This window comes from Rapidithrix thailandica (assembly GCF_039710355.1).
Lineage (GTDB): Bacteria > Bacteroidota > Bacteroidia > Cytophagales > Flammeovirgaceae > Rapidithrix > Rapidithrix thailandica.
The window spans coordinates 403,701-487,041 of sequence record NZ_JBDKWZ010000005.1; the positions used below are offsets into that span (position 1 = coordinate 403,701).

Genomic DNA, 83,341 nt, shown 5'->3' on the forward strand with positions numbered 1-83,341 from the left:
GAAATGACGGTATGATGAATCCTCTTAATCAATTAGTTAGGAAAATAGAAAGAGGCTGTTGTACGGCAAGGTGTTGATGTAAGAAAAAAACGGATTGTTGCTGATTAATCGTCTCTTGTTTGATAGATCTGTAAAATCGTTTATTTTCTTTCAACTTAGTAATACCGCTTGCCGGATAATCGCCTCTTTTCTTCTTCCAGATGTTGGATGAGGTATTTATAATGGGTGATGATGAGCATGTTTTCAGGGATGTCCAGATCCTGTCCTACGACCTGATAACCAGAGATGAAAATAGAGGCCTCGGGAAATGTCTTCGAGAGTTTTTCCAGATAGCTTCCGGCCTTCTCTACATTGGGGTGAGAGGTCAGTACTGTCAATAAATAGTCGGGTTGATGGGTGTGGTAAGCTGTTTCCAAATCGTCAAGGGGAAGGCTTTGCCCCAGGTAAATCACCTGGTTGCCCCTGGATTTGATCAGGTACGTAGCAAAGAGTAGGCTTAATTCGTGCAATTCACCCTCCGGCAAGAACAGCATGTACTTTTTCCGTTTTTCCTGATCAGCAGTCAGTTGGGCATCGATGGCAACGATCAGTTTTTGCCGGATCAAGTTCGAGATGAAATGCTCATGTGCCGGGTTAATGACATCGGTCTGCCAAAGAAAACCCACCTTGATCAAAAACGGGTAAATGATATGTACCATGGTATCTTCAAAACCCAATTGCAGAATGTTCGTAGAGAGGATTTTTTCAAACTGGGCTTCATTGATTTCGATCATGGCCGTGATCAATGCGTTGATCTGATCTTGATACCCTTCATTGTTATCCAAAATATCTTTGACTTTTTGCCATATTTCTTCTTTGCTCATTTTGGCAATTTTGGAAATTTTAAAGCCATTGTTGTTGAGCAATGCTATATTTAGCATGAGTTTTAAGTCAGAAGAGTCGTAATAACGAATATTGGAATCGGTTCGCTGAGGTTGGATGATATTATAGCGCTGTTCCCAAATGCGAATGGTATGCGCTTTAATGCCTGTTAAATGCTCAAGGTCTTTGATGGAATAACCGGTCAACGTCTTTTCTGTTTGTTGTTAAACAAATATCTATTTTTCTTCTACATAAGTAGAACCCTTTTTTGTTTGAAGGGAATTTCAAGGGTTATTTCTCTATGTAACTAAACGAAAATGGAAATGTTTCTATTTTCTCTAAAAGAAATCTGTTTTAGAAATTACTAGAAATCATCCACAAAGTTATGGACTCCCGGGAAACTTATTATAAAAGTAAGGAGTCTTAATAGACAAGCAGGCAAGAAATGCCAGTACATTGTAATTACCAGGTAAAAAAACAATAAACAACTCGCATGTTAGAAGGCAAACTTACATGGACCAAATACGGAAATGGCGAAAAGGTGGTGTTGGCCTTTCATGGGTTCGGTCAGCACCGGTCCATCTATGAGAAATTAGGCGAAAAGGTGGAAAATGTAAGCGTTTACAGTTTTGACCTTTTTTTTCACGGCAGCAATCATTTGGTCACGCTGTCGCTCTCCAAAAGGCAGTTTAGTGAAGCCATCGAGCATTTTTTGGAAGAGCACGGTATCACACGGTTTAGCATTATTGCATATTCCATTGGTGTACGTTCGGCCTTGGCCATCGTGGAGAAATTTCCGGTTCAAGTGGAAGAATTGGTATTATTAGCGCCTGATGGCATCCGGACCAATGCCATTTATAAAATTGCTACCGGGACGCGCTTGGGCAATCTGTTTTTTAAACACCTCATCGAAAATACCCACTTAATACTAAGTACCTTGGACCTTTTCTACAAACGGAATTGGTTGGATAAAGAGACGTATAAGGTGGCTTACCGGCTCTTGTCAGATCCTTTTACAGCCCACAGGGTCTATAATGCCTGGATGGTTTATCGCAAGTTTACGTTTGATACTCAAAAAATAGCGAGTATTTTGAACCAGTATCAGATTCCCGTGAAGATTATTTTGGGGGCCAAAGACAGCATTATCCCTGCCAAACCTGTTCAGAATTTTGCAAAGCTACTGAGGCATTGTCAGTGCCAAACCGTGCCCGGAGGACATATTTACTTACTTCAGCAATTCCTCCGGACTCATGCGGCACTTTTGTTTACGGAATGAGTAGTGAGTCTAACCCCTTGGAGTGGTAAACATTTAATTTTCCCGCTTCATCGTAAATTAAAAAGCCTTCAAGATCTTCTCTACTGTTTAGCAACTCTTTGGATTTTTCGGTGCCCAGTACCATAAAGGCAGTGGCAAAGGCATCGGCGGTCATACAATCCCTGGCAAAAACCGTAGCGCTTAATAAATTTTGTTCGAGGGGATAGCCGGATTTGGGATCTATGGTATGTACATATTTTTTTCCGTCTTTGATATAGTAGTTCAGATAATTTCCCGAAGTGGCCATTGCCCGGTTATCCAATTGAACTTTGGCGGTGAGTTCTTTGCCTCCTTCTTCTAAATAATTGGGGTTTTTAATGCCAATCAACCAAGTTTTTTTCTGGATGTTGTGGCCCTTGGTCACTAGTTCCCCACCCACTTCTACCATGAAGTTATGAATAGCTTTACTTTCCAAGTACTGGGCAATCAAATCTACGGCATAGCCTTTGGCAATAGCGCTGAAGTCCAGTTGTACATTTGGATTGGTCTTCCAAAGGCTATCTTGGTCGAAGCTGATTTTGTGAAAACCTATATATTGCAGTACGGAATCTATTTGAGCCGAATCCAAGGATACGGCTTTTTGCGGACCAAAGCCCCAGGCTTGTACCAATGGCATAATGGTTGGATCAAAAGCTCCTCCGGTGGCTTCATAAATCTGCTCACTGGCTTTTAAGACAGGGTAGAAAAAAGGGGAGCGAAAACGAATGGAAGTACCTTGGTTGAATTCGGAAATTTCGGAACTGGGAATATAGGTGGAAAGCGATTGGTTAAACTGTTTTAATAAACTGTCGATCTCCTTGTCAAAGGAAAGAGCTTCCGGGTGTAAATATTTTACATTGTAAGGTACCGTTCCCATGGTTTCCCCACTTATATGTACTTCTTCAAAAGAAATTTTATCTTTTTTCCTGAATTGATAGACCAGAAAAATCAGACTGATCAGAATGATGGAGTACAGAATGTTTTTTTTGTGATTGCCCATTGTTTTAACTTGATATTGAAATGTTATCGCAAAACTCCTTTTAATATAGAAATATACCAATATTTTCAGGAGATAATTTATCCGGGCTTTTTGTGTATTTTTGAGGGCCGTTTTAAGCTGGGCGATCGGTTTTTTTTAGGATGATATCCCTTTTATGCAAAGGCAGATATTACAATATCACCAAAAAAGTATTATACTTATATTTATACAATAAATAAGGTAATTTATGTCTATACAATCAGCTGCCGAATTAGACGGCATGAAGCAGGTTTGCGAAGCCGTCGGAATTACACTAAAAAAAATGCGGGAATACGCCCGGCCGGGGATGAGTACTTTGGAACTGGATGAATATGGTAGGGGGATTTTGGAATCCTTTGGAGCCAGTCCCGCTCCTAAAAAAGACTATAACTTTCCAGGTTGTGCATGTATCAGTGTGAATGATGAAGTAGCACATGGTATTCCTTCCAACCGGAAAATTTTAAAAGAAGGGGATTTGGTCAATGTTGACGTATCCGCTGAATTGAACGGGTATTATGGCGATAACGGAGGGTCGTTTATCTTAGGCGATGACATTCAACAACTGAACCCTTTGGTACAGGCTTCCCAGGAAATTCTGCATATGGCCATCCGTAGAATTAAAGGCGGGGTGAAAATTGCAGACCTTGGCGGGTTTATTGAGTTGGAAGCCAAAAAACGGGGTTTTAACGTGATTAAAAACCTGGCCGGACACGGCATCGGATTGAAGTTACACGAAGCTCCTCGTGAGATTCTTTGTTATAAAGACCGTTGGAACAAAGCGCGTTTCCGGAAAAATTCGGTCATTGCACTGGAAACTTTCATTTCTACCAAAGACCGGTATGCCTACGAGCAAGCTGACGGTTGGACACTGAAAACCAAAAACGGTTCTTTTGTCGCGCAACATGAGCATACCTTGTTAATCACCGACGATGAGCCTGTCATCTTAACTCATTCGAACGGTATTTAAATAAAAACAGGGGGGTAAAGCCAGTGAGAGTCAAGGAGGGATACGTTACACGGGAATAACCGGAAAATTTCCTATATTCAAACCTTGGATAAATTGCAACCGTATGTCTCAACTGCTGATTAAAAAAATTGAGCTTTACCCTTCTGAAATTCCGTTGAAGGCCCCCTTTATCACTTCTTTAGAGCAACTGGAATACGCTGCGAATGTCATTGTTCGCATCCATACCAACCACGGATTTATTGGATACGGTGAGTGCTCTCCGTTTAAAACTATTAATGGCGAAAGTATGGAAACGGGAATGGCAGTGGGACAATATTTGGCCAAAGCCCTGCTCCGTCAAAACCCTTTGGACCTAGAGGCTTGTTCGGCCTTGATGGACAAAGCAATTTATGGAAATTCTAGTATTAAAAGCGCCTTGGACATGGCCTTGTTTGATTTGGCGGCACAGCAGGCCGGTTTGCCTTTGTATGCTTTTTTAGGAGGAAATAACCGGAAGCCTTTAGTGACGGATTATACCGTTAGTTTGGATGAGCCAAGTAAAATGGCCCAAGACGCTCTACAAATAAAAGAGGCTGGTTTTTCTGTGATCAAAGTGAAATTGGGAGCCGGCGATGGCAGGGATGTAGAGCGTATTCGCTTGATCCGGGAGGTAATAGGAGAGAAAATTCCATTGCGTATTGATGCCAATCAAGGTTGGAATGTCCCTACAGCGATTAGTACATTACAAGCCTTGGCTCCTTATCATATACAACACTGTGAAGAGCCGATTCCCCGGTGGCTTTTTATGGATTTACCCAAGATAAAAGCACAAAGCCCTATCCCCATCATGGCCGATGAATCATGTTGTGATCATCATGATGCACAGCGTTTGATAGCACTGGATGCTTGTACATCGTTTAATTTGAAATTGGGAAAGTCTTCCGGCTTGCTCAAGGCCCAAAAGATTGTGAAGTTGGCGGAAGAGGCTGGTATGGAGATGCAAGTAGGCGGTTTTTTAGAGTCACGGCTGGCGTTTACCGCTTCGGCTCACTTGGCATTGAGTAGCGACCGTATTGTTTATTTTGATTTTGACACTCCACTCATGTTTGCTCAAGACCCTGTAGTAGGGGGGATGAGCTATCTGAAAAACGGAACGATCAAAATGCCTGAAGTTCCCGGCTTGGGAGCAAGCTTTGACGCTAGCTATCTTGAAAGTTTGGAAAAAGTAGTGATCGAATGATCCAATCAGTTGTAGCCTTAGTAAGTAAGGCCCGGTTCTGTAGCCGGGAAAATCGGAATAAATTGCTTTTGAGAATTAATTCATTCCGAAAAGTATCCTTCTCTCTCAAACTTCCTTATGTTATAATTCTCCTTCCCTTTTACTACCTTTATAACTTCTATGGACGATAAACTTGAAAAATGTATGAAAAAATTACCTTTACTAGCGTCTATGCTTGTGGGTGGAATGTTGCTGTGGCAATGCCAGGGAAATCAAAAGCAACAGGAATCCGCAAATGTAGAAACAGCTCCCCCGGTTCAACGGGCTACTTATGATTTTGAAGAAATGACAGATCCGGCAGAAGTACCTGCTGAAGAATGGCAAAAGGTAGAGGCCGGCTTGCTCGGTAGTGTCGCCAGTGTGGACGAACGCTATGCCAAAAGTTTTGTGCCAAAACTTACCCCGCAAACCCAATGGAAAGGCTTTGCTTGGAAAAACGAACGGGTGTATGCCCAGTTAGCTTTATGGACGAAAGAAGGAGCCAAAGCGGTAGAAATAGTACCCGGTGACCTCACTTCACAAGACGGTGCCACAATTGCTGCTTCCGCTATCCGTCCGGCTTTTTTGCGCTATGTCATGACCGATGAGTTTGCCGGTGGTTGTGGTTACCGCAAAAGCGTGGATTTTGACTCTTCCCTGGTAGCAGACGCCTTGGACGAACGTCAGTTTTTTGATATCGAACCTCAAAGTACAAGGCCTGTATGGTTGACTGTTAACGTACCCAATGAGGCAAAAGCGGGGGTTTATACCGGAACGGTCAAAGTACAATCGGAAGGGAACGAAGCGTTGAGTTTTGATTTGCAATTGGAAGTTGTGAACCAAACGGTACCCGAAGCAAAGGATTGGAATTTCTATCTGGACATTTGGCAGAATCCTTTTGCCGTGGCGCGCTTTCACGAAGTGGAGCTTTGGTCAAAAGAGCATTTTGATTTACTACGTCCCTTGTTGACCCGCTTGGCGGATGCAGGGCAAAAATGCATTACAACAAGTATCATTCATGCACCGTGGGGCGGACAAACCTACGATCACTTTGAAGCCATGATCGATTGGAAGAAAAAGAAAGACGGTACTTGGGCCTTTGATTATACTGCTTTCGACCGTTATGTGGAGTTTGCAATGGACTGTGGAATTACCAAAAGTATCAACTGTTACTCAATGGTGCCTTGGGGCAACCAATTCCGTTATTTTGACGAAGCTCTAAACGGGTACGACACTTTAACCTTAGTAGCCGGAAGTGAGGAGCACAATGCATATTGGACTCCTTTCCTGACGGATTTTAGAAAACACCTTTCGGAAAAAGGTTGGCTGGAGAAGACTTCCATTGCCATGGATGAACGCAAAGTGGAAGAAATGCAAGGGGCCATTAACCTGGTGAAAAGCATTGCTCCGGAAATCAAGATTGCTTTAGCGGGCACTTTTCATGAAGAGATTGAAGCCGATATCTATGATCTTTGTGTGGCTTCCCGGGAAACTTATGAAAAAAGTGTATTGACCGATCGCCCTATTGACAAGGACAAGATCACTACCTATTACGTTTGCTGTACGGAAGAATACCCTAACAATTTCTCTTTCTCTCCTCCGGCTCAATCGGCTTGGATCGGTTGGTATGCGGCTGCCAAAGGGTACAACGGTTTCTTGCGTTGGGCATACAACAGCTGGGTAAAAAATCCATTGCAAGACTCCCGTTTTAGAGCCTGGCCGGCTGGAGATACCTATTTTGTGTATCCGGGGAATATGAGTTCCATTCGTTTTGAGCGCTTACGGGAAGGCATCCAAGAGTATGAAAAAGTGCTGGTTTTATCCGAAAAATTCAAAAAAGAAAATAACCAGGAAGCCTTGAACAAACTCCAAAAAGCCTTGGATGTATTTGAAATCAAAAAGTTCGAAACCGTTTCAGGGGCTGAGATGGTTAACGAAGCCAAAGCGATTGTAGATGAACTTTCCAGAAGATAAAGATTTTTGTAAACGTATATCTTTTAAAAGCCTTTCCTCATACAGAACAGGAAAGGCTTTTAAGATTACAAGTTACTTCCATTAAATCCCAACTTCAGTAAATACTTCGCCTTGAGGGGCAAATAGCGACTGCCCGGCGGTCCACAACGTATGGTCAGTTTTCAAAATAAGTGTATACGTGGCTCCACCCATCACCTCTTTTACCTCACTCATCACTTGTTTGGGTTGGCTGACTAGGGTATTGAATGTTCCGTCTCCAAATTGTCCGTATTGGTTTCTTCCGGTGGCCCAAAGAGTATGGTCGGTTTTCAGAATCAAGGTATGATATTGACCGGTCACAACCGTCTTGACATCCGTCATGATTTGTTTTGGAGTATTGAGGTAGTTAGGGGTTGCTTTTTTATGAATGATAGCATACCCGTAATTAGAACTTGGTAAAATCATCCCGGCTTTGGCATCACCCAACTGTCCGTAATCATTTCTTCCGGTGGCCCAAAGAGTATGGTCCCTTTTCAAAATCATCGTATGGTCTACCCCTACAGCCACTTCTTTTACATCGGTCATAATTTTTTGAGGAGTACGAATTGCGTTGCGGGAAGAGCCAATTCCCAATTCCCCGTCCCAGTTATCGCCATAAGCCCAGAGGGAGTGGTCGGTTTTCAGAAAGAAGGTTCGCCCATGTTTGGTCTTTACCGTAAGTACTCCATCCATGATTTTTGAAAAATGCTCAGCCCCTTCTTTTGAGTTATTTATCCAGAGGGAATGGTCGGTTTTCAACATGAATACATGTTCTTCTCCAAGTACAAGCTTCTTTACCTCTGTCATAATTTTCTGGGGAATGTTTACGGATGACTTATTTGCTGCAAGGTCGAATTTCCCACAGACCCAAAGGGAATGGTCGGTTTTTAGCAGGAAAGTGCTTGCCTGGCCACATACTATGTCCTGTACGTTACTCATTACTTTTTGAGGGGTTTTGATAACCGGAGTCGTCCCCGTTCCTAACTGCCCCTTATGATTATTTCCCGTAGCCCAAAGGGTACCATCTGTTTTCAGAAGCATCATATGTTGATCACCCAATGCCACTTTCTTGACATCCGTCATGATTTCTTTGGGAATGCTAGTATTAGCAAGAGGTCCAAGCCCTAGTTGACCATGAATATTGCTGCCCAAACCCCAAAGCGTATTGTCACTTTGCAGAAGTAGAAGGTTTGAATATGTAGCAGAGATTTGTTTGAGATATACGATGGTAAAATCTTCTTGGCTGTTGAGGGTTTTTCCTTGAGTAGTAATGCTGATTTTTCCGGTAGATGCTCCTTGAGGCACCTGTACGGTAAGTGATGTTGGAGTCGCATCGATGACGGTGGCCGGAACACCGTTAAATTGAACGGAGTTGCTTTCGGGAAGCTTACTAAATCCAATACCTTTGAGGGTCACAGTCCTTCCTGTTTTTCCTTGTTTAGGATAAAACGCAATAAACTTAGGGGTGGTAGGACCGGCCTTATTTTCTGTTTGCTCCTCATTATGTGCAATACGCTCGGTAGCCCCTATATATACCACCCGGAACGTTGCAGTACTTTGGAGCATGTCGCCTTTTACCATTACCGTGATTTTCCCGCTGCTAGCATTATCGGGTACGAATACATCCAAGGTATTTTCGGAAGCTTGCGTAATGGAGGCTTTTACGCCATTGAACAACACGGTGTTTTCTTCGGGGTTTGTGCTGAACCCTTTTCCTTTGATAAGCACCCGGGTTCCGACAAATCCTTTGTTAGGATAGAAGCTGAGCGAAGTGGGGGAGGAGGAAAGAGACCTGGTTTTACATGCATTGATGAAAAAAGCACAACTTATAAAAAGTATAAAGGCCCTGCTTGGGAGTAATGGTAGCTGGTTCATTTGGTTTAAGGTTGATTTCTTAGTAAAGAAAATGCTAATTTATTATACAAACAAATAAGTATTAAATTGGCTGAGTGATGTGGCCTGCAGGTGTATGATTTGCAAGTTTGAAATTTTCTTGCTTTGTCAATTGCTTCGAGGAAAGACGGGAGTATCTTTGTTGCTTCCGATAGTAGTATGGTAAGAATTAGTAAATAATAAAATTTGATGAACCCGGAAAGCTTGAACCATCCCACCCCCAATCATTATGTCATCGAAAATTTTTCCATTTCAGAGCTGAATAGTGTCTTTATAGAAAATCATAGTGCAGCGTCTGTCACAGCGGATTTATTTAGTGCAGATGATATCCTTCCGCAACAAATTGAACTCAACTTCGGGCTTTTTCACAAACCTTCTCTTGTATTAGGGTCTCCTATCGTAAGCGTAAGTTTGCTTCGAAATACATTGCTTCTCTCATGTACTTGTGCTGAACCTCGAAACAAACTTTGCAAGCACCAGGCACAAGTGCTATATGAACTAAAAGACAGGGAATACTTTCGGATTTTCTTTGATGAATCGCTGCGTCAGGAAAAATTGAGAGCTTTTGCCATAGACTACGGTTTGGAACAGGAGGTAGACCTGGACGAATTCTTTCAACTGGAGTACACGCACAAATCCGTGAAAATCCACCCTAAGTTGAAGGGTTTGTATCCTGTCAACCGGTCGAGTCAGGAACGCTTCGAGTCGGAGTTTTTACCGCTGTCATCGCCTTCTTTGCCCAAAACTGATTCGGGGCAAAAGATTGTCGTCATTGGAAAGCATAAGTACTATGACCAGTTGCATGTACAGCTTTTTGAAGCGCAAACAACAAAAGCAGGAAAGTTAAAAAATCCATTGAATCCCATAGATCCTTTGGACAGTATCTGGAAAATTGAGAACAGTGAGGAAATTAAGTTTTATTCCTCCATTTCCAGGTTTCAACATAATTATGAAAAATCGGAAAAGGACAGGGAGGGCTTGAAAGCGTTGGTGAAAAACCCGGCGGGGCTGGCCATTTATTTTCACAAAAGAGAAGTCTCTGATAAAATTACTGCCAAATCACTGGTGCCGGTAAGTTTGCAAAGTCTGCCGGCAGACTTGGAGCTTTCCGTTAAGCGGAAGGGGGATTTTTTTGAGGTATCGGGAAAACTACTACTTGAAGATCAGTTATTGGGCTTGAAAAACCTCAAAATTAAATTCGATTATTTTTTACAGATACGACAAACACTTTATGTGATTGAAGATCCTGTTTTTTTACAAATCCTTCATTTTTTCAAAAAGAATAATGAAATCATTCTGATTCATACATCCAAGTTCGAAGAGTTTCAAGAACGAATTCTTTCAAAGTTGGAGCACAAAGTCCGGGTACACTATGCGTATGTAAAGCCGGCTACGGAAAAGCAATTGGAAGAGGGTGGTTTTGACCAACCCACAGAACAAATTATCTATTTGTCAGATTTACAGGACTATGTAGAATTGACACCTGTGATGCGGTATGGCCTTACGGAGGTTCCGGTGCTTTCCAAAAAACAGGTGCATGGAAAGGATCAAGCGGGAAATTATTTTGCCGTGGACAGGAACAAAGAACAGGAAGATCGCTTGATTGCCACCTTGCTGAGACAACACCCGGATTTTGACGAACAATTGGAGGGAGAATCTTTTTATTTACACCGGAACAAGTTTTTGGAAGATGCCTGGTTTTTGGGAACCATGGAAGAATGGGCCCGAATGGGGGTAAGAGTATTGGGATTCAGTACATTGAAAAATAACAAATACAATCCCAACAGGGCTAAAATTTCTGTCAACGTCATCAGTGAAGTGAATTGGTTTGAAACGACTGTAAAAGCACAGTTCGGTGAGCAAATCGCTCCGTTGAAACAGTTGTATAAAGCGGTCCGCAACAAAAGTAACTATGTACAACTGGATGATGGAACGGTGGGGATTTTACCTGAAGAATGGGTAAAGAAATTTTCAAACTATTTTGAAGCCGGGGAGCTTGTCAAAGAACGTATCCGGACGCCAAAAGTCAATTTTACGGATATTGCTGACCTATATGAACAAGCCATGCTGGCTACCCCTGTACAACAGGAGTTGGGCATGCTCCGGGAAAAAATTGCTGCGTTTGAAGCCGTTCCTTCCGTAAAAGTACCGGAAGACTTGAAAGCAACACTTCGCGACTATCAAAAACAGGGTTTAAATTGGCTAAACTTTCTGGACGATTTCAACTTTGGTGGATGCTTGGCGGATGATATGGGTTTGGGGAAGACAGTCCAGGTGATTGCCTTTCTTTTATCACAAAGGGAAAAGGTTTCACAAAATACCAACTTGGTAGTGCTGCCTACCTCCTTAATTTTTAATTGGCAGGTCGAAATAGCTAAATACGCTCCTTCTATCAAGGTTTTGACCGCTTACGGACCGGGGAGGGTACAAAATTGCGATTTGTTTGGAAACTATGAAGTGATTCTGACTACGTATAATACCCTGCTCTCAGACATACGCTTCTTAAAAAAATATCACTTTAATTATATCATTCTGGATGAATCACAAGCGATTAAAAACCCGGAGTCGCAACGGTACAAAGCCGCATGTTTGCTACAGTCCCGCAACAAAATCGTTATGACCGGGACCCCACTGGAAAACAATACGTTTGATCTCTACGGACAGCTTTCTTTTGCTTGTCCGGGTTTGTTCGGAAGTAAACATCGCTTCAAAGGCATTTATTCCAGCCCGATAGACAAGTTCAAAAACAGTAAAAGAGCCAAAGAACTTCAGCAAAAAATCAGTCCTTTTATTTTGCGTAGAACAAAACAACAGGTAGCCCAAGAACTTCCGGAAAAAACAGAGGTAGTCATTTATTGTGAAATGGGTACCGAACAGCGAAAGATTTACGAAGCGTATAAAAAGGAGTACCGCGATCTGTTGTTAGAAGAAATTGAAGACACTATCCAAAAGCAAAGCTTACATGTATTGCAGGGGCTAACCAAACTCCGGCAAATTTGCAATTCCCCGGCAATTTTGAGTGATGATCGGTTTTATGGGAGTCCTTCTGCTAAAATTGAAGTGCTGATGGAAGAAGTTGAAAACAAGGCAAACAGGCATAAGATTCTGATTTTTTCTCAATTTGTGACGATGTTGGATCTGATTAAAGAAGAGTTGGCCCAAAGGAAGATACAATATGAATACCTTACGGGACAAACTCAAAACAGAGCCGACCGGATAGAAACATTTCAAAAGAACCGGGAGGTCCGGGTGTTTCTCATCAGCTTAAAAGCCGGAGGAACCGGTTTGAACCTTACCGAAGCAGACTATGTGTATTTGGTGGATCCTTGGTGGAATCCCGCGGTTGAAAACCAGGCCATTGACCGCAGCCACCGGATCGGGCAAACGAAAAATGTGGTAGCCGTCCGTTTGATTTGTCCGGATACTATCGAAGAAAAAATTATGCAATTGCAAGCGAGAAAAAACTCCTTAGCCACCGAACTGGTAAAAACGGACCGTTCAATGATGAAATCTCTTTCCAAAGAAGAACTGCTGGCTTTGTTTGAGTAGGGGCAGCACCTGGCTGTGTATTGCTCGCAGAGCTGTTATTTTTCAACGATAACCCCAGACAGGGGGGCATTTGTATATTTGTTTCTAAAAATTTCTATATTAGTAAGAGAATCGCAGCACAGTAACTAACTGAATCAAATTACTTTGAACTAGTCTTATTAATATAAAAATGAACAGGGAAGCACAGTCACACCCATCCGCTGCACTGACTATTCGATTAAAGAAAGGAGAGTTGTCGGCTTTGCGAGAGATTTATCTGAAGCATTATGATTCGTTTCGTCAGATAGCAACTGCTTACCTCAAGTCTACAGCCGAGGCGGAAGATGTACTACAGGAAGCCTTCATCAAATTATGGGAAAAGCGACACCTTCTCAAGAGCGAGCGCTCTTATGAAGGGTACCTGTTTATGATTTTAAAAAATACCATGGTGAGTGCTTTGCGGGCCAGGGCCAAGGAAGTCCTGCAAAGAGATTTTTCACATATGTCACTGAGTCATACTTCTACCGAAGAGCAGATCCACTACCGTGAATTATCAAATCGCCTGGAAAAAGCAGTAGATAACCTTCCTCCCAAGCGAAAACAGGTGTTTAATTTGAAAAGACAACAAGGACTTACCAACAAACAGATTTCGGAAAAATTGGGCATTTCAACACAAATGGTCGAAAAACAACTGAAGCTTGCAAAGCAAACCCTTAAACTTTCTCTCAGCGAAGAAATCCCCGTTTTATCGTTGCTATTGTTGTTGAGTTTTATTGGATAAACGTAGAAACTTCCATCACTGCCAGTTCTATTTCTTTGTGTCCTATTGTATCTATGTGGTTCAATATTTTTGAAAGCACAGTAGGAACATAGAGAACAATAGGAGTTTTCATCACAACCGGTTTTATTTCTCTGTGTCCTATTGTGTCTATGTGGTTCAAAAATTTAAAAAAAAAATTGACTGGGAGGTTGGGTAAAGACAGGGGCTCTGCGTATTTAAATTACTTTCATTGAAATTGCTCTGTTCACAGACTGATATATACATAAGCAAACCTTTGTAATGAAGCAAGAAGAAATTATCGGATTACTAAAAAAGTATAAAGAAAACCGCTGTACCCCTGAGGAATATCACAAAGTGTACACTTGGATGAATAAGGCAGAAAACGAAAAGTTGTTAGGGGAAATTTTGGAGAATGAGATAGGAGGGAAATCCGGACAGGAAAGTGAGTTTCAAGGGGCAGAAGAAGAGAAAGAAGCATTATGGAATAAGATTCAGAAGGAAGTACGGAATACTCCTTATGGTTTGAAAAAACAAACACAAACCCGGCGAAAGGAACGAAGCAGAAGCATTGTCTCCGGTACCTATCAAGTGGCCGCTGCTGTTGCGCTGTTAGTTATTTCTTTGAGTCTTGCTTTATACCATTTCAATCACCAAGAAGAAGAAGTATTCGTAAAGCCTTTGGTGATGAAAGAGACCCGGACGCTTGCCGGTCAAAAAAAGGATGTGGTTTTGGCGGATGGCACCAAAGTAAAGTTAAATGCACGATCCTCCTTGCGTTTTCCGGAAAATTTCCAGGATACCGGAGAGCGAAGGGTTTACTTGACAGGAGAAGCTTTTTTTGAAGTGACTGAAAACGCGGAAAAGCCTTTTGTAGTGGTGAGTAACCAAACGAAAACCAAGGTGTTGGGAACGACTTTTAACGTGAATGCCCAGCCTGGTGATAATAATATATATATAGCTTTGGTAACCGGGAAGGTGTTGGTAGAAATGGAAGATACGCATTCCTTTTTACAGCCGGATCAAATGGTGACAGTAAATATTGCAGAGGGGAAAATGGCGACTTCCGGATTTGACAAAGAGGAAATATTGGGTTGGAAAGAAGGGAAAATCGTCTTTAGGGAAGCGGGAATCGAGACGGTGGTTCAGGAGTTGGAAAAATGGTATGGGGTGGAGTTTACCTTAAAGGGAACCATGCCGAAAGGGACGATTAGTGCCGTATACGATAAAGTTTCATTAAAGAAAATACTGGAAGGAATCAGTTTTACCTATCGGTTTTCTTATGATATCGAAGATAAAAAAGTAATTATTCAATTTAAATAATCTGGCCTATGAAGCAGATAAATACAAGTTAATACCACACAGTTTACGAGCAAAAAAACTGGAATGTAAATGGAACATCTTGGGGAAGGGCTCCATACATTCCAGCCGGAATTTTAAACGAATCATTCATTTAAAACTTAGTAAAAATATGAAATGGAAATTACTAAGACAAATCCTCTTTATGTCTAAACTATCCCTATACGGCTTGTTTTTACAATGTTTGCTTGCCGGTATGTTAATGGCCAATTCGGGGAATGGCCAATCCAAAAGTATAGAGCAGATCCATCTTTCGCTTGACTTGAATGATACCAGGTTGAGTGATGCCATTTCCGCGTTGCAACAAAAGACCGGGTTTGAATTTGTGTATTTAAGCAATAGCTTTCGCACGAATCAAAAAATCTCTTTGAATAAAACCAATGAATCTTTGGCGAATATTCTTAGGGAAATAAACCGGGCCACCGGATATAATTTCAAACGGGTCAACGAAAAGATATACATCAGTAAGAATTTCAGAACGAAAGATATACCGGTCAATGCAGTCTCGGAAGTACAACAAGAAGTGACTATTTCAGGAACGGTGACTTCCACAGAAGACGGAGCCCCCTTGCCTGGAGTGAGTATCTTGGTAAAAGGAACTACCAAAGGAACGACTACAGACTTTGAAGGCCGTTATAAATTATCTGCCCCGGAGAATGCCACCTTGATTTTTAGCTTTATCGGCTATCAAACCCAAGAAATCGCCATCGGTAGTCAGTCTACCATCAACCTGACCATGAAACCGGATATATCACAACTGGACGAAGTAGTAGTGGTAGGATACGGGGTGCAAAAGAAATCGGATATCACCGGTTCGGTAGGTACGGTAGGTTCCGAAGAACTGTTGAAAGGACCGGTCAATAATGTGATGCAAGGCTTGCAAGGAAAAGTAGCCGGAGTCAATGTTTTTCTGAATTCAGGCTCTCCTACCAGTAGCCCCAGAATATTGATCAGGGGATTGGGTACGATTAACTCCTCTTCTTCCCCCTTGTTTGTAGTGGATGGAGTAGTGATGGAAGATATCCAGTTCTTGAATCCCAATGATATTGAGAGTATGGAAGTATTGAAAGACGCTTCTGCCACCGCGATTTATGGTTCCAGAGGTGCCAATGGGGTCATTTTGGTGTCTACCCGTAAGGGTTCCAAAACCGAAGGGATGACCATTGGTTACGATGGCTTTGTCAGCATCGGACAATTGCGGAAAAAAATGGACTTGTTAAATGCCAAAGAATGGTTGGAAGTAGTGGAAACAGGGATGGACAATTCGCCTAAATACAATCCAAGCTCCAATCCGGTATTTACCAAAAACGATCCGAATTTATTTGACGAGAACGGGAACCCCTTATACGATACGGATTGGCAAAAAGAAGCCACCCGTACAGCCGTTTCGCATAACCATCAACTATCCATTCAACAGAGAGGTGAGAGTTCTTCCTACGGAGCTTTTTTAAACTACTCGGATATGGAAGGAATTATGTTGAACAACTACCTCAAAAGGCTGAATGGAAAAATTGCTTACGAAGGCAGTCCAAAAAAATGGTTGACCGTAGGATTGACCCTATTGGCAAATCATACGGAAGAGAACTCTTTTGAAGAAGGGGGAGGGCATCAAATGCCAAGAAGAACAATGATCGAAATGCCTCCGATCTTTCCTGTAAAATTTCCGGACGGTACCTGGAGTAACAGCCAGATGATTGAAGATCCTTATAACCTGGAAGCGATGGCTAACCCGGTACACGTATTGGAAACCCAAGACCGGAAGCGGGAACGCACACAACTTTTCGGAAATGCCTACTTGGTGTTCCATTTGGCCGATGGCTTGGATTTCAGAACACAGTTTGGTTTTGACAAGCACAACCGGGTGTTTGAAGATTATAGCCCTACCGATTTGACCAATATCTCCGCACCTTTGGGATCTGCCGGTTTATCCAACGGAAGGCTTTTGTACTGGCAACAAGAAAACTTCCTTTCTTATAACAAAGAGATTGGTGACCATCGCTTCAACGGAGTATTGGGACTCAGTTGGCAAAAGCGGGTTTCCAAAGATTTTAATGTTAGTGCCAAAGGATTTACAGACGATTTCTTCAAATACAATAAAATCCAGTCTGCCAGTGAGCCGGGAGCGCCTTCTTCAGGTTACTCGGAATGGGCGATGAACTCTTACTTCCTCAGAGCCGGCTATACGTTTAAAGACAAATACATGATTACGTTGACGGGACGGGTAGACGGTTCATCCAGGTTTGGAGAAGATAATAAATTCGGTTTCTTCCCTTCAATGGGTGTGGGATGGATGGTTTCTAACGAGCCTTTCCTGGAAAACTCCTCCTTGGTTGACCAACTGAAATTACGGGCAAGTTATGGAGTTACCGGTAGCACGGAAATTCCCGTGTATCAATCTTTAGCCACGGTAGTTTCGGGAACAGTATTGATGAACGGTTCCAGGGTGACGGACAGCTATGTAACCCGTTTGGCCAATCCTAGTTTGGAATGGGAAAAAACCAAACAGTTTGACATCGGGATGGAGATTGGAATGTTGAACAACCGCATCCAACTGGAGTTAGACTATTACTACAAGCTGACAACCGATATCTTATTGGATAAACCGATTCCGATGACCACCGGATTCGGTGGGGTAAGAGATAATATTGCCTCCGTATCCAACAAAGGGATTGAAGCGTTATTAACGACTGTCAACATTGACAATACCAATTTTTATTGGGAGTCCAACCTGAATTTCAATTTTAACCGAAATACTATTGAAAAGTTGGGTGAGAATGACGAGGACATCTTCCCGGGGCCTTGGTGGGTATCCGGTAGCCAGACGATTTTGCGAGTAGGCGAGCCTCTCAGTTCTTTTTGGGGGTATCAACGTTTAGGCGTTTGGGGTACTGATGAGGCCGATGAGGCGGCTAAAGTCGGACGCTTGCCAGGTGAAGCAAAACGTTCCGCAGACCCTACCATCATTGGTAACGGATTGCCTAAATGGACCGGTAGTTTTGTCAACACCTTCCGCTATAAAAACATTGACTTATCCATCGACTTACAGTTTGTTTACGATGTGGATATCTTACAACAATATTATCATTCCACAGAAGACCGTTCGGGAATTGCCAACGGCTTGCGTACCATCCTGACTGACGGCTGGACTGAAGACAACCAAAACACCATGGTACAGCAAATCCGGAACCAGGCGTATGGCGGACAAAACAGTGAGATCGACAGTCACTGGGTGGCAGACGGTTCTTACCTGAGAGGTAACCTCTTTACCTTGGGATACTCTTTTGACGATAAAGTCCTTTCCAAGCTCAAGTTGAAAAAACTGAGAATTTACGGAAGTGTGCAAAATGCCTTTGTCATTCATTCGAAGGACTTTCAGGGCTTGGATCCTGAGGCGACTTCTTGGGGAGGCAACCAATGGGGACAAAATATTTTCTTCTTCCAGTATCCCCGCCCCCGCACATTTACCCTTGGTGTAAACTTACAATTCTAAAAAGGAGGATGATATGAAATACTTGAATATATTAATGGTAATCAGCCTGCTGCTGACAGGCGCTTCTTGTTCTGATTTCCTGGAAGAAAAACCTAGAGACGAAATCAGTCTGGATCAGTTTTTTACAGAACCCGGTCATGCGGAAAATGCGGTGAACTCTTTGTACCGGAACGGGGCCCCCAACATGTATTTGGACGGTGGGGTCTATAATGGGAAAAAAGTGATGTTGACCCAGTATTTGTCGGGCTTCTTCGACAATGAATACAAAGGGCAGGAACCTCATATTCAACATGCACAGCAATTGACTCTGAACGGATCGAACCTGGATGATTATATGGCAGGTATCTGGTCTTCCCTTTATACCGGGATTGCCCGTGCCAACAATGCGATCAAGTACATTCCTACCACTCCGGGGCTTACCGAAGCGCAGTCCAACAGACTTTTGGGCGAAGCAAAATTTTTCAGAGCCTTCGCTTATTATTTCTTGGTACGCTTGTATGGTGAAGTCCCCTTGGTTACCGAGCCTTACGAGTCCTTGGATAATTTATTTGTATCGCAGAGTTCGGTAGCCGATGTGTATCAATTGATTACCGATGATTTGAAGTTTGCCGTAAATGAGGGCGGTTTGCCACAAGCGGCCATGGTGAACAACGGTTATCGCATTACCCAAGGGGTGGCGGCTACCTTATTGGCGGAAGTATACCTGAACATGAGCGGGTATCCCTTACAGGATAATAAATTCGGTGAAGCGGCTGCCATGGCCAAAAAAGTGATTGAAAGCGGGGTGTACTCCCTGACCCAACATTCCTATGACAATGGAGGAAATTTGATTCCGGAAGAAAGTGCCTACAACAAAATCCGTAAAGAACAGGCCTTGGCCAATGAGTACATTTATCATTTGGAATATTTCATCGGTATTTCCACTACGGTGTTTCCGCAATGGTCTTACCCGGTGTCTTTTGCTTCTGAAGTAAAGTATGCCATTACCAACGGAGGTTATCAGCCGGTAGATGAGTTTGTATGGGGATATGATGCCGACAACGATTTGCGTATTCAGAATAAACAATATTTCCACAATACCTACGAAGACGGCGAAGGAAATACAGTAGAATTTCCCATGACACCGTACATCTGGCACGATGACGATGCCATATTTGAAACGGCTAACTCCGGCAAGGACCTGCGGGCATACGGCTATTCCGATATTTTGCTGATTGCGGCTGAGGCAGTAGCCAAATCCGAAGGGGTGACGGCCGAAGCCGTGGATTACCTGGCCCAGGTAAGAAGCCGGGCGTATTGGAAAATGGATAAAGCGGATATCGTGAACCACCTGAGTGGGTTGACAGTGGATGAGTTTGTGGAAGAAGTTTGGAAAGAGCGGTACAGAGAGTTGGTCTTTGATTTTAAACTATGGTTTGACATTGCCAGAACCCGTAAATTTCCTACCTCCACGGAAAATGGAAACGGGGCAATTTCTTTTGTGGATTTTGTCGGGCAATCCAACTCCTGGGGAAAAACATTTGAAGCAAAACACCTGCTTTTGCCTTTGCCTGAAAGAGAACTGCAAAGAAATCCTAACTTGATCCAAAACGAAGGATATTAATAACTATACCGTCCAATTAACATAAAAATAGAGCTTGGTTAAAATCCCTGCCCCTTCTATCGGGCGGGGATTTTTTTTCGAAAAAAACAGGCTTGTGTAAGTAACCGGAGAAATTTTATGGAAACGGAATTGTGTCGGCAGGGAGAATAGGGGCCAAGCAAAGGTTTGCATTTGAATTCATGAAAAAAAATATCAACTTAGAATTTGACTAACTGGGTACAGGGTTTGAATTAAGTAGCTATTGAAAATGAAAAAATATGATCCGGTAACCTCTCCTTCAAATGCCAACGCAAATCTTCAACAGAAAGAAAAACATTTTCTTCAGGGTAAAACCGATTTGGAAATTTGGCGGCAGTTCAAAAAAGGAAACGAGGGAGCGTTTAACTATATCTATCAAACGTATTTTTCGGAACTCTTCCGGTATGGGCATCGCTTCACGCAAGATCGCGAACTCATCAAAGATGCCATTCAGGATTTGTTTATCGAATTGCGTAAGAGCAGTACTAACCTTGCCGATACCGACTCCATCAAGTTTTACCTCTATAAATCCCTCCGTTGGAAAATTCAGCTGTATAGTAAGAAAAATGCAAAGTTCCTTTTGGTTCAGGAGCCTTCTGAGGATTGGCACTTTGACATTGTTTTTTCCCACGAAGTCCAGTTGATTAACCGGCAAATTTCCGAAGAACGTATACAGCATTTACAAAAGGCCTTACAAACATTACCCAAGCGCCAGAAAGAAGCCCTGTATTATTTCTATTATGAAAGTATGACGTATGAAGAGGTTGCGGGCATTATGGACTTGGATCATGTGAAGTCAGCCCGGAACCTGATTTACAAATCGCTCAAAACCTTGAAAAAAGAAATCCCTTTACTGCCTATGGCGATACTGTTGATTGTGTTTTTCTATGATTTTTTTGTTTGTTAACCGCTTGTATATTAGATTTTTGTCTGTTTTTTGTGAAAAAAATAAAAAAAAGTGATGTCATTTCACTAAGGTGTTCCATTAGTAAGTAGAAGGAAAGCCATCAGTGACCCAATGAAATACACAGACTATACCTTAGAAGATTTTTTACAAGATGAGTACTTTGTCCAATGGGTGAAAAAACCGGGCGAAGAAGCCGAGTTTTTTTGGCAATCCTGGTTGGCTAATCATCCCGAAAAAGCAAAGTTATTAGCGCAGGCAAAGGAAATAATCCTGCGGATGGAATTTCCTGAAAAGACCGTAGTTCAACCCTCCGAAGAAGAAATAACCGCCGTTTTCAATAATATTTTAGCGCAAAATTACTCTGGAAGGCAAGCCTCGAAAGCGCCCGTACACAGAAGGCTCAATGGCCAACCTTCATGGAACAATTGGTTGAAAATAGCGGCTGTGTTTCTTTTGCCTGTGTTTGGAGTACTGTTGTGGAGAAATTACTCTCAACAAAACTCGAATGAGTTACAAGGGGCAGTAGAGTGGGTGATCAAAGAAAACCCTATAGGGCAGAAGTCGGAGTTCAAATTGCCGGATGGCTCTAAAATACATTTGAATGCTGCCAGTAAGCTGCGTTTTCCCAAGCAGTTTTCCGATACGCTACGCCTCGTGTATTTGGAAGGCGAGGCTTTTTTTGAGGTGGAAAAGGAAGTCGACAGACCCTTTATCGTACAGGCGAAAAGCTTATGTACAAAGGTATTGGGGACTTCTTTTAATATTAGGGATTATCCTGAAGATGGGGTAAAAAAAATAGCTTTGTTGACGGGGAAAGTAGAGGTGTATAACAATGCAAACACGGGCTTGGAAAGCAAAGAAGTATTGCGGCCCAAAGAAATGTTGCACTATGATAGCCAAAAACATGCTTATACCAAACACTCCTTTGATCCCGGCAAAGTGTTGGCCTGGCACTACGGGCGGTTATTCTTTGAGAAAGAGAGTTTTGATAAGGTTATTCCCGAACTGGAGCGTTGGTATGGTGTGCAAATCCATTGTGAATCCCCTCAAATTTTACAAGGAAAATTTACCGGAGAATTTACCAACCAAAGTCTGGAAGTGGTGCTAAAAGTGATGGGTGGAACAAGTAACTTTCACTTTGATATTACCGGTAAGTCGGTGAGAATATATTAACTAAATTTCATCAAACAGAATATGCCTATGGAAAATGAAAAAATACAAAAAGCCGGCATCACCACAACACCGGCTTAACGTCTTGTTCAGACATGTTACCGCTTTCCCGTTGGCAGACGGTTAAGCGACCCACTTCAGATGTTTATTATTCACCTAAAGCTAAGTAAAAGTATGAATTCAAAACTACTTAGACAAGTCCTTCTTATGTCTAAATTTGCCATATACGGCTTGTTCTTGCAGTGCTTTTTATGCTCGCTTCTCCTGGCCAAAGAAGGCATTGCACAGAGAAAGAAGCTCGAAGAAGTTTACATATCGGTTAACTTTAAAAATGCTCCTTTAAAAAAAGTTTTTCATGAAATCGGAAAACAAACGGACTTTCATTTTGCCTATAACAGCTTGACCTTTGATGAAACTTTGCGGGTATCGGCTCAAGCCAAAGGAGAATCGTTGTCCGATTTTTTGATGGGGCTATCCAAAGATACAAAGCTCCGGTTCACCCGGATTAACAATGTCATTTATGTAAAGAAGAAACATAAAAAGAATACAGTGCCTCTGGTGGAGGATATTGTTCAAGAGGTGACCATCTCCGGAAAAGTAACTTCACAAGAGGATGGGGAGCCACTTCCGGGGGTCAGTATCTTGATCAAAGGAACCGCACAAGGAACCACGACCAATTTTGAGGGAAGCTACAAATTAGCCGCTCCTAAAGATGCCATATTGGTGTTTAGCTTTATCGGTTATCAAACGCAAGAGGTCACGGTAGGCAGTGAGTCCAGGGTAAACGTAGTAATGCAAACGGATGTCTCACAGTTGGAAGAGGTGGTAGTGGTCGGTTATGGAACGCAAAAGGAAGTAAACCTGACCGGAGCCGTCTCCTCGGTGGATTCCGATGTGCTGGACTCCCGGCCCATTACCAGTGTAGGCCAAGGTTTACAAGGGGTTATTCCCAACCTGAATATTTCCGTATCTAATGGCTCGCCCGGAAAAGGTGTGTCTTTTAATGTACGGGGGGGTACTTCCATCAATGGCGGGTCGCCTTTAGTACTGGTGGATGGTGTACAGATGGATCCTAACTTGATCAACCCTAGCGATATACAAAGTATTTCGGTTTTGAAAGATGCGGCCTCTGCGGCAATTTACGGAGCCAGGGCGGCTTATGGGGTGGTTTTGATTACGACCAAAAGTGGTAAGAAAAATCAGAAAATGCAGGTATCGTACAAAGGAAATGTGTCGTTCAGTAAGCCCACTCGCTTGCCGGAGTATATCAACTCTCTGGACTATGTCAACATGATGAACACCGCCAGTCTAAATGCGGGTTCCGGAGTGTATTTCGATGATGAATATGTGGGCCATGTGAAAGAATACTTGGCTAACCCTGTACCTGAAAATGCCGTGTTCCCGGATCCGAGTAACCCGGATAAATACCTCTACTCGGGCAATACGGATTGGATCGATGTGATTTACGATGATTATTCGGTCAACCACCAACATACGTTAAGTCTGAACGGAGGCTCGGAAAAAACGTCTTATTATGCTTCGGTGGGGATGTTGGATCAAGGAGGTTTATTGTCTCTTTTTGACGAGGAGTATAAAAGAGTCAATGCATTGATCAATGTGAAAACGGACATTACGGATTGGTTGAGTTTTACCGCCAAAACAAATTTTAACCATACAGGCAAACTTTCTCCTTACGGTTCGGTGTGGTCGGACGGGGCCGAATCCGGGTTTATTTCAGGAGACTTGCGGCCTTTAATGCCGGTTTATCATCCGGACGGGAATTATTCCGGGCAAGGAGGATGGACCAACCAAGCGGCATTGCTCACACAAAGTGGTACCCGCCGGGCAAAAATTAACGATGTTTGGTTGAGCGGTGCCTTGCAGGTAAAGCCCAATGAGTCCCTTTTATTCAACCTGGATTTTACTTCTAATTTTTATAGCAAAGTTGAAAGATTCCACCGGAAAGAAATCATCGAGTACTATGCGAATCCGGAGTTAACTACTATTTATCCCTGGACAAAGCCCAGCAGCCTTACCATGAGGCAGTACGATGATTACTACAGCGCATTGAACTTGTGGGGGCAATATGAAAAAACGATGGGCAAACATTACCTCAAAGGCTTGGTGGGTTTTAACCAGGAATTAAAACATACTCGTAACTTTTCATCTACCCGGGACAATTTGATCAACAATGATTTAGGGGCGATCAACCAAGCCATCGGAGAACAGTATGTAGGTGGAGGAGAAGGTGAATGGGCTATTCGCGGAGCTTTTTTCCGCTTGAACTATGTGTTTGACGAACGCTATTTGCTTGAGTTGAATGGTCGCTATGACGGTTCTTCCAAATTTCCGAAAGAAGATCGTTTTAAATTTTTCCCCTCCGTATCCGTGGGATGGAGAATTTCGGAAGAAGCTTTTTTTGAGTCGCTCACTTCAGTGGTTAATAACTTAAAAGTCCGGGCTTCTTACGGTTCATTAGGAAACCAGAATATCAACGGGAACAATTATCCGTATATCGCTACCTTAGGGGCTAGTTCTCAGAGCGGCTACATCATTAACGGGGTACAGCCAGTGGCCATTCACCCTGCGGGTTTGGTCAGTAGTTCTTTGACCTGGGAAACCGTGAACCAATACGATTTGGGCTTGGATGTAGAGTTGTTGAACAGCCGTCTGAAGGGTAGTTTTGATTATTATACCCGTTTTACCTACGACATGCTTACCGGGGGGCAACGGTTGCCTGCAACTTTGGGAACCGGAGTGCCGCAAGAAAATGCAGCCGACTTAAAAACCTACGGTTGGGAATTGTCTCTTTCATGGCAAGATCAAATCAACGAACAGGTAGACTACTATTTCAGTGCGGTTCTTTCGGACTATCAAACGGAAATTACCAAATTTAAAAATCCTAACGGGCTGATCAATGAGTACTATGAAGGACGTAAGTTTGGAGAGATTTGGGGTTTTACCACACAAGGCTTGTTCCAGTCAGATCAAGAAGTGGATGGGGCTCCTGACCAATCGCAGATTTGGGGTGGCGAATGGGCTGCCGGGGATGTCCGGTATGTGGACCTCAACGGAGATGGTGAAATTACCCGTGGGGAGTCTACCTTAGAGAAGCCGGGAGATTTGAGCGTGATTGGCAATTCCACTCCTCGCTATAGCTTTGGCTTGCGCGGTGGGGTAGAGTGGAAGGGGCTGAGTTTTAACCTGTTTTTCCAAGGAGTGGGCAAGCGGGATTATATGCCCGGAGGCAATTACTTTTGGGGACTTACCAGCCAATGGGCTGTTCCTCAACAGCATAGCCTGGATTACTGGACGGAAGAGAATCCGGATGCCTATTGGTTCCGGCCAAGATTCGGGCAAGGAGGAAACTACCAGACACAAACCCGCTATTTGCAAAAAGCCTCTTATATCCGTTTGAAGCAACTGAACATCGGGTATAACTTGCCGAAAACCCTCATCCAACCACTGAGATTGGAAGCCGTACGAGTATACTTTAGCGGGGAAAACCTTTGGGAAAGCAGCGGCTTGTTAGATGCTTATGATCCGGAAGTGTTGGATGCCAGTACCTATCCCTTACAAAGAGTGTTGTCGTTAGGGATTGATGTACGCTTGTAATTTCATCTTCATCTAAACTTATGGAAGCTCATGAAAAAAATATATTTATATCCACTAATTACCTTATTCATCACGCTGTCGGCTTGTAATGACGACTTCTTGGAGCGCTATCCTTTGGATGCCCTCAGCGATCAGGGGTTTTGGAAAAAAGAAGCCGACCTGGCAACCTATGCAAACCGGTTTTACCCTTCTTTACCCGGAGCCTTTGCCCGGGATTTGGATAACCAAAGTGATAACAAAGTTCCTCAAAGTCCCAATTCGTTTTTGTTTGACGAATACATTGTACCGACTTCCGGAGGGGGATGGAGTAGTAATGACTGGGCGCAAATCAGAGCTTGTAATTACTTCTTACAACGGTATCATACCGTTACTGGTAACCAAAACCTGATCGATGCCTATGTGGGGGAAGTGCGCTTTTTTCGCGCCTGGGAATATTTCAATAAGATCAAACGCTTTGGGGATGTGCCATGGCTAAGTACCGATTTGAATGCATCGGATACCGAAGTATTGTACAAAGCCCGTGACCCTCGCAACGTAGTGGTGGATTCCGTATTGGCAGACTTGGACTATGCCATTGAGCATTTATACCCAAAAGGAGAGGCATTACCGGACCGGTTGCATGCCGATGCGGCCAGGGCATTCAAAGCAAGGGTATGTTTGTTCGAAGCCAGTTTTCGAAAATACCACGGTCTGACCGGCTATGAAACGCTTTTTGAGGAAGCGAAAAATACCGCTTTTGACTTGATCAACTCAGGAAGGTATGGTTTGTACTCTACCGGAAATCCGGATAAAGATTATTATAACCTGTTTATCCAGGAAGATTATGCAGATAATAGCGAAGCAATTTTTTACCGTTCGTATATCAAGGATATTCAAACACATAACAATACCCGGCAAATGACGGAGTCAGCTACCGGCTTTAGCAAGGATATGGTAGAATCGTATCTGTGCAAGGATGGCTTGCCCATTGCCGAAAGTGGCTTGTACCTGGGAGATGATTCTTTGACCATGGAGCTGACGGACCGCGATCCGCGTTTGTTACAAACCATTGATAATAAAACCTTGCCTTTTCAATTGGATGCCAGTGGCAATCCTACATACAACGATTTACCTGTCATTGATCCGAATCGTTGCACCACAGGGTACTTTGTGATGAAATTTCACTCTCCGGACGAAGCCCAATGGAATGCCAACCAATCTACTTTGGATTGGTTGATTTTCCGCTATGCCGAAGTACTGTTGATTTATGCGGAAGCCTCAGCAGAACTGGGACAAGCCACACAGGTAGTATTGGATGAATCTGTCAATTTGTTGCGAGAGAGAGTAGGGGTGGCCCCATTGTCGGTCAGCGTGGGTTTTACCGACCCCAACTGGCCTGACTATGGCTATGCCGTTTCGCCTTTGTTACATGAGATCCGGAGAGAACGCAGAGTAGAGTTGGCTGCGGAAGGCTTCCGTTGGGACGACCTGGTGAGGTGGAAAGCCGGAAAATTGACGGAAAATCTCAAGACACTCTATGGAATGAAAATTCATCCCGACTTGGAAGGGCAGTATGGTTCGCGTTTAGACAATATCACTTTAACGGCCGACAGGCTTATTCAAGTGTATCCGGGTAGGGACCAACGGGTATGGAATGACCGTCTGTATTTGTATCCGTTGCCATCGGAAGAATTGGTTCTCAATACAAATCTAACACAGAATCCGGGATGGGAATAATAGGAACAAGCACATATTGAAAAAATACATATTCAAAAGGAAGAGGCTTTTTAGCTTCTTCTTTTTTACTTTATCTTTCCCAAAGAAATTCAACAATCTAATAATAAATACAATGAGAGTTTTAACTTGGCTTCTTGCCTGCTTTTCAGCAAGCAACCTGTTTGCTCAGTCTCTGGAGCAATATCCCTTATATGAAAAAGAAAAAATACAAGTCAAATCCGATTGGCTGGTAAAGCCCATCGCCCAAAAAGCGGCCGTGTATCGCGATCAAGACGGGCATTTGGTTCTAAGCAATGGGTTGGTTTCCCGGATTTTTTCCATGGAACCCGATGGCGCAACGGTGGCTTTGGAAAATCTGATGGATCAATCTGCGATGCTCCGTTCTGTCAGACCGGAAGCCGAGCTGGTGATTGACGGAATGACATTTCCCATCGGAGGACTTACCGGACAACCGATTCACAATTACCTTTTACCGGAATGGCTGGAGGGGATGAAAGCAAATCCATTGGCATTTCATTTGGCGGAGTTCTCTACCCGGCCTACTCAACCGCGTTTCGCATGGCAAAAACGAATGGATTGGATGCCGGAAGATTTGCCCTGGCCCGCTCCGGGAGTTGAAGTGACGTTTCGTTACAAAGCGGATGACGAATTGATAGACCAGTTGATTGCAAGAGCTTCTTCGGATGAGAACCGGAAAGTCATTTTGGACGACCGCTTTCAAAAACTTTCCGGAAAATGGAAAATTACCGCTTCCAAAGCAGATGCCAGAAACTCTTTTATCAATGAAGGAAAAGCCGGGGAAATCATGGCTCTTGCCAATACCTCCGTGTTTGCCGATCAAAAAGTACCTAAGGGAGCAAGCGTTTTTGTAGCCAAAATAAATCCGGGCACCGATCAAAGTGTAAGTTGGGGGCCGGGAATAGGATTGGTTTACAAGAATAAAGTCATAAAACTGAATGTAAGACCGGGACAAAAAGAGTTTGGCTGGTTTGATGGAGAAAAGGAACACACGGCTAAAGGCATGAAAGAGGGGCAACCCGTATGGCTACGGATAGAACAGCGTTCGGAAGAAATTGTGTTGGGCTACTCTTATGATGGGAATGTGTACACCTCCTTGGCTTCCTTTGCAAAGAGTTCCGGTGAAGTACCGGAAATGTTGCGGGTAGGAAAGATGGCTTGGGATGGCCACAACTCCGATCATAAAAAGAAAGGAGACAGAGTCCGCTTGCTTGTGGAACAAGTAAAAATATTGGGTGCTTTTTCAGAAGCTTCTTTACAAAATCAACAAGCAAAATTCACCTACCTGAAGGGGTTGGATGTAAACGTCCATTATGAATTGTACGATGGCCTTCCGGTATTTTGCAAATGGATTACCGTAGAAAACCACTCCGGAAAGACCGTTACCATTGACAAGTTTAAAAGTGAAATCTTGGCAGTAAGCGAACCGGAAAGTGTAGTAGATGGTAAAAAGAATTGGCTCTTGCCTAATATTACGGTGGATACGGACTATCGCTTTGGCGGAATGTCCAATGAAAATGTATTCGAATCCAGCATTGCCTGGAACCCGGATCCCTTGTATGCGACTCAAGTAAATTACGAAAGGAGCATGCCTTGTCTGTTGGAAGCCTATCCCAAATACGGACCGGCCAAAACCTTGGCTTCCGGAGAAACGTTTTCCAGCTTTCGTACCTGGGAGCTGTTTCATCAAAACAGAGACCGGGAACGCAAAGGCTTGGCCCAACGAAGAATGTACCGTGCCATAGCTCCATGGGCTACGGAAAACCCTATTTTAATGCATGTGCGCAGTGCGGATGAAACTTCCGTGAAAAGGGCCATCGACCAATGTGCCGAAGTAGGCTTTGAAATGGTGATTATGACCTTCGGAAGTGGCTTTGCCATTGAAGACAACAGCGAAGAGTACCTTCAACGGATGAAAGCCTTGGCCGATTATGCACATGCCAAAGGAGTGGCCTTGGGAGGATATTCCCTCTTGGCCAGCCGTAGAATCGGGGGAGGACATGATGTGGTGATGCCCGAAGGAAAGACGCCCCGTTTTGGCAATTCTCCCTGCCTGGAAAGTGAATGGGGCGAAGAATACTTTGAAAAACTCTATCATTTTTATCAAAAAACCGGACAGGATATTTTAGAACATGACGGCTCGTATCCCGGGGACGTTTGCGCTTCAACATCTCATCCGGGACACAAAGGTCTGGCGGACTCACAATGGGAACAATTTGAAAAAATCCGGAAGTTTTACGAATGGTGCCGGGGGAGGGGAATTTACCTCAATATTCCCGATCATTATTTCCTGAATGGGGGAAGTAAAACCGGTATGGGCTATCGCGAAACCAATTGGTCATTGCCCAGAGAGCAACAGGAAATCATCGAAAGGCAAAATATCTACGATGGCACTTGGGACAAAACGCCCTCTATGGGATGGATGTTTGTGCCTTTGGTACAATACCACGGAGGAGGAGCCGCAGCCACCATCGAACCTTTGAAAGAACACCTGCCTCACTATGGGCAACGACTGGCCAACTTGTTTGGTGCAGGGGTACAAGCTTGCTATCGCGGGCCCCAGCTTTACGATGCGCCTGAAACAAAAGTCTTGGTTAAAAAATGGGTGGATTTTTATAAAAAACACCGCAAAATTTTGGACGGGGATATCATCCATATTCGCAGGCCGGACGGCAGGGATTACGATGCCATCCTGCACGTGGATCCGGACGGTGAAGAAAAAGGACTTTTGATGGTCTATAACCCTTTAAACAAACCCATCCGGCGAACCTTGCACTTAGATTTGTATTATACTGGCTTGGAAACGACAGCCACCGTGATCGAGCAAGATAAGAAGAAAACTTCTTATACCCTCAGCCGGGATTATACCATTGAATTGCCGGTTGAAATTCCGGCCCGGAGCCAGACTTGGTTTGTCATTCAATAATGAAGTGGTTTACATTTATAGTTTTTGAAACATTTTTTAGGAAAAAGAAAAAGTTTCATTCACTTCAATAATATAATTAGAATAACATGAAGCCCCTGAGCCTGTAAAGGCCGGGGGCTTTTTGGTTTTTATAAGTATGTAAGCAAAGAGAGCCGGAAGCGAACAAGTGCGCCAATCCTTAATTTATCTACTTATTTAAATAACGCTGATATACCCGGTTTTCTTCCTCCGTGCATCGTTGAGAACTCAGCATAAAGCCGGCAATAATTTGCAGTAATTCAGGCTCTTGTTGAGTTTCTTCCAATGAACGAAACAATTTGAGTAGTTGGGCTTGGTCCTCTTGGAGCATTTTTTCGTTCTTGAATAAATCCGGGAGATAATGATTCAGTGAAAAACGCAAAAAGCGGATTTCGATTTGCTCAGGAGCACTTTTGACGGCTTTTTTTAAATGTTTTTTTGCCTTTTTTACCAGGCTCAATCGTTTGACGGGCATTTTTTTATGCAGGGCAGACAAGGCGTAAAAGGCTCCGTGGTAGGCTTCTTCTACCGGGCTTTTCCTTGTTTTTGATTTAAAGAAGTGCAGCATTTTTCCCGCCTTTTCTTCTTGTTGAAAGGCTTCCAGGTAAAGCAACCTTAATTCATCAAGAGCTATGACCGAATCTTCAATACAATCGCTTTTTGTAAAATAGGAACGTTCGTCAAAAACGATACAGGGTTGATGACCCGTATTGCTCATACTTTCCGGCTGAAAAGTGAAAACCAACAAGGAGATTATCAGCGTTTTCATAGTAAAATTGTTTGTTGGGTTTCGGTACTTTGGATAGCCGCTTCAATCACTTTGATCACGTTCAGGGCTTCTTGGGCCGTTACAGCAAGTGATGAGTGATGTACAATACTTTCGTAAATAGTATCATAATAGGTGGCATAGTTACCGGGGAGCGATTCAATTTTGCCCCGAAAGTGCAAACCTTTTGTACTGGTATTCAAAGTTCCGTGCAGGTGTTCGGGTTCTTTGCCCCAGTCCGCTTCGTTGGGAAGTCGTCCTTGTTTGAGTGCTTCTTCCTGAGGGTCCATACCGTATTTCACAAAAGAGCCTTCCGTCCCATGTACGATAAATTTGGGCATTTCTTCCCTGACCAGATAACTGGATCGTAAGATTGCATGGAAATCAGGATATTGTAAGGTCAGATGAAAGTAGTCATCTACTTTCCCGCCTGTTCTCTGAATCCCTTTTTTGGCAGTCACACTTAAGGGCATTCCAAATAACACTAAGGCCTGATCAATCAAATGAGAACCTAGGTTATATAAAATAGATCCCTCTCCGGCTTGTTCTTTCCAGGTACCTTCCTTTATAAAATTCCGGTAGCGGTCAAAGTGGGCTTCGTATTCTACGGTCCGGCCCAACAATTGGTTTTGAATGACCTTTTGAACGGTCAGGAAATCACTGTCCCAACGCCTGTTATGAAATACACTCAAAAGCAGGTTTTTATTTTGGGCCAGGGCCATCAGTTCCGCTCCCTCCTCCGAATGAAGGACAAAGGGCTTTTCTACCACTACATGTTTTCCAGCTTCCAGAGCGGCTTTGGTTTGAGCATAATGCAAGTAGTCCGGGGTGTTGATAATCACCAAATCCAGTCCGGGTTGGGCAAGCATTTCTTCAAAACTTCTTAGCACTTGTGCCTCCGGATAAAATGCCTGACTGAGGGTTTTGGAGCGCTCTACAATGGTGTGAATTTGCAAATTTGGATGCATATGTACTAAAGGACCGTGAAAAACTTGTCCTGACATTCCAAAAGCGGCAAAGCCAACTTGAACTTTTTTTTCGTGATTCATGGTATCAAATATTTATAGTGTTGTAGTGCCTCTACCATTGGTAAATAGGCTATTAAGCAATTTGGGTAGGGTTTTAGTTGGATACCCCCACCGGTACTCCTATGTTTTCTGTCACAATATTTACTTTTATTGCCTGAAATTCAATACCCCATAACCATATTTGCCGTTAGTGTCTTATACTATCACAGAGGGTGGGCCGTTTTTAAAAGAGATTTGTAATAATTATCCTAAAATTCGTCAAAAAGAATGATGAAATTAAAGAAGTTCCCTTATATTCTTGTAAAGAAAAAGAATATTGAAAAGTTAAAAGAGGATTATAAACTCATTTCCAGGGAAATCAAATTTGCAACTAATTTTATTAAATCCATCGAGGATGGTAACCTGGATGCCAAGCTGGATACCTCTGCCTCCAATGACAGCCAGTTTTCACAAGCGCTACTGAGTATGCAATCGCAATTGAAACATATTGCGGAAGAAGAAAAGGAGCGAAATTGGTCGACTGTGGGACTGGCCAAATTTGTGGAGATTTTGCGCAATTTCAATTCGGACATTGGAGAGTTAGGCGATTTGATTATTACGAATGTGGTGCGCTATCTGGAAGCAAACCAAGGAGGCTTGTTTATCTTAAATGAAGATTATGACGAACCATATCTTGAATTGATTGCTTGCTATGCCTATGAGCGGAAAAAATTTATAAATAAAAAAGTTGAAATAGGAGAAGGACTTTTAGGACAGACTTTTCTGGAGAAGGAAACGGTATATATGACCGAGGTACCGGATTCTTATATAAATATTACCTCCGGCTTGGGGAAAGCCAATCCCTCAGGGATTTTGATTGTGCCCTTGAAAATCAATGACGAGGTGTTTGGTATGATGGAATTGGCCTCTTTCAAAGAGTTTTCCAACTATCAAATTGAGTTTTTGGAAAAACTGGGAGAGAACATCGCTTCCACTATTTCTACGGTAAAGATCAACGAAAAAACCCGGAGCTTGCTGGAAGATTCTCAAATGCAAGCGGAGGAAATGCGGGCCCAGGAAGAGGAGATGCGGCAAAATATGGAAGAATTGCAGGCAACTCAAGAGGAAATGCGCAGAAAGCAAACCGAACTGGAAACGGCTTACAATACCTCCCAGCAACAGGCGGATAAAATGTCGGAGCAGGAGAAAAAATTAAAGGACTCTGAGAAAATGCTGCAATTGGTGGTGAATCACTTGCCGGGTGGGGTGTTCTGGAAAGATAAGAACTTGAATTATATGGGCTGCAACAATGCGTTTGCGGAAATGGTTGGTTGTAGCTCACCGCAAGAATTGATAGGCAAAAACGACTATGAGTATTTCCCTAAAGATTTGGCGGAAAAATACCGGACAGATGACAGCGAGGTCATGACGGAGGGAACACCCAAGTTGAATATCGTGGAACCAAGCAAAAAAGGAGAGGATACACTTTATGTAAATACGACCAAAGTACCGATCAGAAACGAAAAGGGAGAGGTCACTTCCATCTTGGGGATGTTTTATGACGTGACAGAACAAGTAGAGAGGGAAAGAGTATTTAAAGAGAAGTTTATGGAAGCGCAGGCAACAGAACAGGAGTTGGAAACACTCAAACAAAAAATGTTGGAGATGGAAGCGGAAAATGAAGACCTTAAAAAGCAATTAACACAGCATAATCAATCATAGATTTTCGTACTTAACAAAGAAAACCCGGTAAACAATACACTGATGTTACCGGGTTTTTCTTTTTGCCTTATTTCGTAGGAGAAACTACTTGATCACTTCGTTCTAAAAACTCATCGTAGAGCAAGGTTTGCCGGTTGATTAAAGGTACTTTCCAACCTTTGATAAAGACCTGTTTTACCTGTGTTTTTGTTTCAAAAGGATCTCCGTCAGTGATAAATAAGGTGGCTTGTTTTCCTTTCTCCAAGGAACCCATTTCTTGAGCCAGGCCAAAAATTTCAGCAGGAACGATAGTTACGGCTTCTAGAGCTTCTTTTTTGCCCAGGCCATAGGCAGCTGCAAATCCGGCATGATAGGGTAAGTTACGCACATTTTCTGCTTCCGAGGTACGGATGGCTACCTTCACCCCGGCTTTTTTCATCAGCCCGGCATTGGCATAGGCTTTATCGTAGCGATCGTACCCGCGGCTTGGCGTACTTAATACGGGGCCGGTGATGACCGGAACCTTGGCTGCTGCCAATGAATCGGCTACCCGCCATCCTTCTTTCACCCCGGTAAAAACCGCTTTGATCCGGTGTTGTTTCACCCAGGCCAAAGCTTTGAGAATATCGGAATCTTTATTGACTTCTACCAATAAGGGCTCTTCTCCTCTGACAGCGGGTAACAATGCTGCGATCTCAGGAAAGTAGCTTGGTTTTTCGGCAGAAGAAGGAGCCGCTTGATAAGCAGAATCCAGTGTATGGTAAAATACAGCCTTTTCCCAGGTCTCCGTCAAGCGTTTGATTTTTTGCTTATACTCTTTGTCAAATTCTTTTTCCGGCCGTTTGTCCCACCAAGGTTTGGCGGAAGAGGGGTAATTTAAAATAACGCCTTTGAACCCTGCAAACATTTGTTGAGGAGTATAGCCATGCAAATTGATCAAAGCAGCCGTGCCGGGAAACATCCCTCCGGAAGGTGTGGACAGTACAGTCGTCACCCCGGCTACCCGTGTGACCGGAATTAATACGGAGTTGGGATTGATGGCGGTCAACGCATTCATTTGCGGAGTAATTTCTCCTAATTCACTTTCATCGCGGGTTTCCTGTAAGGAACCGATCTCTTTTAACCCCAGTTGGGTACCGGCATCAATCAAACCGGGATAAACCGACAAGCCTTGGCAATTGAGCACTTCGGCTCCGGCCGGAATCGAACTATCCGTACCCATGTCAAAGATTTTCCCATCTTGTATAATCAGCGTTCCGTTTTCGATTACTCCATTGGTTACCGTATACAAAGTAGCGTTGGTGAGGGCAAATACACCTGTTTCGGCTTTGGGGTTTTGTGCGAAAAGCGTGTTGCACCATAACAGCGCCATCATCAGCTTTGTGAACAAAAATCTATTTATCATTTTTTTAGAATTATGTCTTGATTAAGTAAATAACGAGTGACTTATTTTTCTCCTAAAAAGAGTTCCAATCCTTGCAGGCATTTATGGTCGTGGCCGTGGTCATCAAAGTTGGCCGTGTCAATATCCTCTTCGGGATTGACATACACACGCATATCATCCGGATCATTGTGGATATCAAAATGGAGGATGCCGTCTACCAAAGTCATTTGGGGAATGGCATAGATAGAAAGCGGGTGGTTTTTAAAGATGGCAATATCACCGTCTTTCCCAACTTCAATAGATCCCACTCGTTGGTCAATACCCAATTGTTTGGCGGGATTGATGGTGATCATAGCCAGGGCTTGTTCATCACTCAGCTCTCCGTACTTTTGAGTTTTGGCGGCTTCGTGATAAAGGTGGCGGATCAATTCGTCACTGTCCGAGTTGATAGAAGTAGTGACTCCGTTATTCGTCAGGATCGCGGCATTGTAAGCCGTGGAGTAATACACTTCAAACTTGTATGCCCACCAGTCGGAGAATACGGAGGCATAGGCGCCAAATTTGGCTAATTCCGGAGCAATTTTAAAGCCTTCGTTTACATGTTGAAAGCAGATTTTTTTAATTCCGTAATCTTCACAAACCTGCATCAACATCAGGATTTCATCTGCCCGGTAGGAGTGGCAATGAATCATCACCTCTCCGTTTAAGATATCGACCAAGGTTTGCAAACGGAGGTTATATTCCGGAGCGATTCCGTTACCGCCTTGTTGTTTATACTCCTTCCACTTTTTTTGATACGCCAAGGCTTCTTCAAAAGCATTGCGGATGACGGCTTCCACGCCCATTCTGGATTTGGGTGGAACGTTATGGTACTTTCCATGTACCCGGGTAGGGTTCTCTCCCAAGGCAAACTTGATGGTCCGGGTTGCGTTTTTCATCCGGAGCAGCTCCGGGTCGGTGACCCCATAGCGGTGTTTGATGGTTTCGTTTTGTCCTCCAATGGCATTGGCCGAGCCGTGCATGGCATGCGAAATGGTAACCCCTCCGGCCAAGGCCCGGTAAATGGAAATATGAAAGGGGTTTAAAGCATCACCTGTCCATACTTCGGCCGTCACCGGACTGGTCATTTCGTTGACGGCATCAATCGCAATATGGGAATGGGCATCGATAATTCCCGGCATCACAAACAAACCTTCGGCATCGATGACTTTGACTCCTTTGGGAGCTTTTAAATCCGTTCCGATTTTTGCGATTTTTCCCTCTAAGATTAATACATCCGTATTTTTCCGGGTGCCTTGTGTGATGGTCAGAACCGTACCGTTCTGAATCAGTACCGAGCCATTCGGAATTTGGGCATATATTCCTAAACTGCCGAGTACAAGTAAAAAACTAAGAAAATAGCGTTTCATCTTTTATAATCATTCAATTTGATATCTTAAAAAAATGTAGTTGCTTGCTCTCTACAATCAACCTTCAATTCCTCCAACCCTCCAATCCTTCAGTCCTCCAATCCCTCACTCCTTTTTTAAGGCAAGCGTGTAGCTTTGATTTCAAACGTTCCTAACTTATCTGCTTCAGCTTTGCCTGTAGCTTGTAGGCCGTTTATAGTGAGTTGTACTTTTATTGGGTGTTTTTGTCCGTCTACCTTTACCGTATAAGTAAAACTCAATGCATTTGTTTGAACCTGTAGCTTTTCCAAGGCGGTTGCATTTTCGGAATACTTGCTGGACATTTCACCTGTCAGTTGCCCGGCTTCTTTACGCAGGATAATTTTACCATTGTTTAAGCCTTTTCCACTTACCGTTTCATAATACCAAGTGCCTTCTACAGCCGGTTTTTTATCCTCTTCCGGTTTTTGCTCTTCGGCATCCATCTCATACTTTTCTCCTTCGATAAATACATATTTCACCTGTGGACTGGCTTTAAAATAAGGCCCTGAAGTGATCAATAAGTTGGCAATCTTTCCTTTTTCAATAGTTCCAACCGTACCCGAAATACCCAGTATTTCCGCTGGGTGTACGGTAAGAGCGGCCAATGCTTCTTCTTCACTCAAACCGTGTTCTAATAAGGTTTGTAAGTTTTTAGAAAAGTCTTCCGGTTTGGTTTCCAAAAGCGAGAAGCCAAACCGGATTCCTTTCTGTTGAAAAAGTGCCGCTTGTCCACAGTATTTTTGATAAAACTCCTTTCTTCTTTGCAGAAGTTTTTCGGTTTCCGGAGTGATTTTGACAGAGTCCGTTTCCTCTGTTTTTTCTTTGGGTAAATTAGTGGAAAGAAACACCGGCAAGTTGTTCGACTGAATCAATTCAACTAAATCCCAGCCCTCTTTCAATTCGGTTAGCACCAGTTGGAACCCCAGCTCTTTTTGTAAGGCGATGGCCCGGTGTGCCTGTAATAATTTTTCAGTTTTGAAATATACCGGTCTCTTTCCTTCGGCTACCGGCACAAAGCTATCCAGAATACGGTCATAATTCGGCCGTTGGGTACCATTGGCGCTTTGAGTATATACCAATTGGTTTTGTTGATATAGCTGGGCATTTTTATATAAATTTTTCCATTTGGCCGTAATCCCGATGATCGTAGAAGGGTATACGCCTTTGGCATTGACAAATTGAGCAAACAAGGACGCATTGTTTTTTACAATAACCTGATCGGCATCCTTATCCGCCAAGAGTACCAAGGCTCCTTGTCCCGGTAGCATCTGGCCATAGGGCACCGTATGAGCAATGGTAAACCCATTTTTTCTAAGGGCGGCAAAGGGTCTTTTTTCCAGTTTCAAAAGATCGTTAATTTCCCTGTCCGCTTGGATGCCTGCCCGTTCATTTCCGGGCTGATCGGGATTTTTTACTTTGGGGGCAGCTTTCTTTTCATCCGGTTTGGGGATGCCTATATGGGAGGCCCCGGCAATAAAGCCGGCATAGACATACAAGGAGTCCCCCGAAATGATTTGAGCATGGAGTGGGACGTTTACCTGGGGGCCTACAGCCTGGATCAAACCGTTTTCAAAGAGTACGGTTCCTCGTTTGATTACCTTCCCGGGGGCTGTGATGATAGTGGCATTGGTAATGGCATAGGTCTGCGTTACCGGGGGAAGTTTATCTGTTCTTTGTGCCTGAAGGGCAGTGACTGACAGTAAAAGGCTAAAGGCGAATAAGAGAAATCGCCATCGTAGTTTTATCATAGTTAAACGGTTATCTGATAGTGGATTTAAAAATTTTGATAAAAAAAGTCATCTCTTAGGAGATGACCAAAATATTTTAGAAGAATCCGTTGATTTTTATCGGAGATTCTGTTTTTACAAGTATTTGATTTGTAGTTATTTAATGGGTTTTAGGTAAAGGTAACCTGCGAGGTCAGAGTAGCATTCATCGCCTAGCAAGGTACGCGCTCATACCACAATGATCAAAGTTCAATTGTTTTTCCGGTTTTGAACGATTCGTCAGCCGCCAATACAATTTTAAGACTGTTGATCGCATCATTGATATGGTCGGAGAGGTCCATATTTTCATTAATGGCTTTCAGGAAGAAGGCCTGTTCCAAGTCACAAAGTCCTTGATGATCCGGTTCATCAGCAGTATTAACCAGTTCGTCTTTCTTGGCAAATTGACCGTTTTGATCCAGTTCCGAATGGTGTAAGCGCAGGCTGTTGGTTTTGGTATGAGAGTCCACATCATCGGAGTCTTTGTCGCGGGCTTCGTTATTTTGATCTACGATGCTGACACAACCTTTGGGGCCAACCACATCTTTAACAAAGAAAGCCGTTTCACTCATCATCGGTCCCCAACCGGCTTCGTACCAACCAATGGACCCGTCATCAAAGGTCACCTGTAGTTGTCCGTAGTTATACATACCGGTTTTGAGTTCTTCTGTCAACCGCGCTCCGATAGCGCTTACACGGATGGGCTTTGCGCCTGTCATTTGGCACATCACATCCACATAATGTACCCCACAGTCCACTATGGGCGACATGCTATTCATCAGGTTTTTATGGGTGATCCAATTCTCTCCGCTACTTTGCTGGTTGAGGTTCATTCGCATTACCAAGGGTTTTCCCAACTCTTTGGCAATCTCGATAAATTTTTTCCAGGCAGGATGTACGCGCAGGATATACCCCACTACAATTTTTTTATTCTTTTCATTGGCCAGTTTTTGCAATTGATTGGCTTCCTCTACCGTTTCGGCCAAGGGTTTTTCTACAAACACATGGGCCCCGGCTTCCAGGCTTTTTCTTACATACTCGGCATGTGTGTCGGGGTAGGTGCTGATATTCACCGCATCCGGTTGGGTCTTTTCCAAGGCCTCTTCTATGCTGTTAAAACCTTCCACCGAACCCAATTCCTCCGTCAGGGCTTGCCGGCTCTTAGGGCTCCGGCTCACAAGACCTACTAATTCAAAACCCTCCATTTTATGATATGCGCGTGCATGGGAAGCTCCCATATTGCCACAACCTACAACCAGAACTCGAACTTTTTTTTCCATTATTTACTAGTAGTGATTAAAATTTCGACAAAATGAACAAAGCGTTTTTGAACTTAAGATGAACCGTTCTTTGAAAAAAGCATGGCTGCTTTTTGACGGTTCTTACTAGCTAAATTATATAATATTATTAGTTTAAGTAGCAGAAAGAAGAAAGAAATAAAAGGAGAAGCGGGAGAAAAGTGCACGTTTTTGCGTTTTTTTTGAAAAAAACACCGCCATTTGTTTGCATGAGTTTCCCTATTCCTATAGATTTGGTAGTTCCTTTTTTGTAAATTCTTGTGGAAAAGGGCGTTATAGTAAGTTCTAAATTCTAATTTTCTTCATCGTTCATGTTAAAAGACGAGCGCCTTAATTACATCTTAGAAGAGATTCGCACCTACAATAAAGTAAAGTCTTCCGAATTGAGTAAACATCTCAATGTGTCTGAGGATACCATCCGGCGGGATTTGAAAGAGTTATCCGATTCGGGCAAGATTAAAAAAGTGCATGGGGGCGCAATGGCGGCTTCTTATTTACCTTACCGCTTCAAAGACCGGGAAATTTATGCCCATGAAGAAAAGGTGAAAATTGTCCGCAAAGCCGTCAACCTGATTAAGGACGACAATGTGGTGATTGTCGATGGAGGAACTACCAACCTGGAGCTGGTTCGTTTGTTACCCCGCGATTTAAAAGCCACCTTTTTTACCAATTGCCTGCCGGTGGCAACACAACTCACAGAATACGAAAATATCGAAGTGTTTTTTATAGGAGGGCGTGTATTGAAAAATGCCCAGGTGGCTATAGGCCTGGATGTGATTAATGCCTTGAAAGATATCCGTTCGGATATTTGTTTTGTAGGAACGCGTAGTATTCACCATGAGGCCGGTATTACCGATATCGACCGGGAAGAAGCCCAGGTAAAACGGGCCATCATCGACTCTTCCAACCAAGTGGTGTCCTTGGCGATTTCCGAAAAACTGGATGTGATTCAGCCTTTTGTGGTTGGGAATATTCAGAGTGTGAACACCATCGTCACCGAGTTAAATCCCGATAATAAGATTTTCAGGCCATATAAGAAAATGGCCATTGAAGTCATATAATATATCCTATTTCATAGCAGCATGTTATCCTGCACTTTGTTCGAGGCAATTGAGCAAAGTGTATTTTTTTGACTCTTTGAGCTTCCCTCTTTCATAGGATTTCCTCCTTTGTATAACCCCAGTTACGAAGGCGTATATGAGTAGCTTTTAGCAATTGCCCACTACTGTTTCACTCAATCATTCATTTTGATTAGGCATTTATGAGAACAATCATCATCACTTGTGGCAAGTGGAACGCGGAAATTATTACTACCTTGTTCCTGCGGATATTCTTTCATTGAAGAAAGTAAAGGTAAGTAGAGAAAGGACCCCCGAGTCTACGGAGCCTGTCTTGGTAGGAGAGCTTGCTTAACAATGTACACAGGAATTCTTGGCTACTTATATGTTTGCTATTGTATTTTTTAGTAACTTATATCTCATCTTGATAATCATCTTGCTAAACCTCTCATTTCCTCACTTTCAGGTTAGACAACGCTTCCATATAGTTTCATCATCATCTACTAACACTACGAAAATTATCCTGCACATGCTCTTGTGAAAGAGAATGGAGCGCTATGGGGTAATTGAATACATTCTTACTTCTAACTAAATACAAAATGATGAACAAGTTTCTACTCTTAGCAGTGGGTTTTCTGCTTTGTTGGACGACCCATGTCGTACAAGCTCAAACCCGTACTATCAGCGGTACGGTGACCAGTGCCGAAGAGGGCCAGGGCTTACCAGGAGTGAACATCTTGGTAAAAGGCTCTACGGCCGGTACCACTTCGGATATCAATGGAAACTATACGCTTACCGTTGCGGCCGATGCCCAAACGCTGATCTTCTCTTACATCGGCTATCTTACTCAAGAAATTGAAATTGGCAATCAATCTACGATTAACATAGCCATGGTCATCGATACACAGCAACTGGAAGAGGTGGTCGTAACCGCTTTGGGTATCGAAAAGCAAAAGCGGTCTTTGGGCTACTCGGTGACAGAATTGCAGGGAGAAGAATTCACCCAGGCCCGGGAGTTAAACCTGGCCGATGCGCTCTCCGGAAAAGTGGCGGGGGTTAATGTCAGTAATATAGGCTCCGGAGTAGCCGGTTCCAGCCGGGTAATTATCCGGGGAAACACTTCGCTGGCCGGAAACAACCAGCCCTTGTATGTCATTGACGGAGTACCTATGGACAATACCCAGTTGGGTTCGGCCGGGATGTGGGGAGGTCAGGACTGGGGAGACGGTTTGAGTAGCCTCAACCCGGATGATATCGAATCCATCAGTGTGTTGAAAGGAAATACGGCAGCGGCTTTGTACGGTTCCAGGGCATCTAACGGAGTGATTGTGATCACCACTAAAAAAGGAACCAAACGCAAAGGCATAGGTGTGGAGTTCAATTCCAACCTTACGTTGGAAAATATCATCAATACCTATGATTTTCAGGATTCATACGGGCATGGAAACCGGGGGCAAAAACCCACCACTTTGCTGGAGGCCTTAGATTATGGTGCTACTGCATGGGGAGCCCGGTTGGATGGCAGTCCCGTATTGCAATTTGACGGGGAGATGCGGCCATACTCTAATCGCGGGGAAGATAATTTTAAAAACTATTACCGCACCGGGTCTACCATTACCAATACCTTGGCTTTAACCGGAGGAGGAGATAAACAGACTTTCCGCTTTTCCGCTTCGGACTTGCGGAATGAAAGCATTACTCCCAACTCCCGGATGAACCGGCAGACCTTTACGGCAAATATCAATTCCAATTGGGTAGACCGGTTGACACTTTCTACGAAAATACAATATTCCAGAGAGGAAGTGGACAACCGAGCCCGCTTGTCTGATGCTCCGGGAAATGGAAACTACACCTTATCGGTGTTGCCTCCTTCCATTGATGTAGAAGACATGAAAGGAACGACTCCTAAGGAAGGGGCCCAGGAGGATGGTACAGAATTGCAATACTCTTCGAATGTGTTTTCCCAGAACCCTTATTGGGCGGCTTATCAGTTTGAAACCAAAGACATCCGGGACCGGGTCTTAGGATCTGGTTTGTTAAGGTATGATTTTACAGATTGGTTATACATTCACGGGCGTTTGGGTATCGACTGGTACACTTCCCGGAGGACCAGTATAGAGCCTTACGGAACGGCCTACAAAATCCGGGGAAGTATTCATGAGATTGAACGAAGAGTGCGGGAAACCAACATGGAGTTTCTTGTGGGAGTGGAAAAAGAAATCGGAGTTTTCAACGTGAGTGCCTTCTTTGGAGGAAACCGGATGAGAAGAGAAGACGAAACTACAGATGTAGGGGGAGATAATTTCAATATCCCGTTTTTCCATACGATTTCTAACCTGGAAGCACCGGTGGTAAATTTTATGGATATTCAAAAGGGTATCAACTCCCTGTTTGGTTCTGCCGAGTTTTCATATAAAAATTATGTCTTCCTGACTTTTACAGGCCGGAATGATTGGTTCTCTTCGCTAAATCCGGAAACCAATAGCATCTTTTATCCCAGTGTGGGTGCCAGTTTTGTGTTCACAGATGCATTTGAATTGCCTTCATGGATTAGCTATGGTAAGGTCAGAGCTTCCTGGGCGCAAGTAGGAGGGGATACGGAGCCTTATAAAACAGCGCTGAATTATAGCTTGCTGGCTCCGGGGCACTTAGGCAGGCCCGTAGGGAGGATCTTGCAGGATGTGATTCCTAATCCCGATTTGCAACCCTTAGTAGTGACTGAAACGGAAGTGGGGTTTGATTTGAAATTCTTTGGAAACCGGCTGGGGGTAGACTACGCCTTCTACACCCGGAAAACCGAAGAAGATATTCTGGACGCAAGTATTTCCGAATCCACAGGCTTTGCTTCTGCAACCGTGAATATTGGAGAGTTGACCAACGAAGGGCATGAACTTTTGCTAACGGCCACTCCGATTGCCAGTACTTTAAAATGGGATATCTCCTTCAATTTTGCTTATAACGAAACTACGGTACAAAAACTGGTAGGGGATCAGAAAGTTTTTTCCGCAGAAACAGCCCGTTCACAAGATGCTTTTTCTCAACACCGTATTGAGTTTACGGATGAAAACGGTGTCCATATGGAGGGAGGATATAGCCTGATTGTAGGGTACAAACAAATGACCATTGATGGGATGAAAGTGTATGATGATAATGGCTACCCGGTTAGGGGTAACCTGGAAGTGTTAGGAAGAGGGGTACACCCTTATACCTTAGGCGTTAACAACAGCTTTAATTGGAAAAACTTCAATTTGGGCTTTTTGGTGGATATGAAATTTGGAGGAGACCTGTATGTAGGAACCAATGCCTCTACTGTAGGAAACGGTATGCATAGAATGACTTTAGGGGGCCGGGAAAACGGCTTGACGGTATCCGGAGTGGATGAAAGCGGAACACCGAATACCTGGACCATTGCTCCCGAAAATTTACAAGACTATTGGGACCGGTACAATGATATCTCCGGGAACTTTGTGGAGGATGCTGGTTTCGTGAAACTGCGCCAAGTGATATTCGGGTATAATTTCCCTAATTCCCTTTTGGACAAAACTCCATTTACTTCTATCAATCTATCGTTTGTGGCCCGGAACCTTTGGTTAATCCATAGCAATGTCGATAACGTAGATCCCGAATCGACTTATACAAATGGCAATGGCCAAGGGCTTGAGTGGTTTGGAGTGCCTCAAAACCGGAGCTATGGGTTTAACCTGAATTTAAAGCTATGAAAGCACGAGTATTCATCCAAAAAGACAAATGAACATGAGACTTATTAACTATATCGGTTCAGCGGTACTTACGGTGGCATTGGTTTTCTCTTCTTGTAATACCAAGGAGTTTCAGGATTTGAATATCAATCCGGTTGCTGCTGACAATATCAACCCCGGCTTCATTCTTACTTACACACAATTGCAAACGTCCGGGGAGCGCTACGAAAACTGGCGTGCGGTTTTGATCTATCAGTCGACTATGATCCAGCATTTTGCGACCTTACCCGGTTATTGGGCAGGAGATAAGTATACATACATCGGTTCGTACTCTGCCTCCCTTTGGGATAGGGCTTACCGGAACTATGTCCGGGATTTGGTGAATCTTGTCGAAATAACCAAAGAGGACCCGGCCTTGATCAATTTCAATGCAATTGCCCGTATTTGGAAGGTCTTTGCTATGCACCGGCTTACGGACCATTACGGGGATGTTCCTTACTTTGAGGCCGGAAGAGGCTTTTTAGATGTGAATTTTAACCCCAGGTACGATGCCCAAGAGGATATTTATATGGATATGTTGAAAGAACTGGACGAAGCAGCAATGGCCTTATCCGATGCCGAAGGTACTCCCGAAGATCAGGATCTGATTTATGGAGGAGATTTAGCCAAATGGAAACGTTTCGCTTATTCCATGATGCTGCGCTTGGGGATGCGGATGACCAAGGTAAATGCTTCTCAGGCCGAACAATGGGTGACCCGGGCCATAGCCGGAGGTGTAATGACCAGCAATGACGATATCTGTTTTATACCACATGATACCGGACCCGGTGGCTTACAACGGAATGGTATCGGAGAAGTATTTAATTACGATCCTGATTCGAAAACGTATACCAATGATGATAGCCCTCGGTTGAGTTTAACGTTTGTGACGTATTTGGAAGATCACAACGATCCCCGGTTGGACCTGTACAGTTGGGTCGTTTCGGGAGGAGAACCCAAAGGAATGCCCAATGGCCTGGATGCCACCACCATACAAGATTATGAGGGTGGAAGTGACTTGGATACCTATAGTCGGATAAATCCATTATTCGTACTGGTGTCTTCTCCTATGGTGTTCCAGACGTATGCGGAAGTGGCCTTTTTGCTGGCGGAAGCCATAGAGCGTGGCTGGCATGCCGGAAATGCTGCGGAAATGTACGAAGCCGGAGTATGGGCGGCTATGAAACAGTACAGTATTTATGACCCTTCTTTAGAGATCGCAGATGCGGATATTGAGACCTATCTGGCTGCCAATCCGTATAATCCGGCCCAATGGGAGCAAATACTGGGTGAACAATATTGGGTGGCAACCTTCTTAAACGAATATGAAGCGTATGCCAATTGGAGAAGAACGGATTATCCGAAGTTGACTCCGGTGAACTACCCCGGTAACCAGACCAATGGCACCATTCCACGAAGATTGAGATATCCCGGTGGGGAAGCTTCATTAAATCCTGATAATTACCAAGCGGCTATCAACCGTCAAGGACCGGATTTGTTGACTACCCGTATGTGGTGGGATGTAGAACAATAGTTTTTACAAACTACGCTCTTTACAAAATACAAACCCTTCATGAGATGAAACTCTTGAAGGGTTTCTTGTATAGATAAAAGAGGGGTCACGGATCGCTTCTTTTGTTTTTGGCTTGCACTCGGATGATTTGTATAAGATCATTATTATTCGCTACCAAAACCCATTGTTCTTGAGTGTTTTGAAGCAATACCATGTCTTTTACATCCCCTTTGGTGCAAAAGCCACTTTGCGTGGCTGGTACTTCTTGAAAACGGCCTTTGCCATTGCCTAGCAATAAAAGGCCTATGCCGGCATCGTTGCGGGGAGTTTCCACTTCGGAAGCGTAGAGATTGCCGGCAATTAACAAATCCAGGTGTTTGTCCTGGTTGAAATCTTCGATGAGTAGGGCATTGACCGAGCTGATTTGAGCAAGGTTGGGAAGAGGGTGCCCTTTGTATTGGCCATTGCCCAGGTTTTCATAATACATATTGGCGAAGTTATGTACTTTATAGTTCAGTGCTTGATTGATATTCTGAAGACCGTAAACTTCAACCAGGTTGGAGGTGGCAAAAGATTGATAGTCGGGAAATTTCTTTTTCAGTAAAGGGACTTGTTCTGAAGAACACTGCCGCCCTCTTACCGGATACAATTCCCCGAAATTATAGTACCCCAGTACTATATCCATAGAACCATTGTGGTCAAAGTCGTTGTAGTGCACCGTAAAAGGTTCATCGTACGTAGCTTTGTATTTGTAATTCAAGCCTAAGTTTCCGGCAATGATGTCTTGGTCTCCATCCTGATCCATATCTGCCACCGCGATACGAAACCACCAACCGGTCTCTTTGGCGAAGCCCATGGCTTCGGTTTGATCCGCAAATTCGCTTCCTGTGTTTTGTAAAAATGTGACCGGCATCCATTCCCCTACTACAATTAAATCTTGCAAGCCATCCTGGTTAAAATCCGTCCAAGTGGCATCAGTCACCATACCCAGTTTTTTTAAGTTTTTGAAATATTGTTGAGAAATGTCTTTGAATTTTCCCCCGTCATTTCGCAGCAAATAACTCCGGGCAGGTGCCGGATAATGCCCGGGAACTTGCCTGCCTCCTATAAATAGGTCCAGGTCCCCGTCTTGGTCAAAATCAGCAGGAACTACCCGGGAGCCGCTTGCTTTGATAGTGGGCAATGCATGTTTTTCTTTTTGGAAAGTTCCGTTTCCCTGATTTATATACAAGCGGTCCTGATAGTGTTTGTCTCCTGCTTCGTACTCATTGCCGCCACTGACCACATACAAGTCCATATCCCCGTCTTGGTCCGCATCAAAAAACACAGCCCCCAAGTCTTCACAATCTTGGTCTTCTTGCCAGGGAGCATTTTTCGATTCATGAAAACTGCCCTTTCGGGAAGATTGAAGATAAAGTACTCCGCTTTGTCCCATTGCCCCGCCAATATAGAAATCTTCCAAGCCGTCATGATTGACATCCGCGACAGCCAGGCAAGGGCCAAAATTGGACATTTTATGAGGAAGCAATACTTCTCTGGCAAAATCATTATAACTGTTTTCACGGTGCCGGAAGTCCACAGCACTTTGTTGTGTGAGGTCCTTGAATAAAGGGGGAGACGGTGAGTTTATCTGGGTTTTTGTTTTTTTTGCAAGCCGATAATCAAGGGTAAGTATTTGGTCGGCATTCAGGTCGTACAGCGTTTGAGTTTTACCATCCGGCCATCTGACAGTTACCTGTTGCACTTGGTGAATCCTTCCAAGTCCGAAGTGGGCTATGGGCTCGCTGGTAGAATAGAAGCCATGAATATTGGCCAGGTATTGTACTTGGCTGCCCCGTTCTGTTGTAATGCTTACTTGGCTGCCAATATAGGAAATATCATCTGCCGGATACTTAAATTTTATTCTTAGAAAATGTTGCTGGGGATAAAGAGCCCGGAGGTTGTTTTTATATACATGTGCTACATCGTCTACATTGTTGACAACAATGTCCAAATCGCCGTCATTATCCAAATCGCCAAATGCTGCCCCGTTGGAAAATGAAGGATGATTGAAACCCCATTCCCGGATTACCTTGGTAAAAGTAAGGTCACCATTGTTCCGGAACATGTAATTAGGAAGCTTTTCGGAGGGCAGTAACTCTAACATTTCTTCCATATTGACAATATCAAAAAAATTGACTTCTCCCGCATTGGGATGCCTTGCCACAAACGTTCTGGCAACACTGTCTACATACCCCGGAAATTTTTTATTTGCATCATTGTCCCGGATGTCCCGTTTCAAACCATTGGTTACAAACAAGTCAGGATAGCCATCATTGTCAAAATCAGCCAACAAAGGGCACCAACTCCAATCCGTGCTGGAGAGTCCTGCGAGTTGAGCGATTTCACTAAAGCGGCCGTTACCATTGTTTAGCTGTAGGGTATTGAACATGTATTGATAATGCCCGCCGGACTGTTGTACTTTCCAGAAGCTTTCGGGATTCATACCACTCATATTGGTTTTAATTCTGCGGTTGTCCTCTGCGGCCATGTCCAATACAAAAATATCCATCCAACCATCCCGGTTGATGTCTCCACTGACATTGCCCATGCTGAAATTGGAAATATGCTTCATTGCCGTATCAATCACATTCGTAAATGTTCCGTTTTGATTATTGAGGTAGAGAAAATCAGGAGCATCGTAATCGTTGGAGAGGTAAAGATCCGGCCACTGGTCATTGTTAAAATCACTTACACATACGCCCAAGGCATAGCCGGGTTTGTACATCCCGGCTTGCCGGGTGACATCGGTGAATACCGGGTGTTTCAATTTTTTATCATAGTTATTTTGATACAAGCGGGCAGTGTATTTGGGGTCCTTGGTATCGGTGCCGAATAGGGGCGAGTAATTTCCCAAATTAGGAGGTTGATTCAGTACATATACATCCAGGTCCCCATCTTTATCGTAATCAAAAAATGTGGCATGACGGGTACGGTGGTCATCTGCCAACCCGTATTCTTCGGCCATTTCTTTGAATACAGGTATCCCTTCCGGAGTATTTCCCTGATGGATATAGAGTTTGTTTTTGCGAATGGCAGGGTTATGGTCGTATAAATCTTTGCTTACATAAATATCCAACAGCCCGTCAGCATTAATGTCTATCAGGGTAACCCCTGAAGACCAACTTCCATCGTCATGAATACCTGCTTTTTGAGTGATTTCTTCAAACCGGAAGGCTCCTCGGTTAAGGTACAACTGATCGCCCACCAAGTTGCCCGTAAAATAGATATCTAATAAACCATCCTGGTTCAAATCCCCTAAACCTACTCCTCCGCCATTGTAGTAGTTGTTATAGATCAGAATATTCCGGTCTTTTTCATCCGTGACCGTATTGGTAAAAGTAATATCTGTATCGCTGGGTGGAAGCAGGGAAAATAAAGTGGACTCTTGCGCCTGACTACCAGCCATGCTCCACACCATCAGTCCAAGATTCAGTAATAGTTTTTTCATGGTTTTTGGCTTTAGAGAATAAGAGATAGTGGTATGGGGGTAGTTGAGGGTTTGGATTTGTATTGTTTTCTGTCAAAGCCAAGTGTACTGTAGGGTGGAATAAAGGACAAGGTTTGTTGCGATGCTTGGAGGGCTTTGCAAAACTTCTGAGGTTTCTCTGATTCAAATGACTGGTAAAAGTCAAAATTATCTCCTAAATTTAATAATAAAATATGGCCTTTGGAACCAAGTACCCTTCCTTTGAGCAAGTTTGTTTGGATAATTTATCTCCCCGGTATGATTGCCTAAGCCTTTTTTCCTTCGTGAGAATCCGTTACGGATAGAATTACCTGTGTATACAATAAATTTAACCGTAAAAATAAAATGACTGCCTGAGTTGCACTTTCTGTCCAGCTAGTTTTTCTTTAGATTTGCATGTATAAAAAATGCATAAAAACGCATAATATGTGTATATTTTGCTTATATTCGTGGGGAAATTGGGTGAAAACTTAGGGAATTCGCGCATTTTTCCTGTATGAATCGCTGTTAATAGATTATTTCATGAAGATTACCAGACGTGATTTTGTGAAAACGAGCGGTATAGCTACAGCCGGCATAGCTACCGGGATAGCCATTCCTTCGGTTTCGTATGCGAAAAAATACACGAGTAACCGACCGGTAAAAAAAGAACGGAACTTTACCAGTATGGCTGTGGAAGCCACTATTGAGAACGTGAAAAAAGGTCTTGCCGACCCGGAGTTGGCGTGGCTGTTTGAGAATTGCTTTCCCAATACCTTGGATACCACTGTCAGTTATGCTGAAAAAAACGGCAAACCGGATACATTTATAATTACCGGCGATATCCATGCCATGTGGTTGAGGGATTCTACCGCTCAGGTGTGGCCTTACCTGCCTTTAATGAAGGAGGATGAGAAATTGCAAAAACTGGTTGCCGGCCTGGTAAACCGCCAGACCCAATGTATCCTGATTGATCCGTATGCCAATGCGTTTAATGATGGGCCTACCGGAAGTGAATGGGAAAAGGACCTGACGGAGATGAAGCCGGAATTGCATGAGAGAAAATGGGAAATTGATTCTTTGTGTTACGCAGTCCGGTTGGCGCATGGGTATTGGAAAAGGACAGGTGATACCTCTGTGTTTGACGAAGATTGGAAAAAAGCTTCCTATTTAATTGTCAAGACATTCAAGGAACAACAACGCCTAGACGGAAACGGGCCTTACAGTTTTATGCGGGTGACCGAGCGGCAAACCGATACGGTCGCTGGTGCGGGGTATGGCAATCCTATCAAGCCTGTGGGGCTGATTTGCTCTACTTTCAGGCCTTCTGACGATGCCACCATTTATCCCTTCCTGGTGCCTTCCAACTATTTTGCCGTCACTTCTTTGAAACAGTTGGCTACCATTCACACAGAGGTGTTGAAGAATCCGGAATTTGCCAAGGAATGCAAAGATTTGGCGTATACAGTAGAGCAAGCGCTACAACAATATGCCATACACGAGCATCCGTATTTCGGGCGTATTTATGCCTTCGAAGTGGATGGCTTTGGTAATAAAGTCTTTATGGACGATGCCAATGTGCCAAGTCTATTGTCCATGCCTTATCTGGATGCTTGTGATGTGAACGATGATATTTATCAAAATACCCGGAAATTTCTCTTCAGTGAATTTAATCCGTATTATTTCCGAGGAAAAGCGGCCGATGGTATTGGCGGACCACATGTGGGAATGGATATGATTTGGCCAATGAGCATCGTGATGCGTGCTTTTACGTCCACAGACGAAGAAGAAATACGGCAATGCATCCGGCTTTTGAAAGCGACCCATGGCGGTACGGGCTTTATGCATGAAAGCTTCCATAAAGACGATCCGAAAAACTTTTCCCGCAAGTGGTTTGCCTGGGCCAATACCTTATTCGGGGAGTTGATTTTAAAACTATATCAAGAAAAACCTCAACTGTTAGAAGTATAAATCTCTTGATAGTGAACATAGAAATAGAGAACATGACTGACATTAACGTAATTATTCTTACAACGACCCTATTGGGCTTGGCAGCTACTATTTTCCTGCGAGGCTTGTATAAAATTTTGAACAAGAGAACGGTATTGCTTGCAACCTCTGCGGCATTGGTCTTGGCCTCTTGTGGAGAAAAATCTCCGACTGAAAAAAGTGCTGGCACAGAGCGTCAAAAGTTGACAAATTTTGTGGATCCGTTTATCGGAACGGCTGACCATGGGCATACTTATCCGGGGGCTACGGTTCCTTTTGGAATGGTACAATTAAGTCCTGACAACGGTATCAGTGATTGGGATTGGTGCTCAGGGTATAACTATATTGACTCGGTAGTGGTAGGGTTTAGCCATACCCACTTGAGCGGTACGGGAATTGGCGATTTGTGCGATGTTTTGTTAATGCCTACCAATGCAGATGTGGACTTCAGCAAACGCATTAAGTCGCGGGATGATTATGATTTCAAGTCATTGTATTCTCACGACAAAGAATCAGCCTCTCCGGGTTATTATTCCGTATGGTTGGAAGATCCGAAGATCCAGGTGGAATTGACCGCTACGGAAAGAGCCGGATTTCATAAATACACCTTTGACAATGCCAGCAACCCCTCGGTAGTACTCGATTTGAGCTATGCCGTAAACTGGGATCGCCCGACCAAAACATTTATCCGGATTGAAAACGACTCAACCGTATCGGGATACCGCTTTTCCAAAGGTTGGGCGGACGATCAGAGAGTCTTCTTCCATATTCAGTTTTCCAAGCCTTTTACATCTTTCCAAGCGGCTTCGGATACGCTGATACAGGAAAAAGGCCAGACAGAAATCGAAAGCCAGGCAGCCAAAGCATTGTTTGCATTTGATTTGACAGAAAAAGAAGAAGTATTGGTAAAGGTGGGAATCTCATCGGCCAGTGCGGAAGGTGCTAAAAATAATCTGTATGCCGAAATCCCCGCCTGGGACTTTGCGCAAGTTCGTCAGGATGCTGAAAACAAGTGGGAGAAAGAGTTGCAAAAAGTAAAGGTGAACTCTCAGGACAAAGAACTGAAAACCATCTTCTATACCGCTTTGTACCATTCGCAGCTGGCTCCGGTATTGCACTCTGACCGGGACGGTATGTACAAAGGTGCCAATGGCGAATACATAAAGGCCGAAGGGTTTGACTATTATACTACATTTTCCCTTTGGGATACTTTCCGGGCCAACAATCCTCTGTTTACCATTCTTCAACAAGACCGGGTAAACGATATGATTCGCTCTATGTTGGCTTTTTACAAAGAGCATGGCTTGTTGCCGGTATGGGCGTTATCGGCCAACGAAACCAATACCATGACGGGCTATCATGCCATTCCGGTGATTGCCGATGCCTACTTGAAGGGCTTTAGAGATTACGATGTAGAGTTGGCTTTTGAAGCAATGAAGGCAAGCGGTATGCAGGATATTCGCGGGGTCAAATTTTTGAAAGAATACAATTATATCCCTTCTGATTTGGAAGTAGAAGCAGTCACCAAAACCTTGGAATATGCGTATGATGATTGGTGTATCGCGCAAGTGGCCAAGGAGATGGGGAAAACAGAAGATTACGAATACTTTATGAACCGCGCGACCAGCTACCGGAATATCTTTGATCCGGTAACGGGATTTATGAGGGGGAAGATGAAGGACGGAAGCTGGAGAGATCCTTTCGACCCGAAACGCTCATCTCATCGCGTAGATACGGACTATACGGAAGGAAATGCCTGGCAACATAGCTGGTTTGTGCCGCATGACGTACAAGGCTTGATCAACTTATTCGGAAGCAAAGAGCGCTTTATCACCAAGTTGGATTCCTTGTTCAGTGAATCTTCGGAAATCACCGGAGAGAATGTGTCTGTGGATATTTCCGGCTTGATCGGGCAATATGCACATGGCAACGAACCTAGCCATCACATTGCTTATATGTACACTTATGCCGGGGCTCCCTGGAAAACGCAGGAGACCATCCGGGACATTATGAAGAAGATGTATACGACCGAACCCAACGGACTCTGCGGAAACGAAGACTGTGGCCAGATGTCGGCTTGGTACCTGTTCAGTGCCATGGGCTTTTACCCGGTGAACCCGGCCGAGGGCGTCTATGTGATTGGCAGCCCATTGTTTGAAGCAACCAGTATTGAAGTGGGAGCTGGCAAAACATTTACCGTAAAAGCTGAAAATGTATCGAAAGAGAATAAATATATCCAGGAAGCAAGTTTGAACGGAGCGGCTTTTAACAAAACCTATATCACTCACCAAGAAGTAATGGCTGGGGGTGAGTTAGTCTTGAAAATGGGAAAAGAACCTAATAAGGCCTGGGCAACGGCTTCGGAGAGCATTCCTCCGTCAATGAGCCCATCGCAATTATAGTATAGTAATGTATATAGTAATAAAATAAGAAGCCTCAAGTGTGGGGCAACAAACAAAGTATATAGTAATAAGTAATTTTTAACGAATCATTAATAACAAAACCCTATTTTACTAATGAGCAGAATAAGCCATAAGAAAGCAGGAACAAACGAAAAAACGAGGTTTGAAAAAATCCACACCGAGATCATGGATAATTCGGTGAAAGCCTCAAAAGCCGTAGCTTCGGAAATTGCTTCATTGATCAAAGTCAAAGAACTGCAGGGAGATCCATGTGTTTTGGGTTTGGCAACCGGATCATCTCCCATCAAGGTATATGACGAGTTGGTGCGTATGCACAAAGAAGAAGGGTTGAGTTTTAAGAATGTATATACCTTTAACCTGGACGAGTATTACCCCATGCAGCCGGACGCTCTGCAAAGCTATGTCCGCTTTATGAAGGAATACTTGTTTGACCATATCGATATCCCTAAAGAAAATATTCATATCCCTGACGGTACGCTGAAGCAAGAAGATGTTTATGCTTTCTGCCAGAAATACGAGCAAAGGTTAGAAGAGTTGGGCGGTCTGGATCTTCAGATCCTGGGTATTGGCCGTACCGGACATATCGGTTTTAACGAGCCGGGTTCTTCGGTGAATTCCAGAACAAGGATGATCACCTTGGACTCCATTACCCGTATTGATGCTGCCAGCGATTTCTTCGGAGAAGAATATGTACCGCGCAAAGCCATCACCATGGGGGTAGGCACCATCATGAAAGCCAATCGCATTATCCTGATGGCTTGGGGTGAAGGAAAAGCTAATATCATTAAGCGAACAGTAGAAGGCCCGGTAACGTATGAAACACCGGCTTCTTTCTTGCAAAACCATCCGAATACCACTTTTGTGATTGACGATGCTGCCGGTGCCGAATTGACCCGGGAGAAAACCCCTTGGTTGGTGGGTACTTGCCAATGGGAGGAGGCATTAACCAAGCGTGCAGTGATCTGGTTATGTCAAAAGTTGGAAAAACCGATCTTGAAATTAACCGACCGGGACTACAATGACAACGGAATGAGTGACTTGGTGGCTGAGCGAGGTTCTGCTTACGATATTAATATTGAAATCTTTAATAAAATGCAGCGCACCATCACCGGATGGCCGGCCGGGAAACCGAATGCCGATGATACCTACCGTCCGGAAAGAGCGGAGCCTGCTAAAAAACGAACGATTATTTTCAGCCCGCACCCGGATGACGATGTGATCTCTATGGGAGGCACCTTTATCCGTCTTTACGACCAAGGGCATGAAGTGCACGTAGCATATCAAACCTCCGGTAACATTGCCGTATTTGACGATGACGTAGTGCGTTTTGCCGATTTTGTGAAAGATTACAGCGAGGCATTCCAATTGGAAGACAAAGTTGCCAAAGAGCTTTTTGACAGAATCACCAAGCAGTTGAAAAACAAAAAGCCCGGAGAAGTAGACCCCAAAGAAGTGCAGAAAATCAAAGGTTTGATCCGTAGAGGAGAGGCCAAAGCCGGATGCCGTTATGTAGGCACCGAAGTGAAGTCACACTTCCTGGACATGCCTTTCTATGAGACCGGTTTGGTGAAAAAGAAGCCTATTGGTAAGAAAGACGTACAAATTATTGTAGATTTGCTGCAAGAGATCAAACCGCATCAAATCTATGCCGCTGGAGATCTTTCGGATCCACACGGTACGCACCGTGTATGTCTGGATGCCATCTTCAAAGCATTAGAAGAATTAAAGAATAAAAAAGAGAAGTGGCTGAAAGACTGTTGGGTATGGTTGTACAGAGGCGCTTGGCAAGAGTGGGACATCTCTGATATTGAGATGGCTGTGCCGATTAGTCCGGAAGAATTGTTGCGGAAACGCAGAGCGATCTTTAAACACCAGTCGCAAAAAGACAGACCTTTGTTCCCAGGTTCGGATTCCAGAGAGTTCTGGCAAAGAGCGGAGCAAAGAAACAGAGGTACTGCCGATTTGTATGACAAATTAGGCCTTCCTGAATACGAAGCCATAGAGGCATTCAAACGATATCACTTTTAGCATAGCGATTCCAAGATGAGTGCAGGGCGTTTGCCCTGCCATTCATTCTTAGGGATGTGCTTGGCCTTTATGAACTGACAAACAAACGGGAAGTGGGGTAGTGTTCATTGAGATTTGAAATTTGCTTACTACTAGAAAAAGATCCTTCCGCACAATAGCCTTGACCACCTTTTCTTGATTGTGGTTTCAACTAATCTTAATATATCATTTTATCTTATCCATTTTTTGCTATATGAAAAGTAGGAGGAAGTTTTTGAAAATATCCGCTTTGGGCGGTTCGATGTTGGGCTCTTCATTTACGATTGCCAAGGCCTTTGCCGGAACAGCCGATCTTCAAAAGAAGGGCAAAAAACCGGTGGTCATTTCCACTTGGAACCACGGAATGGACGCCAATGAGGCAGCATGGAAGGTGTTGAAAGCCGGAGGAACCGCATTGGATGCCGTAGAAGCCGGAGTACGGGTGACAGAAGCCGACCCGAACGGCCACAGTGTGGGAATTGGGGGCTACCCTGACAGAGACGGTAATGTGACCCTGGATGCCTGTATCATGGACCATAACAGTAATTGTGGTGCAGTCGCTTTTTTACAAAATATTAAACATCCTATTTCTGTAGCGCGCAAAGTGATGGAAGAAACCCCTCACGTTATGCTGGTAGGACAAGGCGCTTTGCAATTTGCGAAAGCTCAAGGTTTTAAAGAGGAAAACTTGCTGACTCCCGAAGCGGAAAAAGCCTGGAAAGAATGGTTGGAAAAAGCCAAATACCAACCGGTAATTAATATAGAAAATCACGATACTATCGGTCAATTGGCATTGGACAGCCACGGAAACTTGTCCGGTTCATGTACGACCAGTGGAGCGGCTTATAAACTGCACGGTAGGGTAGGGGATTCTCCGATTATTGGGGCAGGTTTATTTGTCGACAATGAAGTAGGAGCAGCCTGTGCTACCGGATTGGGTGAAGCAGTGGTCCGCGTTGCCGGAAGTAGTATGGTGGTAGAGCAGATGCGCAACGGAAAAAGCCCGATGGAAGCATGTAAGATTGTGGTGGAGCGGATTGTGAAAAAGCACAAAGACCTCACGAATGTACAGGTGGGCTTCTTGGCATTGAATCACAAAGGGGAATACGGTGCTTATAGCGTTTATCCCGGGTTTAATTATGCCATTTGTGAGGCAGACCAGGCAAACCGGATGGAAGATGCGAAATCTAAAATGAAGAAGTGGTAGGCCATAACACGCTTCAAATAAGATTTTTTTCAGTCTGGTAAGGTAGAAGGAAGCAACCAACAGGGGATTGTGGAAGGTGTTTAAATGTCGTTTCCCTATGAAACAATGAAACATTCTCAATCCCTTCTTCTTACAACTTTTGGAATTGACTGTCCATCATTAGCAAGTTACTTGAAAGCGAATAAATTAGCCTATTAACATAACTATTTAGTAAGCAAATGAGCACGAAACAATTTGTATTAGAGGTATGTGCTGATTCTGTGGAATCCACAATTAAAGCACAAGAGGGTGGAGCTGACCGGGTGGAGTTGTGTGACAACCTGTATGAAGGTGGTACCACTCCCAGCATAGGATTAATTGAATTAACCAGGTCTAAGATTGATATCGATCTTCACGTATTGGTACGTCCGAGAGGCGGTGATTTCTGCTATTCGGATATTGAAGTGGAGGTGATGAAGCGGGATATCGAACGGCTTCATGAGTTGAATGTGCAAGGAATTGTAGTGGGGGCCCTGGATGCCGAAGGGCAAGTGGATATAGAGCGGATGCAAACCATCATGGAGGTTGCCGGGCCTTTAAGTGTGACTTTTCACCGGGCTTTTGATATGGCAGCTGATCCGATTAAGGCTTTGGACGACTTGCTAAGCCTGGGTGTGGACAGATTGCTGACTTCCGGTCAGGCAAAATCAGCCTTTGAGGGAAGAGAATTGATCAAACAGTTACAAGAGCGTGCCGGAGAAAATTTATTAGTGATGGCAGGTGGGGGAGTCAATGCTTCCAATGTGGAAGAATTGCATGACTATACAGGTGTGAAAGAATTTCATATGTCCGGAGCCAAGGTATTGGATAGCCGGATGAAATACCGGAACAGGCATGTATTTATGGGGAAAAAGATTGCCATCCCCGAAGAAGTAGTGCAAACGATACGAACTGGAAAAGGACCTAATGGCGTGCCTCCGCTTCGTTTGCCGGAATTTGAACTGTCTTTGGTAGATACGGGGAAGGTAAGTGCGGTTAAGAATAAAATCTTATTGATGAAATAAACAGAGAACTGCTATATATATAGGGCATTCAAGGGTTGGTCTACCACTTGAATGCCCTACCTTATAAATAAGTATATACTGAAATAGAAGTCGATGGATAGAATAGCAGGACAGCAAAAAGGGGCCGTTTGGCCCCTTTTCTAATTCTTCCATTTTCGATGCTTACAGACTAAAGTGCATTATTTACCTCCGCGGAGGTTTCTTGAAAAATAGCTTCCAAGATATTCATGGCCGCTTCCCTTCCGTCCAGTGCAGCCGTTACTACCAAGTCAGCCCCCCGTACTCCATCGCCTCCAGCGTATACACCGTTCCGGCTGGTTTGGTAATTTTCATCTACTTTAATTGCTCCCCAATCGTTGAGTTCAATTCCGTTTTCCGTTAAGAAAGGCAACTTTTCATTTTTAAAGCCGAGTGCCAAAATAATGATATCCGCTTCCATGACCTGTTCGGAGCCTTCTATTTCCTGAATACTGGCTCTTCCGCCACCCACAGGCTCTACTAATTGCGTTTTAGCAAACTTTACTCCATAGATGTTTTGGTCCTTATCCGCTACAAAGCTTTTAGGAGTCGTTTGGTAAATGAATTCCACACCTTCTTCTTTGGCTGAAAGTACCTCTTTTCGGCTTCCGGGCATATTTTCTTCATCTCTCCGGTACACACAAGTTACTTCGGCTGCTCCTTCGCGAATAGAGGTCCGTACACAGTCCATTGCGGTATCACCACCTCCAATTACCAATATTTTCTTTCCTTTTACCTGGTACTTTTTATCGTAAGGCAGCTCATCCAGTTTCTTTTGAATATTCGTCAGGAAAGGCACCGCCATATAGATATTGTCGGCATTGTAAGTGTCATAGCCCAATACCCGGCCTTCCATGGCACCCAGGCCTAAAAAGACGGCATCGTGCTTGTCATATATTTCCTGAAAGGTAATGTCTTTTCCGATTTCTGTGCCGAGGTGTAACTCCATTCCCGCTTCCAGGAGCAATTCCACTCTGCGTTTTACCGCTTCTTTTTCCAGTTTAAACCCTGGAATTCCGTAGACAAACAAACCTCCGGCCTGGTCGGCTTTTTCATAGACGACAGGGGTAACTCCTGCCCGCAAAAGAAAGGTGGCACAAGCTAATCCGGCAGGTCCTGAACCGATAATGGCTACCCGTTTGCCCGTTTTTTGATCGGAAAATTCCGGTTTCAGTCCTTTGGCAAATCCCTTTTCGTTCACGGATACTTCAATAGAGCCAATGGTCACCGCTCCATGGCCGTCATTCAGTGTACAAGCCCCCTCACAAAGACGGTCGTGAGGACAAATACGGCCCAACAGTTCCGGGTACGGTGAAGTTTCATTGGAAATTTGAAAGGCAAGATCCAGGTCTTTGTCCGCAATGAATTTTAACCATTGTGGAATATTATTGCTCAAAGGACATCCGGTAGAGCTGCAATAAGGGTTGCCACATTGCAAGCAACGGCTTGCCTGGCTGGCGGCCTCATCGCCGGTATATACTTCAGTGATTTCGTTGAAATTCTTGATCCGCTCATTCGATGGCCTTTTGGTCGGCTCAATCCGCTCGATTTTAGTGAATTCGTACATATCTCCCCAAATTTGTAATCGAAATGATCACACAGATTAAAAATGAATAAATGTAATTAGTGTTTCCGGAAGGGTACCGACAGGAGTTCTTATGTAGGTGAAATCCTGTCGGGAGTAAAACATTTAGTTTCCTTCCATAGGGTTCAATGGTGCCTTCATGTCTTTAGAAGTCACCATGTAGAAATAGCGCGACTCTTCACGGAAGTTATCCAGGATAAATTTTGCAATCGGACTGTTGGTCCGGTAGCTATAGCTTCGCAGGATTTTTTTGAGATAATAACGGCCTTCGTCCGCTTCATCCGTATCAATCCGCTCTGCTTTGATCAACTCCTGGTTCATTTTATCAATAAAGGTATTGGTCTTGTCATATACAAAGGCCACCCCACCGGTCATACCCGCTCCGAAGTTGATGCCCGTTTCTCCCAGAATTACTACGGTTCCTCCGGTCATGTACTCACAAGGATGGTCACCCGTACCTTCTACCACGGCCAGGGCTCCGGAGTTCCGTACGGCAAAGCGTTCTCCTACCGTACCGGCTACGAAGAGTTTTCCTCCTGTGGCTCCGTACAAGCAAGTATTCCCTGCCAAACTGTGCGGTCTACCTACTTTTTCAGGGGTAATGATGATATGACCTCCCCGCATGCCTTTTCCTACATAATCGTTGGCCGTACCTGCCAAACGGATTAGCATCCCCTTACTCAGGAAAGTACCTAAGGACTGACCGGCATACCCTTTCAGGTTGATGGTAATGGTTTCTTTCGGCAGGCCTTTATCCCCATAATAATCGGCGATCACCCCACTGATCCTCGCTCCAAAACTCCGGTTGATATTGCGGATTTTCCGGTTGACGACAATTGGGAATTTAGGCGACTTAATGGTGTCAATAACTTCCTTCTGTACATCTTGTTCAAACTGGTTGTTGTCAAAAGGTTCATTCCTTTTCTTCTTACGGGTTTCAATGCCCGGAGCTTGATACAAGATGGATTCGAAGTCAAACTTCTTGGCAAATTCATCATTGACTACTTGCAATAAATGAGTTTGACCAATGATGTCATCCAGTTTTTGATAGCCTAGTTTTGCCAGAATTTCCCGTACTTCTTCGGCAATAGAAGTCAGGTAGTTGATAATACCTCTCACCGTACCCGTGTAGTAGCTGCGAAGGGTTTTGTCTTGCGTAGCAATTCCTACACTACATTTATTCAAGTGACAGACTCTTAAAATTTTACAACCTACGGTGTTCAACAAAGAAGTACCGAAGCCATAACTTTCAGCGCCCAGGATAGCTGCTTTCACTACATCCAATCCGGTTTTTAATCCTCCATCGGTTTGTACTTCTACCGCATCTCTGAGGTTGTTTACCTTCAGAGCGTTGTGTGCTTCAATAAGCCCGAGCTCCCAAGGGTTTCCGGCAAATTTGATAGAGCCTAACTGGGCCGCTCCTGTTCCGCCATCGGCCCCGGAAATAATGATTTTATCCGCATAAGCCTTTGCAACTCCCACTGCGATGGTTCCTACCCCGGCGGTGGATACCAACTTTACACTGATTTGCGCTTCGGTATTGACTTGTTTTAAGTCAAAAATCAATTGTGCCAGGTCTTCAATGGAATAAATATCGTGGTGAGGAGGTGGAGAAATCAGCGTAACACCTGGTACGGTGCAACGGAGAGACGCGATCAAAGAAGTTACTTTTGAACCTGGTAACTGGCCCCCTTCTCCCGGTTTAGCGCCTTGTGCTACTTTAATTTGAATTTCCTCCGCATTTCTTAAATAATGAGGGGTGACACCAAAACGGCCTGAAGCTACTTGTTTGATTTTACTGTTCAATACGGTGCCGAACCGGCGGGAATCTTCGCCTCCTTCACCGGAATTGGACATTCCTCCGATGGTGTTCATCGCTTCGGCAATAGCTTCGTGTGCTTCGGGAGAAATGGATCCCAAACTCATGGCTGCAGAAGCAAAGCGCTTCATGATGTTTTCGGCCGGTTCCACTTCTTCTACTGAAATGGACTGTCTTCCTTGTTTAAACTCGAAGAAGTCCCGGATCATTTGCAATCCCCGTCCGTTAATTCTGTCTCTTAATTCACTGTAATGTTCTTGTTTCCCTGTGCGGGCAAAACGCTGGATACTTCTGGATACATCCGGAGAATAATCATGATATTCTCCTTTGTCCATGTATTTGTAAAAGCTTCCCACTTCTAAAGGGTAAAGCTTTTTGATAAAGCGATTTTTATAAGCGAGCTTATGATACTTGTGAATCCGGTATTCTATATCATCGTATCCCAAGCCCGGAATCATGGGGAAAGCGCGGTGGAAACACTCCTCCACAATTTCTTTACTCAAACCGATGGCATCAAAAAGGGCTGAGTTTAAGTAACTTTCCACAGTGGCAATGCCCATTTTGGAAAGGATCTTCAGCAAGCCGGAGTTGAGTGCTTTGGTCACACGGTTTAAGGCATGTCGGCAGTCTACCAGGCTGGCTTCCTTATTGCGTTTTACCAATTGCAGTACTGAAGAGAAGAGCAAGTAAGGGTACACGGCAGAGGCACCAAAACCGAGCATTACGGCAAAGGAGTGTGAATCGTAAATTTCCCCGGTAACCACCACTAGCGATACCTGGCTACGTACCCGGTGTTTCAACAGTAGGTTGTTAAGGTAACCGACGGCCATTGGCATCGGAATCAATCTTTTTTCGGAAGAAAGGATACGGTCGTCTAAAATGACAATTTTTACATCTTCCCGCTTGACGGCATGTAATACCTGATTGCCCAAGTCTTCCAGGGCTTCTTTCAGGTTTTTGGTAAAATCCGTATAAAATACTTTGTTTTTGTAAACCGGATCGTACAAGGGGTTACCTACCGAACCGAATGCTTTGAGGACCCCGTACTTCTCTTTGGACAGTACCGGATTCATCGTTTTTAAGCGGTGAGCGTTCATGGCTCCGTCCTTGAGCACATTGTTGCGAGGACCAAATGTCACACTGGTAGACATCACCACTTTCTCACGCAAGGGATCAATCGGTGGGTTGGTTACCTGAGCAAATTTCTGACGGAAGAAATCGGTAAAGTTCCGTTGTACCTTACTGAAACAAGCCAAAGGAGTATCGTCTCCCATAGAACCGGTTTCTTCTTTGCTGTTGTCCACCATCGGGCGGATCACATTTTCTACGATTTCATTGGTGAAATTATGATAGCGTTGTAACTCCACCAGGTTTTCCGGCTCAAAGTCCGATAAATCGTTGTAATTCTGCTCGGCATGTTCCATCAAAAAGGCACTGTTTTCCGCTAGCCATTTGGAGTACGGATTGGCATTTTTGAGGTAGTCATTGATTTCGTGGTTTTTCAGGATGATCCCGTATTTCAGGTCAATCCCAATCATTTGTCCACTCTTCAGTTTGCCTTGCTCTTCAATGATATTGTCTTCGATATCCAATACTCCGTATTCACTGCTGATCAGGATACGGTCATCACGGGTGATAATGTATTTGGACGGGCGCAGGCCGTTACGGTCCAGGATACAAGCCAGGTAGCGCCCATTGGTTAGGTTGAGTGCTGCCGGGCCGTCCCAGGCTTCGAAGTTACAAGAGGTATATTCGTAAAAAGCACGGAGCTTAGGGTCCATATGCGGAGCATTTTGCCAAGGTGCTGGCACTATACTCCGGGCCGTTTTGAAGAAATCCATCCCGGCAACGGTCAGGAACTCGAACAGGTTGTCAACACTGGCACTATCACTGCCGGCTTTGGTAAGGATCGGGAAAATCCGTTCTAATTCGGCTTTGGTGAACACCGGGCTATCCAGGTTTTCTTCCATCACTTGAGTATTGAAGCGGTTGGCCTGGATAGAGTTGATCTCACCGTTATGCGCCAAAGAACGGAATGGCTGAGCCAGGCTCCAGCGTGGCAATGTATTGGTGGAAAAACGTTGGTGAAAAAGCCCAAAGCTGATTTCAAAATCATCTTCCTGTAAGTCCAGGTAAAAATCTTTGAGCATTGTGGGCATGACCAAGCCTTTGTAAGAAATCAGGCTGTCAGAAAAAGACGCAATGTAAAAATCTTCATCATCTTCCAGTTCATGTTCAACTTCTTTCCGGGTAAGGTAAAGCAGTGCTGAAAAACGCTTGGTAGACATCAGTGAGTTGGGAACCACAAAAGCCTGGGTGATTTGGGGCAAGGCATCCAGCGCTTGTTGACCCAATACACTGGTGTTTACAGGAACTTTCCGGTAGAATAATACCCTTAAGTCATTCTTTTCACAATATTCTGTAAACGTATTGATCTGTTCTTCAGAAGTGATGAAAAGCATTGCTACCGCATACTTTTCAGGCAGGTCGTAGCCGTGCATTTCGGCTACTCGAATCATAAATCGGTGGGGTAAAGAAAATAAAAAGCCACTTCCGTCTCCACTTTTGCCGTCTGCTGCAATCGCTCCCCGGTGAATCATTCGACTTAAGGCTTCAATCGAGTCTAAAGTCATTTGCCGGGAAGGAATATTTTTGAAATTGGCTATAAGTCCGCAACCGCAGTTGTCTCTGTTAGCAGTCAGTAATTCCTTCATGTTTGTCATTAACCTAAACCAATAATAGTTAGAATACACTGGATGAGCGTGTGTATTTGCTTAAGCGGTTGTTGATGTGTGGGTGTTTATCGGTGGTTTAAGGTGCTTCGATGTTGTGCCGATGGTACGCCTATTTTCTAGACTGAACTTTTTAGTTTTCGCTTTTCTTGAACACCACGCTCTGTATTAGAATCTCAAAAGTATTAATAATTTTTGTCTTTTTTAAAAAATAACCCAAAAAAAATTACAAGGATTCTTTGTTATCGAAGAGTTTTTTGAAAACTTTTTAATTGTAAATTTTCCCGGGTTTAAGATTTTTTTTGCGATTTAAGTATCCTACAGTGGATTTGTATAAGATATTTTGCATTTGTTTAAGCGAATGTAAGTGGGTTTTTCTTACCTGGATATGTTGGTAGGCAAATGTAGCTGAGAAAAGGCCATTCCTTTGGAAAGTAGCTCCAAGCAGGTAGTTGATAAGGAAAAATGAGAGAAAGAGAATGGAGCAAACTAAAAAACAAAGAAATAGACAGAGCCGAGAAAAGTAGTGATAAAGCGATGGTGCAGAGATGTTGACCAAACCAGGTTTATCGCTACTTTTACTGTTTAGACAGAAAGCGATTTGATGTATTTAACCTTTTTCACCCATGATACGGTTGAAAAAAGCCAAGAGGTATTCACCGTCCGGCCTGAATTTGTATTCTTTTTGTTCAAACCGGAGTTCGTTTTCTTTGTCTATCAAATGATAAACAAACACAAAATGCCCGTCTTCGCTGCCTTGCCAACCGTTAAATTTTCCGAATCGTAAATCATTGATATAATATCCCTCAGGAGCTTCTTGCACGGTATAATACCCTTTGGTAACTTCCAAAAGCCGTTGCACTTTGGGATTGCCCAGGTAAGGTTGAAGCAGTTGGTGGTTTTTAGGCGAAAAGGTAAACTTCACTTGGTCATTGGCATCCAACAGAGAATAGAAGCCTGTGTAATAGCCTTCTTGAGTTTCTACGGTAATGGCCCAAAGTAAGGCATTCAAGGGAGTGGGTTTGGAAATATAATCGGAATAGGCAATGCCTTGTTCGCTCAGGTTTTTCTCAAATACTCGGTTGGCCATCTGTTTGCTCACGACTGCAAAAAGAAGGTATCCGCTACTCAGTGCAATTCCCGTCCAGTTTAAAAAGCTTCTTTTGGGATGGCTGCGCTTGAAAAATAGTACGGAAATGACCAAAATTAAAAAAGGAAGGGTATAGAAGGGGTCTACTACAAAGACCGTGTAAAAGGCAATGCCTTCCCGGCTAAAGGGATAAAACAATTGTGTGCCCCAGGTGGTAAAACAGTCTAATAGAGAGTGGGTGACAAACCCCCAAAAAAACAACCAGCTCCAATCGCGAAAGGTAGCTTGGCTTTTGGGGTATATCTTATGCAGTAACCAGCCAAAAAGCGGAGCAGCGAAAATGGCAAACAAAAAAGAATGGGTAATGGAACGGTGGAAGCTGAGTTGGCCTACTACATCCAAGAAATTATTGGCTATCACATCCAAATCGGGGATGGTACCGGCTATTGCTCCCCATAACAAAGCTTTATTGCCTATTTTCCGGCCGCAAACGGCTTCGCCTACCGAAGCTCCCAAGACAATTTGTGTTAAAGAATCCATTTTTGTGTGAACAGTGAATTAGTGATTGAATACAAATGGCAAAGATACTAAGCTTGCTTTTTAGGATACTTATTCTGTCAGCCTTTCCTTACAAATAGAACTTCAGGTTGCGATTCCGGAACGAGGGATGGACTTCCTGTCGACAAAGTTGATAAATTCACAAAAGCTTCATGTTTCTCATTCATTGGTTTGTTGTACGGCATATTTGACATTTTAGCTGAACAAATGACCCGTTACAGTGTTTTTTTGCGTCTATTCTCCTGTTTGTCAATTCAGATAAAGGGAATAATTTCTTATTATTGGGGGAAGGAAAACATGAACAAGTCAGTGAAATGTGGATTAATCAAACCTCTTGTCTCATCACTCTCAGAGGTTTGCCCCTTTTTATGCCTTCAAAGAAAACGATAAAGTTCAACTTATGAAAGTAATTATTCCTGTAGCCGGAGTAGGCACTAAACTCAGACCGCATACATATACACAGCCCAAAGCCATGGTGCCCGTGGCCGGCAAACCGATTATCTCGCATATTGTAGATTTTTTGATGCAGGGTGGACTGCGGGACTTTGTGTTTATCATAGGGTATATGGGGGACAGGATCAAAAAATTTATGCTTTCTAATTATAAAGATGCGGGAATCAAAATGCATTTTGTGGTGCAAGATCCTCGAAAAGGCTCGGCACATGCGATACACGTAGCAGAAAAATTCTTTAAAGAGGAGGAGGAAATCTTAATTTCACTGGGGGATAAAATTCACCATTTTGACCTGAAGAGTTTTTTGCAATTGGACTATACGGCCGTAGGGGTGAAGAAGGTGGAGAACCCCCGTTTGTTTGGCATTATAGAAATGGGCAAAGACCAGTTTGCCAAAAAATTTACTGAAAAGCCCTTGATCCCAAAATCTAACCTGGGTTTGGTGGGGATTTATAAGATAAAGAATGTACCGAGGTTTATTGAGGCCATCAACTATTTGATCAAGCATCAGGTAAAAACCCTGGACGAGTTTCACCTGACCGATGCCTTGATGCATATGGTGAATTTGGGAGAGAGGATTTGTACCATGGAAGTGGATGGTTGGTACGACTGTGGTAAAAAAGAAACCCTGTTGGAGGCCAATGCGATTTTGCTCAACCGGCCGGGCTTTCGCACCTCGGATTACAACGGCTGCCCCTATACAATTATCATTCAACCGGTACGGATCGGTAAAAACTGTGATATACAAAATTCTATCATCGGGCCGAATGTGGTAGTGGGAGACGATACACACGTACATAGTTGTACCATCCGGAATTCTATTATCGGTTCTTTTAGTGAATTGGATAATCTTATTTTAGACAATTCTTTGATCGGGAATGACAGTTCTCTGAAAGGAGCCAGCAAAAGCTTGAATGTGGGAGACAATACACAGATTAACTTAGGGGGTTGAGCAGAGGGGGATGCTTGAAGCCACTGTCATTCATTTGTTAACAACTTTTTCCGGTTTTCTATTAAGACCTTCCGGGAAGGCCGCCTGTCAAAATGTTGTACTTGTGCAGTGGAGCGTTTGCCTCCGTTGGAAGGAGGGACTGTCCCTTGAATAAAAGCCAATACTTGGGCAAAACAATCTTCCTCAGGGTGGCCGAAGTCCCGGGTGACATCATCCCGGGCAGGAATACTGGGCAGAAACCCATTGAAATAATCGCCTTCTTTATTGGCATTGAGTAATTGAAAATTTGCCAGGTACATTGTATATGCCCCGATATGAATTCCGAAAAAGCCCACGGGTTTTCCATACGATTGACTGCCAACCAATACCACAGGCATATAAGGCTTCAATACATTGATCAGCATTTCGCTGGCAGAGGCTGTTTCTGTTGAAGTGATAAAGAAGATGCGTTGAAGGTGTGTCAGGGGCCCTGCTTTTTTAAAAACATAGGTATTTCCCTCCAAAGAATAATCCACATCGGCATAGGTAGCATTGCGGCCCTGGTAGGGGATGGTGTTTCCCGAAGCATCGTATAGAAGTTGATGGGATAGAAGGGAGGCTTTACCCGCCTGGAGTTGAGAGTTGTAGTGCTCTTGATACATCACCGCTCCGTCAAAGGAGGCGGGTATGATCAGGTTGGCAAGATGTTCGGCCGTTGCTACATAGCCTCCCTCGTTATAGCGAAGATCAATGACCAGGTCTGTGATTCCGGCTGTGGCAAAGCGGGAAAATACCTCGTTGAGTTCAGCTTGAGAATGGTTCATTGTTGTGAAAGCGTTATATACAAAGTAGCCTACGGTATGCTGCTTTTCCCTAAGTACTTTTTCGTGGATGACCGGGCTGCCGGTAAATTGTCTTGCAGATAAAGTTTGCTCCCGAATCTTTTCCTGGGAGTCTTGATACATCAAGGTGATTTGAGGCGCTTGTAGTACTTGCCGAATACGGGTATGAGTTGAAATCAGCCCGGATGCTTCCGTACCGTTGATTTGTAACAATTTGAATCCCCGGTGTAGTCCGGCTTGAGCTGCCGGAGAACCTGGCAATACGTATTTGATCCGCAGTTCGTCTTCCAGTGCCGTAATCGCCAAGCCGAAACCGCTATTCTGTCCACTCAAACTTGTACTTCCCAAGGAGCCCGAAAGTGTATTTTTTTTTACAATAAAAGAATATTTTGGGGAAGAAGGCCGGGCAGAATGATACTCATAAGGCATTTGAGTGACCGGGTTGATTTTGTACTGGCTAAGGGTATGGAGTTCCTGTTGCAGATTGGCGATTTCATCGGGTTGGTATTGGTATTGCCTTGGGTCAAAGGTTTGATAATCCGGTAAGGCATCATTCCAGAGGTATGTTTCTTGGGCATATAAATAGACCGAGTCCAAGAGAAGTTGCAGCCGGGTGCCTTGCCGGGGGGTGGGTTCCTCTTCTGTGGGATTACAGGCCGGCAATAAGCCTATAAGTGTGAGATAGAAGAAAAGTGTTTGCCGGATTTTGGTGGGATTTTTCATTTGGACGGGTATTAAAAATAAATTCTCAAACGGGTATACCATTGTAAAAAATCATCCCCTTTCCGGATGCTAGCTAAGTGTTGGCTATTGATGCGGGTAGCTTGCCGGTATATTGACTGTATTTCCCATTGTAATATGTTTTTTTGTTGGACCGGGGTTTCAAATCCTAAACATATGGAAGCATCCGGGCCATCAGCCGTAAGGTAACTCATAACCGGATAGGCAATCCATTCGGTGTATAAGTTTTCATGGGCCGAATAAGGGTTATGCATAAGGTGCAGATTTTTCCGGTACCCTCCTTTGAAGGTAGCGCTGAGTTTGTGATCCTGTACCGGTTGTACAAAAGCAATATCCGTTTCCATGGTCAAAGTAGAAAATTGCAGTTTATAGCCATAGTTTTTGTCCGTGTTCCGGGTGGCATCGTAGGCCAGGTGAAGTCCGACTTTGGTTATCCACGCCTCAGGAAAATAAAGTTCACTACTCAATCGGGCTTTGTTTAGGCGAGTAAGGTAATTTTCCAAAAAGGTCTGAATATTTTCATTCCAGGTTTCGCCATTTCCCTGTAGCCTCTCAAGCTTCAAATGCGAAGAAAGATAGGCTTTGGGAAAATAACGGATAGAAGCGAGGGACAGAGCATGCCGGGTATAGTGATATCGGGAAATGGTATTTTCCACTTCTACTGCGTTGATATTCCGGTTTTCCCAACTCTCCCTTCCAAAGTCCAACTGATAGTGAAGGGACCAGTACTTGCGTTCGGTGTCTTTGACCCATTGTACCGATATACCGGGCTGGGTTTCCCGGATGGTAATGCCGGAATTGATGTTTTTAAGATAAGAACCCATGCCCGTGTTAATGTAAATATTATAGGTAAGGTCTTGGGTGGAATGCTGGTATTTGTTGTGTAGCGAAGGTTCGGTTTTCTTTCTGAAGATTTTGAATCCAATGCTGAACATTTGCTCCGGTTTGATCAGGTAAGTCGCTGAAAGTACCGCACTCATAGTCAAGGCTGTTTGAGCATTCCGGGTATCCACTTTTCTATAGGACAAGTCACTGTTATACCGTAATTTGAAGCCCAATGATAATTTGCGTCCCGGTAATTGATTGCTGGCCGATACCTTGAAATGATACTTTTGAATATTCCAACTACCCGCTTTCTTTATTAAGAAGTAGTAGGGGGATCCGTTATCGGGCAGGGTGTACGACAGGTTGTGCATTACACTATCTGCTTTTTTATTCCCATAGTCAAATTTTCCATAAAAGGTCCATTGCGTCTTTTCCAGGCGATACAAGGATTCCGTAGAAAGCGTTAAGCCTGTTGTTTGTCTGTATTTTTGAGGGTGGCGAAAAGCCCCTTTGCCCTGGGTGTACTGCCCTTCGATAAAGGCCCATGAACTATGTTTCCAAAGTGAGAGCATAGAAGGCATTTCCGCATAGGCTTGTTGGTAGTGGGTATGCAAAAAGTTGCGCTCTATACTGTTGGTCCCTGCCAGCCCGCGGGAAGTTTGAGAAAAGACTTGATTCCCAGCTAAGAACCAAAACCACAATAGGATTAAGATGCGTATTCTCATAGATAAATGGTTTAAACAGAGAAATTTCTCCCTGCCTGTTGGAGGGAGAAATTTGACCGGATGATCTGATGAAGGTTGAGAATTGTCTCAGGCTTTATGCCGGGAGTTTTTGTAAACCGAATTCGGCTTTTGCCTCCAAACAAGTGCTATAAATGGCTAGCCTAATGGGGCATAACCTTATATCCCCCAAGTTGCATTAATAAGCAAGTTGGTTATACCCAAATTTGTCCGGCAGGCCAATGGCTTCAAAATCCTCTCCTGAATTATTCGTGTCCATTAATACTACCCGGCCAAAGCGCTGAGAGGCGGTTTCATCTACCTTTCGTCTCATACTAATACTGCTGTAAAAAGCACCTCCATCCGTTTTCAGGAAGTTAAAGCCGGTATCGATGTTTTCAGGTACTCTTTTGTATTGGGCAGCCTGAGAGTTTTCCAAAAAGTCCACTCCGTCCAATACATCGGCCACCGGGATTTTCAATAGAGGTTCTTCTTTGTTCAAACCATCGTCTTTGATATAGGTGACAATATCATTTTCGGTAAAATTCTTTTCTTTGCGAAAAATCACTACCCCTGCTCCGTAGGAGTTAAACAAGTAGATGCTACTAGAACTGGAAATATAAATATTCTGCATATTAGGCACATCCGGATTGTCAAAGTCAAAAAAGGCATTTCCCGTTCTTCCCTGGCTTTCCAACCAGTCTACCGAATAGCGCTCCAAGGTAGCGTCCGTATTGTCTACAGCAAATTCCGCTTTCGGATTACCTTCCTTAAAGTTTTTCGCATTCAGGGCAATCACAATGCTTTTGCCAGGTAATACAGGATAATCGTCTCCATCTCCGGGTACCTGGTCTACAAAGTCAGCATACACATATTCACGAATATCCATTACATTGGTAAGAGGGTACTGGTGGTTAGAGGCGCCCGTTTCGCCATACAAATTGGCAATGTACAAGCCATCGGCATACAATACTTCGGACGAATTGTTAAAAAGTTCTATAAATTGATCTTTAAAGAGAGAAACATAACCATCGTTAGCTCCTCCGTAATACAGCTCTTTGATTAACAGGCCGCTAGAGGGCATTACCGCATTCACTACCAGCGCTACCTGAGTGCGTTCCTGGCTCAATACCTGCACATCGCTCTTAGCACTGCTTAAGGTAAAGCCCTCTTCTTCCCTGGCTTCCGATACTGTTACGGTATACGTACCGGCCGGAATATTAAGAAACATCACTTTGCCCAAATCATCGGTCGAATGACTTTGTTCACTGTTATCTATTGTGTTTACAATTTTGACGGTGACGTTTTCCAGGCTGATATTACTCAGTCCTTCCTTTAGTGTAAGTTGAATTTCCATAGAACCTAGAAAGTTGTCCTCTTCCGAATCGTTCTTACAAGCTGTAATTAGGCTTAACAGGAGCATTACCCCCAGTGTTTTTTTTAAAATCAACTTTGCTTTTACAAATAGATGTTTCATAGTTAAGATAATAAAGACTACAATTAGAGTTTGATTGAAATAGTTGATAAAACAGCCAGCAACAAAAGTTCTTCTACCCTTTTGTCTAAGCTGTTTCAGGTGCTTATATGCAAATCCGAACCGCCCTTAAGCCATCTTTTAAAAATCATTTGATTTGGAAAGACATTGAAAATCCTAAAGCCAGGGAATCGTTTAAGCGGTGCCTGTTTCCGTTTAACTGATAGGTAGGATTATACCAAAAGGCATTGTTTGCATAAAAACTGAAAGAATGCCCTGATTGGGTTTCTTTCCGTATCTGTAAGTGAAAATTCGGGTAAAAAGGAGGTTTGGAATAAATCGTATAGGTCCCTTTCGGCAGCTGAAGGTCTGCATAGGAGGAAGAACCTCTTTCTGCCTCCGAAATTTCATGATAGTTGCCTTTGCTGTCATAATATGCATAAGGAAATAGACTTCCGTTTTGTTTTTCGGTATAATTGACAAAATTCAGTTCGGTTGCCAAGGTAAAGATCAATCGTAACCGGGGGATATGTTGAATGCTGGTCAAGGTACCCCGGCTAAGGTGAGTGGTACTCACAGGATTTTCATACACTCCGTAACGGGCTTTGGCATCTCCTACGGTATAATTGGAGATGTGTAACCGGTAGCCGTTGTCGTATTCTGTGGTTTGAGTATAACTTAGCCTCAAATCGAATTCGGTATTGGTAGCAGTAATTTTCCGGGGCCTTAACACCAGTTCCACCCCATGCGTATTGGCTTTGTAATTGTTTTTCAAAATATTGACTTTTCTCAGCAAATAATCGATGTCTCCTTCTATTGGAGCCACTTTGGGCGGCTGGTTTTCCGGACGCGCTGTTACCCGGTAATTTTGCTTCTTCAGTACCAATAGTTCCGGGGTGTGATAAATCCCGTGTAACAGTTGTTTGTGGTAATAGGTCATTTTGACACTCAAGCCTTTGCTGCTCCAGTCGATTCCTACTTCCTTCATATTCACCCGGCTGGGTTGTAAGTGGTCATTCACAGGCCGGTGGATATAGGTTGTGACAATGGCCAGGCGTTCCTTGGGGTTATTGGCAAAAAAAATCATGTTGCTGTAGTCCAGGTATGAAGGGCCCGGGTACAACTGAAGCATAGCGGGTGCTTTGTACGAAATGCCCCATGCCGCTCGGAAACGGATTTTTTCAAAATGATAGGATGAAAAGGATAAACGGGGTGAAACCAAATGGTAGCGCTCCAACATATAGTCATACCGGGCCCCTACACGCAATTGTTGTGTTGCGTGGGAGCCTTCCCGTGTCAAGGCCGTTTCGTGATAAAGGGAAGAGGTTTTGGAGGCCGGTACCTGATGAAAGCGGGCAGACCGGCTACCGATACTATTGTGCACCCTGGATACCTCACCGGAAGAAACTCTTCCCTTCCCGGTATTTTTATCATAGACAAATTGGAAGCCTGAGGTAAAAGCTAACTGATAACGGAGATGCCCCCAGTGTTGCTTGGCTTCCAGACGGGCATTGAGGTTGACAGGGCGCCCCCGGATATCTTTGATTTGAAGGTATGTGGCCGGGGTGAAACCGGAGAAGTAGGTTCCCGGTTCCAGGGCTTCTACCATCGGCAACGGACCATTGGTTTGGATTGATTCAAAATACGACCGCTGATTTAATACATTGCCGCTAAGCGTATACCTTAACCGGCCCAAGGCTTTTACACTTCCGTTAAGCGTTAACAGATAGTTCTGACTTTTTACGTCTGCTTCATTTTTATACGTTTCGTCCGGCTCGTGTCGTTGACCATCATCCGCCAGGTAGAGCTGGAAGGAAGTGGTGTGATGCCAATCGAGAGGTTTTGACAAACGGACTCGCCAACGCCAGCCCAGGTTTACATTATGATAGTAGGTTTTTTTCTCAACCGGGCTTCCGGTGGAATACGTATAAGAAAAATCACTATTGAGAATGCCAAGCTGTTTGGCGAGTTGTATACCTTTGGAAAGTGAGGCCTGGTACGTTGTAGGAGTAATATTGGTTGAAAGAAACAAGGGCGATTTTCCCACCTTGCTTTTTACAATGATTGCTCCGGAGGATAAGTTTCCGTATTTGGGAGAAGCCACCCCACTCAATACTTCTACCGATTCGATTCCGGAAGCCGATATGCTACGCAGGTCCGTACCTCCGGCTACTACGGCCGTACCGCCCGAAAAATCACTGGCAGGCGTTTTGGCCTGCATATTGGCATCGTTGCTTAAAGCTACTCCATCTACAATGATGGCTGTTCCAAAGGAGTTTGCCGAGGAGCCAACAGCCGTACGCAGTTGGGCTTGTTGCGGTTTGTCCATGTTAGGGGGGCTAATGGTATTGCCTGGCAACAAGGAAAGGATGTCTCCCAGGCTCATGGCCTGAATTTGTTTGACAGCTTGGTTTTCGATTTTATAAACACTGGTACCTTCATCACTTTCTATCGGTTTGGCATTTACCACTATTTCATCTAGTTCCAAGGATTCTTCTTGAAGTAAGAATTCCAGGCCCTCAAGGTCCTTATCTACCTGAAGTGTTCGCTCCAAAGGTTTAAAGCCCAGGGAAGTAATGTGGAGCGTCACTTTTCCTTTGGGAGATTGAATTGAAAAGGAGCCGTCTTTTTCACTATAGGTGAAGATGTTGTTTGACCCTTGCAGTTGTATCGCGGCGAAGTAAACCGGCTCTTGTTGTTCATTGCTGATCTTGCCGCTGATTGAAAACTCCTGAGCCAAAATTATCTTGGTAGTTGTAAGGAGCAATAAAATTAAAATTGGCCCTGATTTGCTCATAGTGTTCGCTCAAATTTTGGATTATGTACGACCGGTTGCCATTCGACAAGTATTGGCCGCAGTATGTTAAACAAAGGATTACCTTTTTGCCGGGTTCTTCTAAAAACAAGTGTAAAAATCCCCCTTTCGGCAATCGAAAAGGGGAAGAATGGATTTACAAATTCGGTCAAAATTGAAGTATGTACTTTGGAAAAATACCCATTACAACTTTTGGTAATCGAAAGTGAAATAAGGAAAGTCCGTAGCAGCATAGGGTGAATCAGGTGCACCACCTTCGTAAATGCTGGTGAATTTTATTTTGTAATAGTCACTTCCTTTTTTCAAGATGAATGTACGACCTGATACCGCAGTGACGATATGCGTGAGGAAGTTGTAATTATACCAGCCGATAGTACTTCCACTATTGTTGCCAAAGTATGCCTGCTCTTTGTTCGCATCATAATCGCTTGCTGTAACAGCACTGAAACTTTTGTCTACATAAGCAAGGGTGCTTCCACTGCCAGGATAGATGTTGGCAGTAGCCCGTCCGGTAAATTTCAAATCAAAGCTGGTGTCATTACCACCCTCATTGTCAGTCAGTCTGAAGTAATAAGTCGATGCGCGGTCATGCGGATCGGTAGGTTCAGGGTTAATTTCGCCTTGATAAAAATCCCGGACATGGTACAGGCCTGTCACCGAAGCATCCAACTCAATGGTACCGCCTCCGTTGGTAATGTTTTCCTCTACCCCCGGTGTACCGGTATATGCCAACTTAGCAGATTCGAGTTTAAGGGGTTCGATTTCCTCATTGTTTTGCTCACAAGAGGTAAAAACCATCAAGGAAACAGCTATCCATAACAGGCTGTAGATTGTGAATTTTTTCATAACTTTAAACGATTTTTAATTGATTGAAAAATTAATTAAAGGCTGTGTAAGGAGGTATTCCCCGGAGCTCGTGCCGGAGTTCTGGGGGCCTTTGCACAGTATTTTTACGATGAGTAAGTAGCCTTACTCATCGGTTTATTGGTTAAGATGTAATCTCCCATTATACACTGTTCTCAATTTTTCAAGCCGCTTTCCGAACAGTGAGAATGCTATTGAGCTTCTTCTCCGGAAACGACTGTGAAACTCTCCGGGGAATAGACCGTTTGTCCGTTTAGTGTGATGGATAGCTTCCCGGATACAGCGCCATCAGGTACTTTTACCGTCAACTTTGTTGTTTGAGCGGACAAAACCTCTGCTGCAGTTTCACCGAAGGTTACCTGTATATCTTCCTTTTGATTTGTAAAATGCGCACCGGTCAAGGTGATTTCCGTACCTGCGGCTCCACTGGCCGGGTCAAAGGAGTGGATTTCCGGTAAAAAATATACCCGTACTGCTCCGATGGAAAGCGTATGGAGGCCGGTGAGCAATTTGGCCTGGTAAGTTCCGGGAGCTAAGAGCGCTTGGTCAAACGGTAGGCTTTCGATATGGTCTACCTTGGTGTGTTCCGTACTGAGTGGGATTTCCACTGTTTCGTTATCCGTATTGAGAAAATACAACTGTGTATGGTTGGGCAAGAAATATTTTCCGGTGATGGCAAAATAATCCCCTCCGTTCAACTTCACTTCTTGCCGGAAAGAACTCACCTCGGGAGTTGGCTGGTTGAGTACGACTTTTAAGGTGTATGTTGTCGATTGTTTGTCTTCGGAAGTGACCGTATACTTCAACCCGTTTTCCAAAGGCACCTTTTCCCCTGATGCAGGTTGAATACTGGCTTTTTCGGAAATTTTTATTTCAGGATTGATGTACTCAGGAAGAGGCTTTCCGGCCGGCCAGTATAACCAAATTATTTCCTCTGACAGGGCTGCTTGCAAAGGTTCCCCATCGATATCCGGCAGAATAAAAGAAACAATTTCGTGAAAAGGATAAGGAACAATCTCTGTTTTTTCGTCTTTGCAACTACTCAACAGGATAGAAAAAGATACAAAGAGCACTGTATAGAATATGGCTTTGGCCGAATGGGTTTTATAAAAGTTTACCATGGTTTATGAGGGTTGTTGCTGAATGATTACCGGATTTTTCATCGTCACTACTTGACTGTAGTATTGAACGGATACAGTGTACTGTCCTTCGGGCAGGGCACCAGGTGTCACGGGGAAGTATTGGGAAATCCGGCTACTGGTAATGTCCGGCTTTTGTTTACCCGTAAAGTCAAAGGTATAGCTGTACCCGTTCTCCTTTTGAAGGGTGACCTTTATGACCCGGTAATTGGTTTCATAATTTTCTACCTGAGGCACATTGCCCTTCCAATGAATCTCCAAGGGTTCCAGGAAGATATTCATTTCTTCAGTGTATTGGATAAATGAATAAACTCTGGGTGACTCCGGGTCGGGCGAAAGTTCTTCCACCGAAAAGCCGGGCTGTTGTACAAGAATATGGAGTTGGTAGGTAGCCTTATTGCCTTCTTTATCCGTCACGGTATAGTTGATCTCTCTTCCCTCGGTAAAATACGCCAATAAGTTTTCCACGGGTGCTCCTCCTTCGGGGCTTACTTGGGCCCCTTCCGGTATTTTAATTTCGGGGACTAATACCGTTAGGAAATTATGAAAAGGAAGATACACCGTAATGGTATTTTTTACATCGTCAATGGCACCTAGAATAGGCTCGCCTGTCACATTGGTAATTTTGTATTCCAGGATACGATTGGTTCTGGGGGCTGGGGGCTCCACCCAGTTGATCTCTTCTTCGCAACTGGAAAAGAGGAAAAATAGCATGGTGACTTTCAAGGTCAACCCAAATTTACAAAACTTCATTTTTCTATTGATTTGTGTAATTGAATTTTACAGTTGGGTATATGACGATTTTCAAGCAGGCTGGTAAGCGAAGGAACTGCCCGAAAAGTCAAAAGCCCATAAAATGTTATGAAGGTGCTAAGACACAAAGAGTTACTGATAGTTGATTTGTAATTCGTTATTTCTGTATAAATCGCAGGGTCTTTGTACCTGTATACCGGCTATTTCGGCAGCCTCCTCATTTCTCTTATCAGATCACTTTGCCAAGTCCAGGTTCTTACTTCCGTCTTTTTGAATGGCATAGGTAAAGGTAAGATAGCCGGGCTGGTGCGAACGGTCAGGGTCTTCGGGAGCATCTTTGTACATACTGTACACAATCAGCTTGGCATAATTGCCTCTGGCCGTACGGATCAACAAGGTCCGGGGCATGGGGTATACCACATGGGCTTTTTCTTCATCCGGTCTTTCCGGATACATGTCATTGTAAAAGTCATAATATGCCCAGCCGTCCCCGCTGCCGTCAAAATGATCTAATCCTAATTGCCCCGTTAAAAATTTCTCATCGGAAATAGAAACCTTATGCACCTTGTCAAAAGCAAGGTCAAATAAAGTATGAGGAGGGGCTTTTTTCAAAGGTTTGCCGGGGGCATTATAGTATTCGGCATCTATTGCCGAGTCTTTAATCAGGTAGACCGCTCCTTTGCCGGGACCTCCGTAACCCGGACTAAGCGTAGACGTTCCGTTGTTAATGGCCAAACTGCTGTTGTAAATGCCCGTAAAAGCGATATCCCAGGCATCGGTTTGGGCCAAAGAGGCCGGAACTTGCTTGTTTTCTTCCAGGCTGTAGTAAATGGTAGTGGCCTGCCCCGAAGAGGAGGCGGAAGTATCCAATTCCAGATTTTTAATTTCATAAATTCCTGAAGGAACTCCTTTGCCCTGGGGTTCATCCGGTTTGGGGGCAGGGTTACTGTCATCGGAACAGGATGACAGGCTAATGCCTATCCAAAGTAATAGGAGTAGTGTATTGAATCGGGTCATTATTGTTTGTTTAAAAGTATGAGACTAGAGACTAATCGATGAAATGGATCACCGGGTTTTCAGGTTTCTACTGCCGTCTTCCTGCAAAAAGTACCGGAACGTAAAATAGGGTGCCGGACTGTTGATGGTCGGTTTTTCAGGATTTCCCAAATAAATGGAGGTCATTTCTACCTTGGCATATTTCCCATCCGGGGTGCGTAAGAGGATGGTGATTCCGGAAACGGGCCGCATAATATGGGATTCCAAGCTGTAGAAAAACCAGCCTTTGTGTCCGGGAGGGTAATTTTCCCAACCACTGGTAGCTTGCACTTGCATAAAGGCCTCAAAGGTTTCTTCGGAAGGGGCTTCGTCCACTTCGTCAAATTGGGCATCCATCACCAGAATAGCTCCCTGTCCTTGACCTCCGTAGCCCGGACTGCGACTGTCCGTGCCTTTGTTGATAGCAAGCAAAGAGTTATAAACTCCTGTAAAGCCCAGATCCCAGGCCTTACTTTTCTGCTGTTCTTCCGGCAGTTCCAACAACGTATTTTCATCCTCGTAAGGATTGATAATTTGATGAGTTTCCAAATCAAAAAAGACCGGAGTATGCCCGGAAGCATGCGTATTGCCTAAAGAACCCGGCAAATCTTTGATATAGATGGTACCACTGACCTTGTCAATACTTGTGTATTGATCAATAGGGGTAAGCTCTACTTTCCGGGGCTCCGGATCACCCTCGTCTTGCGAGCATGCCGAAACCAGTCCTAACAGTAAGAGTATGGCCAGGTATAGTTGTATTTGTTTTGTCATTGTTTGTTTTTGTTGGGTTTATTTGTTTGAAATTGGTACGAAACAGAAAGCATCCATCTCCTTCCCAGTTGGTTGGGGATCAGGGAGTCGGTATAGTCGGTCAGGTTGTCACAAATGAGCTGGGTTTTCAATTTTTTTTGCAGAAAGGACTTTTCCACAGTGGCATTCCACAAACAATAGCCCTTGGCATATAAGTCATAAGGGTCGATAAACCCGTTGGAATAATTCAATTCGTCAATGCCATAGCGTCCTCGGTAATTAGCCCTGAGACTCAGACCGATGCCCGTAGGGAAGTGCTCATAAAACACCTTAATATTGGCCATATGGCGCGAGCGGTTGGCTAGGTTGAAATAGTCTTTTACCCTGGCCTTCCGGCTTTTGCCCTCTGGCGTTCTGATTTTTATCTGCCCCTCTCCTGATTTAATGGCCGAGAGAATGTCCCGGTCTTTGGCATACAATAATTGATACCCTAAGGATAGCTCTAAGCCTCTGGCAATTTTCCAACTCAGGTTGGTTTCCAATCCACTGGTTAAAGCCTTGGCAATATTGGAAAAAGAGTACAAATCCCGGCCGTCTATTTTCCCTACTCTGGGATTGAAGATCATGTTGCGAATCGTATTGTAAAAGACATTACTCTCCCACTGAAGATCTTTAGAAAAGGTAAGGGAAGCTCCGAAATTGAAAGAAGTGGAGCGTTCGGCCTGTAGTTCATTGATACTCCCGGCCGCCTGGTTGAGCTGTACTTGACTACCACTTTGCCGGATACGCTGGATTTCTTGCTGGAATACACTGGCCCCGATGATCATGTACCCGGCACTCATATTGTTAAATGAATAATACAATTGACGGAAATTGGGCGCTTTAAAACCTTTTCCTACCGAGCCTTTGAAGGTAAGTAGGTCACTAACCGTATAGCGTATACCGAAACGGGGGCTTACTTGCCAACCATAAATATTGTGTACATCGTATCGTACCCCTGTTAAAAGCCCCAAACGCTTAACAGGTTTCCAGTCCGCCTGTAGGTAAGCAAAGCCATTTTGCAACTCCCGGTAGCCCCCATACAGGTTGGAATTGGCTGCTTCCAGGTTTCCTCCGGCACCCACCATCGTTTGCAAAGTCGCATTGACTGTATAAGACAAGTAGCTTTCTATCCGGTGCAAATGCTGCTGGGAGGTGGCTTCGGTGAGGGTTTGTGCATTGTCCAAATCTTTGGTAAGAGACCGGTTGGCGTACCGGGTATAGTAATAGTGACTGTGTAAGTCTGCCTTCGTTCCAAGACTGTTGCTAAGGGTCAGGGCCGTATTCAAATCGCTTTCCCGGTTTTGGTTTTCGTTACGGCCCAATTGATCCATGTCTAATTGATTTTTCTGCAAACGGGAAGAATAACGGGCTGTAAGATCCAGTAAACTTGATTTGGAAAACTTATGCTTTATTTTCCCCTGAAGAGTATAGCTGTCATAGGGAGGGAGGGTTTTGCCAGGGGTACTAGCGTCTGTGTCAAAGCCATCGGTGCGGTAAAAATTAGACGTAAAAAATAGGCTTGACTTTTTCCCTGGCAATGGAAGGCGGCCGTCCAGTGTGGCGTCTAGCGTATGGTTGGTGCCATAGCGCAAGGTGGCTACACCTTGAAGCCGGTCTGTCGTTTTTTGTTTGGTAATGATATTTACAACTCCTGCCAAGGCATCACTGCCGTAGAGCGCGGAAGAAGTCCCTTTGACAATTTCAATGCGTTCGATGGAAGCCACCGTGATTCTGGAAAGGTCCAGTATCCCGGAAGCATTTCGACCTAATAAGGGCTGCCCGTCTATCATGATCAGTGTATAGTCGGCATCAAAACCTTGTATCTGAAGGCCCACGCCATTACTGGCACCGGTTGGGTCGGTGGTCAACGCCAGGCCGGTTTGTTCTTGCAATACTTCGTCAAGCCGGCGACTGCCCATTTGTGCCAATTGCTTTCCACGAACAATCGTGACAGGTACCGGTAAATCTTTGAGGGGGGTAGCCGTACGACTGGCCGTATAGGCCAATTCCCTTTCGTCCGTCACCACTACTTCTCCCAATTGCATGGTGGCTTCGGCAAGCTCGATCCCTCCCAAATTAAGGGTCTGGTTAGGGTTGACCATGATTGGGATTTCTTGGGTTTTGAACCCGATATACGAACCTATCAATATGTATTTTCCCGGAGGAACAGCCATTGAGAAAAAGCCTTGTTCATCCGTACTTGTGCCATAGCCGGTTCCTTTTAATACAATGGATGCATAGGGAATGGGACTTAACCCCGGCTGTAACAGTCGCCCTTTGATATGACCTTTGTGTTTTTCGCTTCCAGGTCTTTCAAAATGTTGTTTATCCCTTACCAATGCATTTCGCGAAAGCTGCTTTCCGGCAACAGGAAGCCAAGAAATAAGCCATATTCCCACTATGAGACTTAGGTTAGAAGGCACTCTGACAGCAAGAGGTAGGGATACGGTCCGGCTTGTGTTCAATAAAGAACCAGCCATACGATATCCGGTAAGTATTGATAAAATACTTCTGTAAAAAGCTCTCATAACCTTTATAAGTTTCTGACTGCTAGTGAAGTGAATTACCCTTTTTCTTTTTCCTGAAAAATGTTTCAAAAACGCCTCCTCTGTGTTACTTTTTTCAACAATAGCGTTGGCAATTTTTTTCAAAAAGTGCCTTGATGAGTCGGTTTTGATTCCATGTTCGGTCAAAAACTATAAGTGTAAACCACTTCAGTGTGAAAAGATTGATAAAAGAAAGATAGAGATGTTTATTTTTTACCGGTAAAAAAAATCTATCCCGGTCAGGACTTCGCACAAGCATATACCCGTTGAGTGAAGCGATTGGTATCTCCATTGAGTCACTTCGCTCCCTTTCCGGTTTTCTGTTATAGATTTAAAATTTTCTCTGCTTCCAACATCAGCAAGGCCTCTGAAAAACCTTGTTTTAAGGTTTCAAAATCCCTTTTGGTAAAAGAAAACTGGATGTCCTGATGGCAAGTATTGACAATGATATACGGTTTGCCATCGGGAAAAACATAACATCTTTCTTCGAAATTGATTTGATTAAACTTGTTGGCAAATTGTATGAACTCTTCAGGCTGATACCCCACCAGGATGTTTTTATAACTTAATCCTATCCGTTTGCAGTGTTGGCATTGCGCTATATAGAAGTGACTATTCTCCACCAGTATCTTAGGTTCACAAGTATTCATAGTTTTCTTTTAGGTTAAATGTATCCGTGGTATTTTTTACTTTAATCCATGTTTGTCAGTCACGAATTACGAAATATAATTTGTGCCTGCACCTGACCGACAAATTGCCCGGAACACCTTTTAGAGGCCAGGTTTGCAGGTCTTTAAATCTTTTTATTACCGGATTAAGTTTTGGCCTGGTTTGTCCCTTGCTTACTTTTTTCCTGATGTTCTTGCAACAGCGTCAATAAGTAAGGACAGTTCGTATTCATCAGTTTATTTTTTAGCTGAATAAAATCCGGTTGTGCTTTTGTAAGTTCAGCATTGAGTTGCTCTAAAGCTCTCTCAAAATCCAGGGTATCCATAAGGCTTTACTTTTTTGCCTGAAGAATTTCTTTTTTTTCTTATTTAGATTGATTCTTAATAATGCAAATATAGAGCTTGGGTTTGCAGGGGTCAAGTGCTACTACTAGTGGTTTTTATTAGCTAGTAGTGGGTAGACGGAGTAGCTGTGATAGCTATAGGGTTGTTATTATTTGGAGAATGGGTGATGGAGTGAAATGGTGAGAAGATTGCTGAAATGCTTTTTATTAAAAATGATTATCCGTAAAGCTGCCACCCCGTAAATAAGATACGGTCAGTTGATTGATATTAGTCTAAAAAAACCAGACTGATATGGATAGCATTACAGCATTTATGGAGAATTACCATAGTG

49 protein-coding genes are annotated in these 83,341 nt (G+C 43.9%); 24 read left to right on the plus strand and 25 right to left on the minus strand.

Features of this window, described 5'->3' with window-relative positions:
* Positions 1–155: 155 nt before the first annotated feature.
* Positions 156–1,067: a MerR family transcriptional regulator gene (locus AAG747_RS11190; RefSeq protein ID WP_346821255.1), complete on the minus strand. Its 912-nt coding sequence runs from the start codon at positions 1,065–1,067 to the stop codon at positions 156–158.
* A gap of 287 nt (positions 1,068–1,354) precedes the next feature.
* On the opposite strand from AAG747_RS11190, the gene AAG747_RS11195 reads away from it, so the two are divergent.
* Positions 1,355–2,137 (plus strand): alpha/beta fold hydrolase, encoded by a 783-nt coding sequence (locus tag AAG747_RS11195; RefSeq protein WP_346821256.1) that lies wholly within the window; start codon positions 1,355–1,357, stop codon positions 2,135–2,137.
* Here the strand turns inward: AAG747_RS11195 and AAG747_RS11200 are convergent.
* Positions 2,127–3,155 (minus strand): FAD:protein FMN transferase, encoded by a 1,029-nt coding sequence (locus AAG747_RS11200; RefSeq protein ID WP_346821257.1) that lies wholly within the window; start codon positions 3,153–3,155, stop codon positions 2,127–2,129. The two genes, AAG747_RS11195 and AAG747_RS11200, sit on opposite strands and share 11 nt — an antisense overlap.
* A gap of 226 nt (positions 3,156–3,381) precedes the next feature.
* Here AAG747_RS11200 and map point away from each other — a divergent pair, with 226 nt between their 5' ends.
* The 3 genes from map to AAG747_RS11215 all read left to right on the plus strand — a co-directional run bounded on the left by map (position 3,382) and on the right by AAG747_RS11215 (position 7,351).
* On the plus strand, positions 3,382–4,140 hold the full coding sequence (gene map, locus AAG747_RS11205) for a type I methionyl aminopeptidase (protein WP_346821258.1): 759 nt from the start codon (positions 3,382–3,384) through the stop codon (positions 4,138–4,140).
* Positions 4,141–4,243: 103 nt separating this feature from the next.
* Positions 4,244–5,359, plus strand: a complete 1,116-nt coding sequence (locus AAG747_RS11210; protein ID WP_346821259.1) for a mandelate racemase/muconate lactonizing enzyme family protein — start codon at positions 4,244–4,246, stop codon at positions 5,357–5,359.
* A 183-nt stretch (positions 5,360–5,542) separates the two neighbouring features.
* On the plus strand, positions 5,543–7,351 hold the full coding sequence (locus AAG747_RS11215; RefSeq protein WP_346821260.1) for a DUF4091 domain-containing protein: 1,809 nt from the start codon (positions 5,543–5,545) through the stop codon (positions 7,349–7,351).
* A gap of 81 nt (positions 7,352–7,432) precedes the next feature.
* Here the strand turns inward: AAG747_RS11215 and AAG747_RS11220 are convergent, their stop codons facing one another.
* Positions 7,433–9,244 carry an IPT/TIG domain-containing protein gene (locus AAG747_RS11220; protein WP_346821261.1) on the minus strand — a complete coding sequence of 604 codons (1,812 nt, stop codon included), beginning with the start codon at positions 9,242–9,244 and terminating at the stop codon, positions 7,433–7,435.
* A 207-nt stretch (positions 9,245–9,451) separates the two neighbouring features.
* On the opposite strand from AAG747_RS11220, the gene AAG747_RS11225 reads away from it, so the two are divergent.
* From AAG747_RS11225 to AAG747_RS11270, 10 genes are all read left to right on the plus strand, one after another.
* Positions 9,452–12,811, plus strand: coding sequence for a DEAD/DEAH box helicase (locus tag AAG747_RS11225; protein ID WP_346821262.1), 3,360 nt, complete (start codon positions 9,452–9,454; stop codon positions 12,809–12,811).
* A 169-nt stretch (positions 12,812–12,980) separates the two neighbouring features.
* The gene (locus AAG747_RS11230; RefSeq protein ID WP_346821263.1) at positions 12,981–13,571 is read left to right on the plus strand and encodes an RNA polymerase sigma factor; all 591 of its coding nucleotides are present in this window, start codon (positions 12,981–12,983) and stop codon (positions 13,569–13,571) included.
* A 279-nt stretch (positions 13,572–13,850) separates the two neighbouring features.
* The gene (locus AAG747_RS11235) at positions 13,851–14,891 is read left to right on the plus strand and encodes a FecR family protein (protein WP_346821264.1); all 1,041 of its coding nucleotides are present in this window, start codon (positions 13,851–13,853) and stop codon (positions 14,889–14,891) included.
* Positions 14,892–15,039: 148 nt separating this feature from the next.
* Positions 15,040–18,417, plus strand: coding sequence for a SusC/RagA family TonB-linked outer membrane protein (locus AAG747_RS11240; protein ID WP_346821265.1), 3,378 nt, complete (start codon positions 15,040–15,042; stop codon positions 18,415–18,417).
* 13 nt (positions 18,418–18,430) lie between these two features.
* On the plus strand, positions 18,431–20,020 hold the full coding sequence (locus tag AAG747_RS11245) for a RagB/SusD family nutrient uptake outer membrane protein (RefSeq protein WP_346821266.1): 1,590 nt from the start codon (positions 18,431–18,433) through the stop codon (positions 20,018–20,020).
* 247 nt (positions 20,021–20,267) lie between these two features.
* Positions 20,268–20,945, plus strand: a complete 678-nt coding sequence (locus tag AAG747_RS11250) for an RNA polymerase sigma factor (RefSeq protein WP_346821267.1) — start codon at positions 20,268–20,270, stop codon at positions 20,943–20,945.
* Between the two features lie 111 nt (positions 20,946–21,056).
* Positions 21,057–22,118, plus strand: coding sequence for a FecR family protein (locus AAG747_RS11255; RefSeq protein ID WP_346821268.1), 1,062 nt, complete (start codon positions 21,057–21,059; stop codon positions 22,116–22,118).
* A gap of 204 nt (positions 22,119–22,322) precedes the next feature.
* Entirely contained in the window at positions 22,323–25,730 is a 3,408-nt protein-coding gene (locus tag AAG747_RS11260) for a SusC/RagA family TonB-linked outer membrane protein (protein ID WP_346821269.1), read from the plus strand.
* Positions 25,731–25,760: 30 nt separating this feature from the next.
* Positions 25,761–27,446: a RagB/SusD family nutrient uptake outer membrane protein gene (locus tag AAG747_RS11265; RefSeq protein WP_346821270.1), complete on the plus strand. Its 1,686-nt coding sequence runs from the start codon at positions 25,761–25,763 to the stop codon at positions 27,444–27,446.
* A 112-nt stretch (positions 27,447–27,558) separates the two neighbouring features.
* On the plus strand, positions 27,559–30,390 hold the full coding sequence (locus tag AAG747_RS11270; protein WP_346821271.1) for a hypothetical protein: 2,832 nt from the start codon (positions 27,559–27,561) through the stop codon (positions 30,388–30,390).
* A 187-nt stretch (positions 30,391–30,577) separates the two neighbouring features.
* Here AAG747_RS11270 and AAG747_RS11275 read toward each other — a convergent pair whose 3' ends face one another.
* Positions 30,578–31,177 (minus strand): hypothetical protein, encoded by a 600-nt coding sequence (locus AAG747_RS11275; protein ID WP_346821272.1) that lies wholly within the window; start codon positions 31,175–31,177, stop codon positions 30,578–30,580.
* Entirely contained in the window at positions 31,174–32,223 is a 1,050-nt protein-coding gene (locus AAG747_RS11280) for an oxidoreductase (RefSeq protein WP_346821273.1), read from the minus strand. The genes AAG747_RS11275 and AAG747_RS11280 overlap by 4 nt, the downstream gene beginning before the upstream one ends.
* 246 nt (positions 32,224–32,469) lie before the next feature.
* Between AAG747_RS11280 and AAG747_RS11285 the strand changes: the two genes are divergently transcribed.
* Positions 32,470–33,903, plus strand: a complete 1,434-nt coding sequence (locus AAG747_RS11285) for a PAS domain-containing protein (protein WP_346821274.1) — start codon at positions 32,470–32,472, stop codon at positions 33,901–33,903.
* A gap of 67 nt (positions 33,904–33,970) precedes the next feature.
* On the opposite strand, the gene AAG747_RS11290 is transcribed toward AAG747_RS11285, so the two are convergent.
* From AAG747_RS11290 to AAG747_RS11305, 4 genes are all read right to left on the minus strand, one after another.
* A complete protein-coding gene (locus AAG747_RS11290) occupies positions 33,971–35,287 on the minus strand; it encodes an amidohydrolase family protein (RefSeq protein WP_346821275.1) in 1,317 nt (438 codons plus the stop codon).
* Between the two features lie 41 nt (positions 35,288–35,328).
* Entirely contained in the window at positions 35,329–36,675 is a 1,347-nt protein-coding gene (locus tag AAG747_RS11295) for an amidohydrolase family protein (protein ID WP_346821276.1), read from the minus strand.
* Positions 36,676–36,791: 116 nt separating this feature from the next.
* Positions 36,792–38,444 (minus strand): amidohydrolase family protein, encoded by a 1,653-nt coding sequence (locus AAG747_RS11300; RefSeq protein ID WP_346821277.1) that lies wholly within the window; start codon positions 38,442–38,444, stop codon positions 36,792–36,794.
* 221 nt (positions 38,445–38,665) lie between these two features.
* A complete protein-coding gene (locus tag AAG747_RS11305; RefSeq protein ID WP_346821278.1) occupies positions 38,666–39,742 on the minus strand; it encodes a Gfo/Idh/MocA family protein in 1,077 nt (358 codons plus the stop codon).
* A gap of 329 nt (positions 39,743–40,071) precedes the next feature.
* On the opposite strand from AAG747_RS11305, the gene AAG747_RS11310 reads away from it, so the two are divergent.
* The 3 genes from AAG747_RS11310 to AAG747_RS11320 all read left to right on the plus strand — a co-directional run bounded on the left by AAG747_RS11310 (position 40,072) and on the right by AAG747_RS11320 (position 46,089).
* The gene (locus tag AAG747_RS11310; RefSeq protein WP_346821279.1) at positions 40,072–40,821 is read left to right on the plus strand and encodes a DeoR/GlpR family DNA-binding transcription regulator; all 750 of its coding nucleotides are present in this window, start codon (positions 40,072–40,074) and stop codon (positions 40,819–40,821) included.
* A gap of 596 nt (positions 40,822–41,417) precedes the next feature.
* Positions 41,418–44,537 carry a SusC/RagA family TonB-linked outer membrane protein gene (locus tag AAG747_RS11315; protein ID WP_346821280.1) on the plus strand — a complete coding sequence of 1,040 codons (3,120 nt, stop codon included), beginning with the start codon at positions 41,418–41,420 and terminating at the stop codon, positions 44,535–44,537.
* 34 nt (positions 44,538–44,571) lie between these two features.
* Entirely contained in the window at positions 44,572–46,089 is a 1,518-nt protein-coding gene (locus AAG747_RS11320) for a SusD/RagB family nutrient-binding outer membrane lipoprotein (protein ID WP_346821281.1), read from the plus strand.
* 85 nt (positions 46,090–46,174) lie between these two features.
* On the opposite strand, the gene AAG747_RS11325 is transcribed toward AAG747_RS11320, so the two are convergent.
* Positions 46,175–49,558, minus strand: a complete 3,384-nt coding sequence (locus AAG747_RS11325) for a VCBS repeat-containing protein (RefSeq protein WP_346821282.1) — start codon at positions 49,556–49,558, stop codon at positions 46,175–46,177.
* A 540-nt stretch (positions 49,559–50,098) separates the two neighbouring features.
* Here AAG747_RS11325 and AAG747_RS11330 point away from each other — a divergent pair.
* The 5 genes from AAG747_RS11330 to AAG747_RS11350 all read left to right on the plus strand — a co-directional run bounded on the left by AAG747_RS11330 (position 50,099) and on the right by AAG747_RS11350 (position 58,263).
* Complete coding sequence (locus AAG747_RS11330) at positions 50,099–51,526, plus strand: glycoside hydrolase family 125 protein (RefSeq protein WP_346821283.1); 1,428 nt, start codon at positions 50,099–50,101, stop codon at positions 51,524–51,526.
* Between the two features lie 32 nt (positions 51,527–51,558).
* Positions 51,559–53,946, plus strand: coding sequence for a GH92 family glycosyl hydrolase (locus AAG747_RS11335; protein ID WP_346821284.1), 2,388 nt, complete (start codon positions 51,559–51,561; stop codon positions 53,944–53,946).
* A gap of 114 nt (positions 53,947–54,060) precedes the next feature.
* Positions 54,061–55,995 carry a glucosamine-6-phosphate deaminase gene (gene nagB / locus AAG747_RS11340; protein WP_346821285.1) on the plus strand — a complete coding sequence of 645 codons (1,935 nt, stop codon included), beginning with the start codon at positions 54,061–54,063 and terminating at the stop codon, positions 55,993–55,995.
* 232 nt (positions 55,996–56,227) lie between these two features.
* Entirely contained in the window at positions 56,228–57,220 is a 993-nt protein-coding gene (locus AAG747_RS11345) for an isoaspartyl peptidase/L-asparaginase family protein (protein WP_346821286.1), read from the plus strand.
* A gap of 218 nt (positions 57,221–57,438) precedes the next feature.
* Positions 57,439–58,263, plus strand: coding sequence for a copper homeostasis protein CutC (locus AAG747_RS11350; RefSeq protein WP_346821287.1), 825 nt, complete (start codon positions 57,439–57,441; stop codon positions 58,261–58,263).
* 169 nt (positions 58,264–58,432) lie between these two features.
* On the opposite strand, the gene AAG747_RS11355 is transcribed toward AAG747_RS11350, so the two are convergent.
* The 3 genes from AAG747_RS11355 to AAG747_RS11365 form a co-directional block, all read right to left on the minus strand.
* Positions 58,433–59,848, minus strand: a complete 1,416-nt coding sequence (locus AAG747_RS11355) for a glutamate synthase subunit beta (protein WP_346821288.1) — start codon at positions 59,846–59,848, stop codon at positions 58,433–58,435.
* A 123-nt stretch (positions 59,849–59,971) separates the two neighbouring features.
* Positions 59,972–64,399, minus strand: a complete 4,428-nt coding sequence (gltB, locus tag AAG747_RS11360; RefSeq protein ID WP_346821289.1) for a glutamate synthase large subunit — start codon at positions 64,397–64,399, stop codon at positions 59,972–59,974.
* A gap of 628 nt (positions 64,400–65,027) precedes the next feature.
* Positions 65,028–66,047 carry a metal-dependent hydrolase gene (locus AAG747_RS11365; RefSeq protein WP_346821290.1) on the minus strand — a complete coding sequence of 340 codons (1,020 nt, stop codon included), beginning with the start codon at positions 66,045–66,047 and terminating at the stop codon, positions 65,028–65,030.
* Positions 66,048–66,465: 418 nt separating this feature from the next.
* Here AAG747_RS11365 and AAG747_RS11370 point away from each other — a divergent pair, with 418 nt between their 5' ends.
* A complete protein-coding gene (locus AAG747_RS11370; protein ID WP_346821291.1) occupies positions 66,466–67,470 on the plus strand; it encodes a sugar phosphate nucleotidyltransferase in 1,005 nt (334 codons plus the stop codon).
* 26 nt (positions 67,471–67,496) lie between these two features.
* Here the strand turns inward: AAG747_RS11370 and AAG747_RS11375 are convergent, their stop codons facing one another.
* The 12 genes from AAG747_RS11375 to AAG747_RS11430 all read right to left on the minus strand — a co-directional run bounded on the left by AAG747_RS11375 (position 67,497) and on the right by AAG747_RS11430 (position 82,991).
* Positions 67,497–69,014 carry a S41 family peptidase gene (locus AAG747_RS11375; RefSeq protein ID WP_346821292.1) on the minus strand — a complete coding sequence of 506 codons (1,518 nt, stop codon included), beginning with the start codon at positions 69,012–69,014 and terminating at the stop codon, positions 67,497–67,499.
* Between the two features lie 11 nt (positions 69,015–69,025).
* Positions 69,026–70,582 carry a DUF6850 family outer membrane beta-barrel protein gene (locus tag AAG747_RS11380; protein WP_346821293.1) on the minus strand — a complete coding sequence of 519 codons (1,557 nt, stop codon included), beginning with the start codon at positions 70,580–70,582 and terminating at the stop codon, positions 69,026–69,028.
* A gap of 196 nt (positions 70,583–70,778) precedes the next feature.
* A complete protein-coding gene (locus AAG747_RS11385) occupies positions 70,779–72,056 on the minus strand; it encodes a DUF4876 domain-containing protein (protein WP_346821294.1) in 1,278 nt (425 codons plus the stop codon).
* A 145-nt stretch (positions 72,057–72,201) separates the two neighbouring features.
* A complete protein-coding gene (locus AAG747_RS11390) occupies positions 72,202–74,850 on the minus strand; it encodes a TonB-dependent receptor (RefSeq protein WP_346821295.1) in 2,649 nt (882 codons plus the stop codon).
* Positions 74,851–75,051: 201 nt separating this feature from the next.
* On the minus strand, positions 75,052–75,714 hold the full coding sequence (locus tag AAG747_RS11395) for a hypothetical protein (RefSeq protein ID WP_346821296.1): 663 nt from the start codon (positions 75,712–75,714) through the stop codon (positions 75,052–75,054).
* A gap of 209 nt (positions 75,715–75,923) precedes the next feature.
* Positions 75,924–76,853, minus strand: coding sequence for an IPT/TIG domain-containing protein (locus AAG747_RS11400; protein WP_346821297.1), 930 nt, complete (start codon positions 76,851–76,853; stop codon positions 75,924–75,926).
* Between the two features lie 3 nt (positions 76,854–76,856).
* Positions 76,857–77,624 (minus strand): hypothetical protein, encoded by a 768-nt coding sequence (locus tag AAG747_RS11405; RefSeq protein WP_346821298.1) that lies wholly within the window; start codon positions 77,622–77,624, stop codon positions 76,857–76,859.
* A 234-nt stretch (positions 77,625–77,858) separates the two neighbouring features.
* Entirely contained in the window at positions 77,859–78,641 is a 783-nt protein-coding gene (locus tag AAG747_RS11410; protein WP_346821299.1) for an HmuY family protein, read from the minus strand.
* Positions 78,642–78,689: 48 nt separating this feature from the next.
* Entirely contained in the window at positions 78,690–79,430 is a 741-nt protein-coding gene (locus AAG747_RS11415; RefSeq protein ID WP_346821300.1) for an HmuY family protein, read from the minus strand.
* Positions 79,427–81,931, minus strand: a complete 2,505-nt coding sequence (locus AAG747_RS11420; protein WP_346821301.1) for a TonB-dependent receptor — start codon at positions 81,929–81,931, stop codon at positions 79,427–79,429. Before AAG747_RS11420 ends, AAG747_RS11415 begins: the two co-directional genes overlap by 4 nt.
* A gap of 389 nt (positions 81,932–82,320) precedes the next feature.
* Positions 82,321–82,647, minus strand: coding sequence for a DUF6686 family protein (locus AAG747_RS11425; RefSeq protein WP_346821302.1), 327 nt, complete (start codon positions 82,645–82,647; stop codon positions 82,321–82,323).
* A gap of 164 nt (positions 82,648–82,811) precedes the next feature.
* Positions 82,812–82,991 carry a hypothetical protein gene (locus AAG747_RS11430; RefSeq protein ID WP_346821303.1) on the minus strand — a complete coding sequence of 60 codons (180 nt, stop codon included), beginning with the start codon at positions 82,989–82,991 and terminating at the stop codon, positions 82,812–82,814.
* Between the last annotated feature and the right edge of the window lie 350 nt (positions 82,992–83,341).

What these genes read in the sequence shown, in the direction of transcription:
- AAG747_RS11285 (WP_346821274.1), top strand. Translation starts at nt 32,470, where the DNA reads ATGATGAAATTAAAGAAGTTCCCTTATATTCTTGTAAAGAAAAAGAAT.
- gltB (WP_346821289.1), bottom strand. Translation starts at nt 64,399, where the DNA reads ATGAAGGAATTACTGACTGCTAACAGAGACAACTGCGGTTGCGGACTT.
- AAG747_RS11230 (WP_346821263.1), top strand. Translation starts at nt 12,981, where the DNA reads ATGAACAGGGAAGCACAGTCACACCCATCCGCTGCACTGACTATTCGA.
- AAG747_RS11300 (WP_346821277.1), bottom strand. Translation starts at nt 38,444, where the DNA reads ATGATAAAACTACGATGGCGATTTCTCTTATTCGCCTTTAGCCTTTTA.
- AAG747_RS11335 (WP_346821284.1), top strand. Translation starts at nt 51,559, where the DNA reads ATGACTGACATTAACGTAATTATTCTTACAACGACCCTATTGGGCTTG.
- AAG747_RS11410 (WP_346821299.1), bottom strand. Translation starts at nt 78,641, where the DNA reads ATGACCCGATTCAATACACTACTCCTATTACTTTGGATAGGCATTAGC.
- nagB (WP_346821285.1), top strand. Translation starts at nt 54,061, where the DNA reads ATGAGCAGAATAAGCCATAAGAAAGCAGGAACAAACGAAAAAACGAGG.
- AAG747_RS11310 (WP_346821279.1), top strand. Translation starts at nt 40,072, where the DNA reads ATGTTAAAAGACGAGCGCCTTAATTACATCTTAGAAGAGATTCGCACC.
- AAG747_RS11270 (WP_346821271.1), top strand. Translation starts at nt 27,559, where the DNA reads ATGAGAGTTTTAACTTGGCTTCTTGCCTGCTTTTCAGCAAGCAACCTG.
- AAG747_RS11195 (WP_346821256.1), top strand. Translation starts at nt 1,355, where the DNA reads ATGTTAGAAGGCAAACTTACATGGACCAAATACGGAAATGGCGAAAAG.
- AAG747_RS11220 (WP_346821261.1), bottom strand. Translation starts at nt 9,244, where the DNA reads ATGAACCAGCTACCATTACTCCCAAGCAGGGCCTTTATACTTTTTATA.
- AAG747_RS11265 (WP_346821270.1), top strand. Translation starts at nt 25,761, where the DNA reads ATGAAAAAAATATATTTATATCCACTAATTACCTTATTCATCACGCTG.
- AAG747_RS11255 (WP_346821268.1), top strand. Translation starts at nt 21,057, where the DNA reads ATGAAATACACAGACTATACCTTAGAAGATTTTTTACAAGATGAGTAC.
- AAG747_RS11320 (WP_346821281.1), top strand. Translation starts at nt 44,572, where the DNA reads ATGAGACTTATTAACTATATCGGTTCAGCGGTACTTACGGTGGCATTG.
- AAG747_RS11305 (WP_346821278.1), bottom strand. Translation starts at nt 39,742, where the DNA reads ATGGAAAAAAAAGTTCGAGTTCTGGTTGTAGGTTGTGGCAATATGGGA.
- AAG747_RS11210 (WP_346821259.1), top strand. Translation starts at nt 4,244, where the DNA reads ATGTCTCAACTGCTGATTAAAAAAATTGAGCTTTACCCTTCTGAAATT.
- AAG747_RS11250 (WP_346821267.1), top strand. Translation starts at nt 20,268, where the DNA reads ATGAAAAAATATGATCCGGTAACCTCTCCTTCAAATGCCAACGCAAAT.
- AAG747_RS11430 (WP_346821303.1), bottom strand. Translation starts at nt 82,991, where the DNA reads ATGGATACCCTGGATTTTGAGAGAGCTTTAGAGCAACTCAATGCTGAA.
- AAG747_RS11315 (WP_346821280.1), top strand. Translation starts at nt 41,418, where the DNA reads ATGATGAACAAGTTTCTACTCTTAGCAGTGGGTTTTCTGCTTTGTTGG.
- AAG747_RS11415 (WP_346821300.1), bottom strand. Translation starts at nt 79,430, where the DNA reads ATGACAAAACAAATACAACTATACCTGGCCATACTCTTACTGTTAGGA.
- AAG747_RS11390 (WP_346821295.1), bottom strand. Translation starts at nt 74,850, where the DNA reads ATGAGCAAATCAGGGCCAATTTTAATTTTATTGCTCCTTACAACTACC.
- AAG747_RS11345 (WP_346821286.1), top strand. Translation starts at nt 56,228, where the DNA reads ATGAAAAGTAGGAGGAAGTTTTTGAAAATATCCGCTTTGGGCGGTTCG.
- AAG747_RS11280 (WP_346821273.1), bottom strand. Translation starts at nt 32,223, where the DNA reads ATGAATCACGAAAAAAAAGTTCAAGTTGGCTTTGCCGCTTTTGGAATG.
- AAG747_RS11215 (WP_346821260.1), top strand. Translation starts at nt 5,543, where the DNA reads ATGAAAAAATTACCTTTACTAGCGTCTATGCTTGTGGGTGGAATGTTG.
- AAG747_RS11365 (WP_346821290.1), bottom strand. Translation starts at nt 66,047, where the DNA reads ATGGATTCTTTAACACAAATTGTCTTGGGAGCTTCGGTAGGCGAAGCC.
- AAG747_RS11375 (WP_346821292.1), bottom strand. Translation starts at nt 69,014, where the DNA reads ATGAAAAATCCCACCAAAATCCGGCAAACACTTTTCTTCTATCTCACA.
- AAG747_RS11235 (WP_346821264.1), top strand. Translation starts at nt 13,851, where the DNA reads ATGAAGCAAGAAGAAATTATCGGATTACTAAAAAAGTATAAAGAAAAC.
- AAG747_RS11380 (WP_346821293.1), bottom strand. Translation starts at nt 70,582, where the DNA reads ATGAGAATACGCATCTTAATCCTATTGTGGTTTTGGTTCTTAGCTGGG.
- AAG747_RS11260 (WP_346821269.1), top strand. Translation starts at nt 22,323, where the DNA reads ATGTCTAAATTTGCCATATACGGCTTGTTCTTGCAGTGCTTTTTATGC.
- AAG747_RS11400 (WP_346821297.1), bottom strand. Translation starts at nt 76,853, where the DNA reads ATGGTAAACTTTTATAAAACCCATTCGGCCAAAGCCATATTCTATACA.
- AAG747_RS11290 (WP_346821275.1), bottom strand. Translation starts at nt 35,287, where the DNA reads ATGATAAATAGATTTTTGTTCACAAAGCTGATGATGGCGCTGTTATGG.
- AAG747_RS11200 (WP_346821257.1), bottom strand. Translation starts at nt 3,155, where the DNA reads ATGGGCAATCACAAAAAAAACATTCTGTACTCCATCATTCTGATCAGT.
- AAG747_RS11405 (WP_346821298.1), bottom strand. Translation starts at nt 77,624, where the DNA reads ATGAAGTTTTGTAAATTTGGGTTGACCTTGAAAGTCACCATGCTATTT.
- map (WP_346821258.1), top strand. Translation starts at nt 3,382, where the DNA reads ATGTCTATACAATCAGCTGCCGAATTAGACGGCATGAAGCAGGTTTGC.
- AAG747_RS11395 (WP_346821296.1), bottom strand. Translation starts at nt 75,714, where the DNA reads ATGAAAAAATTCACAATCTACAGCCTGTTATGGATAGCTGTTTCCTTG.
- AAG747_RS11425 (WP_346821302.1), bottom strand. Translation starts at nt 82,647, where the DNA reads ATGAATACTTGTGAACCTAAGATACTGGTGGAGAATAGTCACTTCTAT.
- AAG747_RS11295 (WP_346821276.1), bottom strand. Translation starts at nt 36,675, where the DNA reads ATGAAACGCTATTTTCTTAGTTTTTTACTTGTACTCGGCAGTTTAGGA.
- AAG747_RS11325 (WP_346821282.1), bottom strand. Translation starts at nt 49,558, where the DNA reads ATGAAAAAACTATTACTGAATCTTGGACTGATGGTGTGGAGCATGGCT.
- AAG747_RS11370 (WP_346821291.1), top strand. Translation starts at nt 66,466, where the DNA reads ATGAAAGTAATTATTCCTGTAGCCGGAGTAGGCACTAAACTCAGACCG.
- AAG747_RS11245 (WP_346821266.1), top strand. Translation starts at nt 18,431, where the DNA reads ATGAAATACTTGAATATATTAATGGTAATCAGCCTGCTGCTGACAGGC.
- AAG747_RS11225 (WP_346821262.1), top strand. Translation starts at nt 9,452, where the DNA reads ATGAACCCGGAAAGCTTGAACCATCCCACCCCCAATCATTATGTCATC.
- AAG747_RS11355 (WP_346821288.1), bottom strand. Translation starts at nt 59,848, where the DNA reads ATGTACGAATTCACTAAAATCGAGCGGATTGAGCCGACCAAAAGGCCA.
- AAG747_RS11275 (WP_346821272.1), bottom strand. Translation starts at nt 31,177, where the DNA reads ATGAAAACGCTGATAATCTCCTTGTTGGTTTTCACTTTTCAGCCGGAA.
- AAG747_RS11240 (WP_346821265.1), top strand. Translation starts at nt 15,040, where the DNA reads ATGAAATGGAAATTACTAAGACAAATCCTCTTTATGTCTAAACTATCC.
- AAG747_RS11350 (WP_346821287.1), top strand. Translation starts at nt 57,439, where the DNA reads ATGAGCACGAAACAATTTGTATTAGAGGTATGTGCTGATTCTGTGGAA.
- AAG747_RS11385 (WP_346821294.1), bottom strand. Translation starts at nt 72,056, where the DNA reads ATGAAACATCTATTTGTAAAAGCAAAGTTGATTTTAAAAAAAACACTG.
- AAG747_RS11420 (WP_346821301.1), bottom strand. Translation starts at nt 81,931, where the DNA reads ATGGCTGGTTCTTTATTGAACACAAGCCGGACCGTATCCCTACCTCTT.
- AAG747_RS11330 (WP_346821283.1), top strand. Translation starts at nt 50,099, where the DNA reads ATGAAGATTACCAGACGTGATTTTGTGAAAACGAGCGGTATAGCTACA.